Here is an 85990-nt window from a genome sequence, read left to right as displayed (position 1 = left end):
AGCCCCGGTTTCCCGGAGTTATCCCAGTCTTATGGGCAGGTTACCCACGTGTTACTCACCCGTCCGCCGCTAACTTCTTGAGAGCAAGCTCTCAATCCATTCGCTCGACTTGCATGTATTAGGCACGCCGCCAGCGTTCATCCTGAGCCAGGATCAAACTCTCCAATAAAGTTAGTTTGTCTAGCATCTAAAAATAAAAATTGACGTTTCACGTTGTTTGTTTCGTTCAGTTTTCAAAGAACTAAAAGCGGGTGAAGAGAATCGAACTCTCGACCAGAGCTTGGAAGGCTCTTGTTTTACCACTAAACTACACCCGCGTGGTCGGGAAGACAGGATTTGAACCTGCGACCCCCTGGTCCCAAACCAGGTGCTCTACCAAGCTGAGCCACTTCCCGTAATTGGCGCGCCCGAGAGGAGTCGAACCCCTAACCTCTTGATCCGTAGTCAAACGCTCTATCCAATTGAGCTACGGGCGCTTATTCATGATGTTTTTTCGTCGTTGTATTTTGGCGACTCAATTATCTTATCATACTACATTTTCAAATGCAAGTACTTTTTTAAGATTTTTTTGATGCGGCCGAGAGGACTTGAACCTCCACGGGGTTTCCCCCACTAGGCCCTCAACCTAGCGCGTCTGCCGTTCCGCCACGACCGCGCGGAAAAAACAAAAAAGTGAGCCATGAAGGATTCGAACCTTCGACCCTCTGATTAAAAGTCAGATGCTCTACCAACTGAGCTAATGGCTCGTAAATGGCTGGGCTAGCTGGATTCGAACCAGCGCATGACGGAGTCAAAGTCCGTTGCCTTACCGCTTGGCTATAGCCCACTGAAAAAATATCTTATTTTCAAAGACAAATGTTATCGTACCATAATGTCCAATAAAAAACAACTGCCAATTAGCAGAAGTTAAAATGGCGGTCCCGACCGGGGTCGAACCGGCGATCTCCTGCGTGACAGGCAGGCATGTTAACCACTACACCACGGGACCATTTGGTTGCGGGGACAGGATTTGAACCTGCGACCTTCGGGTTATGAGCCCGACGAGCTACCGTACTGCTCCACCCCGCGATGATACTATTCATATAAAATTCATATGGTGGAGGATGACGGGATCGAACCGCCGACCCCCTGCTTGTAAGGCAGGTGCTCTCCCAGCTGAGCTAATCCTCCGAAGTGGTGACCCGTACGGGATTCGAACCCGTGTTACCGCCGTGAAAGGGCGGTGTCTTAACCACTTGACCAACGGGCCAATATGTATGGCAGAGAAGAAGGGATTCGAACCCTCGCACCGCGTTAGCGATCTACTCCCTTAGCAGGGGAGCCCCTTGAGCCACTTGGGTACTTCTCTGTATGGCTCCGCAGGTAGGACTCGAACCTACGACCGATCGGTTAACAGCCGATAGCTCTACCACTGAGCTACTGCGGAATAATGAAGACAATTTGTATCTTATAAAATTTCTTTCTGTAAGTCAAGAAGTTTTTAACAACATCTTGTTCAAACGTGACATGTTTATAATATACTGGATTGCGTTTTTACTGTCAAGATGTTTTCGATATCGGTTTGAGTTTCCCTTTACACTTTCCGCAGACATATCTTTTTGTATTTATTTGACGCCTTCTTACATATTGAAGTAAACACTCCATACATTCATACTTATAAATCTTTTTTTCCTTCTCTTCATTAATCATTCGTTTACAAAAACGAGGTGCATCAACTTTCTTTAACAACTCACGAAAATCTCTGTCCCTGTGCTTATACCCTCTTCCTGTAATATGCAAGTGATAATGACACAGTTCATGTTTGATGATTCCGATTAATTCCTCCTTACCATACATTTCGTAATATCGATAATTCAGTTCAACATTGTGACTCTTCAACAGATAACGCCCGCCAGTTGTACGCAACCTACTATTGAACTTTACTTTATGTAAAAATGGCATTCCGAAGTATTGTAGCGATACTTCTTCCACTAGCCGTTGAATTTCTTTCTCGTCCATTCTCATTCCTCCTAAACAAAAAAATATTTTTACACTTTTCACGCTTCTTATACATATATTAAATAGTACATATACCCATCCTCATTCAAGACGCGTGGTTTCTAAAAACACAACATGAATAGAAATCCACTCACCAACCTCTCATTAATAGTACTTTAGATTTTTGAGAGTAGGATTAAACAAGGAGGGATTCCTATGCCTACGTGGCTAAAAAAACAGATGCAACGTGCATATTTCGAAAAAAACCGGTATCAAATTAAATTGCTAAATGAATGCTGGTTTTATTATAGCAAAATACATCAAAACTCATGATCCATTACACTTTTTATTCTATAAAAAAAGAGCAGTTTTATCTGCTCTCTTCTCTTACTATTCAATCGGCAACATAGATAGTGCAACGCGTCCTTTTTTTGTATCAATATCATCTACCCATACTTTTACAATTTGTCCTACTGATACAACATCTAACGGATGCTTTACAAACTGTTTGCTAAGCTTAGAAATATGCACTAAACCATCTTGCTTTACGCCAACATCAACAAAAGCACCAAAATCAACAACGTTACGCACTGTTCCTTCTAGTTCCATACCACGTTTTAAATCTTCTAATTTCAAAATCCCTTTTTTCAGAAGTGGTTTAGGCAACTCATCCCTCATATCTCGTTCTGGACTAATGAGTGCATCTATAATATCAACTAACGTCGGCTCCCCAACTCCCGTTTCTTGAGACAACTTAGAAATCTCTACTTCTTCCAATCTCTTTTGTAATTGCGGTTGTCCTACGTCATCTATCGATAACCCTAAACTCTTCAATAACAATTCAACATTTTTATATTGTTCAGGATGAATACCTGTCCGATCTAATGGATTCGCTCCTTCTAATATACGCAAGAAACCTATACATTGTTCGTACGTCTTTGCACCTAAACGTGGGATTTTCTTTAATTCCGTGCGCTTTGTGAATTTCCCATCCTCTTCTCTCTTTGCCACAATATTTTTCGCAACAGTTTTCGATAAACCTGAAACATATTGTAACAATGCAACCGAAGCCGTATTTACATTAACCCCAACTTGGTTAACAGCTGTCTCTACTACAAATGTTAATGACTCATTCAATCTCTTTTGAGATACATCATGTTGGTATTGTCCAACTCCAACTGATTTAGGATCAATTTTCACAAGTTCAGCCAGTGGATCTTGCAGACGTCTTCCAATAGAAACAGCACTTCTCTCTTCAACTTGTAAATTTGGGAATTCTTCACGAGCTAAATCAGAAGCTGAATATACACTAGCACCCGCTTCATTTACAATAATATAAAAGACTTCCTGTTTCACACTTTGCAATACATCTACTATAAATTCCTCTGTTTCTCTAGATGCTGTCCCATTACCAATTGCAATCATTTCAACTTGATATTTATCTATAATAGAAAGAACTTTCGTTTTTGCGTCATCATATTTACGAACAGGCGGATGCGGATAAATAACATCAATATGTAGTACTTTCCCCGTATCATCTACTACAGATAATTTACAACCAGTTCTATATGCCGGGTCTACCGCTAGCACGACTTTCCCTTTCATCGGAGGTTGTAATAATAAGTTACGTAAGTTCTCAGAGAAAATATGTATCGCTTGTTCTTCAGCTGTTTCTGTTAATTCTTTACGAATTTCTCTTTCAATTGAAGATTGAATTAATCGTTTATAACCATCTTCAATCGCTAATTGTACATAATGCGCACTTTTAGAATCGTTATCACGAATTACTTTCTTATTTAAGAAATTTAATATCTCATCTACTGGTGGGACAACAGAAACTCTCAATATATCTTCTTTCTCACCGCGATTCATTGCTAATACACGATGTGGTACTACTTTTTGCAATGGTTCTTCATAACTGTAATACATTTCATATATATTCTTTTCATCTTTTTCTTCACCTTTTACAGACGAAGACATAATACCTTTTCTAAAAGTAATATTTCGAATCCAACTACGATACGTAGCTTCATCTGAAATCATTTCTGCAATAATGTCTTGTGCACCTTGTAAAGCTTCTTCTGCAGATTGCACTTCTTTCTCTGCATTAATAAATTCCACTGCCTTTTTAGCCGGATCTTCTTTCTTATATAACAATAACCATTCAGCTAACGGTTCTAACCCTTTTTCTTTTGCAATCGTTGCTTTCGTTCTTCTTTTCTCTTTATATGGACGATATAAATCTTCTACTTCCTGCAACTTTGTAGCTTTAACAATTTGCAGCCTTAGCTCTCCTGTCAGTTTTCCCTTCTCACCAATAAGACGAATAACTTCTTCCTTCCTATCTTCAAGTTGCATCATATATTGCCATCTCTCTAAAATCGCACGAATTTGCACCTCATCTAAAGAGCCTGTCCATTCTTTTCGGTAACGAGCAATAAATGGAACTGTGTTACCTTCTTCTGTTAATTGAATAACATGACGAACTTGCTTTTCGCTAAAGCCTAATTCTTTCACTAACATTTTCATTAACGCTTGTCGATTATCTACCATTTCCATATACAACCGTAACCTCCTCTATAATAAAAAAAGTTGCCCTTCAAAGAGAGCAACTTAAACTGCCGATTTAAAAATCTATTAGTCCTAAACTAATTTGTAACGCTTCATCTACACGACTCATCATCACTTCATCTAAATGAGTGATTTTGTCCGTTAAGCGTTGCTTATCGATTGTTCGAATCTGCTCAAGTAAAATAACAGAATCTCTCTCAAAACCATACTTTTTCGCATCAATTTCCACATGAGTGGGTAATTTCGCTTTTTGAATCTGTGCAGTAATAGCCGCTACAATCACCGTTGGACTAAAACGATTTCCGATGTCATTTTGAATGACAAGAACCGGACGAACGCCTCCTTGCTCAGAACCAACAACTGGGGAAAGGTCTGCAAAATACACGTCGCCGCGTTTTACAATCAAAATATTACCCCCCGCTAACTAAGCGTTCTACTGTATGAGCTGCTTCATACTCCGCTAAGAAAGCTTCAGATGCAATACCAAGATTAATTTTTCCCATTTCAATATACCCACGTCGCATTGATTCATGTTGGTAGCGTTTCTTCGTCTTATGTTGACGCAATAACAATTGTGTTGCCTGGCAAATTAGTTCATGGCGATTCTTATTCTCTTGTTTTCCAATTCCGTCCAATTCCGTTACCATTTGCTTTGGCAACCGAACCACGATTTCAGTAGTTACACTTGATTCGGACACAAAAATACACCTCCACCGTCAACTACACACCCAAATATATATATATGACACCTATTGTAATAATACCATTGTATGGAGCCTGTTGCAAAGACTTCCTTATTCCTTGCTTATGTTTTCCAATTCACAAACAAAACATTCATCTTCTTAAATTTTTTATCTCATAACTAACTAAAAACAATAGAACTCCTCTTCAAAACTTACGTGTAACTTATATAAAAAATGATTATAAGTAAAAAGCTTCTCATCAAAAAGAGCTTATTATCCAGCAATGAACAGTCACTCCAATGACAAGAAGCAATCATGCTACCTTCTATATATTGTTCAAGTAATTAATTATCTCTACAACCTTACCATTCCGTATAAATATTCTTGGCACACGGAAACTGATCGTTGCAATAATTTCATAATTAATAGTCCCTGAATATTCCGCAACCTCTGTAGCGCTAATATACTCATCTCCCTGCCTTCCAATAAGCGTAACTTTCGTACCAAGCGGCACTTCACAAGGAAGATGAATCATGAACTGATCCATTGTTACTCGCCCTACAATCGGTACCCTTTTACCATTTATAAGCACTTCAAATCCTTGTAATCTTCTAAGCCATCCATCTGCATAACCAATCGCTACAGTCGCGATCCATTCTTCAGTTTTCGTTCGATAAGTGACGTTATAACTAATTCCATCACCTTTAATCACCTGTTTAATATGAGCTACTTTCGTATGCAGTGATAGCGCCGGTTCTAATTCAAATGGTAAAAAAGGACGTATTTCTACAGAAGGAGATAATCCATACATTGCAATCCCAATTCGCACTGCATTAAATGTAATCCCTTGAAAACGTAACGTGGCAGCACTATTAGCTGTATGGACAAACTTAGGATCCACTCCGAATTCTTTCAACCAACTTAACTGCTCTAAGAACGTGTTATATTGCTTATCAAAATACGAAGTCTCAACCTCATCTGCCGTTGCAAAATGCGTGTATACTCCTTCTAACTCTAAAAACGGTGCACCTTCTAAACTCCTTAAAAATTCTTTCAGCTCTTTTCTTTCACGTATTCCAATTCTCCCCATACCACTATCAAAATTAATATGAAATTTCATTACAGATGAACCATCCCAAAGTTTAATTGCTTCGTCCACCCATTCTTTTTGAAAAACAGTTAGCGCTACATCATTTTCAGCAGCTACATTTACATCACGCAGCGGCGAGGGACCTAACACTAAAATCGGCACAGTAATACCAGCCCTCCGAAGCACTAGAGCTTCATCTAAAAAAGCAACAGCTAACCTTGTTGCACCCGCTTCTAATGCCGTTTTAGCAACCGGTACATAATCGTGCCCATATGCGTTCGCTTTAACTACAGCAAAAATCTCTACATCACTTGGGATGAACTCTTTAATATGTGTAACGTTGTTATAAATGGCATCTAAATCCACTTCCACCCACGTGTCACGATAAAATGGTGCTTCTTCCATAAATACACTTCCTTATACACGATATGCGAAGCTTATTCTTTTATATGCTTCTTTTATGAAATCCACCTTCAAACTAAGAAAAGACGTGGTGCACATATATCACCACGTCTAAGAAGTTTACTTCACCTGCTTCGCTGTAACTGAACGAGCAACCATTAACAGCTCCTTCGGCTCTAAACCTTTAGACACGAGCATATATTCTACTCCGTTATGCGACCACGTTACAGAGTCTTTCGTCAACGCACCAATCGTAAACCCAAGATCAACCGGTTCTCCACTTACACTTACCGCTGATGAAGCCTCTGCAACTTTTGCCTTTTCTTGTATTAAAGTAAAGGATTTCTTATTTCCAGTGTATGTGAGTATCGCACGCTTGCCACTGTCTGTCTTCAACTCTTTTTCATCTTGCAGAGTCATACCTTGTGGTGTATCAAGCGGATACAAAGTAGCAAACGGTTTGTCTTCTTTCGCTGTTGTTTGAACATCTACCTGCGCTCTAGACATATTTTGTTTCGTATCAAATGCACCTTTATCAAATTTCGCATCGAATTTTACCTTAGAGAAATCTACTTTTACAAGAACATTTTGATCATTATCCATTAACTTCACTGAAACTGGAGTCAAATCGCTCTTCTTCAGTGTAATCTCTTGTTTCGGCAACATATTTTGATGTTGATAGTTTGTTTTTGTTTTAAAAATATAATACTTATCTGTTTTCTCGAAAGTAAGGTTTTTCTTATCCTGCAAAATATCTCTTACAAGTGATTCATATAAATAAGCCTGGCTGCTATTTTGCGGCCAATCACTTTGAAAACGGAAGCTCTTATTAAGTGCTGGCGTTAATACAAATACACCTTCTTCATTTCTTAAAATAATTTGGCTCTGATCTTTTTTTGCATTCTTTAAATTCACACGATAAAAAGACGGTTCCTTATGCCAAATTTCTACGTTATACTCCTGAGGCTCATTTCCTGTTTTAATCGATAATTTCGCTTCAGCTTGATAACTTTTCATCCCTTTTACTTTCGCTTCTAAATCTTTCACGACATCATCTTGTTTCTTTTCCACACAACCCGCCAATACAAAAACGGTCAACAAACCGACAAGAACTAAAAACAGACGCCTTTTCATCACTTCAGCCCCTTTGCCCCTATAAATGAATGGAAGATGTACCTTCCTTATCGCTACCTCAAATATATGAGACAAAGATATAAAATATGCAGACTAGCGTGACGAGCTTTCTAAAACAACTTGAGCAACAGCAAATTCCTTACTATGACTAATTGATAAATGAACAACATACTCTGTACTTGTAATCAGAATCGGCTTACCTCTTTCATCATTTTTCACTTCAATATCTAAAAAGCTCACTTCTTTCCCGATACCAGTACCTACAGCTTTTGAATATGCCTCTTTCGCTGCAAATCTTCCAGCTACAAACTCTGTAAGGCGACTTCCTTTCAGCTCCATAGCAACATTACGTTCATTTTTCGTTAAAATACGTTCCATAAATTTAAGCTTTCCATCTAGCATTTTTTCAATACGATTTAATTCAATAATATCGATTCCAATCCCTATAATCATTTCAAAATCCCCTTCTTCTATTTAACTTTCTTCTTTCATATTGATAAGAATAACAGAGAATCTTTCTGATGCAAAAGGGGTGATAGTAACCGTATGCTAATAAGATCCACTCAGATTTCTTTACAATCGACTATTCTCACCTTACTTCTTATTCACTTAGTCCTGATGATATTAGGCGACTTTTTCCTCTTCCCACTGGCAGCCTCTAATGAATATATCGCTAAAGGAGAATGGTGGCGTGTCATAACTTCCCTTCTGGTACACGTAGACTTACAACATTTTCTTTCTAATAGTATTTTTTTGTTTGCACTTGGTTCTTCTATCGAAAAGCAACTCGGACACTTTTCTTTTTTTATTCTATTTTTTATTTCTGGAATTTCTGGAAATATTTCTTCTTATATTATTATGCCACCTGAATATATTCACGCAGGTGCATCAGGTGGGATTTTCGGACTATTAGGCGCACAATTATTTTTATTGTACAATCGTTACCGCTCTTCACAACCAAAAGAAATTGCCATTTTCTCAATTATGATACTTCTATTACTGCTATTTACTTTCTTTAACCCTTCCGCCAATCCGATCAGTCATTTAACAGGTTTAATAACCGGCGGCATTTTAACTCCTTTTTTAACCAAAAAAAACGATGGTGCAAAGCTTATTTAATATAAAAGCTTGCACCATCGATAATTTCTACATCTACCTGTTCGCTTAAATCCCTCATTAATTGAAATAAAGACTCATCCTTCATCTTCGCCTCAATCATACAATCAATTTGCGGAACACTTCCCTTTATCCTTCTTAAAAAAGATAAAAATGCGTCTACATTAATATAATCTGCATGAGCTCTTGGATCTTTTCCCTCTCTAGGGCTAGAGATATGCATTTTAACTGGCAACAAAGATGTTTCCCACGTATGAACAACACGTGCCCAATCTTCATACCAATCTTCTTGCTCATTATTCATCATATGGTGATGCAAATCAAACACGACGGGAATATCTAATTTTTCTCCTAAATATAATGTTTCCTCTAACGTAAAAGTTGTATCATCATTTTCTAATATAATCATTTCTTGAATACCCCTTGGGACATTAGACCAATTCTCTATAAAACGCTCTAATGCAAGTTCTTTATCTTTATACCCTCCTCCAACATGTAGTACACATCGTTGCTTATGTTCAATCCCCATGCCTTTTAATAATTTTTTGTGCATCTGCAATGTCTTTACAGATTGTTTGAAAACACTCTCCTCAGGTGAATTTAGTACAACAAAATGATCTGGATGAAAATCAATTCGCATATTCATATGAATTGCATATTCACCTAATTCTTTCAATTTTTCTTTTAAAGGACGAATATAGTTCCACTCTAACAATTCCTCATGATTCGCTAAAGGAATGAGCTTAGAACTAAGCCGAAAGAAAGATATGTCATGTCCCTTATTATGCTTTAATAAACGCAAACAATTTTCCAAATTGGAATTAGCAATTCTTTCAAGTTTACGAATTGCAGCATCACGATCATCTATTTTCTGAAACTGTGCGTACGTCATCGTTTGAGATGGGGATGCATTCTTCAAATGCACACTCATCGCAACGTAACCAAGCCTTACAAGCATATAACAGCCCCTTTTCTATCATAACTACTATGTAGTATGCACAATTACAGAAATAAAAAAAGAGAATGCCCGCAAAGGGCATTCTCTTTTTTTATTAAGCTTGTGGACGGCTATGATGTTTTCTTTCGCCGCGTCCATTTGAAGATCCTGGGCGACCTTGACCTTCACCTCTACGACCACGACTACCACCATCACGATTACGATCACGGTTTCCATCACGATTGCGATCACGGTTTCCGTCACGATTACGTCCATCACGGTTACGACCATCGCCACCACCGCGTCCATCACGACTACGATTACGGTTACCATCACGGTATCCGCCTCCGTTACCGCCACGTTTTTTAGAACCGCCACCTCTTGAAACAACTGGTGGTTCTGATGTTAAAGCAATCGGAGTTGTATCCGGCTCTTTAGTCATCATTTTTAAAGCAGCAGCTACTACTGTTACAGAGTCATTCTCTTCTAACATTTCTTCTGCAATACGCTTGTAGTATGATAAGTTCTCATTTTGAATCGTGCTTTGAAGTTTTTCAGCGATTAAACGTTGTTGACCTTCTAATGCCTCATCAAGTGTCGGTGCTTCCATGCGATCAACTTTACGTTTTGTTGTACGCTCGATATTTTTTAATTGTCCTGATTCACGTGGTGTTACAAATAACATTGCAATACCTTTTTTACCTGCACGGCCAGTACGACCGATACGGTGAACGTATGATTCTGGATCTTGTGGGATATCGAAGTTGTATACGTGTGTTACGCCTGAAATATCAAGACCACGTGCAGCAACGTCTGTTGCAACAAGAACTTCAATAGCACCTTCTTTAAATTTACGTAATACAGACATACGTTTCGCCTGTGTTAAGTCACCATGAATACCTTCTGCTGCATAACCACGTAAGTTTAATGCTTCTGATAATTCATCAACACGACGCTTTGTACGACCGAATACGATCGCAAGCTCTGGAGATTGAATATCTAGTAAGCGTGTTAACACGTCAAACTTTTTCTTTTCTTGCACTTCTAAATAGAACTGCTGAATGTTTGGCATTGTTACTTCTTTTGCTTTTACTTTAATGTGTTGAGGCTCAGTCATGAAACGCTCAGCAATACGACGGATTGGATCTGGCATTGTCGCTGAGAATAATAATGTTTGATGTGTTTCTGGCACATCTGTTAAAATCGCTTCAATATCTTCAATGAAGCCCATGTTTAACATTTCATCCGCTTCATCAAGAACAACAGTCTCTACGTTTTGTAAGCGAAGTGTTTTACGGTTAATATGATCTAAAATACGACCCGGCGTACCAACAATAATGTGTGGGTGTTTTTTTAGAGCACGAATTTGGCGGTTAATATCTTGACCACCATAAATTGGTAGAATACGAACACGTTTATGTTTACCAATTTTGTATAGCTCTTCTCCAACTTGAATTGCTAATTCACGCGTTGGCGCGATAACAATACCTTGAACTGCTTCTTTATTTGTATCCACTTTATCTAATAGTGGTAATCCGAATGCTGCTGTTTTCCCTGTACCTGTTTGCGCTTGCCCAATAATATCCTTACCTTGCAATGCATGTGGAATTGTTTCAGCTTGAATCGGCGTAGCCTCTTCAAAGCCCATACTTTCAACCGATTGCAGTAAAGACTCACTTAATCCTAATTCTCGAAATGTTGTCAATGTTACTTCTCCTTTTCTATCCTATACTTATCATTTAAAAAAAGGCGTTTTCCGAATTTGCGGAAAAGCCCTTTTCCTGAATGCTCACGTATATAACCGGGCGTATATTCTTCACGAAAATACTTCTAAACGTTATTACACTTTATCAATTATAAGTTTTGTATGTGTAAAAAGCAAACCCAACTGTTACCTTATTTTATATTAAGGGCCTTTTTCTTTACTTTTATTTTTTTATCATTTACTGTAAGCGCTTATTATAAGTTTCTTCTATTTTCGTGACTATCATCCCTATTTATATACACCAATTATTTCAACATCGTAATTACTTCTTCTAATTTCATACCGCGAGATGCTTTAATTAATACAACATCTTTGGCATCGACTACCGCTTGTAAATCTCTTACTAACTCTTCTTTATTATCATACGCCTTTACACGTTCATTAGGGAAATTAATTTTCGCTCCTTCAGCAATTTGAGCTCCTAATCTACCGTATGTGAATACATGTGCGATTTTTGCTGGATCGATTAATTTACCTACCTCATAATGGAACTGCACTTCTTGATTTCCAAGTTCTAACATATCACCGAGCACAACGATTTTTTTAGTAAATCCATCTAAACCATTCATTAAATGGAATGCTGCCTCCATAGCCGTCGGACTTGCATTATAAGCATCGTTGATAATTGTTAATCCACTATCCGTTTTTACAATCTCCATACGCATGCCCGTCATTTGAAGTGTTACTAAACCTTGTTTCATTTCTTCCCACGTCACCCCAAAATGTGTCGCAATTGCCATTGAAGCAAGTGTATTGTACACATTATGTTTTCCTAACACCGGTAGGTAGAATGAAATATTTTCATCTCTATTCATTTTAAAATGTGTCCCAGTTGCCTGTAATGTTACAGTTGTTGGATAGTAATCGTTGGCTCTTGCATCACCAAACGTAACTGTTTCTGCTGCTAAATTCATTTCAGGAACACGATTCGTTAATAACGGCTCATCTCCATTATATACGAACACGCCACCTTCTTGTAACCCTGTAACAATTTCTAATTTCGCTTCAGCAATTGCCTCACGAGATCCTAAATCCATTAAATGTGCCTCACCAATATTCGTAATGATAGCTGCATTAGGACGAGCTAACTTAGATAAAAATTCAATCTCTCCTCGGCTTGACATACCCATTTCTAATACAGCTACTTCTGTATTTTCTTCTAAGTTTAAAATAGTGAGAGGTAACCCAATATGGTTATTGAAATTTCCTTCTGTTTTTTGAACTTTGAACTTAGTCGCGAGAATACTTGTCACAATATCTTTCGTGGATGTTTTACCGTTACTACCTGTCACACCAACAACTTTAACATCCAATTGATCGCGATAGTTTTTCGCTAACATTTGCAGTGCAGATAGCGTATCTTCTACAAAAATAACCGGAAGATTCTCGGGTGGATTTGCTACATCTTTCATCCATAATGTAGCTACAGCTCCATTTTCAACTGCTTTATCTACAAAAGCATGTCCATCGAAACGCTCCCCTTGAATCGGAACATATAAGTTTCCTTTTTCAATTTTTCTCGTATCAATAGACACGCCTTGAATAATAGTTCCCTCATATTGCTCTGCTAATCCAGTACCATTTACCATCTGTTCTACTTGCTTTAACATTCGCTTTATCATATAGAAACGCTCCTTACATAGAGGAAGCACTATTCCTACGAATAGTGCTTCCTCCTTTTTTTGTTAGATTGTATATTTAATTTTTTGTTTTTCTTCGTGACGTTCAATCGCTAAACGAATTAGCTCTTCGATTAACTCTGGATACGGTAACCCAGTATGTTGCCATAATAGAGGGAACATACTAAACGGTGTAAATCCTGGCATAGTGTTTACTTCGTTAATATACACTTCTCCGTCTTTCGTTAAGAAGAAATCAGCTCGCGTTAAGCCTGCACCATCTAATGATTGGAACGCAATAATTGCATCACGCTTAATCACATCAGATTCTTCTTCTGTCATTTCAGCTGGAATAATTAACGCCGTATCACCATCGATATATTTCGACTTATAATCATAGAAGTCCTTTTTCGGAACGATTTCACCTACAACTGAACATTTCGGCTCATCATTACCTAGTACCCCCACTTCTACTTCACGACCTACAATATTTTCTTCTACAATAATTTTGCGATCAAATTGGAATGCCTCTACAAATGCATTCTCAAGTTCTTCACGATTTTTACACTTATTAATACCAACACTTGAACCAAGGTTTGCTGGTTTTACGAAACAAGGATATCCTAACTTATCTTCTACTTTAGAATAAGCTTCCTCACGATCTTTTTCCCATGCACTGCGAATGAAAGACGCATATTTTGCTTGTTTTAAACCAGCCTCTGCAAAGATGTTTTTCATAACAACTTTATCCATACCAGCAGATGATGCTAGAACACCATTTCCTACATAAGGAATATTCATCAATTCTAATAGTCCTTGAACCGTTCCATCTTCACCGTTTGGTCCATGTAGTAATGGGAAAATAACGTCAATAGCGTTTTCCTCAGAAGCTGCAGATGGAATAATCTCTGTACTTAATGATAACGGAGAAATCGCATTTTCTGCACTACTCATTTTTAAAGCTTCAACATCTGTTACTTCGCCTTCAATACGCTCACCACGTACCCATTGACCTTGTTCTGTAATATAAATTGGATGAATCTCGAATTTATCTTGATTTAACGCTTTAATAGCAGCAAGAGCCGTCTGTAACGAAACTTGATGCTCAGCTGATTTTCCACCATATAATAAACCTAATTTAATTTTTGTCACTGAAATCACCCTAACCAATTGTTTTCATTTTTCTATTTTAGCACTTTTTATAAAAATAGGTAGTTCCTATTTGAAATAAAATGTAACTTCCACAAATAATTAAATGACACCACTTATTGGTTTTCTACACTTTTTCTATTCCACTACTATACAAAGGTGAATTTTAAAATGAAATGGTAATCCTATCTAGTTATGTACCTAAAATATGTAGAAATCCCCTTTTTTGTGTATGTCACCTATTTACTAAGAAGATTGTTTGGTTAGTGTATCTTTTTGCCTTTGCTCAACAAGGCGATCTAAAGAAATATATACAATACCTGCAACTACACATCCTACAGCTAAAATTGTAAATAGAAAGTGGCCAAGTAATCGATCTAATAAAAAGCCTCCCAAAAGTGGACCAAATGCGCTTCCTGTAATCCACTGCAAACTTGCAGCGCCCATATAAGTCCCTCTCAAATGCTCAGGTGCCAAGTTTGCTACAAATGTCATTTGTACAGGCGACATAATCATCTCACCTAACGTATATATAGCATAAACGAACAGTAGTGTTATTAAAATAACTGTAGCATTTGTATTAAACTCTCCAAACCACTTCGGTAACCACCCTATAAAAAATAATCCAATCCCGAACAAACATGCACCATATAACATCGTCTTCCCGACTGGTTTATCCGTAGCCCATTTTGAAATTTGAAATTGGAATAAAACAACTAATAGTCCGTTTAACGCCATTAAATATGGATATGGATTATTCGTTCCAAAAATACGCTTCATTTCGTTATCAAAATGTAGTGGCAACATGCCTTCTGTTTGAGAAAACCCCATCGAAATGATAATACCTGCTAATAAGTAAATCATTAATACCTTATCTCGCATTACAATTTTCCAAACTGCCCCAGATTCCTTTTCTTTATGTTCTTCCTTATCTGTCCTCTTTGGCATCGTCTCTTGAATAAGAAGTAATACAAGTAACGCATAAAATAGCATTGTAGAAGAGGCAATAATAAACACAAGATTCTTTGACAACACAACTACTGATGCTCCCATTATCGGACCAATCGCAGCACCTATATTGTGTCCCATTCGTAATAAACCATATGCCTCTGTTCTTTTTTCTGGTGCCGTTACATCTGCGACCATAGCTGATGCAGCTGGATGAAATAAAGAATTACTCAATCCTAAAAAAATAGATAAAATTGCATATGGAATAAATCCTTCTATAAATAGAAAACCGAGCATTAATAATGCATTACTTGCCATAGAAAATATCATAATCGGTTTTCTTCCATATATGTCAGCAATTCTTCCTCCTATAAGTGATCCAAAGCTTGCAGCAATTGGAGAAAGCGCCATAATAACCCCAACTTCCAACAACGAATCTACCTTATCTTTTAAATATAATGCAAAAAAAGGCATTAACATCATCATTGCAATTCCATTTAACGTCTCTCCAATAAATCGAATCCATACGTTACGGTCCATCTCCCTTAACTCACGCCACGTATTTTTCATCATTTCACCCCTTTAGTTAGCCAACAATTATCTTATAATAAGTTCAGAAAAATGTAAATTTTCAAATAAAAAAATCCATTCTAACAGAATTAGAATGGATTTTTTTCACTTATAAATTCGCAACATCTTCTTCTTTTTTACTATTATTTAAAGCACTATGTTTTCGGCTATATAAGAAGTAAACCGCTATACCAATAACCATCCATATCCCAAAACTAATCCATGCTGTCCCCGATAATTGAAGCATTAAGTATAAACAGAAAATCACTGTTAACGCTGGTAAAAACGGTACAAGCGGAGCCTTAAATGCCCTTGGTAAGTCTGGATGGGTTCTTCTCATTACAATTACCGCAACAGCTACGAGTGCAAATGCTGACAATGTCCCCATGTTTACAAGATGTGCTAAAACATTTAAATCTATTAATCCTGAAATCAGTGCCGCAATAATTCCCGTTGTCCATGTATTTAAAAATGGCGTTTTAAATTTCGGATGAACTTTAGCAAGACGCTTCGGCAGTAAACCATCTCGGCTCATCGCATAAGAAACACGAACTTGCCCATACATCATAACTAGCATTACTGTTGTAATTCCTGTAATTGCTCCTACTGAAATTACTCCAGCTAAGCCATCTTGTCCAATAAATTGAAGTGCAAAAGCAACTGGATCTGATATATTTAACTGTCCGTATGGAACAATTCCTGTCAAAATAAGCGAAACAACGATATAAAGAACTGTACAAATTAATAACGATGCAATAATACCAATTGGTAAATCACGTTGCGGACGTTTCACTTCTTCTGCCGCTGTTGAAACTGCATCAAATCCTATAAATGCGAAGAATACTGTAGCCGCTCCAGCCATTACACCATCTAAACCAAACGGCATAAAAGGCGTCCAGTTTTCAGGTTTCACATAATTAAAACCAGCAAAGATAAAAATAAGAACAACTGCTATTTTAATAAATACCATAATGTTATTTACTCGTGCACTTTCACGAACACCCCTAGATAAAAGAACTGTCATCACTAAAATAATTAGAACTGCAGGTAGATCAATTATTCCACCCTTCCCTGTACCAGGAGCCGAGGAGAGAATAGTCGGAATGTGAATTCCAAACCCCTTTAATAAAGATTGAAAATATGCAGACCAACCGTTTGCTACAGCAGATGTAGCAAGTAAATATTCAAGCATTAGATCCCAGCCAATTAAAAATGCGAATACTTCTCCCATCGTCGCGTATGTATACGTATACACACTGCCCGATACAGGAACTGAAGAAGCAAATTCAGCATAACAAAATGCAGCAAAGGCACAAGCTAGCGCGGCAATCGCAAATGATAATATAATAGCTGGCCCAGAATGTTTCGCTGCCACAACACCCGTTAGAACAAAAATACCAGTTCCAACAATTGCTCCGATTCCAAGCATAGTTAAATCTAGCGCGCCCAATGTTCTTGCTAACGTTTTTTGCTTACTTTCTTGCATTAACTTTGCAATTGGCTTCTTTTGAAAAATTTGCTTCATCTTTCACTCCTCCAAGTTTTAAATTTTCTGAAAATTTTTAATTCGCTTTTTTATTTTACTCATTACGCTTTTCCTAGTCAATACTTTTGTCGAAACAAGTAGAAATTCTTCTGAATATGCACTATCCTTATCATTCTTTCTATATATCTTTCGACAACTCTTTTTGGTATTATTATACATGTCGATTCCACAAAAAAAGGCATGCTCCCTTATTGAGAGCATGCTTTTTTTACTTATTTCACAGTATATGAACCTTGTTCAATCCAGCTATACATATACTTTTCATCTTCTGTTTCATGTGCTTGTTTTACAATACGAAGCGGACGGAATGTGTCTATCATAACAGCTAATTCAAGTGTCTCTTTCTTCCCTATACTTGCCTCTGTTTTCCCCGGATGCGGCCCATGGGGAATCCCGCTCGGATGAAGTGTAATAGAACCTTCTTCCACACCTTTGCGACTCATAAAGTTTCCTTCTACATAGTAAAGAACTTCATCACTATTAACATTACTATGATAATATGGTGCCGGAATTGACTCTGGATGATAATCGTATAAACGTGGTACGAAAGAGCAAATAACAAAATTATGCCCTTCAAATGTTTGATGTACTGGCGGCGGCTGATGAATGCGCCCTGTAATTGGTTCAAAATCCTCTACATTAAATACCCACGGATACAAATAGCCATCCCATCCAACAACATCTAACGGGTGGTGTCCTAAAACATGTTTGTGCATATAACCTCTTGATTTTGTCATTACGACAAAATCGCCTTTTTCATCATAGGTCTCTAATTTTTCTGGACCACGAAGATCTCTTTCACAAAACGGACTATGCTCTAACAATTGTCCGTATTCATTTCGATAACGACGCGGCGTTGTAATTTGGCTATTCGCCTCTACAACAAGAAACTTAGTCTCTCCTTCATCTGGAATAACACGATAAATCGTTCCAATTGGGATCGTTACATAGTCGCCTTTTCTATAGTGAATCGTTCCAAACATCGTTTCAATTTTCCCTGTTCCATAATGAACAAATAACATTTCGTCGCCATCACCATTACGATAGAAATAATCCATTTTTTCTGTTGGGCTCACTACTCCAATTAACAAATCTTCATTTCCAAGTATGAAATTTCGTCCACTTATTGCATCACCACTTTTTTTATTTTCTTTCGTTCGGAAGTGGCGATGAGAAAGAGCAACATCCTCTTCATACTGCAACTGACAAGAATGCGATAATGCAGAATGACCTACTTCTGTTGGCATATAGTGATGATACAAAATAGACTGCGTACCAGAAAAACCTTTTGTTCCCATTACCTGTTCACGATAAAGCGATCCATCTTTTTTACGAAATTGTACATGTCGTTTATGAGGTAGTTCTCCCATGTGACGATAAAACATGCCCATCACTCGCTTCCTTTTCTTTTTTGATCGTATTACGTAGTGTACCTAAACCAGTAATCGACAGCTCTACAACATCTCCATCTTGTAGCCACTCTTCTGTACCAAGTTCTAAAATACAGCCTGTTCCTACTGTCCCAGAACCAATCACATCTCCTGGATATAACGTAACGTCCTCTGAAGCACGTTCAATCATTTCAGCAAATGTATAGTAAATATCTTGGAAGTTTCCCTTTGATAATAGTTTTCCATTTACATGAGCAGTCATTTCTAAATCATATCGATCTCCATTACGATAAACATCTAATTCCTCTTTCGTAACAAGATGTGCTCCTAACGAAGTTGCAAAGTCCTTTCCTTTCGCTGGACCGAGACCTACTTTCATTTCTGTTGCTTGTAAGTCTCTCGCACTCCAGTCGTTCATAATACAATAACCAAAAATATATTCCTCTGCTTGCTCACGAGAAATATTTCGCCCTTCTTTTCCTATTACGCAAGCGATCTCCAACTCGTAATCAAGCTTTTTAGACTTTTTCGGACCAATTACAAAATCACCGGAACCAATTACAGCACGATGATTAGTAAAATAAAAAACCGGAATATCGTACCATTCAGGCACAACATCTAGTCCTCTTCGTCCGCGAGCTGTTTTTACATGTTGTTCAAATGCGTAAAAATCTCGAATACTACTCGGATTAGGAAGAGCAGCTGTCAATTGTACTTCTTCTAAAGCATATATACCCTTATTTGGATTCTTAACATTCCTCACTACTTCTACATACTCATCAGCTTTCTCTAAAAAAGCCATCATAGAAGAAGGGATTCTCCCTTCACTAGCAAGATTCATATCTATTACTTTGTCACCTTCAAGCCATCCAGCCCGTATTTCTTTTGAAGGAAGACGAAATGTAACAAATTTCATCCTGATTCCTCCTTATAAAAATGAAATTTCCACCAGCAAAGGGACTTTTGCTGGTGGATATAAATCTTATAAGTTTCCGCGACGCTCTTGTTCTCTTTCAATTGATTCGAATAACGCTTTAAAGTTTCCTTCACCAAATCCACGAGAACCTTTACGTTGAATGATTTCAATAAATAAAGTCGGGCGATCTACAATTGGTTTCGTAAAGATTTGTAGTAAGTAACCTTCATCATCACGATCTACTAAGATCTTTAATTCTTTTAGCTTATCAATTTCTTCATCGATTTTTCCAACTCGTGCAGTTAACTCATCATAATAAGTATCAGGTGTATCTAAAAACTCCACCCCATTTGCACGAAGCGCTTCAACTGTTTTAACAATATCACTTGTTAATAAAGCAAGATGCTGTACACCAGCTCCATTATAGAATTCTAGATACTCTTGAATTTGTGACTTTCTCTTTCCGTCTGCTGGTTCGTTAATCGGAAACTTAATACGGCTTCCATTCGTCATAACTTTCGACATTAACGCCGAATACTCTGTACTAATATCGTCATCATCAAAATGAATCATTTGTTTAAAGCCCATGACATTCTCGTAATAACTAACCCACTCTTCCATTTTTTCAACATTACCAACTACATGATCGACAGCAATTAAACCAGACTCTTCAAATGGAATATTAAACTCTACCTTTTGGAATCCTGGCATAAATGCCCCTTTATAATTTTTACGCTCTACAAGCGTATGAATTGTATCACCATACGTACCAATAACTGCTTTTTTCAATGTACCGTCCTCATCTGTTAATTCCTCTGGTGGAGCAATTGCGACGGCACCACGTTTCACTGCTTCTGAGTATGCTTTATCAACATCATCAACAAGTAGTGCCACATCCTTCACGCCATCACCATGAGTCTTTACAAACTCTGCAATACGATTTTCACTACTTAAAGCTCCAGACACAACGAAACGCATATTTTTTTGCACAAGAACATAAGATACCTTTTCACGGTTTCCAGTTTCTAATCCAGAGTAAGCCACAATTTTGAATCCGAATGCTCTCGCAAGATAATAACTCGATTGCTTTGCATTCCCTACGTAAAATTCCAAATGATCTACATCACGTACTGGAAAAAAGTCCTCCATTTGTGCAGCTAGCGTATCCATAGATTTTTGTTTCATAATATCTTCATCCCCCTGTAAATAGATTAAATGGTCCATACTTAAAACCAACCGAAAACGCTTCCAACATTAATTAATAGAAATTAGTTAGCAAGCTAACAAATTCTGACCTTTAAAATTTTCTATCTTTTCTGTCAAATTCCTCTTTTTTTCTTACATATAAAATTCGACTTTTTTCTCTTTGAAATAAAGTGAAACTTTAATCAGTGGATTTTTGACTATTCGTTGAATCAAGTTGCAACCGCAGCGTCTAATTAGCCATGGATACTAAATAATGAGGTAACTTTAATACTTGAAGGTATATAAGAAGAAAATAAAAAAGACTCCAACATATTAACTACTTACTAATACGTTAGAGTCTTTATTTTTTTTGAATGATTGTATTTATATATATCATACTAATACACTTGCAAGGAATAGAATAAATGATGTTAATATTACCGCTCCACCTAAGGATCCTAATAAATCTGTTTTTGTTACTTGAAACACTTGTTCACTGTTCATATCCCTCATTCTCCCTTCTTTTTCTTTTGTTACAAAGTTTCTATTATACTAATACACTTGATAGAAATACGATTAATGCTGTTAATACTACCGCTCCACTTGCTGATCCTACGAAGTCACCTTTTGTTACTTGTAATACTTGCTCTTTCATATCTTTCATTCTCCCTTCTTTTTCTTTTGTTACAAAATTTCTATTATACTAATACGCTTGATAGAAATACGATTAATGCTGTTAATACTACCGCTCCACTTGCTGATCCTACGAAGTCACCTTTTGTTACTTGTAATACTTGCTCTTTCATATCTTTCATTCTCCCTTCTTTTTCTTTTGTTACAAAGTTTCTATTATACTAATACGCTTGATAGAAATACGATTAATGCTGTTAATACTACCGCTCCACTTGCTGATCCTACGAAGTCACCTTTTGTTACTTGTAATACTTGCTCTTTCATATCATTTATCCTCCCTTTTCATAAGTTATCTATATGTAATTTCTAAGAAATGTTTATTTCATAGTTTTTATGTTAACGTTACATTAAATTTGATAACGTAATGTTTGTAACATTAATGTAACATAACTATTGTTACGTTGCAATATAATAACGTGAAATTTATTACACTTTTTTTACGTTTTTTTATAATAATCCCCAAAAACCTTTATTTAATGCACTTTTCACTAAGCTCACGTTTGTAACATTCATGTAATATTACAGTCATAAAGTGAAATATAGTCATACTCCTCTCTATTTTTGTTACAAACAGTTTATTTAGTGACACTAAACCTATCTAATCTTTACTTACTTTTAATATGAGATAAAATACCTTCTTTCCAAGATAAGTTTATATGTTTCCTCTATATAACTATGTATAATAAAAACAAAGAGGTGGTCATTTTGAAATTAATCGCATTAGATATGGATGGTACACTACTATCATCTAATCTTGAAATCTCCAAAGAAAACCTACAAGCAATCCAAACTGCACAAGAAGCTGGTCATATTGTAATGATTTGTTCTGGTCGTGCGAAAGAGGATGCTTTAAAGCTATTGGAAGAATATAAATTATCTCTTCCAGTCGGAGCAAGCAATGGGGCTATTGTTTATGTGGATGGAAAAGTAATTAACTCGCGTTGTATACAAAACGACAAAGTGTACAAACTTGCAAAATTACTAGAATCTGAAAGTTTCCCATATAAGTTATATACAAATAAAGGAGTTTATTCTCCATATACATGGCAAGATCAAGTGATGCAAGCATTCGAAGAAAATAAGCAGGCGCTCGATGTTACATTAGAGGAACTTGAACGAATTACAGAAAAGCAAAAGAAATCGAACTTAATTACTGATTTCAAAAAAATAGAAGATGTTGTAAATAACCAAGAACTAGAAATATCTAAATTCTTCATTTCAACATTTAATGCAGCGCATCGCGCACAGCTATTAAGCGTGTTACAAGAAGACGCTGATATTATGGTTACAGCATCAGCTCCTACTAACTTAGAAATTATGGATAAGAATGGACATAAAGGAAACGGACTACAGCAGATGGCAGCTCATTTTAATATTCCTATTGAAGATACAGTTGCTATTGGTGATAATTTTAATGATGTACCAATGTTAGAAGTAGCAGGCTTATCTGTTGCAATGGGCAACGCTGAAGAAGATGTAAAAAAACTATGTGATGTTGTAACATTAACAAACAATGAACATGGTGTTGCTCACGCAATCGAGCAATTTGTATTGAAACAAACTTCATCTAGTAAATAAAAAAAGGACTCTTTCCATTTGAAAGAGTCCTTTTTTTATACATGATGACAAGAAACAAAATGATCATCACCAACATTACGAAATTCTGGTATTGTTTTTTTACAAACATCTGTTGCAAACGGGCAACGTGTATGAAAACGACAACCTGAAGGTGGATTTGCTGGACTTGGAATATCCCCTTCTAGTATAATTCGCTCTCGCTTCACTGTTGGATCTGGTATTGGAACGGCTGATAACAATGCTTTTGTATACGGATGTAGCGGATTGGTAAATAACTCATCACGCGGCGCCGTCTCCACAATCGTACCTAAATACATAATTCCGATTTTCGTACATAAATGTTCTACTACACTCAAATCATGTGAAATGAATAAATAAGATAATCCCTTTTTCTCCTGTAACTCACTAAATAAATTAATAATTTGTGCTTGGATAGATACATCTAGTGCCGCCACAGGTTCATCAGCTACAATGAATTCTGGATTTAACACCATAGCCCTTGCGATTACGATACGCTGACGTTGTCCACCAGAAAACTCATGGGGATACCGGTCAATATGATAAGGAGCTAAGCCACATAACTCCAATACTTCAATTACCTTTTCACGAACATTTTCTTTCGTCGCTAATCCGTGGGCCAACATCGGCTCTCCAAGCGCTTCTCCAATTCTCATTCTCGGATTTAATGAGCTAAATGGATCTTGAAAAACAAGCTGCATATTAGGACGATGTTTTCTCAATTCATCCTTCGATAAAGAATGAACATCTTTCCCTTTAAACTTCACTTCCCCCTCCGTTTTTTGAATGAGACGTAAAATTGTTTTTCCTATCGTTGTTTTTCCGCTCCCTGATTCGCCAACGAGACCAAACACTTCGCCTTTATTAATAGTAAAACTTACTCCATCAACTGCTTTTACATGTCCGATCGTTCTACTAAATATGCCACCTTTAATTGGAAAATATGTCTTTAGGTTTTTTACCTCTAATAATGGTTCACTCATTGCTCCGCACGCTCCTCATATAACCAGCAAGCTACTTTATGATTTTCATCATTTACATTTAGATTTGGGACTTCTTTTTCACATATTTCCATACAATGCTCACAACGCCCGCTAAAGTAGCAAAACTCATCCAAACCAACTAAATTAGGAACTTGCCCTGGAATAGAATATAGTTTATCTATTCGTTTTCCCATCACTGGTTTTGATTTCAACAAGCCTTTCGTATACGGGTGTTTCGGATTTTGGAATATCTCTAGTACTGGGGCTTCTTCAATAACTTTCCCGCCATACATAACAACAACGTAATCAGCCATTTCTGCTACAACGCCTAAATCATGTGTAATTAGTAAAATAGATGTTTTAAACTCTTCTTTTACTTGTCTTAATAAGTCTAATATTTGAGCTTGGATCGTAACATCAAGAGCCGTTGTCGGTTCATCAGCAATTAATAACTTAGGATTACAACTAAGCGCAACAGCAATCATAATACGTTGTAACATCCCGCCGCTCAATTCATGCGGATAAGAATGAACAATTTCATTAGCACGGGCTATGCCAACTTTACGAATTAACTCAATTGCTTTCTTATACGCTTCATTTTTACTAAGTAATTCATGCTCCCTTAGCGTTTCTACAATTTGCTCACCTACAGTGAAGACCGGATTTAGCGATGTCATCGGTTCTTGGAAAATCATCGCAATATCATTGCCTCGTAAACTACGAAGTTCTTTCTCTTTCATTCCTAAAAGACTTTTTCCTTCATATAAAATATCTCCACCCACTACACTGCCAGATTCAGCAATAAGCCCCATAATAGATAAAGCCGTTACACTCTTCCCGCAACCTGATTCTCCTACTACACAAACCGTTTCACCTTCTCGAACAGCAAAGCTAACATGGTTTACAGCCTTCACTGTCCCTTCCTCTGTTTGAAAGTGTGTTTGTAAGTCTTTTAGCTCTACTACCGCTCTACTCATACCTTCTCACCTACCTTCTCATCTTTGGATCTAACGCATCACGAAGTGCATCACCAAGTAAATTAATTGATACAACTGTTATAAAGATTGCAAAACCAGGCGGAATCCATAACCACGGACGCTTTTGGAAATCAATTAATGAGTTAGCTGCGCTAATCATGTTCCCCCATGATGGTGTAGGTGGGACGACGCCGAGACCTAAGTAGCTTAGCGCGGACTCACTTAAAATAGATCCAGCCACACCCAAAGTTGCTACAACAATAAGTAACGGAAAGACGTTAGGAATTAGATGATGAATGATTTTTCGAGAATCTTTTAATCCTAATACATCTGCCGCTTGCATAAAGGCTTGCTCCCGCAATGTTAAAATTTGTCCTCTCACAAGACGGGCAAGTCCTGGCCATCCTACTAAACTTAAAATAATCATTACAACATATAAACGGTACTCCGATGGTAATTTCCATTCTGATAAAATTGCTCCCATTATAATAAGTAGCGGTAATCCTGGAATGGACATTAAGACATCTGCAACACGCATAATTAAATGATCTACAACTCCTCGATAAAAACCAGCAATGGCTCCTAATAGAGCACCTAGTATAACGGATAGTAGCATCGACGCTAAACCAATTGTTAATGAAATACGCCCTGCTTGCATAAGTCTAGTTAAAATATCCCGTCCCAACTGGTCTGTTCCAAGCCAATGTGACAGGCTGGGTGGTTTATTAATTTGTGTTACTTGTACTTTCCCATCAGCATACGGTGAAAAGATTGGACCGATAAAACTAAATAAAAACATAAATATTAAAACGTATAAGCCACACAGTGCCATCTTATTTTTCTTGATTTTTTTATACGCTTGGCGCCATGGTGATGATTCATTTCTCTTTTTCCGTTCTTTCTTTTTCTCTATTATGGGTGTAATAGTCTCCATATCTTTCCCCCCTTACTTCAATCGAATTCTTGGATCAACAAACGCATATACAATATCAGCTAAGAAATTAGCCATAATCGTTAAACAAGAAAGAAACATTGTAAAGGCCATTAATACCGTATAATCACGGAAGTTTAATGCTTCTAATTGAATACTCCCAATCCCTGGCCAATTAAAAATCTGTTCAATAATAATAGCTCCTGAAAATAAACCCGGTAATTCAAAAGCGAGTAATGTAATTGCTGGCAAAATTGCATTTTTCAATGCATGTTTATAAATAACGGTTCTTTCTTTTAAACCTTTTGCACGAGCAGTACGAATATAATCTTGCCTAATAACATCCAACATGCCCGTTCTAAAATAGCGTGTTAACGATCCTACACCAAGAAGAGTTAAAATAAATACAGGTAGAATCATATGACGTAATACTTCTAATATGTATGCTATCCCTGTTGAGTTACTCCCAATATCAATCATGCCACCAATAGGTAATAACTTTAAATCAACTGCTAATAATTTAATTAAAAATAGTCCGATAAAGAATGATGGAAATGACATTGCTGCAAAGACACCGATTGTTACCAATCTATCAAACCAAGAATGCTGCTTTGTTGCAGAAATAACCCCAATAATAAGAGCAATAATCCAAGTGAAAAATAAAGCTGCAGCAGCAACAATAAATGTATTCCAAATGAATTTATTAAGTAATGAAGTTACCGGTTCTTGATACTGTAAAGAAAATCCAAAATCACCATGCAAAGCATTCACTAACCAATGAAAATACCTTTCAATAATCGGTTTATTTAAACCGTACAACTCTCTTAATTCTTGAGCCCTCTCTGGTGTTAATTTTGGATTTGAATCGATATAATCACCCGGTAAGAGTGCAAATAAGAAAAAGATAATAATAGACGTACCAAACAATGTAGGAATCATTTGTAGAAACCTACGAATGATATATGTTTTCACCTTTTGTCTCCCCAATCCTATTTACTTAAAAATAGAAGAACATTTTTTCAAAACAGCTACCATTCCATTGCTGTGTGAAAAAACGTCTTCTATTATTTAGGTCAACCCTTATTGTTCAATAGATAACACTGGTAAGTTGGAACTGATGCTATCGTACTTTTCTGGATCAATTCCTTTTATACGTGCATTATGAGCATAAAGTAGTTTACGATAGTTTAATAAAATAACTGGTGGATCATCACTTAACTCTTTATACAGCTCTTTATAAATCGCTTTACGTTTTTCAATATCTGTCGTTCCTATACCTTTTACAATCAAATCATCTACTTTCGGATTATTATAACCCGTATCACTTTTTGGATTAGTTGATAAGTACTCACTTACAACTTCACTTGGATCACTAATTCCTGGTGTTGAAACTGCCGCTAAATCGTAGTCACCTTTTCCTACTTTTGAAAGCATCGTATTAAAGTCCATCAACTCTGGATTTAATTCAACACCAATTTCTTTGTAACTTTCTTTTGCAATCGGAATAAAGATATCATTTGTTTTACCTGTATTTGATGCGTAGTATGTTAATTTTAATTTTTGACCATCTTTTTCACGAACCCCGTCAGAACCTACTTTCCAACCAGCCTCATCCAATAATTTTTTAGCCTTTTCTACGTCATGCGGATATTTATTAATACCTTCTTCTGTATATGCCCATGAAACTGGAGCAATTGGTACGTTAGCGACAGAGCCATAGCCTTGTAAAGCTGTATCCACATACTTCTTACGGTCTAATCCATAAGTAAGTGCTTGGCGTACCTTTTTATCTTTCAAATACGACTTCTTATTATTTACATAGATATAAGCAATATCACTTGATGATTCAAGATTAATATTTGCAAACTCTAATCCTTTTAATTGGTCTATATTTTCAGGGTTCGCTCTAAACCCACTATAGTCCAGTTCACCTGTTTGGAATAATTGGAATCCAGTATCACCTGATGTGATTTTGTAAATAAAGTTTTTAATTTTTGGTTTACCTGCATAATAATTTTCGTTAGCAACAAAGCGGACTTCTTGACCTGGAACATATTTTTCAAATTTATATGGACCCGCTGCAATTGGTTGCCCATATAATGCTTTTAAATAGTCTAAACTTGTATTTTGTTTATAATCTTTTCCATAATAAGCTTTTGATAGCACTGGGCCACCTAAATTCGTTAGCGCCTGTGAATTAACTTTTTCAGTTGTAATTTTAATTGTCTGTGGATCAACAACTTGGATTCCTTCAATAGAAGTTGCTTTTCCTTCTTTATATTCTTTCCCACCTTTAACAGCATACTGAGCAATATCCAATCCACCTTCATACGCTTTATCATGAAGTAGTGTTAATGTAAATGCTACGTCATCCGCTGTTAAAGGCGACCCGTCACTAAATTTTAAGTTTTTACGTAAGTGGAATGTATATGTTAACTGGTCAGCAGAAATATCCCATTTTTCTGCAAGATCCGGAACAGGTTTACTTTGTTTGTCTGTTGTTACTAATGAAGCAAAAATAACCGACGTTACATTTCCATCCCAACCATTATCTTGGAAATACGGAAGGAAAACTCCCCCTGGCTTAGAAATGGCTGTAATGAAAGTATCTTTTCGTTGATTTGCTTTCTCTGGACTTTTCTTTTTATCTGTAGCTGGAATTGATTCAATCTTAGAATCTTTTAAATCCTGCTTTTTTACTGGTTCTGTAGAAGCCGTATCCTCCTGTCCCCCACAAGCAGATAACACAAGCGAACTACTAAGTAATACTGAAAATACACCAGCCCATTTTTTTGTCTTTTTCTTCATTGTCCCCACCCTAACTGTTTAATAGTTATACCCTTTGAACTTATTAGCTTATGTATGCCTCCCACAGCACATTTATAGCCAATCGGAAAAGTCGGTTTTAATCAAAAAAAATAGATGTTTTTGAGGGGTAACAATCTTATTCCGACCTTTCCGGTAGACTTTATGGTTATTAGCTTATATCGTTCAGTATATTTTGTCAATTCTTTCTAAATAAATATTTTGAGAATTTTTCCAAAATTATCACTCTATCCTTATACTTTAAGAAAACTCAGCTATAATTCGTATTAAAAACTTAAAAATCTACTTCTATTTCTTCAGCATGAAACATAGAATACTAATAACCAATTACCAAAAAGGGGGCGAAAATATGGACAACCTATTCCAATACGTCCTGCACTACGTATTATTAACAATTATGATAGTCGGGGCGCTATTACTATTCCCGTTCTTCCCAAAGTTCGTCCTCTTTTTAGCTTTTTTTATCATGCTCGGGATCGCTATTATAATTTCAACGAGAGAAGATACCACGCAAAAAGAGAGCAGAGTTCAGCGCGTAAAGCTGTAACTTTGCTCTCTTTTCGTTTTCATTCACTAGTCTCTTTTACACATATTTATCCCACTATTTTCCGGTCAGTAAGACCCTCACCTCAAAATTCAGCGAAAGCAAAGAAGTTAGGTGGGGGGCGTGCTGCCCGTAAAAGCCCGATTCGTGAGGACTGATTAAAGTCTCACTTTATCTCTCGGGAAATAATTAGCCTTTGTTTTTGTAATTACTCCTATCGAAAAACCACTAATGACATTTATTTTTCACCTTATCATTTCATATGTTTCACAAGCTATGCAAATTGAGGAACACGAATTTATCTAAGTTACTGTTTCACGTGAAACACATCGCTTTATTTAACCTTTAAAGCCAAATATCATTATGAAAAAAGCCACTTCCTCCAGCAAAACTGAAAGGAAGTGGCTTTCTACTCATTACTCCACAATATTCTCTAATTCATTATATAACTCTGCTCGTAACAACTCTTTCTTCGTTTTTTCCTCATATAATTTTTCAAGTCTTTCAACATCAGCTACATGTTCCATTTCACATTCTATTGCATATACATCTTCTTCTACATGCATTAACTCGTTTTCAATCTCTTCAAGATTCCTAGCTTCTTTCTCTTTTACAGGAACCGTTTCAACACTTTTTTTTCCTTGGCGTTTCTGCTTTATTACTTGCTTCTCAAGCTTTTCTTCCCACTTTTGACGAGCCCATGCATAGTTTCCTGCAAACTCAAATAATTTACATTCATCAATCCAGTACGTCTTTTCAAATAACTTATTTAAAAAATATCGATCGTGTGAAACAGCTAAAATCGTCCCGTTATATTGCTCAAGGGCTTCCTCTAAAACTTCTCTTGATTCAATATCAAGATGGTTTGTCGGCTCATCTAAAATTAGAAAATTGATGTCTTGATACATAAGTTGCGCAAGTCTTAACCTCATTTTTTCTCCACCACTAAGTTGCGTTACTTTCTTAAATACTGCTGGACCATAAAATAAAAACTTAGCTAATATATGTCTTGCTTCTCCCTCTGTTACAGCCACATTCTCCCTGAATGCTTCCAATACATTACTCTTCATATTTTCATACATATGCTGTGATAAATAACCGATTTTCACACTACTACCAACCCTAATTGCGCCAGCTTCTGGTTCCATTTCTTTTAATAGTAATTTTAGTAAAGTGGTCTTCCCTGTGCCGTTGCGACCAACGATAGCAGCACGCTCTTGAAAACGAACATGTAAATTCGCTTGTTCAAATAAAGGTCGGCCAGCAAAACCTTTACTCACTTCTTTCATTACAACAACATCTTTCCCGCTTCTCTCTTGCCCTTCAAACTGAAGACCCATCTGTTTTCGTTCTAAAATCGGCCTCTTTAATTTCTCTATACGTTCTAACGCACGTTCCATATTTCTCGCTCTTTTATGCAATCCTTCATTCGGAGGGTTCGCTTGATTTGCCCATTCACGTAGACGCTTAATTGCTTCTTTCATTTTCTTTATTTTCTTTTGTTGCTCCTGATAAGCTTGAAACTCTTGAAGTAATCTTTCTTCCTTCTCCTCAACGAACTGAGAATAATTCGTATGGTACACGTGAATCTCTCCATCTTCCAAATCAAAAATTTTCGTTACAACTTCATCAAGGAAATAGCGATCATGTGAAATAACCATAACTGTTCCATTATATTCTTTTAAAAATTGCTCTAACCATTCAACTGCAAACAAATCTAAATGATTTGTTGGTTCATCTAATAGAAGTAAATCTGGTTTCTGCAATAGCATATATGCAAGGCTTACTTTCGTCTGTTCTCCTCCACTTAATTCCGTAAATACTCTTGAAAATAAGTTTGTCACTTGTAAGCCATTTGCTACCTTCATTATATTTGCCTCTATTTCATAACCACCGAGAAATGCAAATTTTTCTTGAATTACTCCGTACCTCTCCATTAGCTTTTGCAAAGAAGATTGTTCCTGCTCTTCTGCCATATTTTTTTCTAGAGTATGCATTTCTTTTTCTAATTCCTTTTCTACTTTAAAAGCGGAACTCAATACATCATATACAGTCATGGCCTCATCAAACTTCGGAATTTGTGCGACATGACCAATACGTGTACCTTTCTTCATATGGATGGCTCCTGCATCCAAACTCTCCATTCCCGTTAGAAGCCCAAAGATTGTTGTCTTCCCACTACCGTTACGCCCAACTAACCCAACACGTTCACCATTCTTTATTTCAAGCGATATATTTTCAAATATGATGTTTCCACCAAAAGATTTCGTTACATTATTTACACTACAAATAGTCATTTTCCGTACTCCTTTCAATATAAAAAACCATGAGAAAGAAACATTCCCCATGGTTTTTCGGCATAGAAAAAGGAAGCCAAATAGCTCCCTTTTCACACGTTTATTAAAAATGGGTGAAGAGATTTCTATCGTTCAATAGTCACTATGCAATTGTTAAAAAAGGGCATACGTATCCCGTTAACAACTACATCATGAAAAATCGCACGACAAAAATAGATAAAATCTAAAAATTTGGCACGTGCAGCTAAAGAACGTTTCATCTCATTCACCCCTTTCGTACGGAATTTAATACTTACTTCTTTATTATACTTTCCAATTTCATGTTTGAATAGTCATTTTTCTGAAAATAATGAAGATAGACTAAACATTTCAATAAGTGACATCAAATCTTACAAAACTGTTATGTTCACGTAATGGAAAGCGATAGTACGAAAAGATGCCTCCCTATACAATAAAGATGTAAACAAGAGAGACAAACAAAAGGAGGAAACAAACATGATGAAAGAAATCGTAAAAGCAATCTTTGAGGTATTAGTGAACGGACAAGCAGTTGTAAAAGAACTAAATGAACTATAAAAAGGAGTGAAGAAATATGATGAACATGGTGAAAATGATTTTACACGCTTTAGTCGATGCAAAAGCAGTTAGCCAAGAATTAAACGAACAATAAAAAGGGGTATATGAATATGAAGAAAGCCATTATTATCATTGCAAGCACAGCAATTACTTTATACACAATAAAAAATAGAAAAAAGAAAAATAATGAAAATGTTCTATATTATCCATACACACTATTAGAGAAAAAATAAAAGACAAGGTACCCTATCGTAATGAGGATATCTTGTCTTTTATTTTTTCCATATTTCCTTTAGAGGATTTCCTTCTCCTTTCCCCGAATGTATTAAGCGGGATTTTTACACATATTTTAAAGGGGCATATATACAAATGGATACACAACAACTATATTTTTTAAACGATATCGGTAAACAAAAACCAGAAAGTATTCGGAATAGAAGCGCTGCATGTCCATTTTGCGATAAAGAACATTTAACGGATATTTTAGCAACTGATGGTTCTATTATTTGGTTGAAAAATAAATTTCCTACATTACAAGATACATTTCAAACAGTGTTAATCGAAACCGATAATTGCGAAGATCATATCGCAACATATACAGAAGAACATATGCGGAAATTAATGCAATTTTCTATTCAACATTGGTTACACTTACAGAAGAACAAGGAGTTCGCATCTGTGATTTTATATAAAAATCACGGTCCATTTTCAGGTGGAAGTTTGCATCATGCACACATGCAAATTATCGGAATGAAATATGTAGATTATCTTGAAAATATTGAAGAGGAAAATTTCCAAGGAGTAATTGTTCAAAAAAATGAACGCATTGAGCTTAATATTTCAGAGCGTCCCATTATCGGCTTCACTGAATTCAATATAATCATTGATAATATTTCATATATAGATGAAATGGCAAATTACATTCAGCAAACTGTACGTTACATACTGACAGATTTTCATAAAGGATGCAGTAGTTATAACTTATTCTTCTATTACTTAAATGGAAAAATTATTTGTAAAGTTGTTCCTAGGTTTGTCGTTTCACCGCTGTATGTAGGATATAAAATACCTCAAGTTTCTACAAAACTAGAAGACGTAAAAATACAACTAGCGGAGTATTTCACAAAATGACACGATTATCAAAAAAAATAGAGTAGGTATCAAAACCTACTCTTTTATTACACCTTTATTTCGATAGTACACATCTTCTAATCCGATGTTATACTTCATGTTATTATCCGTCCACTCCGGCCCTAAATTCCCTGGCCATCCAGATGTATTCGCTATATATTTCAGTAATGCAAAATCAGTCAAACCTTTTTGCACCCCGCGCTTATATCCTTTCATCAAATGCGGCATTGCAATTTGTGCATTTGTACGTGGATCTTTTAGCTCATCATCAGTTAAATGTTCTGGTGCAAGCCCGCCGCCGCGGTGTAGTTGAAACAATCCGAATGAAGTTCCATTATCTCCAACACTCCTTGGATTTAATCGACTTTCATGCTCAGCAATTGCAAGAGGTATCCATTCTGGAAGATTTACTTTCTTCGCTTCCTCTATAATGATTTGTTTCACCTGTTTTGCTTCTTCTGAATCAACATAGCTTGTTCCATTCACTAGCTTATCCATTCCTTCAGACTTTCCTTGGAAATATAAATATACTCCAAGAACAACTAAAAATCCTACAAAGAATTTCTTCACTACCTCTACCTCTTTCTCCGCTGAAATTTGTCCCCTTTCAGCCTTCCCTTTACAATTACCTACATTCTACTACTCTTTTATCATAGCAAATAACTATACATATTATCATCATGCTTTAGACCGATTTTGTGAAAAAAAATCTGGTAAATACGTGCAAAAATGTAACTTTCATAGACTATAACGCATTTATTGTATATAATTGTAAATTGAATTCTAAATATAAACTAGGAGAATAATAATATGAAAAAATGGCTGTTACTCTTATTTAGTTTACTACTATTAATTCCTGTCCCTATTTCCGCACAAAAAACCGAACAACCAAAAACCCTTATTTTATACAGTTCAAACGATGATCAAATTACAAGTGATATCCAAATACTTAATACACAAGTAGGACATTTCACTAATAATATAACAATTAAAAACATAAAACAGTTAGCTGAAATAACTGATAAATCTTCGTATACACATGTTATTTACATGAGTGAAAAACAAGAAGAACTTTCTACTGAAGCAAAGAAATTTCTAGAAGGATTCCCAGGACCATTACTAGTTTTAGGTCAAAATATAGAACAGTTATCTAATCGTTTTTCATTTATCACACTTAAAAATGAAGATATAAACTCTGATACAATTGAATATCCAACACGTAAACTAAAGAATATATTAGAAGAAGAAAGAACAATTAAACAACTTGACACAAATGGAACAATTCTCGCCCATGCTTTAAGAGGAAATAATACTTATCCATTAATTGTACAGCAAAACAATTCTTATTATGTAGCAACTTCTAACCTCTTTGATTGGATATCTTATTATATTGGCGAAAGCCTATTTTCTTATTTTCAGCAAAAACCCGAAACTAATAAAAAATTAGCTTATTTACGTCTTGAGGATGTTCACCCAGCCGCAGATACATATCAATTAAAAGAAATTGCTGAATTACTAAAAGAGAAAAAGATTCCTTACATGATCACTGTTATTCCTGTATATACAGATCCAGATACAGGTAAAACACTACATTTAAAAGATAAACCCGAACTAGTCGATCTTTTACGCTCTATGCAAGATGATGGTGCAGCGATTATTATGCATGGTTACACTCATCAATTTTATGATAGTGAAACTGGGGAAGGTTTTGAATTTTGGGACGTAAAGACAGATCAACCAATTCGCCAACCGAAACATGAAAAACCGAAGACAAAAGATGACTTTCCAAATATAGAGGCATATAACCAATATGTAAAAAAAGGGGAAGAGTTTGAGGAAAAATATACGACAGATCATATCGAAAAGGGGATTCAAGAACTTGTAGATGCTAAACTATATCCTGTCGCCTTTGAAGCACCTCATTACACAATGTCTCAAAAAGGGTATGAAATATTATCAAGATACTTTTCAACTTATGTAGGACAACTACAGTTAAGTGATACAACTTGGAAATCCATGCACTCTCCAGCATATAGAAGTACACCATCATTTCTACATGGAATGAAATTAATGCCTGAAACAGTCGGTTTTATTGAAGAAGATAAGCCACAAGCTATTGCTAAAATGAAAGCAAATGCTTTATCTGTTGCTAAATTATCCGATGGGGTTATTGGAGCATTCTATCATCCTTACTTAGGTGTGAAACCATTAAAAGAAGTGTTAAAGGATCTAGAGAGTATTCCAAATATAGAATGGATTGATTTACAAAAGGAAAAGAATGAAGTAAAAATGAAAGATATTCATATTACGACGAATAAAGATGGCATTCACGTTGAAAAACCAACCAGTGCGAATGACATAATTGATTATATAAAGCAATATGGCTTCTTCCTTATACTAGGGTTCGTTATCATTGTCTTTCTTTTATTATTAAAACGTGCGAAAAAATTAGAATCCTAATACAAAACCACCGAGCGGAACGCTTGGTGGTTTTTTGTCATATATCAAACCGTGGTATTTTACTAAATAAATTCAACTTTTACTTTTTCCGTTACATGATTAAAACTATAATTCTCCTATCCTTTCAAATAAAATCGACTTGTATTTTCATATATTGTTTCCGCGGCCTTATCAATGGATATGTTTTTTATAGAACTAATTTCCTTTAATACCTCTCGAATCATTCTTGGGTGCGTTATAACATCCTCTTGAAATTCCCACGGTCCATCTGTTTCTACCATCATATATTCAAGCGGATAATACGAAACGATTTCTCTAATCTTCTCCTTATGTAAAACATCCGGTGTAATCGAAATATAATAACCATTTCTCATCATCCGTTTCATTGTTTCATCGCTTCCTTTAAACCAATGGAAGTGTGCACGTGAAACTTTATATTTCTCTAGCAAATCACATACAATGTCAGCATCTTCATAAACTGCGTGTAATACAATCGGCAAATTATACTTACTAGCTAGTTCTATAAATTTTTTCAATACAGCTATGTATGGATCTGCAGCAATCCTTTCATCTTCTTTTCTCAAATAATAGGGCAAACCTACTTCACCAATCGCAACAATTCCCTCTGCGTTCTGTTCAATAAGTTGATAAATCTGTTCACACTCCTCTTTATGAATCTGTTGCTCTGGATGAAACCCTATCGCTGGATATATAAAAGGATACTTCTTCGCTAAAGATAACGTTTCCTTACAAGAGTGATAATTTATAGATACTGCAATAAGCCCCTTTATTTCATTACTATTTTCCACCTCTTTTAGTAATCTGCTCTTCTCTTCATCCTTATATTGATCAACATGTATATGACTATCAATCCATTTCATCTTTATGCCCCCATAAAAAAAACAAGAAAGGACTTCCTTTCTTGTTTTAGCATCTATATTATTTAACAATTAAGTTTGTTATGATATCAAATAATCCAATACACACTACGGCAACAGTAAAGTAGCTACAGAAATCTTTAATTGGTAACTTCACTACTTCTTCTTTACGCATCCCATTTTTCTCCCTTCTTACTAGATCCCTAATTATTTTTCTATCTGTATCTATTATGCAAAAAATATGACAAATTTACTATCGAATTAACTTACGTAAACCTTACAATGTTGTAAGGTTTTAAAAAAGATCCCCATCTTTATTCAGATGAGGATTATTAAAAATTAGTTGGTTTTTCATTCTTCATTACAAACAGAAAGTAATACATTGAGACTTTCTAGTTATACTATATGAAAATTACTATCTTTTAACTATCGAATTACATTACAGAAGGCTTACATGTTTGTAAGTTATGTGTAATGTAATTCGATAGTTCCCCTTACTTATATTTCGTACAATAACGTTAGAAAGTAAGCCAAATAAGAAGAACACTCACATAACCAAATTACATTGCTAGTAGCTACTCTTCTTATACCTTTCACCTATGCTACTACAATGTACCCCCTTCCCCTTTATATAATAAAAAAGCCTTAGTCTATATGTACTAAGGCTTTTTTGTTAATCTCAAAAATACCCTTACCCAGTATTTTTATTTTCGACAAAAAATAGCTGGGGGTATATTTTACTATCTCATCGTTAAAAGTTTGCTCTTCGCATTTATAGGAATATTTGCAACCTCAATCTCTTCAATCGATTCACCGTAACGTCCTTTTGCAAAAACCTTTAATGCTTCATCTCTCTTTAACATATGCTTAACCGTTTTCTTTATTTTCTGCTCTCTACCACGTTCATCGAATGCAATAAATTCATATTCATACCACTCATCACCAATATGCTGACCAATTGTATTCACAACCGTATAGTATTCTTTCGTCTTATAAAATGGATTATATTTATCGATAACCGGTCCAAGTTTCGTAGGCAGTAACATTACTACTATTACTATCATCGCTATTATAGTAGTGATCATTTTTTTCTTCATAATAAACATTCCTCCTCTGCAGGATATATATACATCCATTTTAAAAAGGGGGAATAAAATCTACTATTGAATCTCATTACATTACACTTACATTTTTGTAAGAATTAAAAAAGGTGAACGAATTTACTCGTTCACCTTTTAGCTTGCTTTAAAGCCACCGCCAAGTACATCACGTACATCATGTATAACAACGAAAGCATCTTCATCTACCCGGCTAATAACTTGTTTTAACTTAACAAGCTCTTGTTTATTAATAACAACATATAAAACTTCTTTATTTTTACCAGTATATCCGCCGCGCCCTTCTAATACAGTAACACCGCGTGTCATATTTTTCGTAATAGCCTCACGAATTAAATCTGGTTGATTCGAAATAATCGTAACAGCCGTTTTTGTATCCATTCCTTCTACAATGAAATCAATCACCTTCGCTCCGATGAACACAGCTACAAGTGTATACATTGCCTTTTCTTGCCCTATTATAAATACAGAACCAGCAATTACAACAATATCAATAATTAGTACGCCTTTACCTACGCTCCAACCTAAATATTGATTTGCTAACTGAGCTAAGATTGCTGATCCTCCCGATGTACCTCCGGCTTTGAACATACAGCCTAATCCAATACCCACAAATAAACCAGCAAATAAAGCTGCTAATAATGTATCACTATTTACATGATACTCAATATGTTCTGTAACGTATAAAAACAAAGATGTTTCTACAATCCCTAAAATTGTATAAATCATTGTTTTCTTATCAAAAAATTTATAACCAACAGCTAGTAAAATTGCATTTATAGCAAAGTTCACAATTCCTGGTGACCAATCAAATAAGTAGTACGTAACAACCGTTAAACCAATAATTCCACCTTCCGATAAACGGTTTGGAATTGCAAAGTAATTAATACCAATTGCGAATAATAATGAACCAATTGTAATTAGTGTTATTTCCTTTATACGTTGATTAACCATAGTTCATACCCTCCCCCCATTTGACATTGTATCACTATCTCCTAGAGGTTTAGAAGTGGTTTTTATTCCGCTTTTTCCCTGTTAAAAATTGAAATATTATGTTTAAACATAGGGGTGATTAATTATTCATATTTACTCTAACTGCACGGACAAATTGCTCCACATTCCCTTTCTGAATATACTTAGCGCGAATGGTTTCATGATTACAAGTAAATTCAAAATACGGATGAAAATCTATGCTATCTATATGCAAATATGAATACTCTTTAAATGTTGAAGAATAGTACGGAAATTTCCCGTAAAAAAGGAGACGTCTAGTAGTGGCAACAAAAACCCCATGTTGATACGATAATATAAAATTATCCTTCTCAAATATCCCTACCACAAAAGCCAGAATCTTTTCATCATCATCTACATACTTTTTCATACTCGATAAAAGTTCATTCATGCATATTCCTCCAAATTCTATTCATTGCATTAACACTTGAAAAGAATCCATGGATTATTACAAACCGGTTTAACTCCTTTATAAAGTATGAAACGCGTTTCCTGTCAAAGATATTTCAAAAAAAATAATCCGTTATGCGATTATACACATAACGGATTAAAATTAAACTGTAGAGCGTTCCACAAGTTCGTATGGAATTTCCAGCTTTTCTTGTTCAGAACTCTCGTCATTCACTTTTCTATGCAACATTTCAAAAGCAGTTTTCCCTATCTCCTTTAAATTTTGATCAATAGTTGTCAGTTGTAACACTTGTGAGATAGGTTGATTATCAAAGCCAATAATTGCTAAATCCTCAGGAACTTGAATGCCTAATTTTTCAACCTCTGTCATAACACCAATCGCAACCTCATCACCTGCTACTATTAATGCTTCAGGAAGATCCTGCATCTCTTTTAACTTATGAGCTACTTTCACACCATCTTCTAGTGTAAAACATTCTGTAAAAATCCATTCTTCATTAACATCTTCGTCTATAGATTGCAATTGCTGTTTATAAACATCAAAACGCTTTTGACTACTCGGCCCTAATTTTCTTCCCGTACAATAACCAATTTTTTTATAACCTTTCTCAATCAAATAATCCATTCCTAATTGAAAGGCCGCTGAATGATTCGTATATACACTTGAGATGTTTGAAATATCATTGTCTTCACAAGCAATTATTGCGCCGTAAGAAGCATACGGTTCTATCGTTTCCCAATCATTTGCACGTGAACAAATAATAAGACCATCCAATTGTTTTGTTTTTAACATATGTAAACTTTTCATTTCTTCTTTTTTATTATAATTCGTTTGGCAAAGTAGCACCCTGTAATTATGCGCTAACGCAGTCTCCATCATTCCGCTCACCATCGCATCAAAACACGGATGATTAATATACGGTAAAATCACACCAACAATATTCGTTTTTCCTTTTGATAAATGAACAGCATTTGCGTTTTGCGAGTAATTCAATTTCTCAACTATCTCTATAACCGCTTTTCTTTTTTCTTCACTTACATATGGGTGATCATTCAACACTCTCGAAACAGTCGTAACTGAAACTCCCGCCATCTTTGCAATATCTTTAATATTAGCCATACACTCACCTCTACCTTTAACTTAATGAATCTCATGAACATATGTCAAATCTTCTTATCATTACACCTTCATTCGTTTCTCTTACAAAAGTGTAATTTTTCTGTAAGCTAATTCGATAGTGACTTTCCGCAACATTTCATACAATTGAGTCAGAAACAGGGTAACAACTATTCGAAAAGGAGCGGATTAATATGATGAACAAAATGAAAACAAACAATTTCTTAAATACAATGGGCATGGTATTTTCCGCTCTTATCGACGCAAAAGCTGTTGCTTCTACATTAAACAAGTAAGGAGAATGTATTATGAATAACATCACTTTTAACAAATTAGATTTTTTAGGACTAGCTAGTGGCTCGCTTCTTCTTACTGCTTTTATTTACGCCGCTACGCTTGTATAACTTTGTGTCCCCTTTCCCCTTTATTATAAATAGTAATAGAAAAGACGACCGTCTATGCCCGGTCGTCTTTTCTTATTTTTGATTTGATTGCAAAGCTTCTTTTAACTCCTCAAACTTCTCATTTAATTGATCTGTCATCATTTTCATAGCGGTTTTTCGATCTATTTGTTCTCCAGCCTCAATTTGAATTGGATCTCCAAAAATCAATTGTGCCTTTTTCCCCTTTATTAATTCTTTTACACTTGATGGACCAACATAAGCTGCTGGTACTAACGGAACATTAGAACGCATCGCAATTGTCACAGCACCCGCTTTTAATGAAACATCTTCCGCTGATCTCGTTCCACTCGGAAAAATCCCTACTACCTTTCCTTCTTTTAATAAACGTGATGGAATTTTAAGTGTACTTGGTCCTGGGTTCGCACGATCTACAGGGAATGCATTTACATTTTTAAAGAACCATTTTTTGAATTTCCCTTCAAATAATTCTTTTTTGGCCATGTAATGAATTTGAGTTGGATACATCCCTGTAGCTAACATTAATACATCCATAAAACTTGTATGTGTACATGCAACAACATACGGTCCACCTTCTGGTAGCTTTTCTCTCCCTTGTACTTCTACTTTTCCAGCTGTTTTAAATATATATTTCAACAAAAATGTAATTGGTTTATACATTTGTTTCGTTCCTTTCTAAACATCCGAAGTATAATCATATTCTTATAACAATTATAACACTAAGTTTTAGGAGTTGGTAATAAAATTAAGTATGAATTGTTAAATTTCAATTCTTACAAAAGTGTAATTTTCTTGTAAGCTAATTCGATAGTTACTTCTTACTATATTTCATACAATTAAGTCAGAAACAGGGCAACAATTATTCGAAAAGAAGTGGATTAATATGATGAACAAAATGAAAACGAACAATTTCTTAAATACAATGGGCATGGTATTATCAGCTCTTTTCGATGCAAAAGCTGTTTCTTCTACATTAAACAAGTAAGGAGAATGTATTATGAATAACAGTACTTTTAACAAATTAGATTTTTTAGGATTAGCTAGCGGCTCTCTTCTTCTTACTGCTTTCATTTACGCTGCTACGCTTGTATAATTTTGTGTCCCCTTTCCCCTTTATATAGAAAAAGACGACCGTCTATGCCCGGTCGTCTTTTAAATTTTTTCTTTCTTTCAACTCTTTTAAAAGCTGTATCAGCTCAGCTTGTTGTTTTATCTTTTTACGACCATTTCGATTAATTGCTGCAAGCTCACAGGCAACTCCGACGGCGAAGAAAAACAATAAACTTTCTAACATGTGAAATCCTCCATTTGCCTATTAAACAGCTTGACGTAATTGTTCTTCTTGTAAAACTCTCTTATTTATATTTTCTTCTTTTCTCTGGCAAACGTTATTGCGAATAAGTGCTGCAATAACAAGTACAGTCCCTATAATATCAAACATTGTGATCTGATACCCTTGCATCATCATAATAACTAAAGTCGTAATTGGTACAAAATTAATAAATAAAATCCCATTAATGGATGATAAAATTTTCACACCGTAGTTCCAAGCAAGTAGCGCTACAATACCTGGCAATGTCATCATAAATAACAAATCATACTTCACAATAGAAATCGTTCCCATACTAGGAACTGAAACATATCCAAGCGACGTAATAATTACCGTTATAATTCCTGTAACAGTCGTACCGAATACACACGTCAACGTAGAATAACGTAATGTTGACCAATCACTACACGTTTGACCACCCATCGTATAAATAACCCAGCCTACAACACCAATAAATATAAATGCTAATGGGAACATATTATCTTTCAATGTTACAAAGAAACTTATGTCACCTTTTGTAATAACAAACACAGCTCCTACAAAAGCAATAACCATACTCGTTATCATATACTTCTTCGGTTTTATATGCTTATATCCCCATAAAATACAAATAGAAATCATCGGCATAAGTGATTCCATAATGGAAGCTACCATTACACCCGACTTACCCATTAACATTTGCCCTAAAAATATGAGGACATTATATACTGTAAATGCCATCGTTCCAAAAAAGACGAGTAACTTTCCTCTTCCCTCTAAACGAAATGCCTGTTTTCCTTCTTTCATTAACAACAATACAATCAGCATTATCGCCACTGCTCCATAACGAATAAGCGAAAAATAAAATGGATCTATGTATTCTAGCGCATGATCAGCAACTGGAAACATCGCTCCCCATGACATACTCGCAATTAAACACGCTAAAGCCCCTATTATCATTTGACCTCTTCTCACCGCAATCCCCCGTTTCTTTCTATTTGCACAAAGAGAATTGTAAAAGAAAAAATATATCACGTAAAATGATTCAAAATGATGTTAACTATCATTTATAATGATAGTTAACATCAAGGGGGATTACAAAATGGAATTAAGAGACTTACAAATCTTTAAAAGCGTTGCCGACCAGGGTAGTGTAAGTAACGCAGCAAAGGAATTAAATTATGTACAATCAAATGTAACTGCACGTATTAAACAACTAGAAAACGAATTAAAAACCCCGCTCTTTTACCGCCATAAACGAGGGATGACTTTAACAGCTGAAGGAAGAAAAATGCTCGTTTATGTTAATAAAATTTTGCAAGATGTCGACGAACTAAAACAAGTATTTTTAGATAGTGAAACACCCTCCGGTATATTAAAAATCGGTACAGTAGAAACAGTAAGTACATTACCTACCATTTTATCTTCTTACTATAAAAGCTATCCGAATGTCGATTTATCATTACAAGCGGGTCTAACAGAAGAATTAATTAGAGAAGTACTTGATCATCAATTAGATGGCGCCTTTATATCAGGTCCTATTAAACATCCACTCATCGAACAATACGATGTTAGTACAGAGAAATTAATGCTTGTAACACAAAATAAAGCTTTTCATATAGAAGAATTTACAACAACGCCTCTACTCGTTTTTAACCAAGGATGTGGATACCGTTCCAAATTAGAACGATGGCTGAAAGACGAAGGTTTGCTACCAAAAAGAATTATGGAATTCAATATATTAGAGACAATATTAAACAGCGTTGCACTTGGCCTCGGAATTACACTCGTACCACAGTCTGCTGTCCATCATCTTTCTAAAGCAGGTAAGGTACATTGTCATGCAATCCCTGAAAAATACGGCAGTATTTCAACGGTTTTCATACGCCGTAAAGATAGCTATATGACGAATTCAATGCGTAGTTTTTTAAAAACAATTGAAGAACATCATCATATCAATATGCTGTGAAAGACATTCTTACATGAATGTCTTTTTTTCTTACAAAAGTGTAAGTCTTTCGTAAGCTAATTCGATAGTTGCAAGTGGACATATTTCCTATAATTAAGACATAAGCAGGGCAACAACAATTCGAAAAGGAGCGGATACGCATGATGAACAATATGAAATCAAATAAATTTTTAAATACAATGGGCATGGTGCTATCCGCACTTGTCGATGCAAAAGCTGTTGCAACTACATTAAACAAATAAGGAGAGATTATAATGAACAACATTACTTTCAACAAATCAGACTTTACCCCGCATTAACGGGCAGTAAGACTCCCACTTCAAAATTCAGCGAAATCAAAGAAGTTAGGTTTAGGATCAACTGCCCGTAAAAGCCCGATTGGTTCAACTAATAATCAGCGAGGGATACCCCGCCCTCACTGATTAAAGTTTCACTTTATCGGACTTGCAAGTGGAGCTACTCTTCTTACAGCTTTCATTTACACACTTGCTCAAGGTCTTATTTAATACTTTGTTTCCCCAAACCCCTTTATATATAGAAAAAGCTGTTCGTCTTATAGACAAGCAGCTTTTTAGTTTGTTTCATATATAATTTGACCTGTTTTCTTAATATCATATCCGCCAATTGCATTTAATTCATTATGAAATTCTTCCGATTGCAGAATGTCTTTCACGACTTCAATCAGCTCTTCATTTTCTTTATTCTTCAAAATTACTAAATCATACTGTTCTTTCATGATTGGAATAAACTCCACATTTACAATTTGCGAAAACTTTTCTGAACCTACTCCTACATCAGCTTTTCCATTTGCAACTTGCGTGGCAACACCCAGATGATTCGATTCTTCCCATTCATATCCACTAATATCAGCTTTATTTAATTTTTGGATTCGTAATTGTTCATCCACTAACACTCTAATACCAGAACCCTTTTCTCGATTTACAAACTTTATAGTGGATCCGGATATGTCAGCCCATGTCTTTATTTTCTTCGGATTTCCTTTTTGGACATAAAACCCTACATTTCTGGACAATAAATTAATCATAATACATGGTTGACCTACTAAAATGCGTTTTACGTAAGGAACATTATATGTACCCGTTTCACCATCAAACAAATGCAAACTAACGATACTTCCTTCTCCTTGATACATTTTCACTAAACTTGTTAAGCTACCTTGATACGCTCTTAAAACATTAGAACTTGGCAAACGATTTTCTATACGTTTAGCTAACATATCTAACGTTAGTTCTTGACCACTAATAATACACGTGTTCAAGATACTACTACCATCGTTTTTCACAGGAGTAACTTGTACCTTTCCTGTTTTCATTTGTTTTATATATTGATCTAAATCCACTGCATCAATGCGCATCTGTCTACCAACTCTATAAGAAGGAAGTTCTCCTTTTTTAATTAAGTCGTATACAGTTAATTTTGATACCTTTAATCGCTTTGCTACTTCTTCCGTTGTGTAGGAATGATGATCCATAGACGATTCCTCACTTTCTCCTTTCATTGTAACAAAGAAAAGAATATTTCTCCTATTTTTTAAAAATAGATATATGTTCAAATTATATTCAATTATAACTAGTTATATTTAGTTATACTTAGTTATAATTAGTTATATCAAAACGAAAGGGGATTTTTTTATGAATAAATTTACATTACGTTCTATTGGGGCACTTATACTTTCTTTCCTTCTTATATTTAGTGCTGCTTGTACAAGTGGGGAAAAGAATACAAAGTCAGCTGCTAAAGAAGATAAAACAGTTGAACTGACTATCTCAGCTGCTGCAAGCTTACAAGATGCATTAAAAGAAATTGAAAAACAATATAAAGAAAAAGAGCCAAATATCAAACTTTCTTTTAACTTCGGTGCTTCTGGAGCACTTCAACAACAAATTGAACAAGGTGCACCGGCTGATTTATTCTTCTCTGCAGCAGAAGATAAATTCCAAACCCTTGTAAAGAAAGGATTCATTAATGAAAAAGAAGGGAAAAATCTTCTTGGAAATGAACTAGTTCTAGTCATCCCTAAAGATAGTTCTCTTACAAAATTTCAAGATTTAAAAGATGAGAAAATCAAAAAAATTGCACTTGGTACACCTGAATCTGTACCTGCTGGAAAATATGCAAAGGCTTCTCTAACACACGAAAACCTTTGGAATGATGTTCAAAATAAAGTCGTATTTACAAAAGATGTTCGCCAAGTGTTAACATATGTAGAAACAGGGAATATCGATGCTGGTATCGTATACAAAACAGATGCTCTCATTTCAGATAAAGTAAAGATTGGTGAAACAGCAGCAGCTACTTCTCATGAGCCAATCCACTATCCTTTAGGTGTTATAAAGGAATCTAAACATAAGAAAGAGGCGACTTCATTTTATGAGTATTTGCAGTCAAAAGATGCACAATCTATCTTTAAGAAATATGGATTTACAGTCCTGTCGTAATTACTATGAGCATTGATGCTATTATATCGCCTGTCTTTCTATCTTTAAGAGTAGCTGCGTGTGCCACTATTCTCGTTACAATTTTAGGGACGATTGTCGGGCGAGCACTAGCTCGCTCCTCATGGCGATATAAAGTACTATTAGAAACCATATTTTTATTACCAATGGTACTTCCACCAACTGTTATCGGCTTCTTTCTCATTATCATCTTTGGAAACAACAGCCCGATTGGAAGGTGGGTTGAATCATTATTTCAGCAGTCTATTATGTTCACATCTACCGCTGCGATCATCGCTTCTACAGTTGTTGCATTTCCGCTTATGTACCAATCAGCGAAAACGGGATTTTCTATCGCAAATGTACAAATTGAAGAAAGTGCTCGTGACCTTGGCGCAAGTGAATATCAAGTTTTTCTGCACGTTACACTTCCGCTCGCATTTCCTGCATTACTAAGCGGGATGATTTTGAGCTTTGTCCGCGCGCTCGGTGAGTTTGGTGCTACACTCATGTTTGCCGGGAACATTCCTGGTAAAACACAGACAATCCCAACTGCAATTTACATGGCCATTGACGCAAGTAATATGCAACTCGCCTGGACACTTGTGGTTATCACTATTAGTATGTCACTCCTATTTCTGCTATGTATTCAGCTTATTAACAAAAGAATTACTAACCTTTAAAGCAGCTTTTTTGGAAGCTGCTTATTTATTTCTTAGGAAATAAATAAGTCGTTGGGAAATAACTGAATTTTACCTCTTATTGAAATATACATTTTATTTGAATTCACTTTCTAAAATAGGCAATTTCCTGTTATTATATGGAGGTGTTTCAAAAAATGAAGAAATGAAAACGCATTTATATCGTGAATTCTTCATCCTGTTTTAGCGATCGGTAATCTTCTACTCTATTAGTGGGGCATTACCGATCGTTAGAACGATATGTAATTATATTGGTATAGGAAACCGAAGGGAGTCTTGTAATGGACATTTTATTAGCGCTTCTTCCTGCAATTGCATGGGGAAACATCTTATTAGTAAGCGTAAAAATGGGCGGTGGTGCATATAGCCAAACGGTAGGTATGACAATCGGTGCTCTATTCTTCGCAACAATTATGTATGTATTTACTCAACCAGCTTTAACAATGACAGTCTTAATTGTTGGTTTTATTTCAGGTTTATTCTGGGCTTTAGGACAAGTAAACCAATTAAAAACAGTTGAAAAACTAGGTGTTTCAACTACCGTAACAATTTCTACTGGTATGCAACTTGTTGCAACTTCTATCTTTGGGGTTATCGCTTTCCGTGAATGGACTACTACGACAACAATTGTTCTGGGAACGATTGCAATCCTATTAATCGTAGTTGGTGTTGTATTCACATCACTAGATGATAAAGAAAATGCTCAGCCACCAGGACAATTGAAAAAAGGACTTCTTACTTTAATTGTTTCTACTTTCGGCTATCTTGTATATGTAATTATTATTCGTTGGTATAATATCGATGGTTGGTCTGCTATTTTACCACAAGCAGTTGGTATGTTTGTTGGTGCGGTTGTACTGACGTCTAAACATAAACCATTTAACAAATATGCAATTCGTAATGCTTTATCCGGTTTACTATGGGGAACGGGAAACTTATTCTTACTTCTTTCATTACCACGTGTCGGAGTAGCAACAAGCTTCCCATTATCTCAAACTGGAATCGTTATCTCAACATTCGGTGCAATTGTCTTCTTAGGTGAAAAGAAAACAAAACGTCAATTGATCTTTATTGCACTAGGCAGTGTTTTAATTATCGGCGGTGCTGTATTACTTGGTATGACAAAAGCATAATCTTATATTCTATTAGTAAACCCCTGAAGCATATATGCTTCAGGGGTTTTTCAATTCTAATTATTTTCTAGATATAATTATTTGTATGTTCTTGCCCCTTATAATTGCTCTTCCACTCTAGCAAACCAGCTACACATATAAAGAGATTAATAACAGCTAATATTAGTATGACGTAGAAACCAGTATAAGTAATAGCCCTTTCCTTTACCATGAATTTCCGCCTTCCCATTATCCATTCCATCTACGGTAAGTCTTTTCTTTTTACAAAATTCTCTTAAAGATGATATCGTTTTTATAACATATCTCTACTAGAAAGGAATAAAGGATATGCTAACTAAACATCGAATTTTATTTATTGGTGCCGGTCGTATGGCCGAAGCTATATTTTCCGGATTACTTAAAACAAGCAAAGAGTACATCGAAGAAATTATCGTCTCTAACCGAAGCAACGCAGAAAAACTAAAACAGTTACAACATCGATATAATGTGTCTACTGCAACAGATTGGAAGCAGCATGTTACATCTGTCGATACAGTTGTTTTAGCAATGCCACCTTCTGCTCATGAAGAGTTATTAGCTGAGCTATCTCCGTTAATATCAAATCAACTTGTCGTAACAGTAGCAGCTGGCATTGGACCATCTTATTTAGAAGCTAGACTCCCAAAAGGCACGCCTGTTGCTTGGATTATGCCTAATACAGCTGCTGAAATTGGAAAGTCTATCTCCTTATATACAATGGGACAATCAATAAAAGAGATGCATCAAGAAACCCTGCAACTGCTTTTAAGAGGTATTGGTACTTCGCAACTTTGTACTGAGGAAGAAGTTCATCAGCTTACTGCAGTTACTGGAAGTGCACCAGCCTTCCTTTATTACTTTGCTGAAAGCTTAATTGAAGCAACAAAAAGTTATGGAGTCGATGAAGAAACCGCAAAACATCTTGTCATTCAAATGATTTCTGGCTCTGCTTCTATGCTCGAACAAACGCAAGATCCAGCTAACCTCCGCGAACAAGTAACAACGCCAGGTGGTTCCACAGCTGAGGGTCTCAAAACTTTATATGAATATAATTTTTCAGAGGCAATTCAAAAAGCAGTAGAAGCAACAAACAAAAAAGCTAGGGGGAAATAATATGACTTTAACAAGTTTAAAGGACTATACAACATTACATAACGGTGTAAAAATGCCTTGGTTTGGTTTAGGTGTTTTTAAAGTAGAAGATGGTTCAGAAGTAATTGATTCTGTAAAAGCAGCAATTAAAAATGGCTACCGCAGCATCGATACTGCAGCAATCTATCAAAATGAAGAAGGCGTTGGACAAGCGATTCGTGAATCCGGTGTTTCACGTGAAGAATTATTTATTACCTCAAAAGTATGGAATAGCGATCAAGGATATGAAACAACACTTCAAGCATTTGAAACTACATTAGAGAAATTAGGTCTAGAATATTTAGATTTATATTTAGTACATTGGCCTGTAAAAGGGAAATATACCGAATCATGGAAAGCATTAGAAAAGCTTTATAAAGATGGCCGTGTTCGCGCTATCGGTGTGAGTAATTTCCACATTCACCACTTACAAGACGTATTTGAAATTGCTGAAATTAAGCCAATGGTCAACCAAGTGGAATACCACCCACGTTTAGCACAAGAAGAGTTACACGCTTTCTGTAAAGAACATAATATCCAGCTTGAAGCTTGGTCACCATTAATGCAAGGACAACTACTAGATAATCCAACGTTACAAGAAATTGCGACAAAATATAATAAATCAACTGCGCAAATTATTTTACGCTGGGATTTACAAAACGAAGTTGTAACAATCCCTAAATCAATTAAAGAACATCGCATTATTGAAAATGCAAACATCTTCGACTTTGAATTAAGTGCTGATGATATGAAAGCAATTCAAGCTTTAAATGAAGATCGTCGCGTTGGTCCAGATCCAGATAACTTTAACTTCTAAGCGAAAAACCACTGCCATATGCAGTGGTTTTTTTATTTGAGATAACTGAAAATTTAAACTATATTCCATTTGGTTGACACTTCATTGTTCAAGGTGTAAGATTTTGAATTATCAAAGAAACACAAAAATTAATAAAATTTATTCGTTTACTCATTGTATCAAGAGAGGTGGAGGGACTGGCCCTTTGAAACCTCGGCAGCAGGTTCATTTTGAATACTGTGCCACTTCCTGCAAGCTTTATGCTTGAAAGATAGAATGAGGGACTTCGTTTATATACGGGTGCATAACTTGTACGTAAAAATCCCTCTTTCTCAATATGAAAAGAGGGATTTTTTATTTTTCATTTCCCTCATCATCATCCAAACTTAATTATTTAGGAGGAAAATCAAATGAAAAAGAAGTTTGTACCCGGTATTGCATCAGTTGTAGGAGTAAGTATTTTATTAACTGGTTGCGGTAGTTATAAAAACGAAGCAAGCGGAGCAAATGCAAAAGACGAGGCACCTAGCAAACAGGTTTTAAATTTATCTTCACCTACTGAAATACGAACAATGGATACGGCCCGTGCTACAGATACTGATTCTGGTCAAGTAATGAGAAACGTATTTGAAGGTTTGTATAATCTTGGTGAAGGTAACAAACCTTTCCCTGGCGTTGCAAAATCTCATGAAGTAAGTGGCGATAAAACAAAATACACATTCCACCTGCGAGATTCAAAATGGTCAAACGGCACTCCTGTTACAGCGAAAGATTTTGTGTTCGCTTGGCAGAGAGCCGTAGATCCAGCAACAGCCTCTGAATATGCATTTCTATTCTTTGATATTAAAAATGCAACAAAAATTAACAACAAAGAACTTCCAGCCGACCAACTTGGTGTAAAAGCAGTTGATGACCATACGTTTGAGGTAGAATTGGAGCGTCCTGTTCCGTATTTTATTAGCTTAACAGCGTTCCCAACATTTCTACCAATTAACGAGGAATTCTTTAAAGCACAAGGTGATAAGTACGCTTTAGAAGATCATACAATCTTGTACAATGGAGCTTTTACACTAAGCGATTGGAAGCACGAACAAAGCTTTAAATTCAAGAAAAACCCTACCTATTGGGATAAAGATACTGTCAAACTAGAAGAAATCAATTTTAACGTCGTAAAAGAAAAATCAACAGAAGTAAATTTATTCGAGTCAAAACAATTAGATCGTATAAAACTAACATCTGACTTTGTCGATAAATATAAAAAGGATGCTAACTTTAAAGAACGTCCAAACGTAGGCGTACAATTTTTACGTATGAATCAACAAAACAAAGTACTTCAAAATGTTTCTGCACGCCAAGCAATTAATCAAACAATTGATAGAAAATCCTTTGTAAATACGTTATTAAATGATGGCTCTACATCAACACTTGGTCTCGTTCCAAAAAACTTTGCAAAAGGACCTGAAGGAAAAGACTTCCGTACTGCAAACGGCGATTTAACAAAAGTTGATACAAAATCTGCACAAGAGTTATGGAAAAAAGCTAAACAAGAGCTTGGTTCTGAAAAGATAACATTAGAATTATTAACGAGTGATGCTGACCTTGATAAGAAAACTGGTGAATTCTTAAAAGGGCAACTAGAAAAGAATTTAGATGGATTAACAGTAAATATAAAACCGCAACCGCGTAAGCAACAAGTTTCGCTTTTATTAAAAGGTGACTACGAAATCGGAATTGACGGCTGGAGCCCTGACTTTGCGGATCCAATTACATTCCTTGAGCTATTTACAACGAATAACCCTTATAACTTAGATCATTACTCTAATAAGGAATTCGATGAAACAATAGCAAAAGTGAAAACAACTTTAGCTGGTGATGAAAAAGCTCGCTGGGAAGCATTACTAGCATCCGAGAAAATATTATTTAAAGACTTTGTTATCGCTCCTCTTTACCAAAAAGGCGAATCTTATTTAGAACGTTCTTATGTGAAAGGAATTGTGCAAGTAGACTTTGCGGGTCAATTAAATTTCAAGTGGGCAAAAATTGAAAAATAAAGTAAAACCGTAATAAGTGAGGGTTCTTCATCCCCACTTATTATTAGCCCACACCAATTGTTTTTTTAGCAAAATATATTAAAAGCAGGTTCTCTCACACAAGAGAATCTACTTTTTTAATATATTATTCTAAGAAATTAACATTCTATTTTTATTATTGACATATAGTTCTTTCCAGTGTTAATATTCTAAATAATCAAAGAAACAAAATATTTCACCATCAAAATATAATGTCTACTACGTTGAAACATATAACGATAGATTATAGCTCAACATGTATATACATATAGAACACCTGATTACCTATAAACAAATATTTATAATAGGTTTTATCTCCTTCTATAGCTACTTCAAGACATGGACATTATGACGTTACGAACAACACATTTAGGGAGGAACGAACAATGAAGAAAAAAGTTGTACCTGTTGTTGCATCTGTTTTAGGGGCAAGTCTATTACTAACTGCTTGCGGGGGAAATAAAGATAATGCAGGCGGAGCGAAAGCAAACGATAAAGTACCTGATAAACAAGCAATTAACTTATCATTCGCTTCAGAAATTCCAACAATGGATGTTGCAAAAGCAACGGATGGGGAATCCATGAATGTAATGCGCAATGTTTTTGAAGGTTTATATGCAATGGGAGAAGATAATAAACCGATTCCTGGTGTTGCTGAGTCGGTTGACATTAGTCCCGATAAAACAAAATATACATTCCATCTGCGTGATTCAAAATGGTCAAACGGTACTCCTGTTACAGCAAAGGACTTCGTCTTTGCTTGGCAACGTGCCGTAAATCCTGATACAGCAGCTGAATACGCATTCTTATTCTTCGATGTACAGAATGCGAAACAAATAAACCAAAAACAATTACCAATTGATCAACTAGGGGTCAAAGCTGTTGATGACAAAACGTTAGAAGTACAACTAGACCGCCCTGTTCCTTACTTCTTAAGCTTAACGACATTCTCAACATTCTTGCCAATTAATGAAGAGTACTTAAAGTCTCAGGGCGATAAATACGGTTTAGAAACAAATCATTTAATTTACAACGGTGCTTTCACATTAGATAACTGGAAACACGAACAAAGTTTCCAATTGAAGAAAAACCCTAACTATTGGGATGCTAAAACGGTAAAATTAGAAGAAATCAACTTCAATGTCGTTAAAGATAAGTCTACAGAAGTGAATTTATATGATTCAGGACAAATTGATCGCGTTGCTTTAACTGCAGAGTTTGTTGATAAATATAAGAGCGATCCAAACTTCAAGGAACGCGCTGAAGTCGGCATTCAATTCTTACGACTAAATCAGAAAAATGAAACATTAAAAAATCAACATGCACGCCTTGCTATTAACGGCGCAATGAATAAAAAAGCATACGTAGAAACAATTTTAAATAACGGTGCTGTTCCAGCTGAAGGAATGGTTCCTGCGAAATTTGCAAAAAGTCCAGAAGGCAATGACTTCCGTAAAGAAAATGGAAATCTAGTCAAGGATGATGTGAAAACAGCGAAAGAAAACTGGAAAAAAGCAAAACAAGAACTTGGTACTGACAAAGTAACAATCGAACTATTAACAAGTGACAATGCTTTAGCTAAAAAGACTGGTGAATATTTAAAAGGTGAGTTAGAAAAGAACTTAGATGGATTAACAGTGAATTTAAAACCGCAACCACGTAAACAACAGTTGAAACTACTATTAAGTGGTGACTATGAAATTGGTATTGACGGCTGGGGCCCTGACTTCGCTGATCCAATTACATTCTTAGATTTATTTACAACAGATAGTGCTTATAACTTCGATAAGTACTCTAACAAAGAGTACGATGAGCTCATTCATAAAGTGAAAACAGATTTAGCTGGCGATGAAAAAGCACGCTTTGAAGCAATGAAGCAAGCTGAAAAAATTCTATTACAAGACGGCGCTGTCGCTCCTTTATACCAACAAGGTCGTTCTTACTTACAACGCTCTTTCATTAAAGGACTTGTAACAACTGACTTCGGCGGTGAATTTAACTATAAGTGGACAGAAGTTGCAAAATAACAAAAGTAAAAAGGTATCCTACGAAGGATACCTTTTACTTTTATACAACTTTAACTACAGAGCTTCCTCTTCCCTTTACCATTCCTTTTATAGCTAAAGTCGTCACTGCTACTAATTGTGTAACCAATACAATAACTAATAATGAAATAATATTTCTCTCTAAACTAACTCCTCCGAATATTATTGTATAATAGCCATTTGCTGCATATGTTGCTTGAAATAATTCACCGATCGTTTGATACGTTTTAGAAAGCATTTCAGTACCTCCTCACAACTTCAATTTACCATATACATACAAATCATTTTTGATTTAAATTGCGGATGAGCCCTTGTGACTGCAGGATAATAATTTATTTTCAACACATACATAATTACATGTTTTTGGGAAAAACTTGTATAGAACGAATTTACATAAGGAGGAATTTATAATGAGAATTCTACTATCAGTTTTATTAGCTCTTATGCTAGTACCTGCATTAACAGGATGTAAAGCCCCTGCAAAAGAAGACACAACTTCTAATAAAAAGACGACTGAAGAAGCAAAAAATGAGGCTCCTGCAGATTTAAAACTAAACTTTAATGAATTTAGTTTAGATGCAGACTATCAAGATACGAAGAAAGACTACGAAGCTGATTATAAGAATGTAGCCGCTGATAAGAAAATGGAAGCAAAGCTTGAAGACCATAAAACAAATGCAAAGTTTACAGGTGACGAGGCTATTACAAAATTAAGCCCACTTCTACAAGAATTAAAATTTGATAAAGATACTCCTGACCAAGAAGTAATCGATCAAGTAGTGAACGTGTTCAAACTTGATAAAGACTACCAAAAATTCGATTTAGAAGTTGTCTTCTCTGATGGAACGAAAAAAGAATATAAAAGAGAAATAAAATAAAGAAGTAGGCGATTGCCTACTTCTTTATTTTTGCATATCTTAAATCTGGTTTAGATCCAACATAATATTGAAGTCCAGATACCGTTTGTTTTTGTAAATAGGAATCCGACGGGAATATAATTGGAATTAATGGTGAATCTGTAAACATAATATCTTCCGCTTTATGCAATAAGTCAAAACGCTTATCTTCATTTTGTTCAACTTCTGCTTCCTTCACTAAAGCATCAAATTCTTTATTATGCCATTTTGCATAATTGTTTGGACCATCACCTGCATATAAATCTAATTTAGTAATTGGATCTAATAAAGAACCGCCCCATCCCATATAAGCCAATTGGAAATCACTTTGCTTATATGTGTCGATGTAACTCTTCCACTCTTTATTTTCTAATTTAATATCTACGCCAAGATTTTTCTTAAACATTTCTTGCATTGCTTCTGCTACTTTTTTATGTTGTGTATCTGTAGTGAATTTTAATGTTACTTCAGGTAATGTAGACCAGCCTTGTTCTTTCATGCCTTCTTCTAATAATTTTTTCGCTTCTGCTGGATCAAATTTAACGTAACCACCTTTTTCTTTACGGAAATCACGCCCACTTTGTGTTTTTGCTCCTTCTGGAACGAATGCATTTGCTTCTTGTGCATTGTTTTTATACAGTTTTTCAACAATAAACTTACGATCAACTGCTAATGAGAATGCTTTACGTACTTTCGCATTTGTGAATGGCTCTTTTTCTACGTTAAACGAATAAATATAAGATGAAAATCCTGCAACACGTTTATATTCTTTATTTCCTTTTTCTTTTTCAATCATTTCTTGCGGTAAACCGCTTAGTAAATCTAATTCTTTTGATTTATATAATTGGTACGCTGTTTTAGAATCTGGAATAATACGAAACTCAATTTCTTTTAATGTTACCTTTTTATCATAGTATTCTTTATTTTTTTGTACTGTAATAGCCTGATTATGCTTCCATTCTTTTAATGTGAATGGCCCGTTCGTAATTAACTCTTTTGGATCTGTTTTTAATTTATTATTATCATCAATCGACTTTTTAGCTAATGGAATAAATAATGAGCTTGCTAATTTCTGTTTAATAGAAGCAACTGGATGTTCAAGAGTTACCTTTAATGTTTGAAGATCAACGACTTGAATACCAACTTGTCCTTCTTCACCTTTTCCAGTATTGTATGCCTCTGCCCCTTTAATAAAATACATTTCTGTTGCATTCATAGAACCCGTTTTCGGATTCAATAATCGCTTCCATGCAAATTCAAAATCATTTGCTGTAATAGCAGAACCATCTGACCATTTAATATCTTTCTTTAAATGAATTGTATACTCAGTTCCATCAGCATTTACTTCTTCTTTCTCTGCTAATTCATTTTGATATTTCCCATCACTATCTTGCGTATATAAGCTTGAGAATAAATGTCCAATTACATAACCTGACGTGCTATCTGTCGCAATAGCGGAATCAAGTGTATATGGATCGCTACCAATATTCGTTACTAATCGATCGCCTTCTCCCTTACCAGCACTCGCCTTTTGCGTCTCTTTCTTACCGCAAGCGACAGAAGTAATTGCTAAAACAGTCATAATGACAAACAGTAAAAACTTCTTCATCCTACATTCTCCTTTAACCTGAAATTTTTGGTGTTGATGCCAATAGTGTTTTTGTATAAGAATGTTGTGGATTATAGAACACTTCGTCCGTATTTCCAAATTCAACAAGTTCTCCTTTATATAAGACAGCCACTTTTTCACATAAATAGTGAACCATCGGCAAATCATGTGCGATAAATAAATATGTATAGCCTTGTTCCTTTTGAATCTTTTGCAGCAGATGTACAATTTGAATTTGCAATGAAACATCTAATGCTGAAATTGGTTCATCAAGAATCAATACTTCTGGCTCACACAATAACGCTCTTGCAATAGCAATTCGTTGACGTTGTCCTCCGCTAAATTCGTGCGGATAGCGATCGATATATCGTCTATCTAATCCCACACGTTCTAGCGCATCACCTGCTACTTTATCCTTTAATCCTTTATCACCTAAACCGAATGAAATATAACCCTCCGTTACGCTATCGCGTACTTTCCAGCGCGGATTTAATGCTGCTGTGGAATCTTGAAAAATGAACTGTACTTTCTGTAAAAAATCTCGCCTATGAGCTGATTTCAGCTTGTGAACGACTTGACCGTTATAATCAATTTCACCAGACGTTGGACTCTCAATCCCTGCTATGAGCTTTCCAAGTGTTGTTTTTCCTGAACCACTTTCACCAATAATGCCAAGTGTTGTTCCTTTCGGAATAGAAAGTGATATGTCTTTTAACGCTGTGATTTCTTTACTTTTACTTCCATACGTTTTCGTTACTTGCTTTATAGTAATTAAATCTGTCGTCATGAGGCATTCACCTTCTCTTTTGATTTCGCTTTATTATGCTCTAGAACATGTTGCCAACAATGTGAACTATGCTCCTTAGAATATGTGGTTCTCTCTGGAAAACGATGAATACATTCTTTTATCGCTACTGGACAACGATTTACAAAAGGACAACCAAAGCTATTTAATGTTTCAATGGAAGGTGTCGTTCCTTCTATAGCACGTAATACCTTTTCGGAATCATCCATATTCGGAATTGCTTGTAATAAACTTTTCGTATATGGATGTTTAGGAGAACCTATTACCTCCTGTATCGTTCCTTTTTCAACAACACGTCCCCCGTACATAACAACTACTCGATCAGCTACTTCACGTACAAGTGCCAAATCATGTGTAATTAATAAAATACTCGTATTTTGTTTTTCTTTTCTTTCTTTTAATAGCCCCATAATTTGTTTCTGAATCGTTACATCTAACGCTGTTGTCGGCTCGTCTGCAATTACAAGCTTTGGGTGACAAGCAAACGCAATTGCTAAACAAATACGCTGCCTCATACCTCCGCTTAATTGATGTGGGTACTGTTCAAAGCGTTTCTCTGCTTCATGTATCCCTAAACCCGTTAACAAGTTAATCGCAATTTCCTTTGCTTCTCTTTTCGATTTTTTCCCATGTTGCAAAACTACTTCTGTAATTTGTTTGCCTACCTTCATCGTTGGGTTTAAAGATGAAAGCGGATCTTGAAATATAAAGGAAATATCTTTTCCGCGAATTTGATTCCATTCTGACTCTTGTAAATTCGTTAATTCATTTGCTTGGAAAGCTATATTCCCATCATCGATATGAATAGATTCTTGATTTAATCCGACAATAGATTGTGCTGTAACACTTTTTCCTGAACCACTTTCTCCTACAAGTGCAACGATTTCACCTTCATTAATAGAAAAGGAAACATGCTTCACAATTGCTTGCTTACTATTCTCTTTTTCAACGGTCAATGTTACGTTTTCTAAAGATAAGAGCTGTGCCATGTTTTTTCTCCTTTCGATTCCGTTTGACGATTTTTGGATCAATCGCATCTTGCAAACCATCACCAATTGCATTAAATGCGAACATAATGAGTGCAATCATGATTGCCGGGAAAAATAGCTGCCACCATTCTCCGCTCAATAATGTCCCGAGTGCATCATTCGTCATCGTCCCCCAACTTGCCGCTGGTGATTGTACTCCAAGTCCTATAAAGCTTAAAAATGATTCTGAAAAAATAGCTGCTGGAATTGTAAATGATAAATTCACGATAATAATCCCTGTTAAATTCGGAATTAAATGCCCATATATAATTTTCATATGTGATGTACCTAATCGCTCTGCTGCAATAACAAATTCTCTTTGTTTTAAAGACAAGACCTGCGCTCTAACGAGACGTGCCATGCCAATCCATCCTGTTAACGCAAGAGCGATTATAATTGTAAAAAGTCCTGGTTTCATCACGATCAATAGTAAAATAACAATTAATAAATATGGGATACCATATAACACTTCAATCCCTCGTATAATCCATTCATCTATTAACGTTCCAAGACGATTACGCCCTCTCACATATCCACTAAATCCACCAATCAGTACACCAAGCCCTATATCGAGGGCAGCTGCTACTAATCCAACTGTTAGTGAAATCTTCCCACCAGCCCAAGTACGTGCCCAAATATCTCTCCCTAGATCATCTGTTCCAAACCAATGTTCACTACTCGGCGGTAAATTTGTTGCCTCTTTTACTTGTTCACTCGCAGTAAATGAAGTTAAACTTTCGCCAATAAGCGAGAAAACAATAATTAGCAATAACGTCACTGTTCCTAAAACTGCGATTGGATTCGATATAAACTTACGAAACACTTCTTTCTTTCTGCTAATTGTTTGCTGATTTTTATTTATCGTTAATTCTTTTTTCTCTTCTTTCGTTAATAACTGTTCATTAATCTCATAAGCTCCCATTTAAATATCCCCCCTCCTTATGTAATAGAACGAATACGCGGATCAACAATGCGATGAATAATATCTGTAATGAAAATACAAGCAATTAATAATGCACTATAGAAAATCGTTGTTCCCATAATCACCGGATAGTCTCGGTTAAAAATACTATCTACAAAATATTTTCCTAGGCCAGGAATTGAAAAGATTTTTTCAATAACGAAAGTCCCTGTTAAGAGTCCAGCCATTAACGGTCCAACAAATGTAAGTACTGGAACAATCGCATTTCGAAGAGCGTGTCTTATAATAATCTTCTTAATTGGTATACCTTTTGCTCTTGCTAGCTTAATATAATCACTCTGCAGTACTTCGATCATATTAGAACGAACAAACCTTGTAATAACTGCGATTGGCCCTAACGCTAATGCAAAGGATGGCAATACCGTCTGTTCGAATGTTCCCCAAGAGGCTACTGGTAAAAACTCAAATTGGATAGCGAATACTTGTATAAATAGTGGCGCTAAAATAAAACTTGGAATAGAAATACCTAAAATTGCGAGCAAACTCACACTATAGTCAATTACTCTCCCATGATATAGAGCAGCAAATGTCCCTGCCGCAATTCCTACTAACAATGAAATAACAAGTGCTTGTAGACCAATAATTGCTGATGGACCAAAGCCAGTTGTTATAATTTCTGATACACCTTGCCCGGTTGATTGAACCGATTCACCAAAATCAAAATGAACTACACCGTCTAAATAAGCAACATATTGATTCCATAACGGTTCATCAAGGTGATACTTCGCTCTCATGTTTTGGATCACTTCTTCAGGAAAGATTTTTGCATCTGATGAAAATGGATCTCCCGGAATAATATGCATAATTAGAAATGTCACTGTCGTAATAACCCATAGTGTGAACACCATAACCGATAATTTTTTAATTACATACACTTCAATAACCCCCTAAACACATGAATTTACTTTGTTTTATGAATGTACTTTTTCCATTACTCCCTTTTCTCTTTTTAGAATACAAAAAGCCTTGATCTTAAAAAATAAGATCAAGGCTTAACAAACAAAGGCCCATCACTTATCTTTCAAGACTTGCTTGCTGGAATTAGCACGGTGTTCCTATTACAGAACCCGCTGCTGAGGTGTCATAGGGCCAGTCCCTCTACCTCTCTGGATAAGTAAATTGCTATATTATTATTTGGTTCAAATTGTATATTTCGAATTATAATTCTGAAAAATTGAAAAGTCAATCGAATTGGATAAATTTAGAAAAATCAGTTTTTAATTCATTTATCGAAATTACAGTTTTCGGCTTATCATAAAAAGAAATGATGTTAAAGGAGTTATAAGATGGACCCCTTACTTCTTGCTACTATAGGATTACCCTTAACAATCGTTATACTTGTCATCATCGGCTCCTATAAACTCTTTATTAAAAAGAAACGTATTACTTCTTTTTATACTCCTTTCGATAATATTACCGGGCAAACTATTTCCGAATTTCACGAAGAACAGAAAATATTAGTATCTGAGGATGAAGACGGAGATGGCAAGAAGAAAAAATAACCTTGCACAGGCAAGGTTATTTTTTCGTTTCTGCTTGAAAACGTTTATAGTATGTCGATGCTGTTGCAAAGTTAATTTCTATATCACGAATCAACGATGAATCTTCTTCTTTAGCTAACTTCTGTAATTTTTTCATCGCTTGTTCTGATTCATTCAAGAAACCAACATATACCTCATGTTCTTGCTCTTTCGACTTCGGAACACGAATTTCTTTACGTATATGATCAATATCTTCTAACATGCTCGTTGTTACCTTTTGCACGTCTTCTTTATATGTTGCATTCGTTATTTCCTTACCGCCCTTTTCTTTTGCCACTTCAAATAACTGCAGTGCTTTATTAATTTCTTTATTCATTTTTATATCGTATTTTTCATGTACTGCAAGGTATTCTTTCATCTCTTCTGTTTGTTCAGTAGATTGCTCTACCTTTTCTTTCGGTTCTTTCGTATCTTTATTTCCATTACATCCTGCTAGAAGGATCATACTTCCCATTACAGCAATACCCAAAACCTTCTTCATCTCTTCTTCTCCTTTTATCTACAGCTATTACTCATTATAGTTTCTTTTATCTCCACTTGTTATTATACCGAGAACGCCCTACTTTTTACACTTAAGACGACATCGTAATATATATACCAACATGTTTGTCACAGTATCGTCACTTTATACAAATAACTTTTGCAATGCTTTACTACATCACCTTACAAAACTGTAAGCACACATAAAGAACAAACCATGCTAGACTTACATATGCATAACGCAAACATATGTAAGGTTTTAAGGAGAATCATCTATGTACAACACAATGCCTTTTATGGGAGAAGATATTCGTGTCCTTATTCGCGAAAAATCACTTCATATCGAAAATACAGAGAGCCTTCGCCGCGTATTAAAGAAGAAGCATGCTCCATTTAAGTTAGCTCAATATTTAAAACAACAACATACAAATCAATTTCATACCGTGCTAAATATATCGGATAAATCATTAACAATCGAAATCATCGGTCATGTCTACATTGGAAACTTTGCAGATACCTTAAAGGAAATCCCACGTATACCGAAGATTGCTCCTATTATCGTTAAAAAAGCGTATAAAATTACTGACCATACCGATATTATCGACTGTGGGGAAAAAGAAGTCGATAGTAATCGCTGGGTGTGGGATAAACTTGCTGTTTTATATGATACGATCATGAATAATATGTATGAGGTATTTCAAAGAAATGAAAAAAAGAACTGATTCAAACATTCCCTTTGAATCAGTTCTTTTTTGTTAAGCCTCTAAATTTTGTCTTTGTTGCAGTTCAAACTGCTTCTCACTTCTTCTGGCCATAAATAGATAACATAATACTGCCCCTACTTCACAAAGCGCAATAACAACACCCATCGGTAACGCTGTATTACTCCCACCAATACCTACTAGCGGAGCGACAAGCGCTCCTGAAATGAACTGTAATAAGCCTAATAAAGCTGACGCTGTTCCTGCAGCTTGCTTCTGATTTCTCATCGCTAATGAGAACCCAGTTGTTGATACAACCCCGACACTTGATACAACAAGGAATAACGAACATAAAACACCGATTAAACCTATTCCTAGTACGATTGTCAGTAGTAAAGATAGGCCACCAACAGCTGCGATAATAATACCAGCAACAAATAATGTCTTCTCATTCACTTTCCCCGCTAAACGACCCGTTACCTGACTAGCAATAATAATACCGATGCCGTTAATCGCAAAGAATAAACTAAATTGCTGTGGTGATGCTCCGTATATGTTCTGCAACACAAATGGTGAGCCCGAAATGTATGCAAACATTGCCGCTGTTACTAATCCTTGTGACAATGCATATCCCATAAACAGACGGTCCTTTAACAATTTTCCGTACGTCGCCAAAGTCCCTGACAAACCACCCGTTTCTCTTTCTTCAGGAGGTAATGTTTCACGCAATACAAAAGTAGCTGAGATTAACATGAATACGCTAATTGCTCCAAGAACGATGAAAACACCGCGCCACGTTGTAAACTGTAATAATTGCCCCCCAATAATCGGTGCCAAAATAGGTGCTGCTCCGTTTACTAACATAAGCAGTGAGAAAAACTTCGTCATTTCAGAACCTGAGTACATATCACGTACCATCGCACGTGATATAACAATCCCGGCTGATCCTGAAGCTCCTTGTAGGAAGCGCAATAACACTAATGTCCAAATAGATGGCGCAACAGCACAAAGTAAAGAAGAAGCAACATAAATAATAAGAGCAATAATAAGTGGTTTGCGTCTTCCGTAAATATCACTAATTGAGCCAACAAATAATTGTCCTACTGACAGCCCAAGCAGACAAGCTGTTAATGTAAGCTGCGCTAGGGATGCACCTGTTTGCAAGTCATCCGTTAACTTCGGTAATGAAGGCAAATACATATCAATAGATAATGGCCCAATCGCCGTAAGTGTTCCTAATACAAGAATCATCCATAACCTGTTTGCCTTTACAGGTTTATATATTTCGTGATTAACTTCATTCACTTTTTCAATTCACCCTTTCCTATACACACTGAATCGTAACAATTATAGTTACATCATAAACATACGTCAAGTACAGCGCATTTTCCTCTTTCATAATGTAAAAAAAGCGATAGAAATTCTATCGCTTTACTTTTTCACATTGCTATTCGTAAATTTAGATACTGAGGCCATCGTCTCTCCTGTATCTAAATATGTAATTTGAATTGGGTCTCCTACTTCTGTAAACATAGCATACGGGAATTTCTTCACCGGTATCATAAATACCTTTTGTTCATTCTCTAAAAGTACGTACACGATTGTATTTTCACCTGATTTCTCTTTATATACACGTTGTACAATACCTTCTTTTTGCGCTTCTTTTCCTGTTGAGGTTGGTCTAAAGGTATCACCATTACCACTCATTACGTTTTTATAATTCTCAAGCGCTTCTTTCTGCGAAGAACCTGTCGCAAATATTTTTGCATTAGCAGCATATACAACTGTATGTGCACGTACTAGGCCTCCATCATCAACAACCGGAATAATCCAAGCTGGTTTACCGTATACGTTATAAATGACAGGCATTGTCCCATGCCATTTCTCTCTCTTAAAGGAATTATCCACTACTTCTGTAGCTGCTGAACCATCCATAATCCCCTTCACTTCTTTTCCATTATAGTAATATAGCTTGCCTGTGCGTGCATCTACTAATGAATAGCCTAGGGCTGAATCTACTCCTTCTTTTGGAGAAGTAAAGTCTGTAAAATAATATAGTGTTCCATCTTTACCAAAGATCGGGGTCACGCCTTCTTTCGTTCCCCACTCAGTCGGAATCTTCATATCAGTTTGCGAGAATTTCGTATTCCAAAATCCGTGAATATATTTACCAAAGTACGTATTTAACGTAGATGCAGTCTCATGATTTAATACACCATCAACAAATTTAGGTGCCTTTCCTTTATCATACCTTTTCACTTCACCTGTTTGTGCGTCTACTACGACAACACCCTCTACCTCAAATCCAGATCTTCCTGAAATAAATTCACCATACGTCATTGTATAATATGGTTTCCCTTTATCATCAACCTCAAATTTAGGTTTTCCTTTAAAGATTAAATCTGGTTCTGCTTGCCTTACCACACGCTCTAAATTATTACCAAAAAACATGCTTGGCACATATTTCATTTTATAACCGAGGTGCAGTTTCGCTTCCGCATCAGGATTTGTACCTGACATCGTTACATACCCTGGAATTGTCTCAGCTTTACGCGCTTTAAAAAATCCTGAAACTTCAATCGGCGCTACATATAAAGCTTCGCCGTTTACCATTTGTGGCGTTAATTCTCCTAGCTCAAAATAAGCTACTTTCGGAATATCACCAAATACTTTTTTCATCTTATTCTCCGCTGTCTTTGGCGGCACTGTAAACGGCTGGTCATTTTCAGTAAATGGCTCTGAAATATCTTTCTCTACCTTAACAACAGAATCATATTTCTTTTGCGAGATTACTATATCGTGCAAATAACCAAAGTAACCGTAACTTGCGAGTAAAATAAACATTAGAAGTCCTTTTAACGTACCTTCTAATTTACCTATTTGATCTTGTGAAAATAAAACAAGCCCAATTAAAATTGCTACTGCAACAGAATAATGAGTAAGAATCGAATCTACTCGATCATCAATTAGCCAAAAGTATTCATAGATTGCAATACCTATCCAAAATAAAACAGGAATAACTAAAATAGATGATTTCTTACCCTTTACAACCTTCTTATCTCCCTTCTTATCCACTGCTCGAAGCTTACTACTACTTCTTGTCCATGGAATCAAAAACAAAGTAAGAATAGCTAAAACTACAAATTTCATCAAAGGCACTGTCCCCTTTTCTTTTGTATTCCCTTTTAGTATAACAAATAAAGGGTATTAAGGTGAAAATAGGAATAGTTATATTTTTTTACTACTTAATACAATCCCGCTTACTACATATAGAATAGATGCAATATAAAAAATTGTACCAATCGTAAAGAAATCTACTAAATATCCCGTGGCAATAACCGCTACTGCTCCGCCAATGGATGTCCACACATGGTATTTTCCAATCTCATAACCAGCCTTTTCCTGCGCAACCTTTCGTGCTAACGAAGTCTTCTCAGTATTACGCTGCACAGCACCTAAAACTCCCATTACAATTTGAAGAAGATACACATGCCATACTTCCGTGGCAATCGGAAAACAAAGCATTAAGATTGCCATGGACCAAGCGTATATTATTAATAATTTTTTATCACCTACTTGATCAGATACCTTTCCCACTAGTGGATATACAAGTGCTGATGTTAAAGCAAATAAGCCATACGCCCAGCCAAATTGCGAGAAGCTATTTCCAACGTTTCGAAGCAATAATATATAAAAAGGAAATACCATACTTCCTGCCATCATGATGATACTTTGCGAAGCTACAAATCTTCTATATGTCATTTCGTATACTCCCTATAAAATAAATTCACAAATCTCTCTTCTGAATCTACTTCCTTCTTTTTCTTGAGAAATTCTTCAATACGAGGATATGCCTTCTTTAACTGCTCTTTCGTTGGATAAGAATAATACGGCAAATAGTAACTACCGTTATGCTTTAAAGTAACATCAATCATCTTCCGAATGACATCCTCTGTTTTCTTTATCTCACTATCTGAGCGTCCCTGGTTAATTAAAAGAACCAGCGCAAACATATCATCTTTCGCATAGGACAAAACTGCATTTTCATTCTTTTCCACGTAACGAATCGTAATGTTGAGCAAATTAAACTCTTCTTCATTTAATACGTTACGTAAATCATCTATATACTCCGTGAAAGCATCTATAGGCACAAAGTATTCTTGTAACACTTCGGTCCTATTTGGATTTTCATATTCCATAAAAGCACTATCTGATCTCATAACATTATTACGCGTCTCATACTTTCCATCTGTACGTTCAAAATAACCTCTTTGTATATTCCAAAATGTATTCTTTCCCCAATCACTATAACGTGATAACCCAAGTAAAAATTTCGGTGCAGCTATAATATTTTCTTCCTTTAATTCACTGTACTCTTCTCTCATATTTTGATTTTGTGCCAAAGTATAATCTGTCACATACATCTCTTTTAAAAATGAATTTGGAGCAACAGAAATACGTGCTAAGTGCATACGAACATTCTCATCTCTTTTCACTTTCTCTTTGAAATAAGATGCGTATTCTTTATAATCTATCATTCTCGTGTGCATTTCATATAATTCATCATCTGTTAACTTCAGCGTCACATCTAAAATAACTCCAAATAAACCGTAACCACCAATGACATATGGAAATAACGCTGCATTTTCTTCTCTACTTACATTACGTACCGTGCCATCTGCCATTAACAATCTAAATGACTCTATTGTATCAATCAGTGCCTCATGACGAATATCACGCCCGTGTACATTTACACTTAATGAACCACCAACAGTAAAAATATTTTGAGACTGCATGACCTGTACCGCAAGGCCATATGGATTTATTTTCTTCTGAATATCATTCCACGTGACACCACTTTGAACTGTAATCCGCTTCTTCTCTGGATCAAATTCTAATATTTTATTATATCCTTTCATATCGAGCATCGTACCATTCGGATAATATGTCTGTCCTCCTTGGCTATGTTGCATACCTGCAATGGAAATTTTCTCTCCTGAAACTTTTGCATCTCGCACTAATTTTATTAACGAGTGCTCTTCCGTAGCACTTTCAACTCGTTTTATTTTTGTCGGAAGCAATTTACCTACATCACTCATAATAGGATGATCAATTTGTTTTTTATACGTATGTACAGACGTTGCAAGCAAAACCGTATATGCCGCAATGACCACTGCTATCTTTCTTTTTTTCAAAGGACACTCTCCTTATTAGCAACAAAAAGAGATACCCGTTCTTTCAGGTACCTCTCTTGACAGTGATTACTTTGCTGCTGGCAATTGTATTGGATCAAATTTATCATACGATGTAAACTTTGCATCCGTAATAATGTGCGCTTTATCTTCACCATTGCTACTCATAACCATATCTATCTTTGCTGATTCATATTTAAAATCTTTTGTAATAATATATTCCCCATCTATTTCTTCTATCTTTGCATTTTGGCCTTGTAGCATTTGTTTCTGCTTTTCATCCATACTAGCTAGCATACTCTCTGTCTCTTTCCCTTTTAATGCAAACTTCAGCTTATAATTATCTCCACTTTTCTCCATCTTCACTTTATTTAAAATTTCCGATGGAATCTCTAAATTATCTACCATTCCTTGAGTCGCATTCATTCCGTTAGCATTTAATTGTTCCTCTGGTACAGACATAACTTCACCCGAATTAGGATTTTTCACCTGACCAGCAATTTTTCCACCCACATCATAAACAATAACCTCTGTACCAGAAACATTCATTTCAGAACGAGAGTTTTTTTTCTTCGGCTCTAGTTGCATTTTAGCCTTCATTACATTCATCTCTGTTCCTTCAGCCTTTATTCCCACATCATATGTCATCGTTACATTTTCTTCGTTTTTAAAAGCTTCATTCGCTTTATTGAAAACATCCTTCGCTGTTAATTCCTTTTCTTTCTGCACAGCTTCTTTTTTCGGTTCATCAGTCTTTTTTGTTTCCTCATTACTACACCCTACTCCTAGACCAACTGCAAGTACTAAACTTGAAATTAAAATAAGTTTTTTCATAACGTCCCCTCCTTCCCAAAAATAATATCATCTCTTTTCCTATGAAATCTATATAATTCGTAATATTCTTCTTTAATTTTTTTCCTATATAGCAACATGTTTGAGAAAAAGTTTAAATATGATGTAAATAATAACAACTCATTTCAGGAGGTCATTATGAAAGCAATTATTTGCACAAAGTATGGACCACCTAATGTTCTCCAGATTCAAAATGTAGAAAAGCCTAAACCTAAAAAAAATGAAGTATTAGTTAAAATTCACGCAACAAGTGTATCGACTGGAGATTGTAGAATACGTGGCTTTAATAGCCCCCTCTTATTTTGGATTCCTATGCGGATCATATTAGGTTTCAGAAAACCGAGGAAACCTATACTTGGCGTAGAGTTATCCGGTGAAATCGAAGACATTGGAACAGATGTAACACAATTTAAAAAAGGAGATCCAGTTTTTGCATTAACAGAACTAAACCTTGGTGGTTATGCCGAATACACATGCGTGCATGAAAGTGGATTAATAGCATTAAAACCTACCAATGTGACATATGAAGAAGCTGCCGTTATTCCTTTTGGCGGAACTTCAGCATTGCACTTCCTTAGAAAAGGACAGATAAAAAAAGGGCAACGAGTACTTATATACGGCGCCTCTGGTTCAGTAGGGACAGCTGCCGTACAACTTGCTAAATACTTCGGGGCGACTGTCACAGCTATTTGTAGTAGTTCGAATTTCGATTTAGTTACAGCCTTAGGGGCAGACAACGTAATTGATTATATGAAAGAAGATTTTACTAAGCGGGGCGAGCACTATGATATTATATTTGATGCAGTTGGAAAATATAATAAGTCTCTTTGTACAGATGCATTAATGCCTAATGGAAAATATGTATCTGTGAACGGAATGATGGCAAAAGTCAGTAAAGAAGATATGAACCTACTAAAACAACTAGCTGAAACAGAAAAGCTAAAGCCTGTTATTGATAGAACTTACCGATTAGAAGAAGTTGTAGAAGCCCATACGTATGTAGAAATGGGCCATAAGAAAGGAAATGTTTCGATTACCTTAAAATAAAATATATTCTGAAAATATCATTGACAATTCTTTTTGTACGATTTACTATTAGTACCATATTCAAAACTACATACACATACTCTTATCAAGAGTGGCGGAGGGACTGGCCCGATGATGCCCGGCAACCGAGCTTATAACATATAAGCTAAGGTGCTAATTCCTGCAAAACGAGTTTTCGTTTTGGAAGATAAGAGAGGAATCTATTTCGTCTATTCGGCACCTCTCTTATTTTTGGGAGGTGCTTTTTATTTTGGAACGTATATGAAGGGGGATTTATAGATGAAAAAGGTATTATTAAGCATTGTAAGCGGAGCAGTATTATTATTAGGCGCCTGTAGCGTGAGTTCAGATAAAGAGGTAAAAGCATTAGACGAGAAAAAGATTACTGTCGGTGTAACAGGTGGACCACATGAACAAATTTTTGAAAAGGTAAAAGAAGTTGCAGCAAAAGATGGTCTCGAAATTGATATAAAAGTATTTAATGATTATGTAGCGCCGAACGTATCTTTAGATGAAAAAAGCCTTGATGTAAATAGCTACCAAACAAAATCGTATTTAGATGTATTTAAAGCTGAACGCAATATGAAATTAGCTGAAGTATTTTCAACAGTAACATTCCCTATGGGCATATATTCTAAAAACATAAAAGATGTAAAAGACTTAAAAGAGGGCGATGCAATTGCTGTACCAAATGACCCAACGAATGAACTGCGAGCTTTAAAATTATTTGAAAAAGCAGGGGTTTTAAAAGTTGATCCGAAGGCTACAGAAAAAGCGACTGCGAAAGATGTAATTGAAAACCCGAAAAATTTAAAGATTGTTGAATTAGAAGCTTCTCAATTACCAACGCAACTAAGTGAAGTGAAAGCAGCTGCAATTAACACAAACTTTGCATTAGGTGCAAAATTAAGTCCAGCGAAAGATTCTATTTTCCGCGAAGGAAAAGATTCACCATATGTGAACTGGGTCGTTGTTCGTACTGAAAATAAAGATGATGCCGTTGTAAACAAATTAAAGAAAGCTTATCAATCTAAAGAAGTAAAAGAGTTTATCGAGAAAAAATTTGATGGTTCAGTTTTACCATCTTGGTAGGAGCTGACGATAATGATTGAATTAAAAAACATATCCAAAGTATTTACAACAAAAAAAGGGAATGTTGAGGCTCTTAAGTCTACTTCCCTTAAAGTAGAAAAAGGCGATGTATTTGGAATCATTGGGTATAGTGGCGCTGGTAAAAGCACATTGATTCGATGTGTAAATCTATTAGAAAAACCAACGACAGGAAATATCATTGTAAACGAACAAGACCTAACAACATTATCAACAAAAGAACTAGCAAAAGCGAGACAAAAAATCGGAATGATCTTTCAAGGATTCAATTTACTTAAAACTGTTACCGTCTATGAAAATATTGCATTACCGTTACGGCTTGCTGGCATTCCAAAAGCGGAAATTGAAAAAAGAGTAGAAAAATATTTACGCATCGTGGATCTTTTTAACCGTAAAGATGCTTATCCAAGCGAACTTTCTGGCGGTCAAAAACAGCGCGTTGCAATTGCACGTGCACTATCACATGAGCCTGAAGTGTTATTAAGTGACGAAGCAACGAGCGCTTTAGATCCAGAAACAACTGATTCTATTCTTGATTTGTTATTAAAGATTAACGAAGAAATTGGAATTACGATTTTACTCATTACACATGAAATGAATGTCATCCAACGTATATGCGACCGCGTTGCCGTTATGGAACATGGATCTGTAGTCGAAAGCGGGACTGTGAAAGATATTTTCACAAACCCACAACATGTAACAACGAAGAAATTTGTAAATAGCGCATTTGCAGCGAAAATTCCAGAAGAGGTACAGAAAGAACTACAAAGTACTGGAGAAATTGTAACACTTTCTTTTATAGGAAGTTCTTCAGGGGAACCAGCACTAGCTGTCGCCACAAAACGTTTCCAAGTATATCCAAATATTTTATCTGGTAATATTACACAGTTAAAACATGAGGCATATGGGAAACTTGTCGTTCATATGCAAGGTGAAAAAAATGAAGTAAACCGTGCTTTAGCATTCTTACAAGAGAAAGGTATCATCGTAGAGGGAGGGAAAACAGACTATGGAAAACAAGTCCTTTTTGGATGAATGGAGTAAAGTCATATGGGAAGCCACAATCCAAACCTTTCAAATGACATCTATTTCATTACTCATCTCGATCCTTATTGCACTGCCACTTAGTGTAACACTTGTTTTAACAAGACCTGGTGGACAGCACGAAAATAAAATCATTTATCCTATTCTTAATACAATTATTAATATAATTCGCTCTCTTCCATTTATCATTCTATTATTCTTCATCTTACCTTTTACAAAGTTTCTAATGGGAACATCCATTGGCGTGCAAGGTGTGATCGTACCGCTTGTCGTCTTCACAGCTCCTTATATCGCACGTTTAATGGAGACAGCCTTACTAGAAGTAGATCGCGGTGTTATTGAGGCCTATCAAGCAATGGGTATCTCTACTATTAAAATCATTTGGCACGTCATGGTGAAAGAAGCTCGTCCCTCCCTTGTACTTGGATTAACAATTGCAACAATTGGCTTAATTGGCGCAACAGCAATGGCTGGACTCGTAGGTGCTGGAGGGCTAGGGGACTTGGCATACCGCTTCGGACATTTACGCTATGAACCTGAAGTAATGTATGCAACAGTCTTTATTTTAATTATCCTCGTTCAAGGATTACAGTCTTTAGGGAATGGTGTTGCACGAAGATTGAAGAAAGATTAAAAAAAGAAGGCATCTCACCAGGGTGAGATGCCTTCTTTTTTTATCTTTTAAATCCACCTTCTGAATGAATAACTTGCCCAGTAATCCACTCAGCTTCTTCACTTACTAAAAATTTAATGAGTCTAGCTGCATCCTTTGGCTCACCAATTCTGCCAAAAGGAAACATCGGCTTTAACCCTTGTGTTATCTCTTCAGTCATCCATCCTGTATCGGTTGGTCCTGGATTAATTGCATTCACTGTTATTCCTAAATGAGCTACCTCTGCTGACAATGTACTAGTAAGAGCATCAATAGCTCCCTTCGTTGTCGCATAAGCTAGTTCTCCTGCCATAGGACCTTGAAATTGCCCCGAAGTAATATTAACAATTCTACCACCAGATTTCTTATCAAATCTCCGGGCAAATTGACTACTTAACAATGTAGTCGCACGGATATTTACCATGTAATGCTTATCTAGTTCTTCAGCAGTCAACGTAGAGAAATCATTATTCGTAGAATATGCTGCATTATTAATTAATATATAAGGGTACCCTAATTGTTCAGTAACTTTATTTATAAGCTCTTTCGGTGCATCATTCCGAGTTAAATCTAACTCCATGCTCGATACTCTAACACCGTTTTGCAATAGCTCTTCTTTTAATTGTATTTGTTCATTTTTATCGACGCCCCAAGGCATCTCTTTATCGTAAGCTGTCCAATACGTAAAAAACATATTGTATCCTGCTTCAGCTAATTCTTTACAAATCGCTGCCCCAATACCATCTAGACGACTTACCCCTGTAACAACTGCTACTTTATTTTTTAATTGATTCATCATATACTCCTCCAAGTTTAAAGGGCGCATACTTTATATAAGAGATATAAAATTTCCCACAAAAAAAGACAGATACATAAAATAGGCATCTATCCTTACAAAAGGGATGTACAAGCCAAATATGCAGTCCTTGGATGATTTACAGATAGCTAAATAAACCCTCACTTATGAGAGAAAAATTCATCTATCTAATTTCTAATCATTACAAGTTCATCCACATATTAAGTCTTTGTCCCCTTTACATATATCTCTATTCTTAGTTTACCAAAACAGATAAAATGTTACAAAAAATAAAACAATTACTCACAACCTATCCTTGTTCACATTCTCTTCATTGTGAATCTTTTCACATTGAATATATAATAAACTTGTAAATACAATATTGGAGGGATTTCAATGATTATCAATTTTTTAAGAACTGATAAACGTGCTACTTTCATATTATTACTTTTACGTCTTTACATAGGATATACATGGCTCGCTGCTGGGATAGGCAAAGTCTTCGGACAATCTTTTGACGCAAGTGGTTTTCTAAAGGGTACTATTGCTCAAGCATCAGGTGACCACCCTGCAGTACAAAGTTGGTGGGCAGATTTTCTTCAACATTTTGTCCTTCCAAACGCAGACCTATTTAGCTTTTTAGTTCAATGGGGAGAAATTTTAGTAGGTCTAGGTTTAATTTTAGGCGGATTAACAAAAACAGCTGCATTTTTCGGAATCATAATGAATCTTTCATTTTTATTAAGTGGAACTGTTAGTGTAAACCCAAACCTGCTTATTTTGACTATATTCATTTTAGTTGCAGGGCAGAACGCTGGACGTATTGGATTAGATGGCTATATTTTCCCTAAACTTTTCCATAAAAACAACCACGGAACATATAAATTAAGTAAAACTGCGTAGTAACAGTTTACTTTTAAAATATAAATAAGAAAAAGAGCCTGAGTATAGACTCTTTTTCTTATTTATCCTAATTTAAACTTTTAACGAGCCACGAAAACCTCTGGCAGCATAGTAAGAGTCTGCTCCATTGTGGTACACGAAAACATGTCCGAAGCGATAATCGCAAAATAGAGCACCACCGAGTTCTCGAATATCTGAAGGTGTTTGTACCCAGCTTGATGATTTCATGTCGAAATCCCCAAGTTTTTGCAATTCCCGATATTGTTCTTCAGTTAATAGTTCAATGCCCATAGCATTTGCAACATCAATAACGTTATTTTCTGGTTTATGTTTTTTTCTTGATTCTAACGCTTCAAGATCATAACAAAGACTCCTGCGGCCTTTAGGACTCTCCTTTGAACAATCATAGAAAGTATACTCGTCCTTTTCTTCATCATAACCAACAACATCCGGCTCACCGCCAGTTACTTCCATTTCATTAAGTGACCACAATTTTTCATTATTAGTAGTCAGCTTCGCTTCAACTTTAGCCCATTCAAGACCTTCATGGCGGTTCATGTTTTTCTCAAAACGAGCTTTCAATACTTTCAATAACTCTTCACGTTTTTCTACTAGTAAGTCATTTTTATTTCCTGTCATATTAATCCTCCCTGATATGTGTACGGATAGTAGTTTAAGTATATATTTTATAATAAATCATCTCAATATGAAGAGCGTTTCAACCTTATGTCTTTTACAAACATCCATTATAAAGTCCTAAAACCCTCTACACTCTCTCCAAGAATATAGTGTGAAAACCACATCAAATTCTGCTTCATAATAGCTACATTCATTCCCGGCTGATTAGGACTATATGCCATTCCTTTAAATATAATTAATTCTGTATCAACTTCCATATCCTTTAATCCTTGATATAGATCATATGCATTTGTAATTGGAATTCTTGCATCCTTTTCCCCATGTTGAATTAAGGTAGGCGTACAAGCTGATTTAATATACGTCATAGGTGATGTCTTCGTATATATCTCTCGATCATTCCATGGGGTATTTCCTAAATACATTCTAATAAAATAAGGGATATCTGTATTTACATAATGAGTACTCCAGTTCGTGATTCCGCCTCCAACTGAAATAGCTTTAAACCTGCTACTAAATGTAGAACAGAAAGCTGATATATATCCTCCGTTACTCCATCCCATAACTCCTACTTTATCATTATCTACAATCCCTTGATCAACTAGTTTATCCACCCCTGATATAACATCATCATAGTCAGCGATTCCCTGTTTTCTATAGTTTGCTTTTAAAAATTCATTACCATAACCAGAACTTCCTCTGTAGTTTGGCTCTAAAACGATAAAGCCTTTTTCGATAAACTGTTCAATCGGATATTTCTCATTGAAGCAGTCTGAAAATATCGGAAAGGATGCCCAAGCCGGACCGCCGTGAATTACTACTAATAAAGGATATTTTTTATTTACGTCACACTCTACTGGCGTTGATAAAACACCTTCTATTTCAAGACCATCACTACTTTTCCATGAGATGATTTCCCTGTTACTTTTAAGTTTCCCTTTGAAAAAGTTATTTTCATCCGTTATTTTTTTATCGTCTAAATAGATTTCAAAGGTTTCATTTGTTATAGCCTTATTATAGGATATATGTTTTCCATCCTTTGTTATAGAAGCATCCATTATAAAGCCATCTACTTTTTCGCTTAATGCTTCTACAGTACCATCTTCAGCTAGTAATCCAATACGATAATTCGTTTTATCCTGCCATCTAATTAAAATTCCTTTAGCTGTCCACTGTAATGGCATAACAGTACTATCAAAATCTGTTACAGGTTGAATTACCTCTCCTGTATTTATATCATATACCTCTAACGTACTGTCTTGTATATGGTTTCTATAGTAATCCTTCTCTCTTATACTTGCTGTGTAACATATTTTACTGCCTTCAGGAGAAAAGCAGACGCTACCGCCCAACAACTTATCCACATTCAGCTTTTGTAGCTCTCCAGCTTTAGTATGGAGTATGTATAAATCTCCATTTATATAATCCGCCATATTTGAGCTTGGTGTCGCCATAAACACAATCTTCTTCCCATCATTTGAAATATCAAATTCATGGATATGAAAATCCTTACCATCAGTTAATTGATAAACAACTCTTTTCTCGTGTTCATATGTATCACTTTGTATCACCTTTTCTATTTCAATGTAATATAAACAATTATTCTGGTGTTCCTTACCTATATGTTGAAACTCTCCATATAGATCCCTACGCTTCTTTATCTCCACACATTCTTTTGACTGCGTAACATAATAAAGACCCTTGCCAGTAGGACCCCATTTGAATGTACTGACTCCTTCTTTCTCATCAGTAATTTGAACCCCTTCATAACCATCTAGTGACTTAACAAAGATCTGATTTTTCCCATTACCAACGGGGCTAAGATATGCTATATCCCTAGAATTTGGAGACCATAATGGGCATGTACTTTCTATATCTCCATTTATCAATAAACAACTCTGTCCCTTTTCTTTTCCATATATCCATACATGATTCCTATATGTATTGTCTTTCCAGTTAGCCGTCTTCTTAACAAACGCTACGTTTTTACCATCATCACTTATGTTTGTACTTGATAAGGTTGGTAATGAAATAATCTCTTCTATACTTAGATATGTTTTTTTATTCACTTTCATCAATATCCCCCCTTGAAATGTCCATAAATCTCTCGTCTCTTTTTGTCGTAATAAAGGAGATTTTTCACAGATACTTAAAATGATAACGGAAAATTCAGATAAATAAAAGTAAAACATTAATCTATAGGGTTCTATCCACTTACCAATTCTAGATGTTCTTTTTCGGCACAAAAACACCCCTTTAGATAAAATATCTAAAGGGGTGCAAATTTGTAAATTTATTTTAAAGCTATAACTATATTTATTAACCTACCAATCTCCTACTCAACAGTAACAGATTTAGCTAAGTTACGTGGCTTATCAACGTCACACTCGCGGTGAAGTGCTGCGTAGTATGAGATAAGTTGTAATGGAATAACTGCTACTAGCGGTGCTAGTGCTTCATGGACAGCTGGTAATACGAAGCTGTCACCTTCCATTTCTAAGCCTTTCATTGAGATGATACATGGGTTAGCACCGCGTGCTACTACTTCTTTCACGTTACCACGAATTCCAAGGTTTACGTGCTCTTGTGTAGCAAGTGCGATAACTGGTGTACCATTTTCGATTAAAGCGATTGTACCGTGTTTTAACTCTCCTCCAGCGAATCCTTCTGCTTGGATGTAAGAGATTTCTTTTAGTTTTAACGCACCTTCTAATCCTACGTAGAAGTCTACGCTACGTCCGATGAAGAAACAGTTACGCGTTGTTGCTAAAAATTGTTTTGCTAATGCGTCCATTTCTTCTTTTTGATCACAAAGTTCTATCATTGCATTTGCTACAAGTCCTAGTTCGTGTGTTAAATCGAAATCAAGAACTTCACCTTTTGCTTTAGCAATATCAGCTGCTAAAATTGAAAGTACTGCAAGCTGTGCTGTGTAAGCTTTCGTTGATGCAACTGCAATTTCTGGTCCAGCGTATAATGGAAGTGTATAATCAGCTTCACGAGAAAGAGTAGAACCAGGCACGTTTGTAATTGTTAATGCTTTATGACCCATTTCATTTGTTTGTACAAGTACTGCACGGCTATCAGCTGTTTCACCACTTTGTGAAATGTAAATGAAGAATGGTCTTTCTGTTAATAATGGCATGTTGTAAGAGAATTCACTTGCTACATGTACTTCAACTGGCATTTTTGCAAACTTCTCGATAAATTGTTTTCCAACAAGACCTGCATGATAACTCGTTCCACATGCAATGATGTAAATACGATCGCTATCTAAAATCGCATTGCGGATGTCTTGATTTAATTCAATTTCGCCATTTTCATCTTGATACTTTTGAATTATATTACGGATTACAAGTGGTTGCTCATCGATTTCTTTAAGCATGAAGTGAGGATATGTTCCCTTTTCAATATCACTTGCGTCTAATTCCGCTGTAAAAGGTGCACGTTCAATCGTTTCACCTTGTAAGTTTTTAATTGTAATACTTTCTTTCGTTACGATTACGATTTCTTTATCCATTAACTCAATAAATTGATCTGTAACTTGTAACATCGCCATAGCGTCGCTTGCCACAACATTAAAGTTGTCACCAACACCTACTAATAGCGGGCTTTTGTTTTTAGCAACATAAATCATGTTTGGATTTTCAGCATCAAGTAATCCGATTGCATAAGAGCCATGTAAAAGAGATAGCGTATTACGGAACGCTTCTTCTACACTTAATCCTGTGCTCACTTGTTGTTCCATAAGCTGTACGATAATCTCTGTATCTGTTTCACTTACGAACGTTACATCTTGTAAATATTCCTTTTTCACTAATTCATAGTTTTCAATTACACCGTTATGAACTAGTGTAAAGCGTTTTGATGTACTTTGATGCGGATGCGCGTTTACTTTACTTGGAACACCGTGTGTAGCCCAGCGTGTATGTCCGATACCTACGCTTGCTGCTACGTTCTCATCTACGATTTCACGAAGTTTTGCGATACGGCCTTTTTCTTTGTATACAACAACACCGTTCTCTGCTTGTACTGCAATACCTGCTGAATCATATCCACGATATTCTAGCTTTTCTAAACCTTTTAATAAAATTTCCTTTGCATCTTGCTCTCCAATAAATCCTACGATTCCACACATGTTTAGTCGCCGTTACAAATGCTTACACTGCTCTGCGAACATGTAACGACATAGTCCGATACCATTTTTATTTATACTAAAAAACGGATTACATATTGCTAGCCCTGTAAGCTTGTAACGGCTTTCACCTTCCTCTCGATTGGGTTTAAGTCCGTATATACTTATACAGCTAGTTTTCATCCGTTCCTCTTCTCTCATCACACTTTCACCTTTGTCCACTAAGTCACCTTAATGATTTAAGTAAAAGTTTGCGGTTGTGATGAACAACCGGGAGTCATCCGCCGAAATCTCGATAAACCCCACCTCGTCAACTACACTATTTGTAGTTCTGGCGCTTTTATAATTTACAATATTTCCTTTGAGAAAAAGAACAAGACCATCTTATAACAAACATGGATAAACCGTCAATGAAATTTTTTTCATCGTCTATAAAACATATGAAAAAGGAGCACTTATTGTGCTCCTTTTTCATATAAATTCAGCTAATTATTCAGCGCCAACTTCAGCTTTCACAACTTCTACAATGCGATGTACAAATGCATCACAAACTTCTTGTGTTGGTGCTTCTGCCATTACACGAATAAGTGGCTCTGTTCCAGATGGACGAACAAGAATACGGCCATCACCGTTCATTTCTTCCTCTACAACACGAATAATTTCTTTAATTTTTTCATTTTCTAATGCTAATTTTTTATCTGTTACACGAACGTTTACTAGCAATTGTGGGAATTTCGTCATTTCTCCTGCAAGCTCAGATAATGGTTTTTTCGTCATTTTCATGATGTTTACAAGTTGAAGTGCACTTAACATTCCGTCACCAGTTGTAATGTAATCAAGTAAGATAATATGGCCTGATTGTTCTCCACCTAAGTTGTAACCACCGCGTTTCATCTCTTCCATTACGTAGCGGTCACCAACTGCTGTTTTATCGCTTGTAATATTGTTTGCTTCAAGTGCTTTGTAGAAACCTAAATTACTCATAACAGTTGAAACAACTGTATTATGTTTTAATTGACCAGTTTCTTTCATGTATTTCGCACAAATAAACATAATTTGATCACCGTCAACGATGTTTCCTTTTTCGTCTACAGCAATTAAACGGTCGCCATCGCCATCAAAAGCAAGTCCGATGTCAGCACCTTTTTCTTTTACTAATTCAGCCAATACTTCTGGATGTGTAGATCCTACACCTTCGTTAATATTCATACCGTTCGGTGAAGTCCCCATTGTTGAAATATCAGCTTCTAAATCTGCAAATAAGTATGGAGCTAAAGAAGATGTGGCACCATGTGCACAATCTAAAGCGATATGTAGGCCAGAGAAGTCTTCTTCAACAGTTTGTTTAATGTATTGTAAATATTTTTGTCCACCTTCAAAGTAATCGCTCACTTGTCCAAGGTTAGTACCTGTTGGACGTGGTAGTTCATCAACTTCTTTGTCTAATAAAGCTTCAATTTCAGCTTCTTGCTCATCTGTTAATTTAAAGCCGTCTGAACCAAAGAATTTAATACCGTTATCTTGTACTGGATTATGAGATGCAGAAATCATAACACCCGCTTGTGCGTCTAGTGCTTTTGTTAAATAAGCAACACCCGGTGTAGAAATAACGCCAAGGCGCATTACTTCTGCTCCAGTTGATAATAGACCTGCTACTAAAGCTCCTTCTAACATATGGCCAGATACACGTGTATCACGACCGATAATTACTTTTGGACGATCTGTATCTTTTGTTAATACATAACCACCAAAACGCCCAATTTTGAAAGCTAATTCAGGTGTTAACTCCTTATTTGCAACTCCGCGTACTCCATCTGTACCAAAATATTTACCCATTATGATTCGCTCCTTTTTCTTGCTCTTTTTGATTATGGTTATCTACTGTTGGTTCTTGACTAGTTTCTTTATCTTTATCTTGATTTTGGTTTTGATTATTTTCCTGTTCCGTTTCCTTTTCTGGATCGGGTTCAGGATTTTTTGGCTTCTCATTTTGATTTTCTTGATTGGTGTTTGAATCCGGTTGTTGACCGTTACCCTGTACTTCTTTATCTGGTTTTTCTTTCTTTACAATAGTAACTTTAGCACTTTTTTGTTTTGGCTCTATTGAAATATTACCAGGACCACTCACTTGAATAGAAATATCTTTCGTCCCTGAAGATACATTTTGCAGATTAATTACCGCTGTTATTTGAGCAGCTGTTATTTTATCTACTATACTTGCTTCTCCTGAAATATCAACACTTATCTTTTCATCTTGCGGCGAAATTAGCTGAGCCGTAACATCTTTAGAAAGTCCATTTTTTTGGATTGGGATACCATCAATCGTTTTTGTTTTCGTTTGTTTTGTTTTTTGTACTCCCACCGAAACCTTCACTTGATTCGGTTTTGCACTTGTTACACCCTTGGGTAATAAAACAGAGGCATCGAATGTTGTAGACTCTGTCAATTGACTAAAATCTACTTCGACCCCCTCTAGCGATTGTATATTATCCAAAATATCTTTTGGACCAGCTATCGTTACTTCTCTCGGCTCGACACTGATATTTGTAACTGCCAACCCTTCTGCTAAACTCCCCTTCTTCGTATACGTTACAGGAACAGTTTTTTCAGTATTATTGGCTGTAGTTTGCGTTGCCACATTCAACGTTACACTAATCTTAGATGGACTTGTTCTTACATTTAAACGTTTTCCTTCTTTATTGTATAATGTAACTTCGGGCGTTTTTGTAACAGTTTTATTAACACCTTTTAAATCAACATACGCTTTGGCAGATGAAATGCTTTCAATTTCTTCTTTCGTCCCAACTACCTCAACAGTATCCGGTTTAAGGCTTGATTTTTCGAGAGTAGCCCCCGCTGGCATCTGATCCTCATTTGATAATTTCAAATCTACATGAACATATTTTCTCGCCTTTTCATGAAGAGTAACTTTAATTGTTGATGGCTGAACTGTTCCTTTCACATCATCTGGAAGCCCGTTCGTTTTTAAAGAAATCTCATAAGTTCCTTTTGGACTATCTCGCAAATCAATTGGTATGTCAAATTGTTTTTTTGCTTTTACTGTAGCAACTGATGCTTTTGGGCCTTCTAACTTCACCTTAACGCCCTCTGCTGGAATACCACTTACAATATATTTCTCCTCATCATACTTAAGGTTAATCGCATAATTAGTTAATGTTTCTTTCGTATCATTTGCAAAAGGTAATATACCTGATGTCGTATTTTTTTCAGTTAACGTCGCTGACATAAAAAGCATACACGCCAATAGTAATGAGATCCCTTTTAAAAACCAATGATTCTCCATTAACTTATCCATGACGCTTTCTCCTCCAATTCCATAAAGACGAAGAAGTCGTTTTTTCGTTCCCACTAAATTCAGCTAATAACATATCCTTCAGCTGTTCTGTCTTCAAATCACGATGCAACTTACCATTTTTCGTTAAAGAAATTTGACCAGTTTCTTCAGACACAACTACTGTAATACTATCAGTAACTTCACTAACTCCCATTGCAGCACGATGTCTAGTTCCTAATTCTTTAGAAATAAACGGACTTTCTGATAATGGAAGATAGCATGCTGCTGCTTTAATTGTACTTCCTTGCATAATTACCGCTCCGTCATGAAGAGGTGTATTTGGAATGAAAATATTAATAAGTAATTCCGATGATACGTTTGCATTCAGCGGAATACCCGTTTCCACATAATCACCCATACCGGTCTCTTTTGACAAAGTAATTAATGCACCAATTCTACGTTTCCCCATATATTCGGTTGCTTTTGCTATCGCTGTTGCAACCATTTCAGGTTCATCATCCTCATGCGGTCCACCACGCGAAAATAAACTCCCGCGCCCTAGCTGCTCAAGTGCTCTTCGCAATTCTGGCTGAAAGATAATAATAACGGCTAAAAATCCCCATGTTAATACTTGTTCAGTTAGCCAAGATAACGTATGCAATTCAAGGAAAATACTAATCATCTTAACGACAATGATAACTGTAATCCCTTTTAAAAGTTGAACAGCTTTCGTCCCTCGGATTATGAGAATCAGCTTATATATAATAAACCATACAATGGCAATATCTAATGCCGTACTAAGATATTTCAAAATGGTCGTATCTTCAAAAGGCATGCTATCCCTTCCTCCTACTTACGAGCAATTCTATCCATATATTGAAATATTGTTTTATGCTCTATCTGTATGTATTTCCAACAACTAGTTAATTATACCATACATGAAACAAACGACAATTACAAACAACCCCCTTTAGCTCAAATTGGTAAGATGTCAAACATTTTTATCTTACAGTATAATATAAATCATTATTATACGCCTATTTTCAAATAAAAAAAGCAACTTCTCAGTTGCTTTTCTTACATTTATTTTAGTTTTTCACCGAATAAAGAACCCATTAAAGCAACTGCTGTTGTTGCCGTTCTATTTCTCTCATCTAAAATCGTATTTACCTCAACAAATTCAGCAGATGTGATAATATCAGCTTCCGCTAACATTTCCATCGCCAAGTGGCTTTCACGATAAGATAGACCACCAATTACAGGCGTTCCAACACCTGGTGCATCATGAGGATCAAGACCATCTAAATCTAATGATAAGTGTACACCATCAGTATGAGATAAATATGCGATTGTTTCTTCCATAACAGCCGTCATCCCCATACGATCAATTTCATGCATCGAGAACACTTTAATACCTTCATTGCGAATGAAGTCTTTTTCTCCTTCATCTAATGCACGCGCACCGATAATTACAACATTCTCTTTTTTCACCTTTGGATATGCTCCGTATAAATCTACAAGTGAAGAATGTCCATAACCTAAACTTGCTGCAAGTGACATACCGTGAATATTTCCAGATGGTGAAGTTTCCTCTGTATTTAAATCACCGTGTGCATCATACCAAATAACACCTAAGTTTTTATAATGTTTGGCTACACCAGCTAATGTACCGATAGCAATACTATGGTCACCACCTAATACAAGTGGAAAACGACCTTCTTCTATAATATGATCCACCTTACTTGCTAATTCATTACATACAGTTGCAACTTGTGTAAGGTTTCTTAATTTTGTATTTTCATCTACCTCTTTTTCTCTCTCTATACATATATCTCCCATATCCTTAACGTCATATCCAATTTCTTCAATTCTTTCAATTACCCCTGCATAACGGATCGCGCTCGGTCCCATATCAACTCCACGACGCATCTGTCCTAAATCCATTGGAACTCCAATAACTGAAATTTCTTTTTTCATAGATAGTATCCCCCTTTTATGCCTTCACTAAATATTTTAAATCTTTTATATAGTCTGACTCAACTCGACATTTTTTTGTATGGATATACAATTTATTCACTTATATTCACGTTGAAAATCAAATTTCAAGACTATCCTATGTATAAAGTTAACTTAATGAAACAATCGCAATCACTATTATCAAATAATAATAATAAAACACTCCTACATTTAGAAGTGTTTTTCTGACGCTATTTTCCATACTGCTGCAATATTCTTCGTTGTCATTTCAATATTTTCTTCTGCTACTCTATATGCTTCTTCTAGTGTCATCGGTCTTGTTGTAATACTAAATACCGCATCTATTCCTTTCTCGTAAACAGCTGGATAATCAGATGATACAGACCCTCCAATAGCAATTACAGGCACAGAAAAACGTTTCGCACGCCCCGCAACACCAACAGGAGCCTTCCCATATGCAGTTTGTTCATCTATTCTACCTTCACCAGTTATAATGAGATCTGCATCTTCTATATGTTTATCGAAATTTGTATAATTCAATACAATTTCAATGCCCCTTCGCAAGTCTCCCTTTAACACTGAAATAACAGCCGCTCCCATTCCTCCTGCTGCCCCTGCACCAGGTATTTCAGATACATCAAAAGATACATATCGTTTAAGGATATTCGCGTAATGTTTTAAATTCTCATCTAGCTCTTTCATCATCTCTACATTCGCACCCTTTTGTCTCCCAAATACGAAAGATGCCCCCTGCATTCCGACTAATGGATTATCCACATCACAGGCCGCTTCTATCTTTACTCCCTTTAAGCGTGGGTCCAGTTGTGAAAAATCAATAGCATCAATTGAATGTAATGCGCCTCCAGATGGATCTATTACTTCACCCTTGTCATTTATAAATCTTACTCCTAAAGCTGCTAACATACCTGCCCCACCATCATTTGTAGCACTTCCTCCAAGTCCTAAAATTATGTACCCCACTCCTTGATCTAGCGCATGTAATATAAGTTCTCCTGTTCCTTTTGTCGTTGTAATAAGTGGGTTGCGCTTTTCAACTGGAACGTGCTGTAATCCTGATGCTGCTGCCATTTCAATAAACGCTGTCTTTTTATCTTTAGAAATGCCATAAAAAGCTTGTACACCTTCTCTAAGCGGTCCTGTCACACTAATTGATATAATTCTCCCCCCTGTAGCATCAACAAGTGATTCAACCGTCCCTTCTCCTCCATCTCCAATTGGTATTTTCACATACTCTGCATTAGGAAAAATCGCTCTAAAACCTCTTTCAATAGCTCCACATACTTCTATAGCTTTTAGGCTTTCTTTATATGAATCAGATGCAATAACAACTTTCACAATTATCCCCCCATCCCTTATTTTTACGTTTTCTTCATTTTAAACGATAAATATAAAAGTTGTCTTTTTAAACACAAAAAAGCTTACATCGTATGATGTAAGCTTTTTCTATTTAGATGGAGCCTAGCGGGATCGAACCGCTGACCTCCTGCGTGCAAGGCAGGCGCTCTCCCAGCTGAGCTAAGGCCCCTTAGTAATAAAGCGGAAGACGGGATTCGAACCCGCGACCCCAACCTTGGCAAGGTTGTATTCTACCACTGAACTACTTCCGCGAAAATGGTGAGCCATGAAGGATTCGAACCTTCGACCCTCTGATTAAAAGTCAGATGCTCTACCAACTGAGCTAATGGCTCGTA

Annotated in this window: 84 protein-coding genes, 15 tRNA genes, 1 pseudogene and 3 riboswitches; of the genes and pseudogenes, 26 read left to right on the top strand and 74 right to left on the bottom strand. The window is 35.8% G+C overall.

Features of this window, described 5'->3' with window-relative positions; genetic code table 11:
* Positions 1 to 246: 246 nt before the first annotated feature.
* The 13 genes from DOS87_RS01645 to DOS87_RS01585 form a co-directional block, all read right to left on the bottom strand.
* Positions 247 to 317 (bottom strand) — tRNA-Gly (locus tag DOS87_RS01645).
* Position 318: 1 nt separating this feature from the next.
* Positions 319 to 395, bottom strand: a tRNA-Pro gene (locus DOS87_RS01640).
* Positions 396 to 399: 4 nt separating this feature from the next.
* Positions 400 to 476 (bottom strand) — tRNA-Arg (locus tag DOS87_RS01635).
* Positions 477 to 572: 96 nt separating this feature from the next.
* Positions 573 to 655: transfer RNA gene (locus DOS87_RS01630), tRNA-Leu, on the bottom strand.
* 18 nt (positions 656 to 673) lie between these two features.
* Positions 674 to 746 (bottom strand) — tRNA-Lys (locus tag DOS87_RS01625).
* A gap of 5 nt (positions 747 to 751) precedes the next feature.
* Positions 752 to 826 (bottom strand) — tRNA-Gln (locus tag DOS87_RS01620).
* Positions 827 to 912: 86 nt separating this feature from the next.
* A tRNA-Asp gene (locus DOS87_RS01615) sits at positions 913 to 988 on the bottom strand.
* Positions 989 to 991: 3 nt separating this feature from the next.
* A tRNA-Met gene (locus DOS87_RS01610) sits at positions 992 to 1068 on the bottom strand.
* Positions 1069 to 1094: 26 nt separating this feature from the next.
* A tRNA-Val gene (locus tag DOS87_RS01605) sits at positions 1095 to 1170 on the bottom strand.
* 4 nt (positions 1171 to 1174) lie between these two features.
* Positions 1175 to 1249: transfer RNA gene (locus DOS87_RS01600), tRNA-Glu, on the bottom strand.
* 8 nt (positions 1250 to 1257) lie between these two features.
* Positions 1258 to 1348: transfer RNA gene (locus DOS87_RS01595), tRNA-Ser, on the bottom strand.
* Positions 1349 to 1351: 3 nt separating this feature from the next.
* Positions 1352 to 1426: transfer RNA gene (locus tag DOS87_RS01590), tRNA-Asn, on the bottom strand.
* Between the two features lie 113 nt (positions 1427 to 1539).
* Positions 1540 to 1998, bottom strand: coding sequence for a SprT family protein (locus tag DOS87_RS01585; protein ID WP_000343552.1), 459 nt, complete (start codon positions 1996 to 1998; stop codon positions 1540 to 1542).
* A gap of 195 nt (positions 1999 to 2193) precedes the next feature.
* Here DOS87_RS01585 and cmpA point away from each other — a divergent pair, with 195 nt between their 5' ends.
* On the top strand, positions 2194 to 2310 hold the full coding sequence (gene cmpA, locus DOS87_RS01580) for a cortex morphogenetic protein CmpA (protein WP_001143640.1): 117 nt from the start codon (positions 2194 to 2196) through the stop codon (positions 2308 to 2310).
* Positions 2311 to 2367: 57 nt separating this feature from the next.
* On the opposite strand, the gene DOS87_RS01575 is transcribed toward cmpA, so the two are convergent.
* The 6 genes from DOS87_RS01575 to acpS all read right to left on the bottom strand — a co-directional run bounded on the left by DOS87_RS01575 (position 2368) and on the right by acpS (position 8310).
* The gene (locus DOS87_RS01575; protein WP_000426209.1) at positions 2368 to 4536 is read right to left on the bottom strand and encodes a Tex family protein; all 2169 of its coding nucleotides are present in this window, start codon (positions 4534 to 4536) and stop codon (positions 2368 to 2370) included.
* A 67-nt stretch (positions 4537 to 4603) separates the two neighbouring features.
* Complete coding sequence (gene ndoA, locus DOS87_RS01570) at positions 4604 to 4954, bottom strand: type II toxin-antitoxin system endoribonuclease NdoA (RefSeq protein WP_000635965.1); 351 nt, start codon at positions 4952 to 4954, stop codon at positions 4604 to 4606.
* Between the two features lie 4 nt (positions 4955 to 4958).
* Positions 4959 to 5246 (bottom strand): antitoxin EndoAI, encoded by a 288-nt coding sequence (locus DOS87_RS01565; RefSeq protein WP_000004570.1) that lies wholly within the window; start codon positions 5244 to 5246, stop codon positions 4959 to 4961.
* Positions 5247 to 5556: 310 nt separating this feature from the next.
* Entirely contained in the window at positions 5557 to 6726 is a 1170-nt protein-coding gene (alr, locus tag DOS87_RS01560; protein ID WP_208730198.1) for an alanine racemase, read from the bottom strand.
* 117 nt (positions 6727 to 6843) lie between these two features.
* A complete protein-coding gene (locus tag DOS87_RS01555; RefSeq protein ID WP_002084009.1) occupies positions 6844 to 7794 on the bottom strand; it encodes a LolA family protein in 951 nt (316 codons plus the stop codon).
* A gap of 156 nt (positions 7795 to 7950) precedes the next feature.
* The gene (acpS, locus tag DOS87_RS01550) at positions 7951 to 8310 is read right to left on the bottom strand and encodes a holo-ACP synthase (protein WP_000583423.1); all 360 of its coding nucleotides are present in this window, start codon (positions 8308 to 8310) and stop codon (positions 7951 to 7953) included.
* Positions 8311 to 8403: 93 nt separating this feature from the next.
* Between acpS and DOS87_RS01545 the strand changes: the two genes are divergently transcribed.
* Positions 8404 to 8976 carry a rhomboid family intramembrane serine protease gene (locus DOS87_RS01545; protein WP_000908529.1) on the top strand — a complete coding sequence of 191 codons (573 nt, stop codon included), beginning with the start codon at positions 8404 to 8406 and terminating at the stop codon, positions 8974 to 8976.
* Here DOS87_RS01545 and uvsE read toward each other — a convergent pair.
* From uvsE to DOS87_RS01480, 13 genes are all read right to left on the bottom strand, one after another.
* Positions 8969 to 9931: a UV DNA damage repair endonuclease UvsE gene (gene uvsE, locus DOS87_RS01540; RefSeq protein ID WP_000961146.1), complete on the bottom strand. Its 963-nt coding sequence runs from the start codon at positions 9929 to 9931 to the stop codon at positions 8969 to 8971. The genes DOS87_RS01545 and uvsE overlap by 8 nt on opposite strands.
* A 94-nt stretch (positions 9932 to 10025) precedes the next feature.
* On the bottom strand, positions 10026 to 11615 hold the full coding sequence (locus DOS87_RS01535; protein WP_000206602.1) for a degradosome RNA helicase CshA: 1590 nt from the start codon (positions 11613 to 11615) through the stop codon (positions 10026 to 10028).
* Between the two features lie 305 nt (positions 11616 to 11920).
* Positions 11921 to 13297 carry a UDP-N-acetylmuramoyl-tripeptide--D-alanyl-D-alanine ligase gene (gene murF, locus DOS87_RS01530; protein WP_000595968.1) on the bottom strand — a complete coding sequence of 459 codons (1377 nt, stop codon included), beginning with the start codon at positions 13295 to 13297 and terminating at the stop codon, positions 11921 to 11923.
* Positions 13298 to 13360: 63 nt separating this feature from the next.
* On the bottom strand, positions 13361 to 14446 hold the full coding sequence (locus DOS87_RS01525; protein WP_000161432.1) for a D-alanine--D-alanine ligase: 1086 nt from the start codon (positions 14444 to 14446) through the stop codon (positions 13361 to 13363).
* A gap of 243 nt (positions 14447 to 14689) precedes the next feature.
* Positions 14690 to 15961 (bottom strand): MDR family MFS transporter, encoded by a 1272-nt coding sequence (locus tag DOS87_RS01520; RefSeq protein WP_000799722.1) that lies wholly within the window; start codon positions 15959 to 15961, stop codon positions 14690 to 14692.
* A gap of 109 nt (positions 15962 to 16070) precedes the next feature.
* Positions 16071 to 17486 carry a branched-chain amino acid transporter BcaP gene (locus DOS87_RS01515; RefSeq protein ID WP_000809361.1) on the bottom strand — a complete coding sequence of 472 codons (1416 nt, stop codon included), beginning with the start codon at positions 17484 to 17486 and terminating at the stop codon, positions 16071 to 16073.
* Between the two features lie 233 nt (positions 17487 to 17719).
* Positions 17720 to 18892, bottom strand: coding sequence for a homogentisate 1,2-dioxygenase (locus tag DOS87_RS01510; RefSeq protein WP_012614724.1), 1173 nt, complete (start codon positions 18890 to 18892; stop codon positions 17720 to 17722).
* Positions 18858 to 19814, bottom strand: coding sequence for a fumarylacetoacetate hydrolase family protein (locus tag DOS87_RS01505; protein WP_000673996.1), 957 nt, complete (start codon positions 19812 to 19814; stop codon positions 18858 to 18860). Before DOS87_RS01505 ends, DOS87_RS01510 begins: the two co-directional genes overlap by 35 nt.
* A gap of 66 nt (positions 19815 to 19880) precedes the next feature.
* Positions 19881 to 20999 carry a 4-hydroxyphenylpyruvate dioxygenase gene (gene hppD / locus DOS87_RS01500; RefSeq protein WP_000810920.1) on the bottom strand — a complete coding sequence of 373 codons (1119 nt, stop codon included), beginning with the start codon at positions 20997 to 20999 and terminating at the stop codon, positions 19881 to 19883.
* A gap of 393 nt (positions 21000 to 21392) precedes the next feature.
* The gene (locus tag DOS87_RS01495) at positions 21393 to 21503 is read right to left on the bottom strand and encodes a DUF3948 family protein (protein ID WP_001083691.1); all 111 of its coding nucleotides are present in this window, start codon (positions 21501 to 21503) and stop codon (positions 21393 to 21395) included.
* Between the two features lie 43 nt (positions 21504 to 21546).
* Positions 21547 to 21663, bottom strand: a complete 117-nt coding sequence (locus tag DOS87_RS01490) for a DUF3948 family protein (RefSeq protein WP_000654250.1) — start codon at positions 21661 to 21663, stop codon at positions 21547 to 21549.
* A gap of 34 nt (positions 21664 to 21697) precedes the next feature.
* Positions 21698 to 21814 carry a DUF3948 family protein gene (locus DOS87_RS01485; RefSeq protein ID WP_000654250.1) on the bottom strand — a complete coding sequence of 39 codons (117 nt, stop codon included), beginning with the start codon at positions 21812 to 21814 and terminating at the stop codon, positions 21698 to 21700.
* A gap of 34 nt (positions 21815 to 21848) precedes the next feature.
* Positions 21849 to 21956: a DUF3948 family protein gene (locus DOS87_RS01480; RefSeq protein WP_000664237.1), complete on the bottom strand. Its 108-nt coding sequence runs from the start codon at positions 21954 to 21956 to the stop codon at positions 21849 to 21851.
* Between the two features lie 441 nt (positions 21957 to 22397).
* Between DOS87_RS01480 and DOS87_RS01475 the strand changes: the two genes are divergently transcribed.
* Positions 22398 to 23270, top strand: coding sequence for a Cof-type HAD-IIB family hydrolase (locus DOS87_RS01475; protein ID WP_000766426.1), 873 nt, complete (start codon positions 22398 to 22400; stop codon positions 23268 to 23270).
* A 35-nt stretch (positions 23271 to 23305) separates the two neighbouring features.
* Here the strand turns inward: DOS87_RS01475 and DOS87_RS01470 are convergent, their stop codons facing one another.
* From DOS87_RS01470 to DOS87_RS01450, 5 genes are all read right to left on the bottom strand, one after another.
* A complete protein-coding gene (locus DOS87_RS01470) occupies positions 23306 to 24271 on the bottom strand; it encodes an ABC transporter ATP-binding protein (RefSeq protein ID WP_001294490.1) in 966 nt (321 codons plus the stop codon).
* The gene (locus DOS87_RS01465; protein ID WP_000085616.1) at positions 24268 to 25248 is read right to left on the bottom strand and encodes an ABC transporter ATP-binding protein; all 981 of its coding nucleotides are present in this window, start codon (positions 25246 to 25248) and stop codon (positions 24268 to 24270) included. Before DOS87_RS01465 ends, DOS87_RS01470 begins: the two co-directional genes overlap by 4 nt.
* 10 nt (positions 25249 to 25258) lie before the next feature.
* Entirely contained in the window at positions 25259 to 26182 is a 924-nt protein-coding gene (gene opp4C / locus DOS87_RS01460) for an oligopeptide ABC transporter permease (protein ID WP_000447957.1), read from the bottom strand.
* Positions 26183 to 26194: 12 nt separating this feature from the next.
* Positions 26195 to 27151 carry an ABC transporter permease gene (locus DOS87_RS01455; protein ID WP_000860687.1) on the bottom strand — a complete coding sequence of 319 codons (957 nt, stop codon included), beginning with the start codon at positions 27149 to 27151 and terminating at the stop codon, positions 26195 to 26197.
* Positions 27152 to 27259: 108 nt separating this feature from the next.
* Complete coding sequence (locus DOS87_RS01450) at positions 27260 to 28987, bottom strand: ABC transporter substrate-binding protein (RefSeq protein ID WP_000730676.1); 1728 nt, start codon at positions 28985 to 28987, stop codon at positions 27260 to 27262.
* A 367-nt stretch (positions 28988 to 29354) separates the two neighbouring features.
* On the opposite strand from DOS87_RS01450, the gene DOS87_RS01445 reads away from it, so the two are divergent.
* Entirely contained in the window at positions 29355 to 29552 is a 198-nt protein-coding gene (locus tag DOS87_RS01445; protein WP_000369259.1) for a hypothetical protein, read from the top strand.
* A gap of 413 nt (positions 29553 to 29965) precedes the next feature.
* Here DOS87_RS01445 and abc-f read toward each other — a convergent pair whose 3' ends face one another.
* Positions 29966 to 31897, bottom strand: a complete 1932-nt coding sequence (abc-f, locus tag DOS87_RS01440) for a ribosomal protection-like ABC-F family protein (protein WP_142330484.1) — start codon at positions 31895 to 31897, stop codon at positions 29966 to 29968.
* A gap of 74 nt (positions 31898 to 31971) precedes the next feature.
* Entirely contained in the window at positions 31972 to 32106 is a 135-nt protein-coding gene (locus tag DOS87_RS29965; RefSeq protein WP_000830643.1) for an RAxF-45 family protein, read from the bottom strand.
* A gap of 420 nt (positions 32107 to 32526) precedes the next feature.
* Here DOS87_RS29965 and DOS87_RS01435 point away from each other — a divergent pair, with 420 nt between their 5' ends.
* Positions 32527 to 32655, top strand: a complete 129-nt coding sequence (locus tag DOS87_RS01435; protein WP_001998915.1) for a hypothetical protein — start codon at positions 32527 to 32529, stop codon at positions 32653 to 32655.
* Between the two features lie 136 nt (positions 32656 to 32791).
* Positions 32792 to 33553 (top strand): DUF4931 domain-containing protein, encoded by a 762-nt coding sequence (locus tag DOS87_RS01430; protein WP_065229646.1) that lies wholly within the window; start codon positions 32792 to 32794, stop codon positions 33551 to 33553.
* A gap of 36 nt (positions 33554 to 33589) precedes the next feature.
* Here the strand turns inward: DOS87_RS01430 and DOS87_RS01425 are convergent, their stop codons facing one another.
* Positions 33590 to 34123 (bottom strand): transglycosylase SLT domain-containing protein, encoded by a 534-nt coding sequence (locus DOS87_RS01425; protein WP_000713253.1) that lies wholly within the window; start codon positions 34121 to 34123, stop codon positions 33590 to 33592.
* Positions 34124 to 34363: 240 nt separating this feature from the next.
* On the opposite strand from DOS87_RS01425, the gene DOS87_RS01420 reads away from it, so the two are divergent.
* Complete coding sequence (locus DOS87_RS01420; RefSeq protein WP_098901806.1) at positions 34364 to 36013, top strand: DUF2334 domain-containing protein; 1650 nt, start codon at positions 34364 to 34366, stop codon at positions 36011 to 36013.
* Positions 36014 to 36129: 116 nt separating this feature from the next.
* Here DOS87_RS01420 and DOS87_RS01415 read toward each other — a convergent pair whose 3' ends face one another.
* The 5 genes from DOS87_RS01415 to DOS87_RS01395 all read right to left on the bottom strand — a co-directional run bounded on the left by DOS87_RS01415 (position 36130) and on the right by DOS87_RS01395 (position 40551).
* Entirely contained in the window at positions 36130 to 36894 is a 765-nt protein-coding gene (locus DOS87_RS01415) for a TatD family hydrolase (RefSeq protein WP_151629026.1), read from the bottom strand.
* 737 nt (positions 36895 to 37631) lie between these two features.
* Positions 37632 to 37988 (bottom strand): YxeA family protein, encoded by a 357-nt coding sequence (locus DOS87_RS01410; RefSeq protein WP_000728422.1) that lies wholly within the window; start codon positions 37986 to 37988, stop codon positions 37632 to 37634.
* A 138-nt stretch (positions 37989 to 38126) separates the two neighbouring features.
* Positions 38127 to 38963, bottom strand: coding sequence for a YitT family protein (locus tag DOS87_RS01405; RefSeq protein ID WP_000248045.1), 837 nt, complete (start codon positions 38961 to 38963; stop codon positions 38127 to 38129).
* Between the two features lie 118 nt (positions 38964 to 39081).
* Positions 39082 to 39411: a PH domain-containing protein gene (locus DOS87_RS01400; RefSeq protein WP_001004243.1), complete on the bottom strand. Its 330-nt coding sequence runs from the start codon at positions 39409 to 39411 to the stop codon at positions 39082 to 39084.
* Between the two features lie 162 nt (positions 39412 to 39573).
* Positions 39574 to 40551: a LacI family DNA-binding transcriptional regulator gene (locus DOS87_RS01395; protein ID WP_001273902.1), complete on the bottom strand. Its 978-nt coding sequence runs from the start codon at positions 40549 to 40551 to the stop codon at positions 39574 to 39576.
* A gap of 305 nt (positions 40552 to 40856) precedes the next feature.
* On the opposite strand from DOS87_RS01395, the gene DOS87_RS01390 reads away from it, so the two are divergent.
* Complete coding sequence (locus tag DOS87_RS01390; RefSeq protein ID WP_001060007.1) at positions 40857 to 40952, top strand: DUF3948 family protein; 96 nt, start codon at positions 40857 to 40859, stop codon at positions 40950 to 40952.
* Positions 40953 to 41024: 72 nt separating this feature from the next.
* Here the strand turns inward: DOS87_RS01390 and DOS87_RS01385 are convergent, their stop codons facing one another.
* The gene (locus tag DOS87_RS01385; RefSeq protein WP_000277776.1) at positions 41025 to 41630 is read right to left on the bottom strand and encodes a lysophospholipid acyltransferase family protein; all 606 of its coding nucleotides are present in this window, start codon (positions 41628 to 41630) and stop codon (positions 41025 to 41027) included.
* Between the two features lie 337 nt (positions 41631 to 41967).
* Here DOS87_RS01385 and DOS87_RS01380 point away from each other — a divergent pair, with 337 nt between their 5' ends.
* The gene (locus DOS87_RS01380) at positions 41968 to 42063 is read left to right on the top strand and encodes a DUF3948 family protein (RefSeq protein ID WP_001066117.1); all 96 of its coding nucleotides are present in this window, start codon (positions 41968 to 41970) and stop codon (positions 42061 to 42063) included.
* Positions 42064 to 42105: 42 nt separating this feature from the next.
* Here DOS87_RS01380 and DOS87_RS01375 read toward each other — a convergent pair whose 3' ends face one another.
* Together DOS87_RS01375 and DOS87_RS01370 are read right to left on the bottom strand one after the other, a co-directional pair.
* On the bottom strand, positions 42106 to 42264 hold the full coding sequence (locus DOS87_RS01375; RefSeq protein ID WP_208730197.1) for a YrzO family protein: 159 nt from the start codon (positions 42262 to 42264) through the stop codon (positions 42106 to 42108).
* Positions 42265 to 42285: 21 nt separating this feature from the next.
* Positions 42286 to 43254: a DMT family transporter gene (locus DOS87_RS01370; protein ID WP_002162953.1), complete on the bottom strand. Its 969-nt coding sequence runs from the start codon at positions 43252 to 43254 to the stop codon at positions 42286 to 42288.
* Positions 43255 to 43381: 127 nt separating this feature from the next.
* Between DOS87_RS01370 and DOS87_RS01365 the strand changes: the two genes are divergently transcribed.
* Positions 43382 to 44248: a LysR family transcriptional regulator gene (locus tag DOS87_RS01365; protein ID WP_000423024.1), complete on the top strand. Its 867-nt coding sequence runs from the start codon at positions 43382 to 43384 to the stop codon at positions 44246 to 44248.
* Positions 44249 to 44673: 425 nt separating this feature from the next.
* Positions 44674 to 44754, top strand: a pseudogene (locus DOS87_RS01360) (DUF3948 family protein); the annotation flags it as partial.
* Between the two features lie 65 nt (positions 44755 to 44819).
* Here the strand turns inward: DOS87_RS01360 and DOS87_RS01355 are convergent.
* Positions 44820 to 45740 carry a substrate-binding domain-containing protein gene (locus tag DOS87_RS01355; protein WP_142287191.1) on the bottom strand — a complete coding sequence of 307 codons (921 nt, stop codon included), beginning with the start codon at positions 45738 to 45740 and terminating at the stop codon, positions 44820 to 44822.
* Between the two features lie 160 nt (positions 45741 to 45900).
* Between DOS87_RS01355 and modA the strand changes: the two genes are divergently transcribed.
* The 7 genes from modA (at position 45901) to DOS87_RS01320 (ending at position 54579) form a co-directional block, all read left to right on the top strand.
* Positions 45901 to 46707 carry a molybdate ABC transporter substrate-binding protein gene (modA, locus tag DOS87_RS01350; protein WP_001032237.1) on the top strand — a complete coding sequence of 269 codons (807 nt, stop codon included), beginning with the start codon at positions 45901 to 45903 and terminating at the stop codon, positions 46705 to 46707.
* Positions 46708 to 46712: 5 nt separating this feature from the next.
* The gene (gene modB, locus DOS87_RS01345) at positions 46713 to 47387 is read left to right on the top strand and encodes a molybdate ABC transporter permease subunit (RefSeq protein ID WP_000020519.1); all 675 of its coding nucleotides are present in this window, start codon (positions 46713 to 46715) and stop codon (positions 47385 to 47387) included.
* Positions 47388 to 47686: 299 nt separating this feature from the next.
* Entirely contained in the window at positions 47687 to 48538 is an 852-nt protein-coding gene (locus tag DOS87_RS01340; protein ID WP_000353549.1) for a GRP family sugar transporter, read from the top strand.
* Positions 48539 to 48865: 327 nt separating this feature from the next.
* Positions 48866 to 49669: a pyrroline-5-carboxylate reductase gene (gene proC, locus DOS87_RS01335; protein ID WP_000956241.1), complete on the top strand. Its 804-nt coding sequence runs from the start codon at positions 48866 to 48868 to the stop codon at positions 49667 to 49669.
* A gap of 1 nt (position 49670) precedes the next feature.
* Positions 49671 to 50504: an aldo/keto reductase gene (locus DOS87_RS01330; RefSeq protein ID WP_000176912.1), complete on the top strand. Its 834-nt coding sequence runs from the start codon at positions 49671 to 49673 to the stop codon at positions 50502 to 50504.
* A 152-nt stretch (positions 50505 to 50656) separates the two neighbouring features.
* A riboswitch (SAM riboswitch) is annotated at positions 50657 to 50761 on the top strand.
* A 132-nt stretch (positions 50762 to 50893) separates the two neighbouring features.
* Positions 50894 to 52534 (top strand): peptide ABC transporter substrate-binding protein, encoded by a 1641-nt coding sequence (locus DOS87_RS01325; RefSeq protein WP_208730196.1) that lies wholly within the window; start codon positions 50894 to 50896, stop codon positions 52532 to 52534.
* Positions 52535 to 52938: 404 nt separating this feature from the next.
* A complete protein-coding gene (locus tag DOS87_RS01320; RefSeq protein WP_000731066.1) occupies positions 52939 to 54579 on the top strand; it encodes a peptide ABC transporter substrate-binding protein in 1641 nt (546 codons plus the stop codon).
* A 40-nt stretch (positions 54580 to 54619) separates the two neighbouring features.
* On the opposite strand, the gene DOS87_RS01315 is transcribed toward DOS87_RS01320, so the two are convergent.
* A complete protein-coding gene (locus tag DOS87_RS01315) occupies positions 54620 to 54835 on the bottom strand; it encodes a hypothetical protein (RefSeq protein ID WP_000949587.1) in 216 nt (71 codons plus the stop codon).
* 172 nt (positions 54836 to 55007) lie between these two features.
* On the opposite strand from DOS87_RS01315, the gene DOS87_RS01310 reads away from it, so the two are divergent.
* Complete coding sequence (locus tag DOS87_RS01310; protein ID WP_001221557.1) at positions 55008 to 55475, top strand: YusW family protein; 468 nt, start codon at positions 55008 to 55010, stop codon at positions 55473 to 55475.
* Between the two features lie 16 nt (positions 55476 to 55491).
* On the opposite strand, the gene DOS87_RS01305 is transcribed toward DOS87_RS01310, so the two are convergent.
* Genes DOS87_RS01305 through DOS87_RS01285 form a run of 5 tightly spaced genes read right to left on the bottom strand, consistent with a single transcriptional unit; the run spans position 55492 to position 60792 of the window.
* On the bottom strand, positions 55492 to 57102 hold the full coding sequence (locus DOS87_RS01305; RefSeq protein ID WP_000714109.1) for a peptide ABC transporter substrate-binding protein: 1611 nt from the start codon (positions 57100 to 57102) through the stop codon (positions 55492 to 55494).
* A 13-nt stretch (positions 57103 to 57115) separates the two neighbouring features.
* The gene (locus DOS87_RS01300; RefSeq protein WP_000205648.1) at positions 57116 to 57889 is read right to left on the bottom strand and encodes an ABC transporter ATP-binding protein; all 774 of its coding nucleotides are present in this window, start codon (positions 57887 to 57889) and stop codon (positions 57116 to 57118) included.
* Positions 57886 to 58896, bottom strand: a complete 1011-nt coding sequence (locus tag DOS87_RS01295; RefSeq protein ID WP_000057892.1) for an ABC transporter ATP-binding protein — start codon at positions 58894 to 58896, stop codon at positions 57886 to 57888. Before DOS87_RS01295 ends, DOS87_RS01300 begins: the two co-directional genes overlap by 4 nt.
* The gene (locus tag DOS87_RS01290; protein WP_000501540.1) at positions 58853 to 59857 is read right to left on the bottom strand and encodes an ABC transporter permease; all 1005 of its coding nucleotides are present in this window, start codon (positions 59855 to 59857) and stop codon (positions 58853 to 58855) included. The genes DOS87_RS01295 and DOS87_RS01290 overlap by 44 nt, the downstream gene beginning before the upstream one ends.
* Before the next feature lie 17 nt (positions 59858 to 59874).
* Complete coding sequence (locus DOS87_RS01285) at positions 59875 to 60792, bottom strand: ABC transporter permease (RefSeq protein ID WP_000289328.1); 918 nt, start codon at positions 60790 to 60792, stop codon at positions 59875 to 59877.
* A gap of 136 nt (positions 60793 to 60928) precedes the next feature.
* Positions 60929 to 61034, bottom strand: a riboswitch (SAM riboswitch).
* 169 nt (positions 61035 to 61203) lie between these two features.
* On the opposite strand from DOS87_RS01285, the gene DOS87_RS01280 reads away from it, so the two are divergent.
* Complete coding sequence (locus DOS87_RS01280; protein ID WP_000371395.1) at positions 61204 to 61419, top strand: DUF3951 domain-containing protein; 216 nt, start codon at positions 61204 to 61206, stop codon at positions 61417 to 61419.
* A gap of 16 nt (positions 61420 to 61435) precedes the next feature.
* Here DOS87_RS01280 and DOS87_RS01275 read toward each other — a convergent pair whose 3' ends face one another.
* Positions 61436 to 61939: a hypothetical protein gene (locus DOS87_RS01275; protein ID WP_000756523.1), complete on the bottom strand. Its 504-nt coding sequence runs from the start codon at positions 61937 to 61939 to the stop codon at positions 61436 to 61438.
* Positions 61940 to 62213: 274 nt separating this feature from the next.
* Here DOS87_RS01275 and DOS87_RS01270 point away from each other — a divergent pair, with 274 nt between their 5' ends.
* Positions 62214 to 62660 (top strand): hypothetical protein, encoded by a 447-nt coding sequence (locus DOS87_RS01270; protein ID WP_000282869.1) that lies wholly within the window; start codon positions 62214 to 62216, stop codon positions 62658 to 62660.
* A gap of 33 nt (positions 62661 to 62693) precedes the next feature.
* On the opposite strand, the gene DOS87_RS01265 is transcribed toward DOS87_RS01270, so the two are convergent.
* The 5 genes from DOS87_RS01265 to DOS87_RS01245 all read right to left on the bottom strand — a co-directional run bounded on the left by DOS87_RS01265 (position 62694) and on the right by DOS87_RS01245 (position 68665).
* On the bottom strand, positions 62694 to 63953 hold the full coding sequence (locus DOS87_RS01265; protein ID WP_223266695.1) for a multidrug effflux MFS transporter: 1260 nt from the start codon (positions 63951 to 63953) through the stop codon (positions 62694 to 62696).
* A 117-nt stretch (positions 63954 to 64070) separates the two neighbouring features.
* Complete coding sequence (locus DOS87_RS01260) at positions 64071 to 65789, bottom strand: DUF3981 domain-containing protein (RefSeq protein WP_000674043.1); 1719 nt, start codon at positions 65787 to 65789, stop codon at positions 64071 to 64073.
* Between the two features lie 78 nt (positions 65790 to 65867).
* Positions 65868 to 66401, bottom strand: a complete 534-nt coding sequence (locus tag DOS87_RS01255; protein WP_000222368.1) for an MFS transporter — start codon at positions 66399 to 66401, stop codon at positions 65868 to 65870.
* On the bottom strand, positions 66398 to 67834 hold the full coding sequence (locus tag DOS87_RS01250; protein WP_000746278.1) for an FAD-binding oxidoreductase: 1437 nt from the start codon (positions 67832 to 67834) through the stop codon (positions 66398 to 66400). Before DOS87_RS01250 ends, DOS87_RS01255 begins: the two co-directional genes overlap by 4 nt.
* Before the next feature lie 66 nt (positions 67835 to 67900).
* On the bottom strand, positions 67901 to 68665 hold the full coding sequence (locus DOS87_RS01245) for a DUF6612 family protein (protein WP_000733608.1): 765 nt from the start codon (positions 68663 to 68665) through the stop codon (positions 67901 to 67903).
* A gap of 156 nt (positions 68666 to 68821) precedes the next feature.
* On the opposite strand from DOS87_RS01245, the gene DOS87_RS01240 reads away from it, so the two are divergent.
* The 4 genes from DOS87_RS01240 (at position 68822) to DOS87_RS01225 (ending at position 72518) form a co-directional block, all read left to right on the top strand.
* Positions 68822 to 69730 carry an NAD(P)-dependent alcohol dehydrogenase gene (locus tag DOS87_RS01240; RefSeq protein WP_000643850.1) on the top strand — a complete coding sequence of 303 codons (909 nt, stop codon included), beginning with the start codon at positions 68822 to 68824 and terminating at the stop codon, positions 69728 to 69730.
* Between the two features lie 79 nt (positions 69731 to 69809).
* Positions 69810 to 69924: riboswitch (SAM riboswitch) on the top strand.
* Between the two features lie 85 nt (positions 69925 to 70009).
* Positions 70010 to 70822, top strand: a complete 813-nt coding sequence (locus DOS87_RS01235) for a MetQ/NlpA family ABC transporter substrate-binding protein (RefSeq protein WP_000756989.1) — start codon at positions 70010 to 70012, stop codon at positions 70820 to 70822.
* 12 nt (positions 70823 to 70834) lie between these two features.
* Positions 70835 to 71875 (top strand): methionine ABC transporter ATP-binding protein, encoded by a 1041-nt coding sequence (locus tag DOS87_RS01230; protein WP_000571305.1) that lies wholly within the window; start codon positions 70835 to 70837, stop codon positions 71873 to 71875.
* Positions 71850 to 72518 (top strand): methionine ABC transporter permease, encoded by a 669-nt coding sequence (locus tag DOS87_RS01225; protein WP_000428878.1) that lies wholly within the window; start codon positions 71850 to 71852, stop codon positions 72516 to 72518. The genes DOS87_RS01230 and DOS87_RS01225 overlap by 26 nt, the downstream gene beginning before the upstream one ends.
* A 40-nt stretch (positions 72519 to 72558) precedes the next feature.
* On the opposite strand, the gene DOS87_RS01220 is transcribed toward DOS87_RS01225, so the two are convergent.
* Positions 72559 to 73335, bottom strand: a complete 777-nt coding sequence (locus tag DOS87_RS01220; protein ID WP_142330486.1) for an SDR family oxidoreductase — start codon at positions 73333 to 73335, stop codon at positions 72559 to 72561.
* Positions 73336 to 73728: 393 nt separating this feature from the next.
* Between DOS87_RS01220 and DOS87_RS01215 the strand changes: the two genes are divergently transcribed.
* Complete coding sequence (locus tag DOS87_RS01215) at positions 73729 to 74235, top strand: DoxX family membrane protein (RefSeq protein ID WP_208730195.1); 507 nt, start codon at positions 73729 to 73731, stop codon at positions 74233 to 74235.
* A 72-nt stretch (positions 74236 to 74307) separates the two neighbouring features.
* Here the strand turns inward: DOS87_RS01215 and DOS87_RS01210 are convergent, their stop codons facing one another.
* The 12 genes from DOS87_RS01210 to DOS87_RS01155 all read right to left on the bottom strand — a co-directional run bounded on the left by DOS87_RS01210 (position 74308) and on the right by DOS87_RS01155 (position 85987).
* Positions 74308 to 74874, bottom strand: coding sequence for a DUF4256 domain-containing protein (locus DOS87_RS01210; protein ID WP_000147385.1), 567 nt, complete (start codon positions 74872 to 74874; stop codon positions 74308 to 74310).
* Positions 74875 to 74981: 107 nt separating this feature from the next.
* Entirely contained in the window at positions 74982 to 76946 is a 1965-nt protein-coding gene (locus DOS87_RS01205; protein ID WP_142326511.1) for a S9 family peptidase, read from the bottom strand.
* 260 nt (positions 76947 to 77206) lie between these two features.
* Complete coding sequence (gene glmS / locus DOS87_RS01200; RefSeq protein WP_000334155.1) at positions 77207 to 79009, bottom strand: glutamine--fructose-6-phosphate transaminase (isomerizing); 1803 nt, start codon at positions 79007 to 79009, stop codon at positions 77207 to 77209.
* A 12-nt stretch (positions 79010 to 79021) separates the two neighbouring features.
* Positions 79022 to 79207, bottom strand: coding sequence for a hypothetical protein (locus tag DOS87_RS01195; RefSeq protein WP_001206405.1), 186 nt, complete (start codon positions 79205 to 79207; stop codon positions 79022 to 79024).
* A 288-nt stretch (positions 79208 to 79495) separates the two neighbouring features.
* Positions 79496 to 80842, bottom strand: coding sequence for a phosphoglucosamine mutase (gene glmM / locus DOS87_RS01190; protein WP_000521478.1), 1347 nt, complete (start codon positions 80840 to 80842; stop codon positions 79496 to 79498).
* Positions 80835 to 82322, bottom strand: a complete 1488-nt coding sequence (locus DOS87_RS01185) for a CdaR family protein (protein ID WP_000359605.1) — start codon at positions 82320 to 82322, stop codon at positions 80835 to 80837. The genes glmM and DOS87_RS01185 overlap by 8 nt, the downstream gene beginning before the upstream one ends.
* On the bottom strand, positions 82315 to 83136 hold the full coding sequence (cdaA, locus tag DOS87_RS01180) for a diadenylate cyclase CdaA (protein ID WP_001115692.1): 822 nt from the start codon (positions 83134 to 83136) through the stop codon (positions 82315 to 82317). Before cdaA ends, DOS87_RS01185 begins: the two co-directional genes overlap by 8 nt.
* Before the next feature lie 248 nt (positions 83137 to 83384).
* Positions 83385 to 84278: an arginase gene (gene rocF / locus DOS87_RS01175; protein ID WP_000711565.1), complete on the bottom strand. Its 894-nt coding sequence runs from the start codon at positions 84276 to 84278 to the stop codon at positions 83385 to 83387.
* Positions 84279 to 84488: 210 nt separating this feature from the next.
* Complete coding sequence (locus DOS87_RS01170; protein WP_000869593.1) at positions 84489 to 85634, bottom strand: glycerate kinase; 1146 nt, start codon at positions 85632 to 85634, stop codon at positions 84489 to 84491.
* Between the two features lie 117 nt (positions 85635 to 85751).
* A tRNA-Ala gene (locus DOS87_RS01165) sits at positions 85752 to 85824 on the bottom strand.
* 10 nt (positions 85825 to 85834) lie between these two features.
* Positions 85835 to 85906: transfer RNA gene (locus DOS87_RS01160), tRNA-Gly, on the bottom strand.
* 5 nt (positions 85907 to 85911) lie between these two features.
* A tRNA-Lys gene (locus DOS87_RS01155) sits at positions 85912 to 85987 on the bottom strand.
* Positions 85988 to 85990: the final 3 nt, after the last annotated feature.

The sequence above is a fragment of the Bacillus sp. CR71 genome (assembly GCF_003429245.1).
In the GTDB taxonomy this organism is placed as follows: domain Bacteria; phylum Bacillota; class Bacilli; order Bacillales; family Bacillaceae_G; genus Bacillus_A; species Bacillus_A thuringiensis_S.
Note: the sequence above shows the minus strand (reverse complement) of the source record. Positions and strands in the feature narration are given on the sequence as shown.

What these genes read in the sequence shown, in the direction of transcription:
- DOS87_RS01585 (WP_000343552.1), bottom strand. Translation starts at nt 1,998, where the DNA reads ATGGACGAGAAAGAAATTCAACGGCTAGTGGAAGAAGTATCGCTACAA.
- cmpA (WP_001143640.1), top strand. Translation starts at nt 2,194, where the DNA reads ATGCCTACGTGGCTAAAAAAACAGATGCAACGTGCATATTTCGAAAAA.
- DOS87_RS01575 (WP_000426209.1), bottom strand. Translation starts at nt 4,536, where the DNA reads ATGGAAATGGTAGATAATCGACAAGCGTTAATGAAAATGTTAGTGAAA.
- alr (WP_208730198.1), bottom strand. Translation starts at nt 6,726, where the DNA reads ATGGAAGAAGCACCATTTTATCGTGACACGTGGGTGGAAGTGGATTTA.
- acpS (WP_000583423.1), bottom strand. Translation starts at nt 8,310, where the DNA reads ATGATTATAGGGATTGGAATCGATATTATTGAATTAAATCGTATTGAA.
- DOS87_RS01545 (WP_000908529.1), top strand. Translation starts at nt 8,404, where the DNA reads ATGCTAATAAGATCCACTCAGATTTCTTTACAATCGACTATTCTCACC.
- uvsE (WP_000961146.1), bottom strand. Translation starts at nt 9,931, where the DNA reads ATGCTTGTAAGGCTTGGTTACGTTGCGATGAGTGTGCATTTGAAGAAT.
- murF (WP_000595968.1), bottom strand. Translation starts at nt 13,297, where the DNA reads ATGATAAAGCGAATGTTAAAGCAAGTAGAACAGATGGTAAATGGTACT.
- DOS87_RS01520 (WP_000799722.1), bottom strand. Translation starts at nt 15,961, where the DNA reads ATGAAAAATACGTGGCGTGAGTTAAGGGAGATGGACCGTAACGTATGG.
- DOS87_RS01515 (WP_000809361.1), bottom strand. Translation starts at nt 17,486, where the DNA reads ATGAAGCAAATTTTTCAAAAGAAGCCAATTGCAAAGTTAATGCAAGAA.
- DOS87_RS01510 (WP_012614724.1), bottom strand. Translation starts at nt 18,892, where the DNA reads ATGTTTTATCGTCACATGGGAGAACTACCTCATAAACGACATGTACAA.
- DOS87_RS01505 (WP_000673996.1), bottom strand. Translation starts at nt 19,814, where the DNA reads ATGAAATTTGTTACATTTCGTCTTCCTTCAAAAGAAATACGGGCTGGA.
- hppD (WP_000810920.1), bottom strand. Translation starts at nt 20,999, where the DNA reads ATGAAACAAAAATCTATGGATACGCTAGCTGCACAAATGGAGGACTTT.
- DOS87_RS01495 (WP_001083691.1), bottom strand. Translation starts at nt 21,503, where the DNA reads ATGAACAGTGAACAAGTGTTTCAAGTAACAAAAACAGATTTATTAGGA.
- DOS87_RS01490 (WP_000654250.1), bottom strand. Translation starts at nt 21,663, where the DNA reads ATGAAAGATATGAAAGAGCAAGTATTACAAGTAACAAAAGGTGACTTC.
- DOS87_RS01485 (WP_000654250.1), bottom strand. Translation starts at nt 21,814, where the DNA reads ATGAAAGATATGAAAGAGCAAGTATTACAAGTAACAAAAGGTGACTTC.
- DOS87_RS01480 (WP_000664237.1), bottom strand. Translation starts at nt 21,956, where the DNA reads ATGAAAGAGCAAGTATTACAAGTAACAAAAGGTGACTTCGTAGGATCA.
- DOS87_RS01470 (WP_001294490.1), bottom strand. Translation starts at nt 24,271, where the DNA reads ATGAGTGAACCATTATTAGAGGTAAAAAACCTAAAGACATATTTTCCA.
- DOS87_RS01465 (WP_000085616.1), bottom strand. Translation starts at nt 25,248, where the DNA reads ATGAGTAGAGCGGTAGTAGAGCTAAAAGACTTACAAACACACTTTCAA.
- opp4C (WP_000447957.1), bottom strand. Translation starts at nt 26,182, where the DNA reads ATGGAGACTATTACACCCATAATAGAGAAAAAGAAAGAACGGAAAAAG.
- DOS87_RS01450 (WP_000730676.1), bottom strand. Translation starts at nt 28,987, where the DNA reads ATGAAGAAAAAGACAAAAAAATGGGCTGGTGTATTTTCAGTATTACTT.
- DOS87_RS01445 (WP_000369259.1), top strand. Translation starts at nt 29,355, where the DNA reads ATGGACAACCTATTCCAATACGTCCTGCACTACGTATTATTAACAATT.
- abc-f (WP_142330484.1), bottom strand. Translation starts at nt 31,897, where the DNA reads ATGGGGAATGTTTCTTTCTCATGGTTTTTTATATTGAAAGGAGTACGG.
- DOS87_RS29965 (WP_000830643.1), bottom strand. Translation starts at nt 32,106, where the DNA reads ATGAAACGTTCTTTAGCTGCACGTGCCAAATTTTTAGATTTTATCTAT.
- DOS87_RS01435 (WP_001998915.1), top strand. Translation starts at nt 32,527, where the DNA reads ATGAATATGAAGAAAGCCATTATTATCATTGCAAGCACAGCAATTACT.
- DOS87_RS01430 (WP_065229646.1), top strand. Translation starts at nt 32,792, where the DNA reads ATGGATACACAACAACTATATTTTTTAAACGATATCGGTAAACAAAAA.
- DOS87_RS01420 (WP_098901806.1), top strand. Translation starts at nt 34,364, where the DNA reads ATGAAAAAATGGCTGTTACTCTTATTTAGTTTACTACTATTAATTCCT.
- DOS87_RS01415 (WP_151629026.1), bottom strand. Translation starts at nt 36,894, where the DNA reads ATGAAATGGATTGATAGTCATATACATGTTGATCAATATAAGGATGAA.
- DOS87_RS01410 (WP_000728422.1), bottom strand. Translation starts at nt 37,988, where the DNA reads ATGAAGAAAAAAATGATCACTACTATAATAGCGATGATAGTAATAGTA.
- DOS87_RS01405 (WP_000248045.1), bottom strand. Translation starts at nt 38,963, where the DNA reads ATGGTTAATCAACGTATAAAGGAAATAACACTAATTACAATTGGTTCA.
- DOS87_RS01400 (WP_001004243.1), bottom strand. Translation starts at nt 39,411, where the DNA reads ATGAATGAACTTTTATCGAGTATGAAAAAGTATGTAGATGATGATGAA.
- DOS87_RS01395 (WP_001273902.1), bottom strand. Translation starts at nt 40,551, where the DNA reads ATGGCTAATATTAAAGATATTGCAAAGATGGCGGGAGTTTCAGTTACG.
- DOS87_RS01390 (WP_001060007.1), top strand. Translation starts at nt 40,857, where the DNA reads ATGAATAACATCACTTTTAACAAATTAGATTTTTTAGGACTAGCTAGT.
- DOS87_RS01385 (WP_000277776.1), bottom strand. Translation starts at nt 41,630, where the DNA reads ATGTATAAACCAATTACATTTTTGTTGAAATATATATTTAAAACAGCT.
- DOS87_RS01380 (WP_001066117.1), top strand. Translation starts at nt 41,968, where the DNA reads ATGAATAACAGTACTTTTAACAAATTAGATTTTTTAGGATTAGCTAGC.
- DOS87_RS01375 (WP_208730197.1), bottom strand. Translation starts at nt 42,264, where the DNA reads ATGTTAGAAAGTTTATTGTTTTTCTTCGCCGTCGGAGTTGCCTGTGAG.
- DOS87_RS01365 (WP_000423024.1), top strand. Translation starts at nt 43,382, where the DNA reads ATGGAATTAAGAGACTTACAAATCTTTAAAAGCGTTGCCGACCAGGGT.
- DOS87_RS01355 (WP_142287191.1), bottom strand. Translation starts at nt 45,740, where the DNA reads ATGGATCATCATTCCTACACAACGGAAGAAGTAGCAAAGCGATTAAAG.
- modA (WP_001032237.1), top strand. Translation starts at nt 45,901, where the DNA reads ATGAATAAATTTACATTACGTTCTATTGGGGCACTTATACTTTCTTTC.
- modB (WP_000020519.1), top strand. Translation starts at nt 46,713, where the DNA reads ATGAGCATTGATGCTATTATATCGCCTGTCTTTCTATCTTTAAGAGTA.
- DOS87_RS01340 (WP_000353549.1), top strand. Translation starts at nt 47,687, where the DNA reads ATGGACATTTTATTAGCGCTTCTTCCTGCAATTGCATGGGGAAACATC.
- proC (WP_000956241.1), top strand. Translation starts at nt 48,866, where the DNA reads ATGCTAACTAAACATCGAATTTTATTTATTGGTGCCGGTCGTATGGCC.
- DOS87_RS01330 (WP_000176912.1), top strand. Translation starts at nt 49,671, where the DNA reads ATGACTTTAACAAGTTTAAAGGACTATACAACATTACATAACGGTGTA.
- DOS87_RS01325 (WP_208730196.1), top strand. Translation starts at nt 50,894, where the DNA reads ATGAAAAAGAAGTTTGTACCCGGTATTGCATCAGTTGTAGGAGTAAGT.
- DOS87_RS01320 (WP_000731066.1), top strand. Translation starts at nt 52,939, where the DNA reads ATGAAGAAAAAAGTTGTACCTGTTGTTGCATCTGTTTTAGGGGCAAGT.
- DOS87_RS01315 (WP_000949587.1), bottom strand. Translation starts at nt 54,835, where the DNA reads ATGCTTTCTAAAACGTATCAAACGATCGGTGAATTATTTCAAGCAACA.
- DOS87_RS01310 (WP_001221557.1), top strand. Translation starts at nt 55,008, where the DNA reads ATGAGAATTCTACTATCAGTTTTATTAGCTCTTATGCTAGTACCTGCA.
- DOS87_RS01305 (WP_000714109.1), bottom strand. Translation starts at nt 57,102, where the DNA reads ATGAAGAAGTTTTTACTGTTTGTCATTATGACTGTTTTAGCAATTACT.
- DOS87_RS01300 (WP_000205648.1), bottom strand. Translation starts at nt 57,889, where the DNA reads ATGACGACAGATTTAATTACTATAAAGCAAGTAACGAAAACGTATGGA.
- DOS87_RS01295 (WP_000057892.1), bottom strand. Translation starts at nt 58,896, where the DNA reads ATGGCACAGCTCTTATCTTTAGAAAACGTAACATTGACCGTTGAAAAA.
- DOS87_RS01290 (WP_000501540.1), bottom strand. Translation starts at nt 59,857, where the DNA reads ATGGGAGCTTATGAGATTAATGAACAGTTATTAACGAAAGAAGAGAAA.
- DOS87_RS01280 (WP_000371395.1), top strand. Translation starts at nt 61,204, where the DNA reads ATGGACCCCTTACTTCTTGCTACTATAGGATTACCCTTAACAATCGTT.
- DOS87_RS01275 (WP_000756523.1), bottom strand. Translation starts at nt 61,939, where the DNA reads ATGAAGAAGGTTTTGGGTATTGCTGTAATGGGAAGTATGATCCTTCTA.
- DOS87_RS01270 (WP_000282869.1), top strand. Translation starts at nt 62,214, where the DNA reads ATGTACAACACAATGCCTTTTATGGGAGAAGATATTCGTGTCCTTATT.
- DOS87_RS01260 (WP_000674043.1), bottom strand. Translation starts at nt 65,789, where the DNA reads ATGAAATTTGTAGTTTTAGCTATTCTTACTTTGTTTTTGATTCCATGG.
- DOS87_RS01255 (WP_000222368.1), bottom strand. Translation starts at nt 66,401, where the DNA reads ATGACATATAGAAGATTTGTAGCTTCGCAAAGTATCATCATGATGGCA.
- DOS87_RS01245 (WP_000733608.1), bottom strand. Translation starts at nt 68,665, where the DNA reads ATGAAAAAACTTATTTTAATTTCAAGTTTAGTACTTGCAGTTGGTCTA.
- DOS87_RS01240 (WP_000643850.1), top strand. Translation starts at nt 68,822, where the DNA reads ATGAAAGCAATTATTTGCACAAAGTATGGACCACCTAATGTTCTCCAG.
- DOS87_RS01235 (WP_000756989.1), top strand. Translation starts at nt 70,010, where the DNA reads ATGAAAAAGGTATTATTAAGCATTGTAAGCGGAGCAGTATTATTATTA.
- DOS87_RS01230 (WP_000571305.1), top strand. Translation starts at nt 70,835, where the DNA reads ATGATTGAATTAAAAAACATATCCAAAGTATTTACAACAAAAAAAGGG.
- DOS87_RS01225 (WP_000428878.1), top strand. Translation starts at nt 71,850, where the DNA reads ATGGAAAACAAGTCCTTTTTGGATGAATGGAGTAAAGTCATATGGGAA.
- DOS87_RS01220 (WP_142330486.1), bottom strand. Translation starts at nt 73,335, where the DNA reads ATGATGAATCAATTAAAAAATAAAGTAGCAGTTGTTACAGGGGTAAGT.
- DOS87_RS01215 (WP_208730195.1), top strand. Translation starts at nt 73,729, where the DNA reads ATGATTATCAATTTTTTAAGAACTGATAAACGTGCTACTTTCATATTA.
- DOS87_RS01210 (WP_000147385.1), bottom strand. Translation starts at nt 74,874, where the DNA reads ATGACAGGAAATAAAAATGACTTACTAGTAGAAAAACGTGAAGAGTTA.
- DOS87_RS01205 (WP_142326511.1), bottom strand. Translation starts at nt 76,946, where the DNA reads ATGAAAGTGAATAAAAAAACATATCTAAGTATAGAAGAGATTATTTCA.
- glmS (WP_000334155.1), bottom strand. Translation starts at nt 79,009, where the DNA reads ATGTGTGGAATCGTAGGATTTATTGGAGAGCAAGATGCAAAGGAAATT.
- DOS87_RS01195 (WP_001206405.1), bottom strand. Translation starts at nt 79,207, where the DNA reads ATGAGAGAAGAGGAACGGATGAAAACTAGCTGTATAAGTATATACGGA.
- glmM (WP_000521478.1), bottom strand. Translation starts at nt 80,842, where the DNA reads ATGGGTAAATATTTTGGTACAGATGGAGTACGCGGAGTTGCAAATAAG.
- DOS87_RS01185 (WP_000359605.1), bottom strand. Translation starts at nt 82,322, where the DNA reads ATGGATAAGTTAATGGAGAATCATTGGTTTTTAAAAGGGATCTCATTA.
- cdaA (WP_001115692.1), bottom strand. Translation starts at nt 83,136, where the DNA reads ATGCCTTTTGAAGATACGACCATTTTGAAATATCTTAGTACGGCATTA.
- rocF (WP_000711565.1), bottom strand. Translation starts at nt 84,278, where the DNA reads ATGAAAAAAGAAATTTCAGTTATTGGAGTTCCAATGGATTTAGGACAG.